Origin of the sequence: Nonomuraea sp. NPDC049758 (assembly GCF_040674635.1) — a bacterium.
GTDB lineage: Bacteria > Actinomycetota > Actinomycetes > Streptosporangiales > Streptosporangiaceae > Nonomuraea.
In genome coordinates, this window is the sequence record NZ_JBFAMZ010000003.1 from 279,904 (window position 1) to 394,300 (window position 114,397).

Below are 114,397 nucleotides of genomic sequence, written 5' to 3' on the forward strand. Positions count from 1 at the left end.
GCGCCGCCGGGCTGGACGGCGTCCGACACGTGGCGGCTGCGGACGCTGGTCAGCGCGCCTTGATCTGCCCCTCGTCCTTGACGGTCTGGTGCCAGGGACGGCGCACCGCGCCCGGCGCGTACGGCTCGGGCCGGCCCTTGAGCCGGTCGGAGGAGTGGAGCTGCCAGGGCACGCTGGTCACCATGACGCCCGGCTTGAACAGCAGCCTGGCCTTCAGCCGCAGCGCGCTCTGGTTGTGCAGCAGGTGCTCCCACCAGTGGCCGACGACGTACTCGGGGATGAAGACGGTGACCACGTCGCGCGGCGAGCGGCGGCGCAGGGTCTTGACGTAGTCGAGGATGGGCTGGGTGATCTCGCGGTAGGGCGAGTCGAGCATCTTGAGCGGCACCGGGATGCCGCGCCGCTCCCACTCCTCCTGCAGCTGGCGCGCCTCCTCGCCCTCGACGCCGACCGTGATCGCCTCCAGCGAGGACGGCCGGGTGGCGCGGGCGTAGGCGAGCGCCCGCATGGTCGGCTTGTGGATCTTGGAGACCAGCACGATCGCGTGGTTGCGGGCCGGCAGCATGGCGGGCTCGTAGTCGTCGGTGATCTCCAGCTCGGTCGCGACCTTGTCGTAGTGGCGGCGGATGCCCTTCATCATGAGGAACAGCACCGGCATCGCGATGACCACGATCCACGCCCCGACCAGGAACTTGGTCAGCAGCACGACGATCAGCACCAGGCCGGTCATGATGGCGCCGAAGAAGTTGATCACACGCGAGCGGTGCATCTGGTGGCGGACCTGGCGGTCGGTCTCCGTCTTCAGGTGACGGGTCCAGTGGATGACCATGCCGGTCTGGCTGAGCGTGAAGGAGACGAACACGCCGACGATGTAGAGGTTGAGCAGGCGGCTGACGTCGGCCTGGAAGCCCCACAGCAGCAGACAGGCGCCGAGGGCCAGGATGATGATGCCGTTGGAGAAGGCCAGCCGGTCACCGCGGGTGTGGAGCTGGCGCGGCAGGTAGCGGTCCTGGGCGAGGATCGAGCCGAGCACGGGGAAGCCGTTGAAGGCGGTGTTCGCGGCCAGGAACAGGATGAGCGCGGTCACCGCGGAGATCACCACGAACGGCAGCGAGCCGCCGCCGAACACCGCGTCGGCCACCTGCGAGATGATCGGCTGCTGGTAGTAGCCCTCGCCGACCGGGGTGCCGTCGGGCCTGAGCAGGTCGTGGGCGACGACGCTCGGCTCGGCCACCCGCACGCCGGAGGCCAGCCCCAGCGCGATGATGCCGCCGAACATGGTGATGGCGATCAGGCCCATCATGAGCAGGGTGGTGGCGGCGTTCTTGCTCTTGGGCTTGCGGAAGGCGGGCACGCCGTTGCTGATGGCCTCGACGCCGGTCAGCGCGGCGCAGCCGGAGGAGAAGGCGCGCAGGATCAGGAAGGCCGCGGCGAAGGAGGCCAGGTTCGTCTGCTCGGGCCGGATGGTGAACCCGGCGCTGGGCGCCTGCAGCTCGTCGCCGAACACCAGCAGCCGGATGCCGCCCCAGGCGACCAGGCCCATCACCGCGAACATGAACGCGTACGTGGGGACGGCGAAGGCGGCGCCGGACTCGCGGATGCCGCGCAGGTTGACCACCGTGAGCAGGATCACGATGATGATGGCGATCGCGGGCCGGTGCTCGGCCACGAACGGGATGGTCGCGCCGACGTAGTCGACGCCGTTGGCCACCGACACCGCGACGGTCAGCACGTAGTCGACCATGAGGGCGCTGGCGACGGTCAGCCCCGCGTTCTTGCCCAGGTTGGTGGTGGCCACCTCGTAGTCGCCGCCACCGCTCGGGTAGGCGTGCACGTTCTGGCGGTACGACGCCACGACCGTGAGCATCACCACCACGACGGCGAGGGCGATCCACGGACTGTAGGAATAGAACGAGACGCCGGCCAGCGACAGGATGACCAAAATCTCCTGCGGAGCGTAGGCCACCGAGGACAGCGCGTCACTGGCGAAGACCGGCAGGGCGATGCGTTTGGGCAGGAGTTGCTCGTGGAGCTGCCCGCTTCGCAGGGCACGTCCCACGAGCACGCGTTTGACAAGATCCGTTACCTTCGCCACGTAACGAGATGCTAGCCGCATGCCGATGCCCTAAACGCGGCGCTCCCCCATCGGGCCATACTGGTGTCGAGCAACCGGCCGACCGCGAAGTGCGGGGGAGTATGCATATTGTGATCATGGGATGCGGCAGGGTCGGTTCGACCCTCGCCCACATCCTCGAGGACAGCGGCCATTCCGTCGCCATCATCGACCGTGACCCGCAGGCGTTCCGCCGCCTGCGCGCGGGGTTCCGGGGGCGGCGGGTGACCGGCGTCGGCTTCGATCGCGACGTGCTCACCGAGGCCGGCATCGAGTCGGCGGCCGCCTACGTCGCCGTCTCCAGCGGCGACAACTCCAACATCATCTCCGCGCGCGTGGCCCGCGAGACGTTCGGCGTGGACAACGTGGTGGCCCGCATCTACGACCCCCGGCGGGCCGAGGTCTACCAGCGGCTGGGCATCCCCACGGTGGCCACCGTCCGCTGGACGGCCGACCAGATCCTGCGCCGCATCCTCCCCGAGGGCGCCGAGCCGCTGTGGCGCGACCCCACGGGCACGGTCGTGCTGGCCGAGGTGGCCGCCAACCAGGCCTGGATCGCCACCCGCGTCGTCGACCTGGAGAGCCGGGCCGGCGCCCGCGTGGCCTTCATCAACCGCATGGGCGAGGCCCTGACCATCACGGACGAGACCGTGGTGCAGGAGGGCGACCTGCTCCACGTCATCGCGGCCGAGAACGACATGGACCGGATCAACAAGGTGCTCGCCGCGGCGCCGGGACAGGACGACTGATGCGCATCGCCATCGCCGGCGCGGGCGCCGTGGGCCGTTCCATCGCCGCCGAGCTGCTGGAGAACGGCCACGAGGTCCTGCTCATCGACGTCGACCCGCGCGCGATCAAGATCGACAGCGTGCCGCGCGCCGAGTGGCTGCTCGCCGACGCGTGCGAGATCGCCTCGCTCGACGAGGCCGGGCTCGGCAACTGCCACGTCGTGGTGGCCTCCTCAGGCGACGACAAGGTCAACCTCGTGGTGTCGCTGCTGGCCAAGACCGAGTACGGCGTGCCTCGCGTGGTGGCCCGCATCAACCACCCCAACAACGAGTGGCTGTTCAACGAGTCGTGGGGCGTCGACGTCGCCGTCTCGACGCCGCGGCTGCTGAGCGCGCTGGTGGAGGAGGCGGTCAGCGTCGGCGACCTGGTGCGGCTGATGACGTTCCGCCAGGGCCAGGCCAACCTGGTCGAGCTGACGCTGGCCGACGACGCCCCGGTGGTGGGCCAGCGCGCCGGGTCGGTGCCGTGGCCGGTCGACTCCGCGCTGGTGGCGATCCTGCGCGAAGGCCGGGTGCTGGTGCCCACCGCCGACGACCCCCTGGAGGCCGGCGACGAGCTGCTGTTCGTGGCCAGCCAGGAGGTCGAGGAGGAGCTCGCCCACCTGCTCTCGCAGCGCTGAGCATGGACGCCGGCCGCGCCCGGTCGTTGTTCGAGGGCGCCCGCGTCGCCCGCCTGGCGACGGCCGACGCGGGCGGGGTGCCGCGCGTGGTGCCCGTCACCTTCGCCGTTCTCGGGAACGACGTGGTCACCGCCGTCGACCACAAGCCGAAGAGCACCCACGACCTGGCGCGGCTGCGCGACATCCGGGCGAACCCGCGGGTCAGCCTGCTCGCCGACCACTACGAGGACGACTGGACCAGGCTGTGGTGGGCGCGCGCCGACGGCACGGCGACCGTGCGCGAGGACGGCCACGACGCCGCCCTGCGGGCGCTGGCCGGCAAGTACGACCAGTACCGGCGGCGGCCGCCCGAAGGGCCGGTGATCGTGGTCGCGGTCAGTCGGTGGTCGGGGTGGGCGTACTCGGGATGAGCAGGTCGCGGTGGGCGCCCTGCAGGCCCTCGGGCAGGTCGTCGGCAGTGACCCAGCGGGCTTCGAGGATCTCCAGCGGGTCGATCCTGAGCGTGCCGCCGACGAGCCGGGCCTCGTAGGCCACCTCGGCCCGCAGCCCGAACCCGCTGCGCACGCGCAGCAGCCGGCCGGTGCGCACGCGCAGGCCGGTCTCCTCGAACACCTCGCGCTCGACCGTGCCCTCGAACGTCTCGTCCCGCCTGGCGAACCCGGTGGGGAAGCCCCACTGCCGCCCCTCCTGCCACAGACGGTGACGCAGGACGAGCACCCGGCCGTCGGAATCGCGTACGAGGCCGGTGACGCCGACCATGAAGGTGGCGTGGGTCAGCCACAACACCCGCCAGCGAACCCGCCCGCCCAGCGCCTTCCACACCCGCGCCACCACCCAGCCCACCACATTCCCCCTCATCTCCCCCAGACTCCCACGCCCACCGACCTTCCGCTCCCCCGCTCCGACGCCGGCAGCTCGCGCGCCACGGCGAACCCGATGCCGCCCGGCGGCTCACCCCGGTCGCCACCGCCAGGGGGCCCTCGTCCATGGCTCGTCCGAGCATCATGGCGGGTCGAGAGGTCAGAGGTGATGGATCCGGCTCAGGTCGACGTCGAGGTGGAAGGGGACGGTCAGCTTGAGCCTGTGGTGGTGGATGCCGGTGAGCGCGTAGGCGCGGGTGGTGGGGTCCCGCTCGTAGACGCGGACGACGGGCTCGCCGCCGTCGTCGCGCACCGCGCCCGCCCTGACCACGCTGACGTCCGGCTGCGGGCGCTGGCGGGCGCCCAGAATGACGCTCATCCCCCGCCGCACCCGGAACTCCAGGGGGACGGCCCGGCGAAGGCCGGCGACGAGCAGATCGACCACGGTCGAGCGGAAGGACGACTGGGGGCCCGCGAAGACCAGCCTCCCGTCGACCAACTCCGTACGTGCGGGCAGGTCAGGCAGACGGTCGAGGTCTTCCGCGACGAGACCCCCAGGCGCGACCCGCCCGTCCTCCGGCACGGGTCAGGCCGGGGCGACCGGGGGCTTGATGGGGGTGCGGCCGCGGCCGAGCAGCCAGAGCATCGCGGCCAGGGCCGCCACCTGCAGGGGCCAGCCCATCACGATCTTGGCGAAGCCGAGCGCGGCCACCGCCTCGTCACCGCCGCCGAACAGGTAGACCGGGCCCTGCACGGCCACCCGCACCACGCACGGCACCATGAGCAGCCAGGTCAGCCGCGTGCAGAGCCGGACGACGCCCGCGTCTTTGTGCCAGCCCACCGGGTCGTTGGTGACCGAGCCGATGAGGAACCCGACGACCGGCCAGCGGGTGACGATGGACACCAACATGCCCAGCGAGTACGCGCCGTTCCACAGGATGCCGGGCAGGAAGTAGTCTTTCGCGTTGCCGGTGCGGCTGGCGAAGAACGCGCCGATGGCGATGCCGATCAGGCTGTTGATCACGAACTGCGGCGTGGACCGCTGGACCACCCTGACCAGCAGGAGCACCACCGAGAGCGAGATGCTGACGATGAGCGACGTCTTCAGGTCTTCGGTGACGATCCACGAGACCGTGAAGGCGATCGTCGGCACCGCGGCCTCGATGATGCCGCGGACGCCGCCGAAGGCCTTGGCGAGCTGGGCTCGCACCGCCGACTCGACGGTCTCGTGCGCGGCCTCTTCCGCCTCAGCACTCACCTGATCAACTCCCTGGGCGCAGTTCGTATCGCGGATTGAACATCACCTTGCGCCCGTCCTGCATGCTGACCAGGCCCTCGGCCTTGACCGTACGGCCCGGCTCGATGCCGACGATCTTGCGGCGGCCGAGCCACACCAGGTCGATCACGTCGGACCCGTCGTACAGCTCGGCCTCCAGGGCGGGGGCGCCGCCCCTCGGACGCAATGTCACCGTACGTAGCGTACCCGCTACACAGAACCTGCGGCGCCCGCCACACGACACGATGGGCGTCGCGCCGACCTCGTCGGCGTCTTCCCGCAGTTCCTGGGCCTCGATCTCCGACTGGGTCGTGGCCAGCCGGCTGAAGAAGCCGCGCAATCCCCCGCGTTTCGGAGGCTCTGCCGTACTCATGATGGTTCAGCCTATGTGATGGTAAGCCGTCAGCGAATAGCCGATGGGGGGTCTTGGGAATGTCGCCGGGCTGGGCCGGGCGGGGGCCCGGAGATGTAACGCTCAGCGGGTCTCGCTGATTTCCGGGCCGCGCTTGAAGGGGCTGAACGCCGGGCGTTCGTCCTGCTCGCCGGCCTGCCGCTCGTGCGGACGGCTCAGCGTGATGGGCTCCTCGCGGGCCATCGGCTCGTCGCCGCGCACGACCACGACGTCCTTGACGAAGTCGATGAACGCCCCGGAGACGCGCTCGTCGAGGGCGCCGGGGCCGGTGATGGCGGCCAGCAGGAACCAGCGCGGGCCGTCGATGCCGATGTAGCGGGCCGCCCGGCTGCCGCCCTCCATGGCGACCTCGCCGGCCAGCTCGACGCCGAACGGGCCCTCCCGCTCCTCCAGCGTCTTGGCCTGGGCGACGATCTTGGTCCTGACGTCGTCCCACAGACCGGCCGAGCGCGGCGCGGCCAGGGCCTGGAGCTGCAGCGAGCTGTCCTCGTACAGGACGACGACACCGACGTGCTGGTCGCCGAGCGAGGCCAGGCGCACGTCGAAGTCGGGGTTGTGCGGCAGCCGCAGGCCGCCGAGGTCGATCCTGTCCGTGTCGGGGTGGGGCTCGTCGGCGTCCCACGGGCCGGACTCGCGGGTAGGGGCCGGGGACTCCTGCTCGGCCACCGTCTCCGGCTGCTCACGACGACGACGTCGGAACACGTTCCTCACTCTCCCTGTTCGCGGGGCCGGAGCCCCAGGCTTTGCTTCGGGCCGGCCGCTTCAGCGGCCCGTCGATCCGAATCCGTTGGCGCCGCGCACCGAGCCGGGCAGGCGTTCGACCTCGTAGAAGGCCGCGCGCTCGACCCGCTGGACGACGAGCTGGGCCACCCGGTCGCCGCGCTGGAGGCGGAACGGCTCCTTGGCGTCGGTGTTGATCAGCGTCACCTTGATCTCGCCCCGGTAGCCCGCGTCGACGGTGCCGGGGGCGTTGACGAGCGTGACGCCGTGGCGGGCCGCCAGGCCGGAGCGCGGGTGCACGAACGCGGCGTAGCCGTCGGGCAGCGCGATCGCCACGCCGGTGCCGACCACGGCCCGCTCGCCGGGCAGCAGCTCGACGTCCTCGGCCGCGTAGAGGTCGGCGCCGGCGTCGCCCGGGTGGGCGTAGGACGGCACCGGCAGCCCGGTGTCGAGCCGCTGGATGAGGACCTCCACGTCGCTCACGGGTTCACCTCGAAGTCCTGGTGTTCGGCGGCGATGGCCGCAAGGTCGCCGTGCTCAGCGAAGTGTTCCATGCTCACCTCGATGAACAGCGCCGCCGCGCGGACGGCGACCGGTCCGTCGGGGGCGCCGACGCGCCCCTCAGCCTCAAGGTACGCCTTCCTGCCCGTGATCCCGTTGCACCAGGCGCGCAGGTGGAGTGTCGTGCCCACGGGAACGGGGAGAAGGTAGTCGGTCTCCAGCCGGGCGGTCACATAGGGCTTGTGGAACAGGTAGACCGACATTCCGATGACCTCGTCCATCGCGGCGGCCAGCACGCCGCCGTGGGCGAGCATCGGCGCGCCCTGGTGGGCCTCCCCCACGGTGAACTCGGCCTCGACCGTGACGCCGTCGGGCGTGGCGGCCTTCAGGTGCAGGCCGGTCGGGTGGTCGCCGCCGCAGCCGAAGCAGCGGCTGTAGTGGGAGCCGAGGGAGCTGCCCGGCGCCGGGGCGCCGGGATGGGCCGCGGGCGCCGAGGCGTCCGGCGGCGGGGTGGTGAGGGAGGAACGCGTCACGGGTGACGAGGTTACTCGCTGCGGCCCCTGGACTCGCCCTCGACACCGGATCGGAACCACCCGGCGCGCTCCGCGTCAGCCCACCGCGGGAACCGCACCCCCGGACGGCGGCTCGCCGGCGGGAGGGGCGCCTCCGGACGGCGGTTCCTCCGCCGGCGGCTCGTGGTGGGGCGGTGGCGGCAGGGCGGGCGGTTTGTGGCGCAGCTCGGGCAACGCCCGGTAGATCACCGCCGCGACCGGCACGGCCACGGCCGCTCCGGCGATGCCCGCCAGGATGCCGCCGACCGACAGCACCAGGATGATCGCCAGCGGGTGGAAGTTGAGCGCCCTGCCCACGATCAGCGGCTGGAGCACGTGGTTCTCCAGCTGCTGCTCGACGATGAGGATGCCGAGGAAGATCAGCGCGTAGACCAGGCCCTTGGCGCCGAGGGTGACGAGGGTGGCGACGGTGCCGGCGAAGAAGATGCCGACGATGGGGATGAAGCTGGCGAAGAAGATCAGCACCGCCAGCGGCGCCCACAGCGGCACCCCCATGCCGGCCAGCACGATGCCCATGATGAGGCCGTGCACGGCGGCCACGGCCACGGTGCCCTGGACGTAGTGGGAGAGCGTGGTCCAGGCCGCCCGGCCCGCCCGGTCGACCCGCGGCGACATCGAGCCGAAGGCGCGCAGGAACCACGACCAGATGCGGTCGCCGTCCTTGAGCAGGAAGAACGTCACGAACAGCAGCAGCACGATGGACGCGAGCACCTCGATCGCGACGGCGCTGGCCGACAGCACCGTGCCGGTGATGGCGGTGCGCTGGGCGTTGACCATCGTGGCGATCTCGTCGACGTAGCCGGTGATCTGGGCCTGCTTCAGGTGCAGCGGGCCGGTGATCAGCCACTCCTGGACCGAGCGCGCGGTGGCCTGCACCTGTGTGACCAGGTTGGGGAACTCCTCGCTGGCCCGCGCGCCGACCAGCCAGCCGGTGCCGGCCAGGACGGCGAGCGCGACCAGCATGGTCAGCCAGGTGGCGTAAATGGGCCGCAGGCCCGCCCGCCGCAGGCTCTTGGTCAGCGGGAACAGCAGCGCGGTCAGCAGCAGCGCGATCGCCACGGGCAGCGCCACGAAGGTGAGCCGGGCGATCGCCTGGACGAAGAAGTAGACGACCACGCCGACGAGGATCAGGCACCCGCACCATGCGGCCATCTTGGCCAGCACGGGCGGTACGAGTGTGGTGGGGCGGTCGATCTGCACGTGTTCAAGACTGGCACGTCCGGGCCGGGGATGCGCGCCGATAAAACGCCGAGATGCCGGACGGGCGGTGCGGGAGGCGCCCCTCACCGCCCGTGCCGGACGGCCGCGCCTCAGCCCAGGTGCACCTCGACGGTCAGCACGTCGCCGCCGTCGAGGACGAACTCCTCGACGACTCCGGCCGCGCACAGGTCGTCCTGGGCCTGCCGGACGAGATCGGCCTCGGGCCCCGAGACGGTCAGCCTGGACACCTCGGCCCGCATCGACAACTTGGCCTCCGACTTGGCCTTGCGCATCCGCCGCAGCACCTCCGAGGCCACGGTCAGCACCGCCGGGTCGCCCGTGCCGCGCTCGGGAGCCGGCCAGGCGGCGCGGTGGACCGAGCCCTCGCGCCACCAGGACCACACCTCCTCGGTCACGAACGGCAGCACCGGCGCGAACAGCCGCAGCAGCACGTCGAGCGCCTGACGCAGCGCCGCGTGCGCCGAGGCGGCGGCCGGCCCGGACTCGTACGCCCGCGCCTTGACCAGCTCCAGGTAGTCGTCGCAGAAGGACCAGAAGAACCGCTCGACGGCCTCCAGCGCGCGGGTGTGGTCGTGGGACTCGAACGCCTGCGTGGCCTCGCGGGCCATGTCGGACAGGGCGGCGAGCATCGACAGGTCGACCGGCTCGGTGACCTCGCCGTCGCTGCCGGCCAGCCCGAGCACGAACTTCGAGGCGTTGAGGATCTTGATCGCCAGCCGCCGCCCGATCTTGAGCTGGCCCACGTCGAACGTGGTGTCCACGCCGTAGCGGCCGTTGGCGGCCCAGTAGCGGACGGCGTCGGAGCCGTGCTGCTCCAGCAGGTCGAGCGGGGTGACCACGTTGCCCTTGGACTTGGACATCTTCTTGCGGTCGGGGTCGAGGATCCAGCCGGAGATCGCCACGTCGGTCCACGGCAGCGCGTCGAACTCCAGGTGGGAGCGGACCACCGTGGAGAACAGCCAGGTGCGGATGATCTCGTGCGCCTGCGGCCGCAGGTCGTAGGGGGACACGCGCCGGTAGAGGTCGTCGTCGCTCGCCCAGCGGCCGGCGATCTGCGGCGTCAGGGACGAGGTCGCCCAGGTGTCCATGACGTCGGGATCGGCCATGAACCCGCCGGGCACACCCCGCTGCTCCTCGCCGTAGCCGGGCGGCACGTCGGAGGACGGGTCGACCGGCAGCGACTCCTCGGCCGGCAGGATCGGCGCGTCGTGGACCGGGTTGCCGGCCTCGTCCAGCGGATACCACACCGGGAACGGCACGCCGAAGAAGCGCTGGCGGGAGATCAGCCAGTCGCTGGTCAGGCCCTCGACCCAGTTGTCGTAGCGCACCCGCATGTGCGGCGGGTGCCAGGCCAGCTCGCTGCCGCGCTCCAGCAGCCGGGCGCGCAGCGCCTGCTCGCGCCCGCCGTTGCGGATGTACCACTGGCGGGTGGTGACGATCTCCAGCGGCTTGTCGCCGCGCTCGTAGAACTTGACCGGGCGCTGCACCGGACGCGGGTCGCCGTCGAGGTCGCCGGACTCGCGCAGCAGCTCGACGATGCGCTCGCGCGCGCTGTGGACGGTCTTGCCGGCCAGCTCCTTGTACGGCTCCGGCTCCACGCCGTCGGGCGGCTCGGGCAGCAGCCGGCCGTCCCAGCCGATGACCGGCCGGGTGGGCAGGTGCAGCTCACGCCACCAGGTGACGTCGGTGATGTCGCCGAACGTGCAGATCATCGCGATGCCGGACCCCTTGTCGGGCTCGGCCAGGTGGTGGGCCAGGATCGGCACCTCGACGCCGAACAGCGGCGTAAGCGCGGACGTGCCGAACAGCGGCTTGTAACGCTCGTCGTCGGGGTGGGCGACCAGCGCGACGCAGGCCGGGATCAGCTCGGGCCGGGTCGTCTCGATCCAGATCGGCCCGCGCTCGCCGTAGAAGGAGATGCGGTGGAAGGCGCCGGGCCACTCGCGGTCCTCCAGCTCGGCCTGGGCCACCGCGGTGCGGTAGGTGACGTCCCACAGCGTGGGCGCCTCGGCGAGGTAGGCCTCGCCGCGGCCGAGGTTGCGCAGGAACGCCCGCTGGGAGACCGCCTGCGACTCGTCGCTGATCGTGGTGTAGAGCAGGTCCCAGTCGACCGACAGGCCGACCCGGCGCCAGACCTCCTCGAACGCCTTCTCGTCGATGGCGGTGAGCTGGTGACACAGCTCGACGAAGTTGCGCCGCGAAATCGAGATCTCACGTTTGCCCGGCTTGTCCGGTGGAACGAAGTCAGGATCGTACGGCAGCGACGGATCGCAGCGCACCCCGTAGACGTTCTGCACCCGCCGTTCGGTAGGCAGGCCGTTGTCGTCCCAGCCGATGGGGTAGAACACCGACTTGCCGATCATCCGCTGGTAGCGGGCCATGATGTCGCTGTGGGTGTAGGAGAAGACATGACCGACGTGGAGGGAGCCGGACACGGTCGGCGGCGGCGTGTCGATGGAGTAGACCTGCTCGCGCGGCTTGGACCGGTCGAAGCGGTAGGTGCCCTCCTCCTGCCAGCGAGCTACCCATACCTGCTCCAAGCCGTCGAGGGTCGGCTTTTCCGGCATGGATGCATGGCGTAGTCGCTGTTGAGTCATGCCTCCTTATGGTACGGCTTCGGGGGCCCGGCAAGCGTTAGAGACTAGTGTTCGTTACATAGGGGAAGGGAGTTGGCATGGCGGAGGACAAACCCGACATCGCCTGGCGCGTCATCGGTGGTCTGGTGGGCATGGCGACCGCCTGGGGGATGAGGAAGCTCCTCGGGTTCGTCTGGGTCAAGGCGACCGGCAAGGAGCCTCCCCTCGACGACGACTCGCCCGAGGTGAGCATGGGCGAGGCGATCGGTTACGCGATCCTCACCGGCGTCGGGATGTCCGTGGCGCAGATCGTGGTCAACCGGACCGCCAAGAAGCGCTACGACGCGTGGAAGTCTGTGAAGCAGGTGACTCAAGGGCACTGAGGAACTCGCTCGCCCAGCGGTCCACGTCGTAGGTGGCCACCCGGCGGCGCATCGTGCGCATCCGCCGGGCCAGCTCGTGCGGCGTGGCCCGCATGGCGGCGATCATCTGCCGCTTGACGTCCTCGATGTCGTACGGGTTCACCAGGTACGCCTGCCGCAGCTCGTCGGCCGCCCCGGTGAACTCGCTGAGCACCAGCGCGCCGTGCAGGTCGTGGTGGCAGGAGATGTACTCCTTGGCCACCAGGTTCATCCCGTCGCGCAGGGGCGTGACGACCATGACGTCGGCCGCCAGGTAGAGCGCGGCCAGCTCGTCGTGGCCGTAGGACTGGTGGAAGTACTGGATCGGCTGCACCCCGATCTGGGCGTGCTCGCCGTTGATCCGGCCCACCTGCAGCTCGATGTCGTCGCGCAGCTTGCGGTACTCGTCCACGCGCTCGCGGCTCGGGGTGGCGATCTGCACGAAGACCGCCTCGTTGGGGCGCAGGCTGCCGTCCTTGAGCAGCTCGCCGAACGCCTCCAGACGCTGGCCGATGCCCTTGGTGTAGTCGAGCCGGTCCACGCCGAGCAGCACGTGCTCGGGATCGCCCAGCTCGCCCCTGATCTCCTTGGCCCGCGCCACGACGTGCGGCTCGCGCACCAGCGAGTCGAGCTGCCCGAAGTCCACCGAGATCGGGAACGCCTGCGTGGTCACCACCCGGTCGTCCAGGAAGATCTCGTTCCCCTTGTACGGCAGCCCGAGCAGCCGCCGGCACAGCCTGCGGAAGTTCGAGGCGCCGCCGGGCAGCTGGAAGCCGACCAGGTCGGCGCCGAGCAGCCCCTCGACCAGCTCCTTGCGCCAGGGCAGCCGCCAGAACAGCTCGACGGGCGGGAAGGGGATGTGCAGGAAGAAGCCGATCCGCAGGTCGGGCCGGAGCCGCCGGAGCATCGCGGGCACGAGCTGGAGCTGGTAGTCCTGCACCCAGACGACGGCCCCCTCCTCGGCGGCCTCGGCGGCGGCCGCGGCGAACCGCTCGTTGACCGAACGGTAGGTCTCCCACATCTCCCGCTCGAACACCGGCGGCGCCACCACGTCGTGGTAGAGCGGCCACAGCGTGGCGTTGGAGAAACCCTCGTAGTAGAGCTCGACCTCGCGGGCCGACAGCGGGATGGGGATGAGGCTCATGCCGTCCTGCTCGAACGGTTCGAGCTTCTCGTCCGGCGCGCCGTGCCAACCGGCCCAGGCGCCGTGGCGGCGCTTCATCACGGGCGCTATGGCCGTCACGAGCCCCCCCGGGCTCCTGCGCCACGAGGCCGTTCCGTCTGGCTCGATCGTGCGATCGACCGGCAAGCGGTTCGCGACGATCAGAAACGAGCTACGGCCGGTCACGCAGTCCTCCTAGGGCTCAGGTCGAGGAGAGCCGCAGGCGCGGCTCACGGCGGCCGCGACCTCGTCCGGCCCCCCGCGGGGAATGATCGCGGCGATGTGGGCATCTGGCCTGATCACCCATGCTTCATCCGGCCGCGCACCGAGTCTTTCGGCGAGCGAGCCGGTCGCATCCATCTCCGTGAGCTCGCGGACGGCGAGCGGTGCCGTAATGACCTTGCCCAGGACCTGCACAAACAAACTCGAATCGCACATATCACCCAACAGAACGAGGAAACCGTCCCGGCAGAACTCGCGCAGTCTGCCCTTCGCCAGCGGCACGTCCGGCAGGATCACTCCGGGGGCCGGATCGCACGGCGCGCCCTTCGGCGGACGCCCCCCGAACGGCCGGCCCGGCTCGGGCGTGGTGAGCGGCGAGTCCACGTACCAGTAGGGCTCGGCGAAGCGCCCGGAGTCCACCTCGGCGACCAGGCCGGCCTCCAGCACCTCCCGCCGCCTGGCCCGGTCCCGGTCCGTCCGCGGCGCGAGGAAGCGCATGGTGGCGGCGGTCACCTCCAGGTTCTCCCGCGCCGCCGCGTGCCGCTCGGCGTGGTACGACTCCAGCAGCTCGGGCCCGGCCCAGCCGTTGAGCGCGAAGGCGAGCTTCCAGGCCGCGTTCTCGGCGTCGGGCACGCCGGAGTTGAGGCCCCGGGCCCCGAAGGGCGCCACCAGATGGGCGCAGTCGCCCGCCAGCAGCACCCGTCCGACGCGCATCCGCGAGGCGATCCGCGAGTGGAACCGGTACGTGCTGTGCCAGATCAGCTCGTACGGCCGATCCCCGATGATTTGCTGGATTTTCTGCGAAATATCGGTATTCGTTGGGATGAAGTCCGGCGCGATCTGCCAGTCGATCCGGTACGTCCCGTTGGGGCAGGGATGGATGAGGACCTGCCGGCCCGGGTTCCACACGGGGTCGAAGTAGAAGCGGCGCTCGTTCTCCCAGCCGGGCAGATCCGCCCGGATGTCGCAGATCAGGAACTGGTCGTCGAACGCCTCGCCGTCGAAGGAGACGCCGAGCGACCGGCGTACCTGCTGGGCCCGCGCGCCCGCGCAGACCAGCACGTAGGGGGCGCGCAGCAGCCGCTGCCCGCACCGGACCTCCACCCCCGCCGGGTCCTGGACCAGCCCGGTGACCTCGTGGCCCCAGCGCACCTCGATGAGCGGCTGGTCGGCGATGACCTCGTCGAGCAGCTGCTCGGTGCGGGCCTGGGAGATGTTCACGCACGGCGGCAGCGGGCCCTGGCCGTCGAAGGACCAGGAGAACAGCTCGCGGTCGCGGTAGTACGTGCGGGCGGTGGTCCAGGCCAGCCCCTCCTCCGCCACCCGGCCCGCGCCCGCCGCGGCCCAGATGTCGAGCACGTCGCGCTGCTGGCAGATCGACTTCGAGCCGCCGCCGTCGCGGGCCTGCCGCCGGTCCAGCACCAGCACCCGGATGCCCCATCGGGCCAGCAGCAACGCGGCGGTCTGGCCGACCGGGCCCGCGCCGACGACGATGACCTGCGGCACGGACTCCGCGGGCCTCATGACTGGAGCTCGTCCCACACTTCGCGGTCGCGCTCGGCGGTCCAGACGCGCGGCCGTTCGACGCCGTGGAGCTCGTCCCAGAGGCGGGAGACGTTGAAGGGCAGGCAGTGCTCGAAGATGGGCCAGCCGCCGTAGCGCGGCCGCAGGGCCCGGTGGGTGCGCTCGAACGCCTCCTTCAGCCCGCCCGCCGCGCCGACCTCGCGCAGCATCACGGTGAGGAAGTCGCGGCTCTGGGCGATGGCCGCCTCGACCTCGGCCTTGCCGTGGGCCACCGCTCCCCTGCCGCCGACCAGCGTCTCGGCCCCGAACGAGGCGACGCGGTCGAGCGTGCCGGAGGCCCATTCGCGGTGGAAGGCGTCGCCGGTGTAGAGCGCGGCCTGCGACTCGACCAGGTCGCCGGCGAACAGGATGCGCCGTTCGGGCAGCCAGGCCACCAGGTCGCCCTCGGTGTGGCCGCGTCCGCAGTGGGCCAGCACCAGGTCGCCCCTGCCGCCGCCGAGATCGATGGTGAAGGTGTCGCTGAAGGTGGCGGTGGGCCAGGTCAGGCCGGGGATCGAGCCGGGGTCCTTGAACAGGCGGGGCATCCGGGCGTACTCGCTGGCCCAGTCCTGCTCGCCGCGCTCGGCGATCAGCTCGCGGGTCTTGTCGTGCGCCACGACGACGTCCGCGCCGAACGCCGAGGCGCCCAGCACGCGGACCGCGTGGTAGTGCGAGAGCACGAGGTACCTGACCGGTTTGCCGGTGTGCTCGCGCAGCCTGGCCAGCCAGTCGCCGGCGGCCGTGGGCGTGGCCAGGGCCTCGAAGCAGACCAGGAAGTCCTCGCCCTCGATCGCGCCCACGTTGGGGTCGCCCTCGGCGGTGAGCGCGTAGACGCCTTCCGCCAGCACCTCAAGGGACTGCCGCTTCTCACCGAGATCCGCCGACGAGGCGAACGGCTTGATCATCGTCTCTCCTCACGCGCTGAGGCCGACCCGCTGACGAACCAGGACATACCCCACAGACGGCCCTTACAGCTGCGCTGCGCCGGCCCTCCCTTGACAGTGCTCGGCAGGACGGGGAAGTGTTTACCGAACATTCGGTCAGTAAGCAAGGGAGACCAGTTGGAGAGCGCGCGTCGCATGCTGGACGCCGACACCGCCTCCGCCGCCCTGGGCATCGAGCTGGTGGAGCTGGCCGAGGGGCGCGCGGTGTGCCGGATGGCCGTGACCGGCCAGATGATCAACGGACACGCCATCTGCCACGGCGGCTACGTCTTCCTCCTGGCCGACACCGCCTTCGCCTGCGCGTGCAACACCCGGGGCCCGGTGACCGTGGCGGCCGGGGCCGAGATCACCTTCGTCGCCCCCGCCCACGAGGGCGACGTGCTGGTGGCCGAGGCGGCCGAGCGCACCACCTACGGCCGCAGCGGCATCTACGACATCACCGTGCGCGGGGCCGGCGGCCGGGTGGTCGCGGAGTTCCGCGGGCGCAGCAGGGAGCTGAGATGAGGCCCTTCCCGCCGCCGTCCCCCGAGGAGCTCGACCCGGTCGAGCGCGTCTCCAGGGACGAGCTCATGGCCCTGCAGCTGCAGCGCCTGCGCTGGACGCTGTCCCACGCCTACGACAACGTGCCGCTCTACCGGCGCAAGTTCGACGAGCACGGCGTCCGTCCCGGCGACTGCCGGAGCCTGGACGACCTCGCGCTCTTCCCGTTCACCACCAAGGAGGACCTGCGCGAGTCGTACCCGTTCGGCATGTTCGCCGTGCCGCGCGAGCGGGTGGCGCGCGTCCACGCCTCCTCGGGCACGACGGGCAAGCCCACGGTCGTCGGGTACACCAAGGCCGACCTCGACGTCTGGGCGCAGGTGATGGCCCGGTCGATCCGGGCGTCCGGCGGGCGTCCCGGCGACGTGGTGCACGTGGCGTACGGCTACGGGCTGTTCACCGGCGGCCTCGGCGCCCATTACGGGGCCGAGCGGCTGGGCTGCACGGTGGTGCCGGTCTCCGGCGGCATGACGGCCCGGCAGGTCCAGCTCATCACCGACCTGCGGCCCAGGGTCATCATGGTCACGCCGTCGTACCTGCTGGCGCTGCTCGACGAGTTCGCCGCCCAGGGCCTCGACCCGCGCGAGAGCTCGCTGGAGATCGGCATCTTCGGCGCCGAGCCCTGGACCGAGCGCATGCGCGCCGAGATCGAGGAGCGCTTCGACCTGCACGCCGTCGACATCTACGGGCTGTCGGAGGTCATGGGCCCCGGCGTGGCCAACGAGTGCGTCGAGACCAAGGACGGCCTGCACGTCTGGGAGGACCACTTCTACCCCGAGACCGTCGACCCGTTCACCGGCGAGCCCGCCCCCGACGGCGGCGAGCTGGTGTTCACCAGCCTCACCAAGGAGGCCATGCCGGTCATCCGCTACCGCACCCGCGACCTGACCCGGTTGCTGCCCGGCACGGCCAGGCCCGCCTTCCGCCGCATGGAGAAGGTCACCGGCCGCACCGACGACATGATCATCCTGCGCGGCGTGAACGTGTTCCCGACCCAGATCGAGGAGCTCGTGCTGCGCGTACCCGGCCTGTCGCCGCACTTCCAGCTGCACCTGACCCGGCCGGACCGGCTCGACGTGCTCACCGTCAGGGTCGAGGCGCGGCCGGGCGCGACCGGCCGCGAGGAGGCCGGGCGCGCGCTGCGGCACGCGGTCAAGGCGGGCGTCGGCGTGAGCGTCGAGGTCGAGGTGGTGGACCCCGAGACGCTGGAGCGGTCGGTGGGCAAGCTCAAGCGCGTGGTGGACAGCCGGGACGTCTGACCTCGCGGGCGCCGGGCTACGGCGTCAGCTCGTCACGGGGGTCGGACGCCGGCAACGACGGGCCCTTGAGGCGCAGGTCGGCGCGGATGGTCTTGCCGAGCTTGCCGGTCGCGCCGCGGTTGAGCGCGCCGCCGGCGACGGCTCCGGTGAGGAAGGGGCCGAACGTGGTCAGATGGCGCCCGAGCGTGCGCATGAGACGGTTGCGAAGAGCGGCCTTGGACGCGGCGCCGAGCGCGAGCGAGACGGACGCGGGGGCGAGGGGGTCGATCCCGCGCTGCTTGGCCCAGGCGGAGGCGAAGGCGAAGGCGCGCTGCGTGCCGTTGCCCTGGACACGGACGCCGTAGACCTCGTGCAGCTCGGCCAGGAGCTTGACCTCGATCGCGGCGACGACGATGGTCTCCGCGACGAGCTGCGCGGGCGCGGAGAGCAGGAGGGGTGGTGCGGCGAACTGGGCCGCCGCCAGTGCTCCGCCGATGGCGCCGACCGTCATCGTGGCCTTCTGGGCGGTGCGCACCAGGTCGTCGGCGAGCTCCTCGCCGGTGAGGCCGTGATGATGCTCGGACAGCGTCGAAAGGTCGCGGATGGGGATGCGGGGCGCGATGTTGAGGAAGACGTCGGCCAGCCAGCGGCCGCGGCCTGCGCCGCTCTCGCGGGCCTTCTTCGCCCCTGCGGCCAGGGACCTGGCTAGTCGGCCGAGCAGCCTGCGCCGCTCGGCCGGCTCCAGCTCACCGGGCTCGGTGAGCCGCACAACGAGCTCGCCGACCTCCTTGTCGGGGTCGGCGATCCCGTCGTCCGCCTGTTGCTTGTTGTCCTTCTCGGGCTCGGCCACGCGATGCCTCCGTCCTCTTGGTCGCGACCGCTCAGGGTAGGCGGGCTCGGTCGTGCCTTGGGTCCCTCACCCTGAGCTCCTTCGCTCCAGCGGGTCAGGCGGCGCACTCCCGGCAGATCTGCTGGCCGTTCTTCTCGGAGGCCAGCTGGCTGCGGTGGTGCACCAGGAAGCAGCGCGAGCAGGTGAACTCGTCGGCCTGACGGGGAATGACCCGCAGGGAGAGCTCTTCGTTCGACAGATCCGCGCCGGGCAGCTCCAGCGACTCGGCGAGGTCGGTCTCGTCGATGTCGATGCTGCCGGACGACTTGTCGGTACGCCGTGCCTGGAGTTCTTGGAGGCTGTCCTCCCCCAGGTCGTCGTCTGTCTTTCGCGGGCTGTCGTAGTCGGTAGCCATTGTGCTTACTCCATCCCCCTCATCTATATGTCTTCGCGCTCATCGCGCGTCTTCTAACGTCCGGGAGGCCCATCTTGTGCCCGTTCCGTCGGGGAGATTTTCCATCGGTACCCCGCGCGAACGGACAACGAACCTCCCAACACGACAGGGCCTGCTGCCGACGGCAATGGTTAGCCAAATATGGCGAAACCCACAGCCTTGGCGTCATGCGCCACCGTGTTCGACGGCACATCCAACCACATGTACGGCGAGAACGAGACGCCCCCACTACATCAACACGCGGACGAACACGCCTGAACGTCACCCGTCGGCGCCCCATGGCCCACTCAAGGACGCTCGGTCAACGCGTCGGAAGCCGAATCGTCACCACAAGTCCTCCGCCGTCACGCGGCACCGCGGTCACGTTTCCACCGTGTGCCTGCACCACCGCACGGACGATGGACAGCCCCAGACCCGATCCCTTGGCCGATTCCACGCGGTCGGCGTGGAGCCTCCTGAACGGCTCGAACAGGCTGTTCACCTCGTACGCCGGGACGTGCTGCCCCGTGTTGGCCACCTGAACAACCAGCCCCCCGTCTGCCATTCCCGTCCGGATCCAGACTTTTCCGTTTTCGGGAAGGTTGTACTTCACGGCGTTCTCCAGCAGGTTGCTGACCGACCGCTCCAGAAGCACCGGGTCGCCCACGGTAGGCGCGCTGACCAGTTCGGCCACAACGGTCACGCCGTGTTCGGCGGCGAAGGGCGCGAGCTGTTCCACGGCCGTCTGCGCGACTTCCTGAACGTCGAGCGGTTTGCGCACCGCGAGTTCTCGTTCGCTCCTGGCGAGCAACAGCAGTCCCTCGATGAGCTTCTCGTTACGCGCGTTGACTTCCAGGAGCGTGCGGCCGAGCGCTTTGAGGTCCTCGGACGCCTCCGGATCCGACAACGCGATCTCCAGGACGGTCCGGTTAATCGTCAACGGCGTGCGCAATTCGTGGGAGGCGTTGGCCACGAATCTGCGCTGGGTGTCGAAGGCGACGTTGAGCCGGGTGAGCATGGCGTCGAAGGTGTCGGCCAGCTCCTTCAGCTCGTCGTTGGGGCCGCGCAGGGCGATGCGCTGGTGGGCGAGCGTGCTCTCCGACAGCTTGCGGGCCGCGCTGGTCATCTGGGTGACCGGCCGCAGCGCCCGGTCGGCCACGAAGTAGCCGATGATGAGCGCGAGGATGCCGACCCCGGCCAGCGCCATGAAGGAGCTGGTGAACAGCGCGTCGCGCGCGCTGCTGACGGCCCGCCCCTTGGCCAGGGTCCACCGGTTCTGCATGATGGCGGCGTCGAGCGGGTCGAGGTCGTCGGTGATCAGGTCGGGCCAGGCGTTCTCGATCGACCTGCCGACGATCGAGTAGACGACGAACAGCAGCACCGCCGCGGCGGCGAACACCAGAGCGCTGTAGGTGAGCGTGAGCCGCCACCGGATGCTCACCTTGGCCGGCAGCCCCCTGACCCGTTCCAGGGTGCTGCGGGCGGGCGTCTCCGAGCCGGGCGGGGGCGGGCCGTCCCAGGCCGGCGGGCCGGTCGGGGGTGGCGCCTCCTGCACGCGCGTCGCCTTCCTTGCCGAATGGGGGCTGATCATCGGATGCGTCGGCCCCGCCCCGCGCTCTGGCCGTTCGCTCACAACTTGTACCCAACCCCGGGCACGGTCTCGATCACCTGAGGCTCGCCCAGCTTCTTCCGCAGCGTCATCATGGTCACCCGGACGACGTTCGTGAACGGGTCGATGTTCTCGTCCCACGCCTTGTCCAGCAGGTCCTCCTGGCTGACCACCGCGCCCTCGGCGCGCATCAGCTCCTCCAGGACCGCGAACTCCTTCTTGGTGAGCACGATCTCCCTGCCGTCGCGCTCGACCAGCCGCTTGCCCGGGTCGAGGCGGATCCCGGCCCGCTCCAGCACGGGCGGCAGCGCGGGCGCCGAACGCCGGCCGAGCGCACGCACCCGGGCCACCAGCTCGATGAACACGAACGGCTTGGCCAGGTAGTCGTCGGCCCCGAGGCCGAGCCCCTCCACCTTGTCGTCCACGTCGCCGGAGGCGGTCAGCATGAGGATCCGCGAGGCCGAGCGCTGCTCGACCAGCCGGCGGCACACCTCGTCGCCGTGCACGACCGGCAGGTCGCGGTCGAGCACGATCACGTCGTAGTCGATGTAGGAGGTGCGCTCAAGGGCGCCGCCGCCGTCGTAGGCGACGTCGACGGCCATGGCCTCACGCCGCAGCCCGGTCGCGATCGCGTCGGCGAGCACCCGCTCATCCTCGACAACCAGCACTCGCACGCCTGGTACACCCTCTTTCCGGTTCCGGTGTCTCATTCTGCCTACAGGCTCGATAAGCGCACGGTAAGGCATGTCCAGGGGTGTGCCGGGCAGGGGCCGCACAAATTCATGTTTCAGAGGGCGATAACCCGGGGTATGCCGTCGGGACACCCATTGCCCGGACATCCACTGGCAATGGGGTCCCTTCGCCCCGCACGGATCGAACCCCTGAGAGAGTAGGTGAGATGGGCGAGTTCACCACCACGATCGAACGCCGCCTCGACCAGGCTTACAAGGGCCTCTCCGAGGCCCGCAGCACCGGCGACGACTACCTCGCCGACACCCTCACCGCCGAGATCGAGGACCTGCGCCGCCTGGCCGACGATCACGGCGTCCCGCTGCCGCGCTAGACATACGCGTGCGACGGCCGGGGCCCGCCGGGCCCCGGCCGTCCTGTCATGCCCGCGGCCCGGTCAGGAGTCGCGTTCGGGGTCCAGCGGCACGAGCAGGTCGTGCAGCTCCTCGAACAGGCCGGGAGCCGCGCACAGCGCGAACTCCGGGCCGACCGGCCGGCCGTGCAGGCCGCCGAGCCGGGCGCCCGCCTCGGTCGCCACCAGCCCGGCCGCGGCGTGGTCCCACGCGTTGGTGCCGCGCTCGTAGTACGCGTCCACCCGGCCCGCCGCCACCGAGCACAGGTCGATGGCGCACGAGCCGCCGCGCCGGATGTCGCGCACCCGCGGCAGCACCGCCGCCACGACTCGTCCCTGCACCTCGCGGCGCGGCGCCGAGTAGCCGAACCCGGTCGCGACCAGCGCCCGGGCCAGCGGCACCCCGCTGTTGCAGCGCAGCCGCGCGCCGCCCAGCCAGGCTCCCTCGCCGAGCGCGGCGGTGAACACCTCGCCCCGCGCCGGCACGTTGACGACCCCCGCCACGACCCGCCCGGCGACCTCGACGGCGATGGACACCGCCCAGTCGGGCAGGCCGTACAGGAAGTTGACGGTGCCGTCGACGGGATCGACGATCCACCGCACGTCGGACGCGCCCGGCGCCTCGCCGCCCTCCTCGCCCAGGAACCGGTCGTCCGGACGGACCGCCAGGACGCGCTCGCGGATCAGCTCCTCCGACGCCTTGTCCAGGATGGTGACGACGTCCGTAGGGCTGGACTTGGTCTCGACGTCCTCCGACATCGTGGGCCGCTTGGCCAGGAGCATGTCCCCGGCCTCGCGGGCGACGTCCTCGGCCAGCCGCAGGAAGTCGGTCATCAGGCCACCGAGTCCGGGCGCTTCCACTCCTCGCCGAGCACGTGCTGGGCGAGGAAGGCGAGCACGGTCTCGTACCAGGCGACGATGTTGCCCGGCTTGAGGATCCAGTGGTTCTCGTCGGGGAAGTACAGGAACTTCGACTCGACGTCGGTGCGCTGCAGGTCCCACCACAGGCGCAGGGACTCGCCGATCGGCACCCGGTAGTCCTTGTCGCCGTGGATGACGAGCATCGGGGTGGTGATCTTGCCGAGCCCCAGGTGCGGGGAGAGCTGGTCGTAGCGCTCCGAGCCGGGCTCGCCGAACTCGCGCTGCCAGTACAGCGAGGAGTCGGTGGTGCCGGCGAACTGGTCGAGGTTCCACAACGCGGCGTGGGTGACGATGGCCTGGTAGCGGTCGGTGTGCCCGGCCAGCCAGTTGGCCATGTAGCCGCCGAACGAGCCGCCCATCGCCGCCACGCGCTCGTCGTCGATGTCGTCCCTGGCCAGGGCGACGTCCACGATGGCGTCGAGGTCGGCCTGGGTGCGCGGGCCCCAGGCGCCCCAGCCGCGGTCGATCATCTCCTGGCCGTAGCCGGTGGACAGGCAGGGATCGGGCATGAGGACGGCATACCCGCGCTGCGCCATGATCCACGACTGCCAGCGCCACTGCCAGTCGTTCCAGGACGCGACCGGGCCGCCGTGGATCCACAGCAGGAACGGCGCCGGGTTGTCGGCCGAGGCGCCCTCGGGCAGCACGAGCCAGCCGCGCACGGTCGCGCCGTCGTCGGCGGTGGCCGAGATCTCGGTCAGCGTGCCCGGCACCTCGGGGCGCGGGGCCGGCGAGGGCAGGTCGGCGATCTCGCCGGTGGCCGCGTCGATCCTGGCGGGCGCGGGGGCCAGGGCGATGTTGCTGCGCAGGGCGTAGACGTACGCGCCGTCGGCGCTGGCGTTGACCCCGAGGTAGGCGGCGTCGTCGCCGGTGAGCCTGGTGTGCTCGCCGTCCAGCGGGACGCGGAAGACCGGGCGGCGGCCCTGGTGGTCGGCGACGAGGTAGAGGGCCGCGGAGTCGGGGGCCCAGGCGAGGTCCATCGGGAACAGGTCGGGGGCGTGGGCTCGGCCCTCGCCGGTGGCCAGGTCGGCGATCCACAGCTCCACGCGGACGGAGACGTCCGTGCTCGTGATGCGCTCGCGCGCGCAGGCCACCCGCGTGCCGTCGGGCGAGACGGCGATCGGGCCGCCGAAGTCGTGCGCCTCGTCGGTGAGCAGGGTGCGCCGCTCGCCGGTGGCCACGTCGATGGCGACCAGGTCCGTACGGCTGTCGCCGCCGGACAGGTACCTGCGCCAGGTGACGATCACGGTGGAGCCGTCGGGGGTGAGCTCGAAGGCGGCCTCGCGCAGCGCCTCGCCCGCGTCGGGGGTCAGCTCGCGCACGTCCTCCAGGCGGTCGGCGCCGAGCCGGCCGGTGAACAGCCGGGTGCGGGCCGGGCCGAGGTCGTGGTCCCAGTAGCGGACCGGGTAGCCCTCGTGCAGGATCGCGCTGGTCCCGGCGTCCTTGCGGGCCTTGCGCCGCTCCTCCTCGGTCGACTCGTCGCCGTCGAGCACGTCGGAGGCGAACACCACCACGTCGCCCGCCGTGCGCGCGGCGCCGATGCCGCCGGGGCGGGTGGCGATCTGGCGGGCCTCGCCGCCGGCGCGCGGCAGCAGCCACAGTGCGGGCACCTCGTCGGTCGCGTCCTTGACGGTGGTGTCGGGGCGCGCGGAGGTGAACAGCACGTCCCCGGCGTCGGTGAAGACGGCGGCCGTCTCCCCCTTGGCGGAACGGGTCAGACGGTACGGCTCGCCGTCCAGGGGGATCGCCCAGAGCGCGGTGCCGTACGACTTGCCGTCGGGATTGAGGGCCTGCACGGCCGAGATCAGACGGGAGCCGTCAGGCGAGAGCTTCAGGGAGAGGACCCGGGGAATGGCCACATAGTCACGAATGTCATCGAATGCGCTCACTCGATCGAACCTACCTGGTCACCGGCGCTCCGCGGGCGACGCCGCGCTCCGCGCCTCCTCCCCCTCCCTCGGGCCGGACCGCCCGCTCTCCTGACTAGGCTTGACACGTGGCTGATTACGACGCTCTGCTCGTCCTGTCGTTCGGCGGCCCCGAGGGTCCCGACGACGTGCTGCCGTTCCTGGAGAACGTCGTGCGGGGGCGCGGCGTGCCGCGCGAGCGGCTGCTCGCGGTGGCCGAGCACTACCAGGGCTTCGGCGGCGTCAGCCCGATCAACCAGCAGAACCGCGAGCTGGTCGAGGCGCTGGGCCCGGTCGCCGGCGTGCCGGTCTACTGGGGCAACCGCAACTGGCACCCCTTCGGCGAGGACACCGTGCGGCAGATGGCGGCCGACGGCGTGCGCCGGGCCGCCGTCTTCGCCACCTCGGCGTTCGCCGGATACTCGAGCTGCCGCCAGTACTACGAGGACATCGCCAGGATCTCCGTCGAGGGCGGCCCCGAGCTGATCAAGATGCGGCACTTCGGCGACCATCCGGGGTTCGTCGCGGCGATGGCCGACCACACGCGCCAGGCGCTGGAGCGGCTGGGCCGCCAGGACGCCCGGCTGGTGTTCACCGCCCACAGCATCCCGGTGTCGATGGCCGAGACCGCCGGCCCCTCGGGCGGCCTGTACGAGTCCCAGCTCCGCCGCAGCGCAGAGCTGGTCAACCAGGCGCTGGGCCGCGACGAGCCGTGGGACCTGGTGTGGCAGTCGCGCAGCGGCCCTCCGCAGGTGCCGTGGCTGGAGCCCGACGTGTGCGACTTCCTGCGCAAGACGGACGCCGGCTCGGTCGTGCTGGTGCCGATCGGGTTCGTCTCCGACCACATGGAGGTCGTCTACGACCTCGACACCGAGGCCCGGCAGGTGGCCGCCGAGCTGGGCCTGCCGATGGAGCGCGCGGCGACGGCCGGCACCCATCCGGCGTTCGTGCGCATGGTCAGGGAGCTGATGGACGAGCCGGAGCCCGTCGCGTGCCCGCTCACCTGCTGCCCGCGTCCGGTCCGGCCCGGCGGGCGGCCTCAGGCGTAGGTGCGGGCGTACGCCTCGGCGATGCCCATGACCTTGTCCACGTAGTCCCACGAGTGGTTGTAGAACCAGATCGACTTGCGCAGCTTCGCGCCGCCCTTGCCCGCGCCGTTGGCGCACAGGTAGTTGGCGGCGCCGGGCACCGCGTCGTAGGGGCTCCAGATGTCGGCCTTGCCGTCGCCGTCGCCGTCCACGCCGTAGTGCTTCCAGGTGGCGGGCATGAACTGCATCGGCCCGAGGGCGCCCGCGCTGGAGGGGCCGTTGTTGCGGCCGTGGCTGCTCTCGACCTGGCCGATGGCCGCCAGCACCGTCCAGGACAGGCCGGGGCAGCGGGTGGCGGCGGCCTTGTAGAGGTCGAGGTAGCTGTTCGGGCGGCCGACGGTGACCGGCTGCTGTTGTTGTTGCTGCGGTTGCTGCTGCTGTTGCCGCTGGGTGCGGCTGGCCGCGTCGAGCACGACCACCTGCGCGCCCTTGCCGAGCAGCCGCCGCACGCCGGCCTCGGCGATCGTGCCCGGCTTGCCGTGCAGCAGCACCGCGACGCCCTTCGCGAAGCCGAGCGACCTGCCCACCTCCAGGCTGACCAGGCCGTCCACGCCGGAGAGCCCGAGCGTGGCCGAGGCCGCGACCCGGAGCCTCGGGCCGCCGTCCACCTGGTACATCGCGCCGAGGATCATGCCGTACCTGCGCGTCGTGCCGGCCTCGGCGACCAGCTCGCCCCTGGCCAGCGCGCTCCAGACGGCGGGCTGGTCGGCGACGGGCTGGGGCGTCCAGGAGCGGAAGTCGGCCGGGTCGACGGCCAGCAGGTTGAGCGACGTGCCGGCGACCTTGACCGCGCCGGCGTCCACGACGGCGGCCTTCTGCACGTGCTTGAGCGCGCCCAGAGCGAGCCTGGTCCGCCGGGAGACCGTGGCGGGCGCGATCGCCAGCACGCGCGGCGGCGTCACGGTGACGCCCGGACCGCCCTGGCCGAAATCCTTGACCGGCGCCGTCGTGGGTACGAGCTGGTCGAGGCGGGGAGCGGCCTCCGGAACCGCGCGGGTGATCGGCCTGCGCACCGGCTCCTGGGCCGTTCTGACCAGGTCATCGCCCATGAGCACGACGACTCCCCCGGCCACGGCGGTGACCACGAGCACGCCGAGGACCGTGAGGAGAACCGCACGGAGAGAGGGAAGACCGGACATCAGGCACACGTTAACCCACTCACCGGAAATATCACTTGCCATCCGGACAGACGGTGCGCCATCGTGGGGTCGCCAAGTAAGGGGGAAACAGCGTGGTCGGGCCTTACCGGGGGTTGTTCAACGGGCCCGGCGTCAAAGGATTCGTGCTGGCCGGGTTCGTCGGCCGGATGCCGATGTCCATGCTCGGCATCGGCGTCGTGCTGCTGATCTCCACCGTCACCGGGTCCTTCGCCACCGCCGGCGCGGTCGGCGCCACCACCAACGTGGCCTTCGCGATCGCGGCCCCGCTGTCGGGGCGGCTGGTGGACAGATTCGGCCAGAACCGGGTGATCGCCCCCTTCTCGGTGGTCAACGCGCTGGCGATGGTCGCGCTGATGCTCAGCGCCGCGCTCGGCCTGCCCGAGTGGACCCTGTACGTCTCCGGCCTGCTGATCGGCGCGTCCTCCCTGTCCATCGGATCGATGGTGCGGGCCCGCTGGTCCACGATCCACGGCGGCACCGGGACGCTGCACACCGCCTTCGCCTTCGAGTCCGTGGCCGACGAGGTCGTCTTCGTCACCGGGCCCGCGCTCGTCACCGTGCTGGCCACCGCGATCAACCCGTACGCGGGGCTGCTGGTCGCGCTGGTGTGCATGCTCGGCGGCTGCCTGGCGCTGGCGGCGCAGCGGCGTACGCAGCCGCCCGTGCAGCCGGTCAGGACGGCCGGCGGCACGCCCATCCTGATCCCCGGCATCGCCCTGCTGGCGTGCGTCTACCTCGGGCTCGGCGCGGTGTTCGGCTCGGTGGACCTGATCATGGTCGCCTTCGCCGAGGAGCACGGCGTCAAGGGCGCCTCGGGATTCCTGCTGGCGGCGTTCGCGGGCGGGTCGATGGTCTCGGGGCTGTGGTTCGGCTCACGGGAGTGGCGGATCTCGCTGCGCGCCCGGTTCATCCGCGCGCTGGGCGTGTTCGTGGTGGGCCTGCTGCCGATCCTGCTCGTGGACGACCCGTGGATCATGGCCGCCGTGGCGTTCGTGGCCGGTCTGGCCATCTCGCCGACGCTCATCACCGGGTTCTCGCTCACCGAGCGGCTGGTCCCGCCGTCCCTGCTCACCGAGGGCATGGCCTGGATCTCCACCTCGATCGGGTTCGGCGTGGCGATCGGCGCGTGGGCGGGCGGGCAGCTCACCGACGCCTTCGGCGCGTCCAGCGCGTTCGGCTTCGCCGTGTGTGCGGCGCTCCTGGCGGCGGTCGTGGGCGTCGGAGGTTCGGGTTTGCTGAGACTTCCGGAAGCGCCTTCACCTCTGAAGAGCTGATCCGCTACGGTCGGGAGTTATCCCTCGCAACACCCATCACACCGGAAGCTTTGCTATGTCCCGACAAATCACTTCACTTCTAGCTATCGCGGCAGTCTGCGTCACCCTGGCTCCCGCGCCCGCGTTCGCCCAGACGCCGAAGAAGGCCGAGGTCGATTGCGAGCAGGTCAAGTGCATCGCGCTGACCTTCGACGACGGGCCCGGCCAGTACGCGGGCACCCTGCTGGACACCCTCAAGAAGTACGGCGCCAAGGCGACGTTCTTCCTGGAGGGCCAGTACGTGAACAGCCGCCCGGCCTTCGTCAAGCGCATGGTCGCCGAAGGCCACGAGGTGGGCAACCACAGCTACAAGCACCCCGATTTCACCAAGATCGACGCCGGGGTCATCAGGAGCGAGATCAAGAAGACCCAGGACGCGGTCAAGAAGGCGGCGGGCGTCGAGCCCAAGCTGCTGCGCCCGCCGTACGGGCTGGCCGACATCCAGGTGTCGGACGTCGCGACCGAGTTCGGCATGCCCATGATCCTGTGGACGGCCGGCTCGCACGACTGGGACACCAGGAACGTCGAGGCCATCAAGAAGAAGACCCTTGAGGTGGCCGAGCGCGACGGCATCATCCTCATGCACGACTGGGTCAAGCAGACCGTGGACGCCATGCCCTCGATCGTCAAGTCGCTGCAGGCCAAGGGCTACCAGCTGGTCACGGTCTCCGACGTGATCAAGCAGCAGAACCTGCAGCCCGGTCAGATTTTCCCGGTTCCCGAAGGCTGGGAGAAGTGAGTATCGTTCACGTTTAATCGGAACGACGCTCGGAGGGGCGCCTCATGGTCTTCACTAACTGGGCCGGGAATCAGACGGGCGCCCCTGCCGAGGTGCGCACCCCCGCGAGCGTGGCGGACGTCGTCCAGGCCGTGGGGGACGCCTCGGCCGCCGGGCGCCGCCTGCGCATGGTCGGCACGGGCCACTCCTTCACCGGGGTGGCCCTCACCGACGGGATCATGCTCCGCCCCGAGGGGCTGAGCGGCATCAGGTCCGCCGGCGAGGACCGCGTCACGGTGCTGGCCGGCACGCCGCTCAAGGTGCTGAACGAGCTGCTCGACCAGCGCGGGCTGGCCCTGGCCAACATGGGCGACATCACCGAGCAGACCGTCGCCGGCGCGATCCAGACCGGCACCCACGGCACCGGCCGCGACAGCGGCGGCCTGGCCGACCAGGTCACCGAGCTGGAGCTGGTGCTCGCCGACGGCTCGGTCGCCACGGCCGTGCCCGGCGAGGACCTGTTCGACGCGGCCCGGGTCGGCCTCGGGGCGCTGGGCGTGCTGACGGCCGTGACGTTCCGGGTGGAGCCGGCGTTCCTGCTGCGCAACCGCCGACGCAGGATGACGCTCACCGACATCCTCGCCTCGCTCGACTCGCTGACCTCGGCCAACGAGCACCTCGACTTCTTCTGGCTGCCGCACACCGATGCCTGCCTGGTCAAGACCAACAACAGGGACGCGGGCCCGGCCAGGCCGCCGAGCCCGTTCAAGCACTGGCTGGACAACGTGTTCCTGGAGAACACCGTCTTCGGCGCCGCCTGCGCAGTCGGCGGGCGGCGTCCGGCGCTGATCCCGCGGATCAACGCGGTCAGCGCGGCGGCCCTCGGCGACTCGGAGGCGGTGGACACCTCGTACAAGGTGTTCACGGCCCGCCGGGACGTGCGGTTCCTGGAGATGGAGTACGCCGTGCCGCGCGAGCACCTGGCCCAGGCGCTGCGCGAGACCCGCGACCTGATCGACAGGATGGACTGGAAGATCACCTTCCCGGTCGAGGTCCGCGTCACGCCGCCCAGCGACGCCTGGCTGTCCACCGCGTACGGCCGCGACTCGGCCTACGTCGCCTGCCACATCTACCGGCCCACGCCCAACCCCGCCTACTTCGAGGGCGTGGAGGAGATCATGAACCGGCTGGACGGCCGGCCGCACTGGGGCAAGATGCACACCCGGGACGCCGCGTACCTGCGCAAGGTCTACCCCCGCTTCGACGACTTCGTCGCGCTGCGCGACCGGCTGGACCCGCGCCGGGTGTTCACCAACGACTACCTCGACGTGGTGCTCGGCTAGCGCTCCTCCTGCTGCACCGGCGGCTCGTCCGGCTGCGTCGTGGCCGGGGGCGCGCTGGACTGCTGCTCACCCGGGTCGGGACGCTCCTGCTCCTCCTCGCCGGGCCCGGGCGTCTCGGGGACGGGCTCGACCGTGTCCGTGGGCGTGGGCGTCGGCGTGCCGCTCGGACTCGGCTCGCCGGTCCCGGACGGCGGCGGAGTGCGCGGCGTGTCCGTGGGCGTCGGGGTGGGGGTCGGGGTCGGGGACTGCGTCGGACCGATCGGCCGGTCGTCGCGGTCCTGGCGGTCGTGCCCCTGATCCTTGACGGGGGCGCGCTGCTGCTCCTTCACCGGCGTCTGCCCGCCGGTGACCCGCTCGTGCAGCGTCCGGTGGTCGAGGGCCTGGAAGGCGAGGATGCCGCCCATGCTGACCGCGAACACCAGCGCGGCCGCGACCGCCATCTTCAGCCACGGCAGCCCGCCGCGCCCGGCGGGCTCGACGACCGGCATGACCAGCGTGTCATGCCCCTGGCCGCCGCCTCCCCGGACGGCGTGCGCGGCGGTCTGTTCCCCTGCGGCCCTGGTGGCGTGCGCGGCGGTCTCCTCGCCCGCAGCCGGGGTGGCGTTCGCGGCGGCGGCGAGCAGGCCCTGCCCCTCCTCCTGCTCCTCGCGCCACGCGGACAGCGTGTGCTGCTTGACCCGGTCGCCGGTGCGCTTGAGATAGTGCGTATAGACGGCACTGGCCACCGTGCTCGCGATGCTGACCACGGCGGCGCCGATCACGGTGCCCGCCACCCCGAGGTAGGAGGCGGCCACCGCGGCAGTGACGGCGGCGAGGGCGCTCCCGAGGATCTGTGGCACGCTCAGCTCGAACTTCCGCTGCTCGCCGGTCATCCCCCGGATCAGTCCCCTCTGGTCATGCGTACGGTAAAGAGCTTCCTCGTGAATAGACGCGAGCGCGTGTCCCGTTGTTCCTGTGACCTGCGTGACAGGCATCCTCGTAACTCGTGCCCCGACGATTCGGCCTACCCTCCGTCTACCTCGCCGCGGCCGTGGCGACGGCCGCGACGACCGCTGTCCCTCTCGCCATGACGCCCGCCTCCGGACTCGCCCTGCGCCCCTCGGCCTCCGAGCCCACCCGGCCCTACATCGTCACGGCCCGCAGCCGCGCGGACGCCCGGGACCTCGTCGCGGAGGTGAGATGGCGGGTACGGCGTTACTACACCGAGGCCCTGCCGGGTTTCGCCACTTTCCTCACCGTCGGGGAGCTGGCCGAGCTCAGATCCGATCCCCGGGTGCTGGCCGTCGAGCCCGACCGCGAGATCCACGCCATGCCCGGCGACGCGCCCGCCCCCGCCCCTGCCTCCGACACGGACGCCGACTCGGGCGCGGGCGCGGGCACGACCGTGTTCGTCGTGGACACCGGCGTCGACGTCACCCGGGCCGAGTTCGGCGACCGGGCCTGGCGCGCCTTCGACGCCACCGGCGGCACCGGGCGCGACTGCGGCGGGCACGGCACGCGCGTGGCCAGGGCCGTCGCCTCGCGGGCGCCGGAGGCCAGGATCGCCTCGGTGCGGGTGCTCGGCTGCGCGGGGTCGGGCTCGCTGGCCGACGTGCTGGCCGGGCTCGACTGGATCCGGCGGCACGCGCGCGGTCCGTCCGTCGTCACGCTCGCCGCCGACGGGGCCGACTCGCCCGCGCTCGGCGCCGCCGTACGGTCGCTGGTGCGCTCGGGGGTGTTCGTCGTGGGCGCGGCCGACTCGGGCTGGTGCCAGGTTTCCTCCGGCGGGCAGGCGTTCTCGGCGGGCGCCCCGTATCTCGCCGCCGACGCGGCGCGTCTTCTCGAACGCCGTCCCGACGCCGCCCCCTCCCTTGTCGCGAGTTCGCTGAAGTGCACAACAGCACGCGCCGCGATTCGCCAGAATCCGTCGAGGAGCTCTAACCTCCTCATGCACAGCGGCGGGCACTAGAGGAAATGGAATCCACAAATGTGACCGGCGTCACATCGCCCCCGGGGCTTCCCAGGAAGGCGATGTTCGGACATGCCGGGTACGGTGCTGGCAGGCAACCGGCACACGCGAGAGACTCAAGGGTCCGGGGGAAGAATGGCGACGCTGACGAAGGGACTCGCATGCAGGAGCTCCGACTCGTCGCGGTGAGTGAGGACGGCACCTATCTCGTGCTGGCTACTGCCGGGCGAGGCACGCGCTTCACCCTTCCCGTGGACGACCGGCTCCGTGCTGCCGTCCGCGGCAACTTCTCCCGTCTCGGCCAGTACGAGATCGAAGTGGAGAGCCCGTTGCGCCCCAAGGAGATCCAGGCACGCATCCGCGCCGGAGAGACAGCGGAAGAGATCGCCGCGACCGCCGGGATCCCGGTCGAACGAGTCCGCTGGTTCGAGGGCCCGGTGCTGCAGGAGCGGGAGTACGTCGCCCAGCAGGCGCAGCGCGTCGCCGTCCGCATGCCCGGGGAGACCGCGCCCGGTCCCACCCTCGGCGAGCTGGTGGCCGAGCGGCTGACCAGGCGCGGCGTGCCCACCGACGAGATCGACTGGGATTCGGCCAAGCGCGACGACGGCCTGTGGCGGGTCAAGCTCGGCTACGTCTGGAACGGTCACACGCGCCACGCCGAATGGCTCTTCGACCCGCGCAAGCGCCACGTCTCCCCGCACGACGACGAGGCCATGCGCCTGTCGTCGGCCGACTTCGATCCCGAGCCCGCCGTGGTGGAGGACACCACGGTCACGCCGTTCGCGCCGCGGGTGGCCAAGCTGCAGCCGGTGCCACCGCTCGCCTCCGATCCGCTGCCGTTCCCCTCGGTCGTGCGCCGCGAGCCGGAGGAGCCGGCCGTCGGCTACACCCCGCCGCCCAGGCCCGCCGACACCGGCGGCTACGGCCGCGGCCCCGACCTGCCAGGGCGTGACCTCGCGGGACGCGACGTCTCTGGGCGTGACATGTCTGGGCGTGATGTTCCTGGGCGTGACGTGCCGTTCGACCGGCCGTCCCCGGGGCGGGAGAGCGCGTCGGACGGCTCGTCGTCCCTGCCCGAGACCACCCGCGCCCCCTTCCGGGGTGAGGGCTTCCACCCGGACCCGTCCCGTGCCGAGGGGCAGCGCGGGGAGCGTGGGGAGCGCGCTGAGGGCCAGCGCGGGGAGACCGCGGGCCGCGAGACCGGCTTCGGCCGCTCTCCGGACGCGTCCTCCCGCCGCGGCGGCACGTCACCGTGGCTGCCCGACTTCGGCTCCGGCCGCTCGGGCGAACGCGACGAATCCATCTACGCGCCCGCCACCCCGCCGCCCTCCCGCCCGCTCACCCCGCACCCGTCACCCACCGAACCCACGACCTCCACCCAGCCACCCGCCGCCCCGGACTTCCGCCCGCAGCCACCTGCCACCCCGGACCTCCGTCCGCAGCCGCCTGCTGCCTCGGACTTCGGTACGCAGCCGCCTGCGACCCCGGCATCTGGCGCACAGCCACCGGCCGGCCCGTCGCTGGATGGGGAACCGTCGGTCAGTCCGTCGCCGGGTGCGCAGTCGCCTGCCGTTCCGGAGGCCGGCGTCCAGTCGCCTGCCGCTCCGGAGGCCGGCGTCCAGTCGCCTGCCGCTCCGGAGGCCGGCGCTCAGTCGCCTGCCGCTTCGGAGGCTCTTGGTCGGCAGGCGGCGGTGTCCGCTCCCGAGGTCGCCGCCACGTCGGCGGCTCCTGAGGTCCTGCCGACGTCGGCCGGTCCTGAAGGGCCTGTGACGCCGCCGTCCTCGCCGACGGCCGCCGGGGAGGGCACGGCCCAGCCCGACGCTTCCGTCCCGGTCCCGGCCCAGCCCGCCACCTCGATGCCCGCCGCCGCGGCGCCCGTCCAGCCGGAGCCCTCCGCCACGGCCGACGTGCAGCAGGAGACCGCGGCCACCACGGAGGCCCAGCCGACTGGCTCGGCCGTGGATGCTCAGCTCTCCACGACGCCGGAGGCCGACACCGCGTCCGTCTCCGCCACGCCCGAGACCGACACCACCGGTTCTCCCGCGCCCGAAGACGCCGCCACCACCTCCGACACCGGCAGTGCCCAGGCCACCACGCCCTCGTCGGACGCCTCGACGGCCGGTGCGACGGACGCCCCGGACGCCGCTGCGGAGGCTTCCTCCGCCGCCGCACCCACCGAAGCGCCCACGGTGGCCACCGCCGACTCCACGCCCGCCACCACCGAGGCGACCGCCTCGGACGTGACGTCAAGCGCGCCGACCGCCGCGGAGCCCACGCCCAAGACGCCCGAATCCACCGAGCCGGAGGACGCGACGACCGCAACCTCCGAGCCGGAGGACGCGGCAACCGCACCGCAGGCGCAGGCCACCACACCACAGCCGACCACCGACAGCGCACCGGCAACCCCCGCAACCGCCGAGGACGCCCCGGAGCCCACCACGAGCGCCGAGGCAGACGCCACAACCGAGGCCGAGCCGGCCCCGACCGAGACGGCGACGCCCGACGCACCCGCCGCCGAGACGTCTGCCACCCAGGACGCACCGGCCGACGAGCCCTCAGCCGCCACCTCGCAGGACGTGCGGGCCGACGAGACCGACCAAGAGTCCTCGGCCGCTCCGGAGCCGGCTGCCGCGAAGTCCCCGGACGCCGAGCAGCAGCGCCCGGCGACGGCACCGGAGCCCGCCGCCAAGGACGTGGCCACCGACGACATGGCCGCCGAGGACGTGGCCGTGCCGGAGACGTCCGTGCCGGAAGCGTCCGAGGAGGCGGCGTCCGAGGAGGCGGCGGAGAAGGTCGAGGTGGCCGAGAAGAAGGCGCCCGCGCCCAGGCCCAAGCCGGGCCCCGGCGCGCCCAAGGGCACCCCGCCGGTCCCGGCCGCGCGTCCCGGCAAGGACGACGCCAAGGGCCCAGGCAAGGACGACGTCCCGGTGCCCTCTCCGCCGCCCGCTCCGGCCGCGCGTCAGGCGCGCAAGAATTCGCGGGGCCGCCGAGCCTCCGTGCCGACGTGGGACGAGATCATGTTCGGCGCCCGCCGCCAGGACTGACCCGCAACCGATCAAGCGACCGCAGGCCGCGCCCACCTCGACAGGAGGGCGCGGCCTCGGTCGTTCAAGAAGGAAGTACCGCGGTGTTCGGCGGAGGCGTTCAGTCCCGTGGCGGGACGGTGTGGGGCCGCATGAACGGGGCCAGCCACTCCGGCGTCACCTCGGCGGGGAACGCCGCCCCCTGAGCCTCCGAGACGTCCAGCGCGTCGTAGCCGCCCTTGCCCGCTCCGACCCCCGCGATCAGCGTCAGCACCCCGGCCCGTCGCTGGAACCAGGTCTGGCGAAGCCGCCAGCCCACCACGGCCCGGCGTTCGATCACCGCCTCGGCGCGGCGCAACGAGCCCGACCGGACCACCAGCCGGGCGCCGTCGTAGCCGTGCCCCAGGGAGGCGTACCGGTCGAGGCCCAGGAACACCCCAGCGCCCGCCAGGAGCAACGCCAGGACCGTCAGGATCCACCAGAGCATCATTCCTGTGGCCCACGCCCCGGCGGCGCTCAGCGTGGCCAGGAGGAGCCACGGGAAGACCGCCCGGAACAGACGGCGGTTGCGGGCGACGGGCGGATGGGCGCGCAGGGTGGAGCGGAAGGGGCCCACGGCGTCGGCGGTGACGCCGACGGCGACCTGGCGCGGCACGTCGGGCAGCAGCTGCCCGCGCGTCTCGGAGTCGCCGAGCCCGGTCACGATCGCCCAGACGCGTACGACCCCGGCCAGGCGTTCGGCCAGACCGTCGACGATCTCGTAACCGCGTACCCGCCGGGACTCCAGCGACACGCTGCGCCGGTTGATCAGTCCGCGTTCGGCCACGAGGTAGCCGTCGCGGCGGGTGAGCCTGAAGTCCCAGTTGAAGACCGCGTACATCACGCCGCCGACGAACGGCATGGCGACGACCAGCAGCAGCGCCACGACGAGCAGCAGGTAGGGGTGCTCCCACAGCCACTCCCCCGCGCTCCAGGCGGCGTCCTGGCCGAAGCCCAGGTCGTCGCCCCATTGGAAGGCCAGCCCCACCGCGCCGCCGGCGAGCGCGAACGGCGTGAGCAGGTACGCCCCGGACAGCGGCCCGTACAGGAGCCACCGGCGCGGGACGGCGATGATCGGCCGGTTCACGGGCGCGGGGCCGGGCCCCGGGATGTGCTCGGCCTCCCTGACCTGGACGGCACGGCGCAGCAGCACCGCCTTGAGGCGTTCGGCCTCGCCCAGCGTGACGCCGTCGAGCGCGGCCTCCTCGTCGTCGCCGCTCGCGCCCGTGTCGACCTTGAGCACGGCCAGCCCGAGAATGCGGTGCATGGGCGGCGTGGACACGTCGACGCCGCGCACCCGTTCCAGCGGGATGGTCCGGATCGAGCGGCTGATGAGCGACCGCTTGGTCTCCAGGCGGTCGCCGACGATCTCGTACGTGAAGGTGACCCAGCGGATGACCGCGAACACGACGGTGCCGACGACGCCGAACGCCGCCCACGCATAGGACCTGGCCGAGAAGCCGCCCACGAACAGCACGCCGACCAGGGGCAGCAGCAGCGAGGGCAGCATGCGTACCGGGTCGATGAGCAGCACTTTGGGGCTCAGCCGCCTGGGCGCGGGGGGCGGAGGCGGGGGCGGCATGGTCGGAGGAGTCGGTGGCGGCGGCTGGGTCACGTGGCGTCGTCCCTGAGCTCTTCGGCGCGGTGGGCGAGCCGTTCGGCGAGCCCGGCCGCCACCTCGAAATCGAGGCCCTTGATCGTGGACGACCCCGCGTGCGAGGCGGTGCGGATCTCCAGCGTGGCCAGGCCGAGCAGCCGTTCCATCCACCCCTGGCCCTTGTCGACCGTCTGGATGCGGCTCACCGGCACGAACACCCACTCCCTGGTCAGGAACCCCGACCTGGCGTAGACGACGTCGCCCGACAACTCCCAGCGGTGGACGGCGTACCTGATGAACGGCTCCGCCGCCAGGAACGGCGTCAGCACGACCCCGACCACCAGCGGCAACAACCAGGAACGCGCGGCGAACCAGGACGGCACCCACGACCAGCCGCTGCCGCCCACCCACCCGGCCACCACGGCCGAACCGCCCACGAAGAGCACGAATGCGATCGCCGCCTGCAGCAACCACAGGCGGCGGGCCTTGGGCGAGACGCGGTGCGCGGGGTCACGCAGTGGGCCTTTTGACGTCACAAGAACCAGCTTAGGGCGCACACCCCGCAAGACGATCTGCCCCCGACCCCAAGATCTCTTCCAGTCCCCCAGCACGGCCACCCACGAAAGGCATCCCCGCAGCCAGCGCCGACCGGCCCTCGGGGCGCCGGAGCCCAAGGCCGGTGAACCGGCGAAAAACGGTACCGGTGGGCAGGCCCGAGCCAGGAAGCAGAAACCAAGGGGCCGAGGGGCCGCCCCCCGGGGGCCGGGGCCCGGGGGGCGCAGGTCCGGGGGGCTGGGGGCCATGGGGCAGCGCCGGGGGGCATACGGGGGCGCGAGGGGCTCCCTCTGCTTGGGGCTTGGGAGCGCAGGGCCCGCACCCGCTGAGAGCACGAGGGCACGAGGGCACAGACGACGCTCAGGCTGCTCGGAAGGTCATAGGCCAAGAGCCGAAGGGAGTCCGGCCCGGCCGAGGAGCGCCACTGCCTGCCACGACGGCATTGCGCAGCCCCCGCGTGCACCACCCGGCGGCAGGTAAAGATCGGACGGGCGGCGCGGCGTGTCGGACGGCCGGCCGGGGGCGGCGGGTGCATGCTCGGTGGCGGCCGGCCGCAGGCTGTCGAGCTGGGCCACGTCGGCGGCGCCACGTTCGTGCCATCCAGGCCCGGCGGCGCGTTACCGCACCACGCGCGAAACGCCCTCACGAAGCGTGGCAGCCGCCGTCCGCCCCGCAAGCCACAGCGACGCGGCAGCCACCCCGCCCGCAAACCAAAGGCAGCCGCCGCCCTTCCAAAAGGCGCAGAGATCTGGGCAGCCGCACCCCCGTGCGAAGCACATCTGCCTCGTCCGGCGCAGCTGAATTTTGCGTGCCGGGCGCCGTCCGAAACCATGCCCGTTTTGTCCTGTGAGCCCGCGCGCCGCGACCGCGCCGCCCGTCCCGGGGAACGGGCAGGCCAGGAAGGTCATCGGATCGCCACCCGTGGGCCACCGCCGACGGCGTCCCTGTGGCCAACTTCACCCCCAGGATCCCCGCATTCTGGCCTGTTTCGGCTCCTTTACCGACGACCGACCATCGGGAAACGGTCTGCGCACCGCCGAGAGCCGCGTAGCATCATCCGGCATGGGGCTGTGTAACACGGCATCACGTGTGAGGCGGGCCGCTGTCAGTGTGACAGTGGTGGCTTTCGCGCTCACCCTGTCAGGTTGCGCCGCCCTGGGCATCGGAAGATCCCAGGCCAAGGAGATCGCGGAGATCAACGTCTCGAGCCCCGAGTTGCGCGACGGCATGCCGCTGCCGAGCGAGTTCTCCTGCCGAGGCCGCCAGGGCAGCCCGCCGCTGCGCTGGTCCAGCGAACCCTTGCCGAAGGCGAAGTCGATCGCGATCGTGGTCGATTCCCATACTCCCTCCGAATCGGCCGTTCACTGGGTGCTCTACAACATCCCGGCGACCACGACCGAGCTGGGGCCGGGTGCCGCCGAGAGTCCCCCCGAGGGCTCCGGCCAGGCCACGGTGACCAGTGGGAAGGCGGGCTACGAACCGCCCTGCAACTCTCCGGGCAGCTACCGGTTCACCGTCTACACGCTGAACGACAAGGTCGAGGCGAAGGAGGGCGGCCTCCCCGAGATCTTGAAGGAGATCGCCGACCACACGATCGCCCGGGGCCGGCTGACGGCGGTGAACATCCAGTGACAGGTCGATCACCGCAGGTAGACCGGATGGACCAATTCTTTGCGTAGGGTGTGACAACTCTCATAGTGGTCCGACAGAATCAGATCCAATTGTTAGGCATTGGTGATCAAAGGGGGCAGATCGCGTCGATGGCCGCGCGATCTCACCGATGCCACAGGGAGGCCATGGCTTTGAGGGTGGTGCAATGATCGCGGTCGTCGTGAGCTTGGTCGCTGTCGTGCTCCTCGTGCTCGTCGTCGTGGCACTGGGCATGCGTTCCATGAACCGCCGGGAGAGCTCTCTCCCTCCGGAACGGCTGAAGGAGATGGCCGAGAAGGAGGAGATGACGCACGCCCGGTCCACCGACGAGTTCGCCGCGCACGAACCGCGCATGGCCAATTTCAGCCCTGACTTCTCCCCGATCGACGAGGTGAAGCCGAAGCCGGTGCGCACCGGCCAGCGTGGCAGGCGTGGCGTCGACGAGTGGGGCAACCCGACCACCGACCACGAGGACGAGGAGTTCTGGGCGAACATCCGCAGCGACGCCGAGGAGGGCGGTTTCGGCGCCGGCGGCACCGTGGCGGCCAGGAAGGGCGCCTCCCGTCCCGTCGAGCGTGAGCAGCCCGCCGAGCGCCGTGAGCGTCCCGCGAAGCCCAAGCCCGTGGCCGCCGCGGCCGACCCCAACGCCGCCACCGTCCAGGCCCCGCTGCCCCAGCGCCAGCCCGCCGCAGCCGCGGCCAACCTCGCCGACCTGGTGGAGCCCGCCAAGCGACCCACCCCCTCCGCCTCCGACATGGCCGACCAGCGCACGGTGACGTTCGCGGCGCCCACGCCCGACGTGCTCAGCCTCCTCGGCGGCGCCCAGCCGGTCGTGCCGGCCTCCCGCCCCGAGCCCCTGCCCGCGAGCGGCGCCCATCCGGCCGTCCCGGCAGCGGGCGGCTCGTTCCCCGCCAACCCGGCCGCCGGCGGCGGGTCCTACGCAGGCGTGACCTCCAGCGGGTCCTTCCCGGTCGCGCCTGTCGCGCCGATCCACGGCGCGCCGACCAGCGACCCGTTCCCCGCGTACAACAACGCCGCCAACAACGCGGCCGACGCTCTTGAGACCACCTGGACGGGCGCGCCCGCCGCGGCCACCTCCGGCTCCTGGCCCGCCGCCTCGCCCGACATCCTCGACGACCCCTCCCCCGCCTCCTACGGCGGCCCGGCGAGCTCCTGGCCCGCCTTCGTGGAGCAGCCCGCCGCCACCGCCTCGCCGGCCGCCGCGTTCCCGGCCTCGTACGAGGTGCGCGCCGGCTGGGCCGTGGCCGACGACTCCGGCTCGCCCATCACCGGCCCCTCTCCGGCCACCGGTACGCCGACCGTGCCCGCCCGCGCGGTCTCGGCCTACGACGACGTCCTGTCGGCTCCGCCGGTGCCGCCCGCGCCGTCCTCCATCGCGTACGAGACCGGCGACTTCACCGCCGCCGGCCCCGGCCCTGCCTGGCCCGAGCCGCCGTCCGGCACGGCCGACTGGCCGACGTACGGCGGGCAGTCGCAGGGCGCGGCCGCTCCGGGCCAGTCCGACAAAGGCGGCGGCCGTCGCCGGGCTCCCGAGCAGGACTACAACGACTACTACCGGTGATCTCCGGCCCCTTACCGAATGAGTAAAACCCCCGCGACGACCCCCTAAAGCGGGGGTGGCGCACCACTAGGGTTTCCGACATGATCGGCGATACCCTCAGTAGCTGGTTGCGTACGCTACGGCATGATCTACCCGCTTCGCTCGTGGTCTTCCTCGTCGCAGTCCCGTTCTCCCTGGGCATCGCGGCGGCCTCGGGCGCCCCCCCGGCGGCCGGGCTCATCGCCGCCGTCGTGGGCGGGGTCGTGGCCGGGTCGCTGGGCGGGTCGGCCGTCCAGGTGAGCGGGCCCGCGGCAGGGGTGTCCGTGGTGGTCGTGGAGCTGGTGCGGATGCACGGCTGGCGGGCCACGTGCATGATCACGCTGCTGGCGGGGGTCGTCCAGCTCGTGCTCGGCGTGGTCAAGGCCGCGCGGGTCGTCCCGGCCGTCTCCCCCGCGGTCCTGCGCGGCCTGCTGGCCGCGGTCGGCGTGATCCTCGCGCTCTCCCAGCTCCACGTGGTCCTCGGCGGGCAGCCCCAGCTGTCGGCCCTGGCCAACCTCGCCGAACTGCCCGGCCAGATCGCCGGCCTGCACGGGCACAAGGTCGCGCTGGGCCTGTTCACGATCGTGGTGCTGGCGTCGTGGACGCGGCTGCCGGCCCGCGTCAGGGTGGTGCCCGCGCCGCTGGTCGCGCTGCCCGCCACGGCGGCCGTCGCCTGGCTGGCCGGCTGGGACGTCACCCACATCGACCTGGCGGGCAGCTTCTCCGGGTGGGGATTCCCCGTGCTGCCGTCCGCCGACTGGCACACGATCGTGGGCGCGGTGCTGCTCGTCGCGCTGCTGGGCAGCGTCGAGTCGCTGCTGTGCGCGTCCGCCGCCGACGGGACGCACCCCGGCCGCCGCGCCGACCTCGACCAGGAGCTGACCGGCCAGGGCGTGGCCAACATGGTGTCGGGGGCGCTGGGCGGGCTGCCGATCGCCGGCGGCGTCGTCCGTACGGAGGCGAACGTGCGGGCGGGCGGGCGCACCCGGTCGGCGGCGATCCTGCACGGGGTGTGGGTGCTGGGCTTCGCGGTGGGTTTCGGCTGGTCGGTGCGGCTGATCCCGCTGGAGGCGCTGGCGGCGCTGCTGGTGTTCACCGGCGTGCGGATGGTGGGGCTGGCGCGCGTCAGGAAGGGCCGCGGGCACGGCGAGGTGCCGGTCTACGCGGTGACGGCGGCGACCGTGATCGTGCTGGGCCTGGCCGAGGGGGTGCTGGCGGGGGCGGCGCTGGCCGCGCTGCTGGCGCTGCGCCGGCTGACCTGGGTGAGCGTGCGCAGGCGCGAGGAGCCGGACGGCCGGCTGCACGTGACGATCAGCGGCTCGCTGACGTTCCTCGGCGTGCCCAGGCTGACGCACGAGCTGCGGTCGATCCCCTCGGGCACGCCGGTCGACCTCGACCTCACCATCGACTTCATGGACAACGCGGCCTTCGAGGCCATCCACTCCTGGCGGCTGGACCACGAGCAGGCGGGCGGCACGGTCGACCTCGACGAGCCGCACGACGAGTGGTACACGCTGGCGGCCGGCGGGGCCCGCGCGTACCCCGGCAGGTCGCCGGACCGGCGATGGGTGCCATGGGCGCAGCGGCGGACCCGCCCGCAGCGCCGCGCCATCCCCGACGACGGCGGCTCGACCCCGGTGACCTGCACCGAGGGGGCGCGCGACTTCCACCGCACCACTGCGCCGCTGGTCCGGCCGATCTTCACCGAGCTCGCGCACAAGCGGCAGCCGACCCACCTGTTCATCACGTGCGCCGACTCCCGGATCGTGCCCAGCCTGATCACGGCGAGCGGTCCCGGCGACCTGTTCACCGTGCGCAACATCGGCAACCTGGTGCCGCGCCGCGGCTCCGAGCCGCACGACGACTCGGTGGTGGCCGCGATCGAGTACGCCACGCAGGTGCTCGGCGTGCGCACGATCACCGTGTGCGGGCATTCGGGATGCGGGGCCATGGCCGGGGTGCTCAGCGCCGGGGTGCAGGCCGGCAGCCTGCCGGGGCTGCGGCGGTGGCTGCGGCACGGGAACCACAGCCTGGCCAGGTTCATCGAGACCGAGGGCGACCGGCTGCACAAGGGGGCCCTCGACGTGTTGTGCCGGGTGAACGTCCAGCAGCAGCTGGAGAACCTGCGCACCTACCGGAAGGTCGACGAGCAGGTCAGGGCGGGCAAGCTGGAGCTGGTGGGCCTGTACTTCGACATCGGGTCGGCGCGCGTGCACCTGGTGCCGCCGCTGCGGTCTTCGCTCTCCGTGAAGTTGTGAGCCCGCGCCCCGCCGGGCGCCGAAGATGGGTTCATGAAGATTTTGCTCATCGGCGGCACGGGGTTCCTGGGGCGCGCCATCGCGGAAGAGGCGTTGGCGCGTGGCCATGAGGTCACGACGTTCAACAGAGGGCAGAGCGGCGGCGACGTGCCGGGCGTGGAGACCGTGCGCGGCGACCGGGAGTCCGTCGCCGACCTGGAGCGGCTGGCCGACGGCCGGTCGTGGGACTTCGTGGTGGACACGTCCGGGTATGTGCCGCGGGTGGTGGGCGAGTCGGTGCGGGCGCTGTCGGGCCGGGCGGCGACGTACGCGTTCATCTCCAGCGTCTCGGCCCTCGACGGGTTCCCCGCCAAGGCCGCGACCGAGGAGACCGGCGGATGGCCGTGCGAGCCCGACGCCGGTCCCGACGACGGCGACTACGGCGTGCTGAAGGCCGGGTGCGAGCGGGCGGTCGAGCAGGGTTTCGACGGCAACGCGCTGATCATCCAGCCTGGGCTGATCCTCGGCCCCTACGAGAACGTGGCCCGGCTGCCCTGGTGGCTGACCCGCATCTCGCGCGGCGGCCGGGTGCTGGCGCCCGGCGATCCCGCCGAGCCGATGCAGCTCGTCGACGCCCGCGACGTCGCCATCTTCACCCTCGACCAGGCCGAGCGGGGCGTCGCCGGCCGTTTCGCAGTGACCGGCCCGGCGGGCAACACCACCTACGGCGAGTGGCTGGAGCTGTGCAAGCAGGTCACCGGGTCCGACGCGGAGTTCGTCTGGATGGACGCGGAGTTCCTGGTCGCGCAGGGGGCCGGGGCGTTCGTGGAGCTGCCGCTGTGGGGCGGGCCGCGATCGGAGGAGAACGACAACTTCTGGAGCGTGCCGACGGGCAAGGCCGAGGCGGCGGGGCTGCGGGCGCGTCCGGTCGCGGAGACCGTGCGTGACACGTGGGCGTGGCTGCGGGAGATCCCGGAGGAGCAGCGTTCCTACGGGCGAAGGATGGTCCACGGGATGGCCCCGGAGAAGGAGGCCGCCATCCTCGCCGCCTGGGACGCCCGCTCCGCCTGACCCCGAAAGCGCCGCCAGGGCCTCGGTGGAGACGCCGTCGGGGCCCGGCTGAGGCGTCGTCAGGGTGCCGAGGCTGTCAGGCGTCCCCGGAGGCGGTTGGGCTTCAACCCTCGCCGCCGGGCGCCTGACGCGTCGTCGAAACCTTGTGAGCTGGGAAGACGCATACAGCTCAACTCGATGGGCAGGTGACTGCTGGTGTACGTGAACTCACGGGGGAGGGTTCGACATGACGTACCAGAGCAGGCCCGTCACGGGCTGGGTGGGCTGGGTATGGTTCGCCGGCATGCTCATGATCATGGCCGGCGTGTTCAACATCATCACCGGTCTCTACGCGGTGATCAACAGCGGGCTGTTCGTCCGCACACCATCCCGCCTGCTGTTCTTCAACGTCGGCACCTGGGGCTGGATCCACCTGTTGTTCGGGATCGTCCTGCTCCTGACCGGTATCGCGGTGACCGTGGGTCAGACCTGGGCCCGCGTCGTGGCGGTGGTCCTCGTCATGATCAACGCGATGACGCAGCTGACCTGGATCGCGGTCAACCCGTGGTGGTCGCTCGCGGTCATCGCGGTGGACGTACTCGTGCTGTACGCCCTGATCGTGCACGGCCGCGAGGCCCAGGAACTGGGAGGTGAGAGACGAGCCGGCCTGTAGGCCGGGTTCTGTCCTTCGCGAACGAAGGGGCGACCATCCATCTAGGGCCGCCGTTGCCGGCGGCCTCAAGCGGTCTACCCGCGCGGCTCGGGCGGGCAGCCCTCGAACGTCGCGCGCGGAACGCTCCGGAGAGCGTCCCTTCTTGACCTTGCTCCGGGTGGGGTTTACCTAGCCGCCCACGTCACCGTGGGCGCTGGTGGTCTCTTACACCACCCTTTCACCCTCACCTCCCACCGAGGTGGGAGGCGGTCTGCTTTCTGTGGCACTGTCCCGCGGGTCACCCCGGGTCGGCGTTACCGACCACCCTGCCCTGTGGAGCCCGGACCTTCCTCGGCGGGCCCGAAGGCCCGACGCGGCCGCCCGGCCGACTCGTCTTCAGGGAGGTTATCAAACCTCAAGCCGTTCCCAACCGAGTCGCAAGATCGATTGGGTGGGATGGGCATGTCACCGCCTGAGGGGGGCGGAGGCAGCAGCGGCCGCGCCGGGATGTTCTGGCGGCTCCCGGCGCGGCCGCGCTCAACGCCCGCAGGCTGCTCGAAGCACGAAATCGCCGCCGGGCTCAACGCCGGCGGGGCGGTCGCGGCACGGCTTCGCCACCGCCGCGCTCAACGCGAACGGGTCGCGTCACCGGCCGTCTTCAACGGAGGTGGGCGGTGTCGTTGAAGGACTTCACCACGGCAGGGCCGTCGGCGTAGTACTCGATCAGTGACAGGCAGGCCAGGTCGAGGTGCATCCGGTAGAGCGCGCCCAGAGGCGCCGTGAGGGCGTCGCGCAGCAACATCTTGATCGGGGTCACGTGGGAGACGACGAGGACGGTCTTGCCCTCGTAGCGCTCCACCAGCCGCTCCCCCGCCGCCTGGACGCGGCGGGCCGCCGTGGCGAAGCTCTCGCCGCCGGGCGGCGCGGCGTCGGGGCCGGCCAGCCAAGCGGCCAGCTCGGCGGGCCACTCGCGCTGCACCTCGGTGAACGTGTGCCCCTCCCAGGCGCCGAAGTCGGCTTCCCTGAGGTCTTCGTCGATCTCGACGTCGAGCCCGGTGCGCTGGGCCACGGCCTCGGCCGTCTGCCTGGCCCGCTTGAGCGGCGAGGAGACGATGACGTCCGGCCGGTACGGCTCCCGCGACAACCGGTCGGCGGCCGCCGCCGCCTGGGCCAGCCCGTTGGCGGTGAGCTCGGCGTCGCCGAGACCGGAGAACCTGCGTTCGACCGACAGTGGCGTCTCGCCGTGCCTGAGCAGCAGCAGCGAGGTGGCCACGCGGGTGGGCGGGGCCCAGCCGGTGCCCTTGGAACGCTGCTGGGCGGCGGCCACGGACGCCGTGGGGGCCGACAGCTCGGCGATGGCGCCCGCGTCGAGGAGGTCGGTCTGCTCGACGACCGGCGCCGGTGTGCGGGCCGCGGGCACGGCGGCAGCCGGGACGGCCCCCGGCGCGCCGGTGTCGTGGGTGCCGCCCGCCTTCCAGGTCAGGCCCTTGGCGGCGGCGTCCATGGCCTCGTTGGCCAGCCGGTCGGCGTGTTTGTTGTGCTCGCGCGGGATCCAGGTCCACTCGACCACCCGCAGCCGCCTGGCCAGCGCGCCGGCCTCAAGGGCGAGCGGACGCAGCCCCTCGTTCTTGATCTTCCAGCGGCCGGCCATCTGCTCGATGACCAGCTTGGAGTCCATCCGCACGGCCACCTCGGCGCCCTCGCCGCCCACCCCCAGCACGGCGGTCAGCCCGGCGATCAGCCCCCGGTACTCGGCCACGTTGTTGGTCGCGACGCCGATCGCCTCGGCGGCCTCGGCCAGCACCTGGCCGTCGGCGGCGTCCCGGACGACCGCGCCGTAGCCGGCGGGACCCGGGTTGCCGCGCGAGCCGCCGTCGGCCTCGATGACGTAGGACGTCACAGGCCGGACTCCGGGGTGCGGACCAGGATCCGCCGGCACTCCTCGCAGCGCAGCACCTCGTCGTGGGGGGCGGCCTTGATGCTGTTCATCTCGGCGATGGACAGGGCCACCTTGCAGCCCTGGCAACGCCCGCCGTGCAGCATTGCGGCGCCCACGACGTACTGCTCCTTGAGCTTGTCGTAGAGCTTGAGCAGGTCGGCGGGGATCTCGCCGGCGACGGCGGCGCGGCGGCCCCGGACCTCGCCCGCCTCCTTGTCGATCTCGGTCAGCGCGGCGTCACGGCGGTCTTCGGCGGCGGCGCGGGTGGCGGCCACCTCGTCGCGCTGGGCGACCAGGTCGGTGACCTTGCTGTCGGCCGCCTCCCTGCGCTCCATGATCTCCAGCACGACCTCCTCCAGGTCGCCCTGGCGCTTCTGCAGCGAGGCGATCTCGGACTGCAGGCTCGCCAGGTCGCGGGGCGAGGTCACGGCGCCGGAGTCGAGGCGCTTCTGGTCGCGGTCGGCGCGGGTGCGCACGGCGTCGACGTCGTTCTCCGCCTTGGTCTGCTCGCGCGCGAGGTCGCCGGCCTCGGTCTCGGCCTCGATGACCTGGGTGACGAGCCGGGCCAGGCGCTTGGACTGCTCGTCGATCTCGGCCAGCTCGGGCAGGGTGCGCCGGCGGTGCGCCAGCCGGTCGATCACGGAGTCGAGCTCTGCCAGGTCGAGCAGTCGCTTCTGGGCCTCAGGGGCTGCTTTCATGATCAATATCCTCTTGTCCAAGCATCGGTGACCGTGGCGGAGACGCGCGTTTCAACGGTAACGCCACTGGAGCGCAGGATGGACGCCGCGCTGTCGAGCCAGGGCCACTCGGTGGCCCAGTGGGCGGCGTCGATCAGGGCGGGGCCACCGGACTCGACGAACTCACCGGCCGGGTGGTGCCGTAGGTCGGCCGTGAGGAACACGTCGACGTCCGCGGACCTGGCCGCGCCGAGCAGCGAGTCGCCCGCGCCGCCGCTGACCGCGACGCGCGAGACCGGCCGGGCCAGGTCGCCCGCCACGCGCAGGCCGCCGGCGGTGCGCGGCAGCCCCTTGGCGGCCTGCGCGGCGAACTCCCCCAGCGTCGTGGGCTCGGGCAGCTCGCCGATGCGGCCCAGGCCGCGCCAGGGGTCGTCGGGGAAGGGCTGGAGCGGTACGAGGTCGCCGGTCAGGCCGACGGCCCTGGCCAGGGCGTCGGAGACGCCTGGGTTGGCGGTGTCGGCGTTGGTGTGGGCGGTGTAGAGGGCGACCTCGTGCTTGATCAGGCGGTGGATCAGGCGGCCCTTGGGCGTGGTGGCGGCCACGCTGGTGGTGCCGCGCAGGTAGAGCGGATGGTGGGTGACGATCAGGTCGGCGCCCCAGTCGAGGGCCTCCTCGCCCACGACCGCAACCGGATCGACGGCGAACAGCACTTTGTGCACCCGCTGGGCGGGGTCGCCGCAGACCAGCCCCACCGCGTCCCACGACTCGGCCCGGGCGGGCGGGTAGGCCGCCTCGAGCACCTCGATCACCTCAGTCAGCGTCACAGCAGCCACCTGCGCAGACTACCGGCCCGCGGAAGGGTCGCGCGGGGCGTGGCGGAGGGTGTCGCCAGAACGCGGTTCGGCGTACTGTAAGTGGATCCTGACTTCGCGGAGGACGGCATGGCACCCAGCGTCGCGATCATCGGAGCGGGCTTCGGCGGCCTGTGCATGGCGATCCGGCTGCGGCGCGCCGGGATCGGCTCCTTCACGGTCTTCGAGAAGGCCGCCGACCTCGGCGGCACGTGGCGGGACAACAGCTATCCGGGCGCGGGCTGCGACATCCCCTCGCACCTGTACTCGTACTCGTTCGAGAAGTACGCGAGCTGGACCCGCCGCTACCCAGCCCAACCCGAAATCCTCGCCTATCTAGAGCATTGCGCCGATAAATACGACGTCAGGCGAAAAATCCGCTTCGGTGCGGAAGTACGGCGAGCGGTCTTCGACGGCCGCCGCTGGCAGGTCACCAGCACCCACGACGGCGGCGAGCGCACCGAGGCGTTCGACGTGGTCGTCATGAGCGTGGGCCAGCTCAACCGCCCGCACCTGCCCGAGATCCCCGGCATGTCCGACTTCGAGGGCGTCTCCTTCCACTCGGCCCGCTGGAACCACGACCACGACCTCACCGGCCGCCGCGTCGCCGTGATCGGCAGCGGCTCGTCGGCGGCCCAGCTCATTCCGGCCGTCGCCGAGCGGGCCGCGCACCTCGACGTCTTCCAGCGCACGCCCAACTGGGTGATCCCCAAGCCCGACGCCACCTTCGGCCCGCTCGCCCGGCTGGCCTTCCACTACGTCCCGGGCCTCCAGCGGGCCTACCGCGAGTGGATCTATCGGTACGCCGAGGCCACGCTCTACCCGGCCCTGGCCGAGGGCTGGAGCTCCGGCCTGCTGAAGAAGCGTGCCCTGGCCCACCTGCGCGCCCAGGTCCCCGACCCCGTCCTGCGGGCGAAGCTGACGCCCGGCTATCCGCCCGGCTGCAAGCGCGTCGTCATCGACAGCGCCTTCTACCCGGCGCTGACCAGGCCGGACGTCGACGTCGTCACCGATCCGATCGTCCGGATCGGGCCGAAGGGCGTGGAGACCGCCGAGGGGCTGCGCGAGGCCGACACGATCGTGTACGCCACCGGCTTCCTGAGCACCGAGTTCCTGGCCCCGATGGAGGTCACCGGGCTCGGCGGGCGGTCGCTGGCCGAGCAGTGGCGCGACGGCGCGCACGCCTATCTCGGCATCTCGGTGCCCGGCTTCCCCAGCATGTTCCTGCTCTACGGCCCGAACACGAACCTCGGGCACAACTCGATCATCTACATGATCGAGTGCCAGGTGCGGCACGTCATGGCGTGCCTGGCGCGGGTGGCCGAGCAGGGGCCGATCGAGGTGCGTCCCGAGGCGATGGCCGCCTGGACCAGGCAGCTCGACGCGGCGATGGACCGCATGGTGTGGGGCGAGGGGTGCCGGAGCTGGTACAAGACGGCCGAGGGACGGGTCACCAACAACTGGCCCGGCCCGACGACGCTCTACCGGCGGCTCACCGCCCGGCCGCCGCGCGGGGCGTACCGGAGGGTCGAGGAGGTCCCGTCTTCGGTGCGGTGAACAAGATATGGGCAAAAAATCGGACTTGAGGCGCATTGGAGCAGGTCGGGGGCGCGCGGTAACGTCCTTCGCATGACGCTTCCCCTGCACCGGCGTGCCGTCGTGGCCGACACCCACAATGATCTCCTCATGGCGGTCGCCGCCCGGCCGCCCCAGCAGTGGGCCTCCTTCTTCCGCCGGCGGTGGCTGCCGCAGCTCGTCGAGGGCGGGGTCGACCTGCAGATCCTGCCGGTCTTCATCGACGACCAGTACCGGCCCGAGGGCGCGCTGCGGCAGACGCTGCGCATGATCGAGTGCGCCCACGTGATCGCGGAGGGCAACCCCGACACCGTACGGCTCTGCCTCGACGGCTCGGCGATCGACACGGCGCTGGCGGAGGGCAAGATCGCTCTGGTGCTCGCGCTGGAGAGCATGCCGGGGCTCGACGAGAGCGTCGAGCTGATCTCGACCGTCCACCGGCTGGGCGTGCGAGTGGCCTCGATCGCGCACTTCGGGCGTACCCCGCTGGCCGACGGCAGCGCCGAGGACGCCACCGGCAGCGGCCTGACCAGCCGCGGCGTGGCCGCCCTGAGCGAGATGGAGCGGCTGGGCATGGTGTTCGACGTCTCGCACCTCGGCGCGTCCGGCGTGGCCCACGTGCTGGAGCTGGCGACCAAGCCGGTCATGGCCACCCACTCCGCGGCCCGCGCGCTGCGCGACCACCACCGCAACCTCACCGACGACCAGCTCCGCGCGGTCGCCGCCACGGGCGGCGTGGTCTGCGTGAACTTCTTCGCCCCCTTCCTGGCCGAGCGTAAGGAGGACATGACGCTCGACCGCCTGCTCGACCACATCGAGCACGTCGCGCAGGTGGCCGGGATCGACCACGTCGGCCTCGGCCCCGACTTCATCCGCGAGGTCATGGACGACCTGACGCCCCCGTGCTGCGAGGACCTGGAGCCCGACGACCTCGACTCCAAGGCGTCGATCCCCGGCCTGGAGGGGCCCGTCGGGCTGCCCATGGTGACCGAGGGGCTGCTCGCCCGCGGCCTGCCGGAGAAGGACGTCGCCAAGATCATCGGAGGGAACGTCCACCGGTTCCTCGGAGAGCGGCTGGCATGATCGACGATCTGGAGGAGCTGGTCCTGTGCGAGTCGTTCTCGCGTGACCTCGCGGCCGTGGCCCGCAGCGCCGAGGTCGTGGCCGCGATGGGGGCCCGCTACCTAGGGGCCCGGCCGGAGTTCCTGGTGATCGACGGCGTCACCCATCTGCGCTGGTCGTTCGGCACGCCCAGGGTGCTGCTGCTCGGCCACCACGACACCGTCTGGCCGATCGGCACGCTGGCGACCCACCCCTGGTCGGTCGTCGACGGCGTGGCGCGCGGGCCGGGCGTGTTCGACATGAAGGCCGGGCTGGTGCAGACGTTCCACGCGCTCGCCGGGCTCGGCTCCCTCGACGGCGTCACGCTGTTGATCACGGGTGACGAGGAGCTGGGCTCGATCACGTCCGCGCCGCTGATCGCGGACACCGCGCGGGGGCTGGCCGCCGCGTTCGTCATGGAGGCCAGCGCGGACGGCGGCGCGCTGAAGACGTCCCGCAAGGGCACGTCGATGTACACGCTGCGGGTGCGCGGCAAGGCGGCCCACGCCGGGCTGGAGCCGGAGAAGGGCGCGAACGCGGGCGTCGAGCTGGCGCACCAGATCCTGGCCATCGCCGCCCTCGGAGCCGGTGACACGACGGTCACCCCGACCGTGCTGCGCGGCGGGACGACGCTCAACACCGTCCCGGCCGAGGCGACGGTGGGGGTCGACGTGCGGGCGAGCACGGTGGCCGAGCAGCTGCGGGTGGACGCCGCGATGCGGGCGCTGGCCCCCGTGGTGCCCGGCACGCGGCTGGAGGTCGAAGGGGGCCCCAACCGGCCGCCGCTCGAAGCCGCGATGTCGGCCTCGCTCTACGCTCTGGCCCAGGACCTGGCCGCAGGGCTGGACGTGGGCCCGCTGACCGCCGCGGCGGTGGGCGGCGCCTCCGACGGGAACTTCACCGCGGGGGCCGGCTGCCCGACGCTCGACGGGCTGGGCGCGGTGGGCGGCGGCGCGCACGCCGACCACGAGCACGTGGTGGTGGCCGAGATGCCACGCCGCACAGCCCTCCTCCGCGCCCTGATCGAGGCCGTGCGCTGACCGAGGCCGCACTTTGATCGAGGCCGCGCGCTGACCGAGGCCGCGCGCCGGAGCGAGGCCGCACGCCGGAGCGACCCGGGCCCGGCGTCGCGGCCTCGAGCAGGGCGGCCGGGCCGGGTCGGCGGGAGCGGCGTGATCGGCGGGGACAGCATTCTGTCACTCCTTCACCAGTGGTATCGATATGGTGACTGCCTGTAGTCATTTGACGTGCGCCGCCGCTCTCGGGGCGCACGTTGACCAGGGAGGTTCCATGAAATCCGTGCTGACCGCCGCTCGCAGGACGGCCGCCCTAGCCCTGTGCGCGTCCGCCGCGCTCGTCGTCCCGTTCGGGGCGAGCCCGGCCGGTGCCGCCACCGACGACGAGCCGGGCGTGCTGCTGTACATCACCGTCACGCCCAGCAACGGCGGCGGCGCGTACGCGATGCGGCTCACCTGCGACCCCGACGGCGGCACCCACCCGCGCCCGCGCACGGCCTGCGCCGAGCTGCACGAGGTCGACGGCGTGGTCAAGGACCTCAACGTCGATCCGGGCGCGTGCCCGCGCAACTACTCCCCCGTCTCCGTGCGCGTCAGGGGCCACTGGTACGGCCGCACGACGTCCTACGACAGGAAGTTCGAGAACGACTGCGTCATGGAACGCACGCTCGGGCCGCTGGTGAAGTGATTCCCGGCAGTCCCTGACATGCCCGTCCGCGGACCGCGGGCGGGCATGTCGCCGTCCGGCGGGCATAGTGGGGGGCATGACGAGCCGGGAGGAGGCCGCCGAGGCGGCGGCCAAGAGTGGTGTGACCATCCGCGAGTTGCACGAGATGGGCGAGTTCGCGCAGGTCTTCCGGCTCTTCGACGAGATCTGGCGGCCCGATCCGGGCAACGCGCCGATCAGCGTCGAGTTGATGGCCGGGTTCGCGCACACCGGCAACTACGTGGCCGGCGCGTACGAGGACGACGTGCTGGTGGGCGCGTCGGTGGGCTTCCGGGCGGCGGAGGGCGCGCTGCACTCCCACGTGACGGGCGCCTCGATCGGCCGGGGCATCGGCTACGCGCTCAAGCTGCACCAGCGGGCGTGGTGCCTGGATCGGGGCCTGAACCGCGTCACCTGGACCTTCGATCCGCTCGTCCGCCGCAACGCCCGGTTCAACCTGGTCAAGCTGGGCGCCCGCCCGCAGGAGTACCTGCGCGACTTCTACGGCGTCATGGCCGACGCGATCAACGAGGGCGACTCCTCCGACCGCCTGCTGGCGGTGTGGCCGCTGGACGAGCGCCCGCTCGGGCCACGGGTGGAACCGGCCGAGGGCCGCGTCCGGGTGCTGGCCGAGGACGGCTCCGGCCCGGTCGTGCGCCCGGCCGACGCGGACGTCGTGCTGGTGGGCACGCCGCACGACGTCGAACGGCTGCGCGTGAGCGACCCGGCGGCGGCCAGGGCCTGGCGCGCGGCGATGCGCGAGGTGCTGGGCGGCCTGATGGAGTCCGGCGGGCGGGTGGACGGGTTCACCGGCCAAGGGGACTACGTGGTGACCCTGACCGGATAGTTCACCGACGTAAGCGATCTGCGTAAGGTGACGGTACGGGAAGCCGACCGAGGAGATCCGCATGACGGACTTCACCCCCACCGTCCCGGCGCGAGTCCTGCCGTCCGTCGCCGTCCGCGACCTGCCCGACCCTCCCCGCTCGACCTGGCGCGTCATCGGCCCGGGGCTGGTCGGGGCGGGGGTGGGGCTGGCGTCGGGCGAGTTCATCCTCTGGCCCTACATCGCCTCCCAGGTGGGGCTGGTGTTCGTCTGGGGCGCGGCGGTCGGCATCGTCACCCAGTGGTTCCTGAACATGGAGATCGAGCGGTACACGCTGGCCACCGGCGAGACCGCGCTGACCGGGTTCAGCCGGATGTGGCGGCATTGGGGGCTGGTCTTCGTCGTGATGACGCTGGCCTCGAACCTGTGGCCGGGGTGGGTGACGACGTCCGCGACCATGGTGACGTACCTGACCGGGGCCGGGGCGGGCGGGGTGCGCTGGATCGCGATCGGCATGCTCGTCCTGATCGCGCTGGGTCTGACGCTGGCGCCGGTGATCTACACCGCCCTCGAAAGGGTGATCTTCGTGAAGATCGCCCTGGTGGCGACGCTGGCGGTGGTCGCGATCCTGTTCGCGGTCAACGCCGACAGCTGGGTCGAGCTGGGCAAGGGGCTCACCGTGGGCGCCCGCTTCCCGGCCGGGGAGCTCGGGATCGCCGTGCTCATGGGCGCCGTCGCCTACGCCGGCGCGGGCGGCGGCCAGAACCTGTGCCAGAGCAACTGGATCCGCGACAAGGGCTTCGGCATGGGTGCGTACGTCCCGCGCCTGGTCAGCCCGGTCACCGGCGAGGAGGAGGCGGCCGCCTCGACCGGCTTCCAGTTCCCGCCGACCGACGACAACCTGGCGCGCTGGCGCCGGTGGTGGCGCTTCGCCAACGCCGAGCAGGGCGCCACGTTCGCGCTGGTGTCGTTCCTGACGATCGGGCTGATGTCGATGCTGGCCTACTCGACCGTCTTCGGCCGGCCGGAGGTGGCGGGCAAGGACAACATCGGCTTCCTGAAGGTCGAGGGCGAGGTGCTGCAGGGCACGGTCGGCACGTGGTTCGGGATCCTGTTCTGGCTGATCGGCGCGCTGGCCCTGTTCGCCTCGGCGATGGGCATCGTCGACTACACCTCGCGGCTGGCCTCGGACACGATCAAGACGGTCTATCTGCGCGACCGTCCCGTGTCGGTGAACCGGGTGTACTTCGTCACCGTCTGGGCGATGACGCTGGTCGGGATCGCGATCCTGCTGCTCGGGCTCGACCAGCCGCTGATCCTGCTGGTGTTCTCGGCGTGCTTCGCGGCGGTGATGATGTTCGTGTACTCGATCCTGCTGATCGTGCTGAACCGGCGGGCGCTGCCGGAGGCGATCAAGGTCAGGTCGTACCGGCTGGGGGCGCTGGTCTGGTCGGTGGCGTTCTTCGGGACGCTGACCGTCCTGGTGGTCGTCCAGCAGGTGCGGAAGCTGACCGGCTGATCGCCTGGCGGCGGGCGGTCAGCGGACGGTAGGAGCCCGGTCAGCGGGCCGCGGCAACATCGGCGGCATGACCAACATGACCTGCGTGGCCGGCGGCAAGGACGACTTCCAGCTCGTCACGCACCTCACCGTCACCGGCAGCCAGTTCGAGATCGGCCGGGTGCTCACCGAGGAGGCCCGCCGGCTCGGCTGGTCGCCCACGACCGCCGACCCGGCGGTGATCAGAGCAAGGATGTCCTGGTTCGAACGGAACTGGCCGCAGCACCACGCCCGCATGGACGGCGCCGCCGCGGCGCTCGGCCTCGACCCCGACCAGGACGAGCTGGCCCTCGACGGCTGGAACTTCGTGCCCGCGGGCGCCGCCTGCTCGGCCCTGTGGTGCCCGCCGTCCGCCTCCGCCGACGGGCACGGCAGGGTGGGCCGCAACTACGACTTCTTCCTGCACACCACCAGCCGGCTCATGGGCGAGCCGGCCCGCCCCGGCGAGCTGCCCATGGCCGCCCGCCCGTACGTGATCAGCACCGTGCCCGACGACGGCCTCGCCTCGACCGTCATCACCATGAACGGCCTCGACGGCTGCATCGACGGGATCAACGAGGCCGGCCTGGCCGTCATGCTGCTGATCGCCGACGCCGAGACCGCCACCCCGCCGCGGCAGGACGCCCCCCAGGTCGGGCTCGGCAGCCTGCAACTGCCCCGGTTCCTCATGGACACCTGCGAGACCGCGGCGCAGGCCAGGCAGGCGCTGCTGGGGGCCAAGCAGTACGACCTCGGCCTGCCCCTGCACTACCTGGTCGCCGACGCCCACGGCCAGGCGTTCGTGTGGGAGCGCGGCACGGACGGCACCGAACACGCCGTCGAGTTCGGCGACGGCCCGCTGTGCGTCACCAACCACCTGCTGCACCGCCATCCCGACCCGATGGCCCTGCCCGCCGACACCCCGGCGAGCCTGGGCACCTACGGCCGGCTGCGCACCCTGTACGAGCGCAGCAAGGGCGCCACCATGTCCGCCGGCGACCTGCGGGACAGCCTGCGCGCGGTGCGGCCGGAGGAAGATGCCGCCGGTCCGTTCCGCACGCTGTGGACCACGGTCTTCGACACCGCCGACCGCACCCTCGCCACCCGCTTCTACCTCGGCGACGGCCGCGACTACAGCGAGGAGCTGGTGTTCCCCGCCTCGGCCAGGTAACCCTCGCGCACCTTCGAGCGCGACAGCTTGCCCGTGGGGGTGCGCGGGAGCCGGTCGCGGTACTCGACGACCTTCGGGTGCTTGAACCGGGCGAGCCGGGGCCCGCAGTGTTCGAGCAGCTCGGCGGTGAGCTCGGGGCCCGGCTCGACGCCCTCGGCGGGCTGGACGAGCGCGACCACGTTGTGGCCCCACTCCTCGTCGGGCACGCCGATGACCGCGACGTCGGCCACCGCGGGGTGCTCCAGCAGCGCGGCCTCGATCTCGGCGGGGTAGATGTTCACCCCGCCGGAGACGATCAGGTCGGTGCGCCGGTCGCACAGGAACAGGAACCCGTCGTCGTCGAGGTAGCCGATGTCGCCGGGGGCGTACCACTCGCCCAGCATGCTGGCGGCGGTCTTGGCCGGGTCCTTGCGGTACTCGAAGGAGCCCATCGAGGACTTGACGTAGATCATGCCGGGCTCGCCCGGCGGCAGCTCCTCGCCCTTCTCGTCGCAGATCTTGGCCTCGAACGTCGGCGCCGGGCGGCCCACCGTGCCGGGCCTGGCCAGCCAGTCGTGCGGCTTGACGGAGAAGGCGATCGTGGACTCGGTGGAGCCGTAGTACTCGTACAGCACCGGGCCCCACCAGTCCATGATCGCCTGCTTGACGGCGACCGGGCAGGCCGCGGCCGTGTGGATGACCTGGCGCAGGCTCGACACGTCGTACTTGGCCCGGACGTCCTCGGGGAGCTGGAGCATGCGGTGGAACATGGTCGGCACCATCATGGCGTTGGTGACGTGGTGGCGCTGGATCAGCTCCAGGATGTCGACCGGGTCGAACCTGGGCGTGATCACCACAGTGTGCCCGAGGTGCAGCGCGAACTGGGTGTGCGCGCAGGGCGCCGAGTGGTACATGGGCGAGGTCACCAGGTGCACGGCGTCGCCCGGCGCGAGGTCGACGACCTCGCCGAGGAACCACGTGTACAGCGGCACGACGGCCTCCGGCTCGGCGTCGGGCAGCGCGCGCTGCACGCCCTTGGGGAAGCCGGTGGTGCCGGAGGTGTACCACATGACCGCCCCGGCCGTACGTCCGTCGGGGGCGTCCGCGGGCTGCCCCTCGGCCAGCCCGGACGTGCCGATCTCGGCGCCCGGCACGGCGTGCGCGGCGTCGGTGACCACGACCTTGGCGTCGCAGTCGGCCAGGATGTAGGACACCTCGGACTCGGTGAGGTGCCAGTTGACCGGCACGTAGTAGAGCCCGATCTGGCCGGTCGCCATGAGCATGACGACGGCGTCGACGCCGTTGGGCAGCACGCCCGCGACCACGTCGCCCTTGCCCAGCCCGCGGGCCCGCAGGCCGTGGGAGACCTGGTTGACCCGGGCGAGCAGCTCGCCGTACGTGGTCCGCGTGCCGTCGGTGTCGATCACGGCCAGGCGGCCGGGGTCGGCGGCGGCGATGGCGTAGAAGCCGGGAAGGCCGCTGATGTCCATCTACAGCTCCAGGAGTTCCGCGAGACGGGCCCGGTGGATGCGGGGCGGCCCGAGCAGCACCTCGTCGGACTTGGCCCGCTTGTAGAACAGATGCGCGTCGTGCTCCCAGGTGAAACCTATGCCGCCGTGCAGGAGCAGGTGGTCGCGGGCGACCTCGAAGCAGGCGCGGCCCACGTACGCCTGGGCCAGGGCGGCGGCGCCGGGCAGCTCGGCGGGCGACTCGTCGGCGGCCCAGGCGGCGTACCTGACGATCGACTCGGCCTGTTCGAGCTTGCCGTGCATGTCGGCGAGCTTGTGCTTGACGCCCTGATAGGAGCCGATGTAGCGGCCGAAGGCGACGCGGATCTTGGCGTAGGCGACGATGGCGTCCAGCGAGGCGCGCAGCACGCCGAGCTGCTCGGCGGCGAGCGCGACGCACAGCCGGTCGCCGATGCCGCTGCCGGCGGGCGGGCGGCCGAGCACGCGGGCGGGGGCGTGCTCCAGGGTCACCCGCGCCTGGCCGCGCGTGAGGTCGAGCGTCTCCAGCGGGGTCCGCGTGACGCCGGGGCCGGCCAGGTCGACGGCCACCAGCAGCACGCCGCCGTCGCCGGGCGCGGGCGTGAGCAGCACGTCCGCCTCCATGCCGGACAGCACCCGGGGCAGGGCGCCGGTGACGGCCGTGCCGTCGAAGGCGAGGTCGCTCTCGGGCTGGACGAGCGTGGCGGCGACGCGGCGCTCGGCGATGCCGCCCAGCAGCTCCTTGTCGGGCACCTGGGTGAGCGCCAGCGCGGCGAACTGGGTGGCGAGGAAGGGGCCGGGCAGCAGCGCGGCGCCGGTCTCCTCCAGGGCCACCGCGAGGTCGGCGAGCCCGGCCCCGGCGCCGCCGTGCTCCTCGGGGACGACCAGGCCGGACAGGCCGAGCTCGCCGTTGAGCCGGGCGTACACCTGGGGGTCGTAGCCCTCGCGGGCCTTGCGCAGCGGCGAGGCGGCGCGCAGGAAGTCGCGCACGGCCTCGCGGAGCTGCTGCTGTTCCTGGCTGAGTACGAGCTTCACCCCTGCGTCCCCACCTTCAGGTCCTTGAACGGCACGGTCTTGTCCACCCGCGGCTCCGGCGGCAGGCCGAGCACCCGGTCGCCGACGATGTTGCGCATGATCTCGTTGGTGCCGCCGCCCAGCGCCATGCCGGGGGCCAGCGAGATCGACCGGGACAGCGGGTGGTCGCCGACCACGGACTCGGGGCCGACGAGCTGGGTGGCGAGGTCGGCCTGGAACAGGGTCAGCTCGGCCAGCAGCAGCTTGGCGGCGCTGCCGCGGGCGCCGGGGAAGATGCCCGCCCTGGTCTCCTGGGCCAGCCGCTGGTTGAACAGGGCCAGGGCGCGGCTGCGGATGTGCAGCTCGACGAGCTGGTCGCGGACCAGCGGGTCGCCGGTGTCGAGCGTCTCGCGCAGCGCCTCGAAGGTGGCCGGGTTGTCCTTCTGGCCGCCCATGCCGACGCCCGCCGAGATCGACAGCCGCTCGTGCAGCAGGGTGGTGACGGCCACGCTCCAGCCGTCGTTCACCTCGCCGATCCGGTGCTCGTCGGGGATCGTCACGTTGTCGAAGAAGATCTCGTTGAAGTTGGCCCGGCCGGACATGTCCTTGAGCGGCCGGACCGTCACGCCGGGGTGGTGCATGTCCACCACGAACATGGTCAGGCCGCGGTGCTTGGGCACCTCGACGTCGGTGCGGGCCAGCAGCAGGCCCCAGTCGGCGTGGTGGGCGACCGAGGTCCAGACCTTCTGGCCGTTGACGACCCAGGTGTCGCCGTCGCGTACGGCGCGGGTCTGGAGGCTGGCCACGTCGCTGCCGGCGCCCGGCTCGGAGAACAGCTGGCACCAGACCTCCTCGCCGCGCAGCAGCGGCCGGACGAACCGCTCGCGCTGCGCGTCGGTGCCCCGGTCCACCAGCGTCGGCCCGGTCATGCCGAGCCCGATGGAGAAGACGTACGTGGGGAGGGTGTAGTCACGCGCCTCGGCGGCGAAGGCGCGCTCCTCGGCCTGCGTCAGCCCCTGGCCGCCCCACTCCCGCGGCCAGGTGATGCCGGAGTAGCCGGCGTCGTACAGCCTGGCCATGAACTCCTTGGCGCGGGCCAGGGCGTCGGCCCCTGACTGATCGTCGGCCGGGACGTTGTCGCGCAGCCACTCCGCGGCGGCACGCCGATACTCTGCAAGGTCCACATCGACTCCTTGGCATCAGTGTTCACTTACTCTAGTCAGGTCGCGGCGGCACGCATAGAGCAATGCTCTGGAGGGCCTTTCGGCCGCATTTGTCGCCGAAACTCCGCTAATTAGGACCCCTAACGCCTCCTGTGATCATCTGGTCGCCGGAGGGTGCGTGCGCATGTTCAGACGCTGGTCCGTGCAGCGGCGGCTGACACTGGCCGCCCTGCTGTGCGCGCTGGCGGGTTACGGCGTCACCGCGCTCCTCGTCACGCCGCTCGTGCACACGCTGGCCACCGGCTTCCTCACCGAGCAGACCGCCGGCGCCGCCCGCCGCATCGCCTTCGTCGTCGAGCGGGACGCGCCCGGCCGCCTGCGGCCCGTGGCCGTCACCGAGGGCACCGACCTCATCCAGGTCGTCGACGCCGACGGCCGGATCCGGCAGGCCAGCCCGCGTCTGACGGGGCAGCCGCCGCTCAGCACCGCCACCGCCACCGGCACCGACGCCCGCCTCGACACCACGTCCTGCACGGACCGGTTGCGCGGCGTCCACTGCCTGATCACCGTCGGCTTCCGGGCGCACGTCGGCGGCAGGCCCTGGATGATCTACGCCTACACCCCCGAACTCCCCTGGTACATCAGCCCCTGGTACCCGCCGGTCACCGGGCTCGGCGTGCTGCTGCTGGCGGCCGTCACGGCCTGCGTGGCCTGGCTGACCGCGCGCAAGGCGCTGACCCCAGTCTCGGCGATCAAGGACGAACTGGCCGAGATCACCGCCACCGACCTCGGCCGCCGGGTGCCCAGGGGACGGCACCGGGACGAGCTCGACGACCTCGCCCGTACCGTGAACGAGACCCTCGACCGGCTCGAACACGCGGTGGAGCAGCAGCGCAGGTTCGCCTCCGACGCCTCCCACGACCTGCGCAGCCCGATCGCGGCGATGCGCACGCAGGTCGAGGAGGCGATGCTCGCCCCAGAGGAGACCGACTGGCCCCGGACCGGCCGGCGCGTGATCGAGGGCCTCGACCGCCTGCAGAACATCGTCGGCGACCTGCTGACCCTGGCCCGGCTGGAGGCGGGCGCGCCCGGCCGGCGCGAGCCGGTGGACCTGGCCAGGCTGGTGCGCGAGGAGCTGCTGCGCCGTCCGGAGCGCAGGCTGGTGGAGACGCGGCTGCGCTCGGGCGTGGTCGTGGCGGGCGACGCGCTGCGGCTGTCCCGCCTGCTGGCGAACCTGCTCGACAACGCCGAGAGGCACGCCGATACCATGATCACTGTGACTGTGGGTGAACAGGAGGGACGCGCGGTGCTGGAGGTGCTCGACGACGGCGCCGGCATCGCCCCCGACCAGCGCGAAGCCGTCTTCCGGCGGTTCACCCGGCTGGCCGACTCCCGCCGCCGCGATGCCGGCGGCACCGGGCTCGGCCTGCCCATCGCCCGCGAGATCGCCGAGAACCACGAGGGCACGCTCACCATCGAGCCCTCCGAACGCGGCGCCCGTTTTGTCCTACAAATACCGTTGATCAGTAGTTAGAGTTACTCGCTGTGACACCCACTTTCAGCCGATTAAGGCGCGAAGACCTCCTCAAGACGGCCTGCGAAGTGATCGCCGAGCAGGGGTTCGGTCACACCCGGACCCTCGACATCGCCCGCGCGGCGGGCGTCAGCCAGGCGTTGCTCTTCTACCATTTCGACACCAAGGACCGGCTGTTCGCGCAGGCGTTCGGCTACGCGGCCAGGCTGCATCTGGACGCGCTGTCCGACATCGAGGAGTCCCCCGCCGGCGCGCTCGAACGGCTGCGCGCCCTGCTGCGGCGCTGCTCGCCGGTGATCCCCTCGGACGAGTGGCGGCTGTGGATCGACGCCTGGGCCGAGGCGATGCGCAGCCCGGAGCTGGCGGAGATCTCCCGCCGGATCGACGCGCGCAGCCGTTCGCTGCTGCGCTCGATCATCGAGGACGGCGTGCGCTCCGGCACGTTCGCCTGCGGCGATCCGGAGGAGGCGGCCTGGCGGATCTTCGCGCTCATCGACGGCCTGGCGGTCCAGACGCACGTGCATCCCCACGTGCTCTCGCGCCGCCGGGCCGCCGTCCTGCTGCGTACGGCGGTCGCCGGAGAACTGGGACTGCCCGTCGAGAACCTGTGACCCGGGTCCCTCTTCCACGCCTATTGGATCCTTCGTACAATTACAAGGGCGAGGAGAGGAGCAGCCGCGATGACATCCGCACCGAGCTCTGCCGCCGCCAGGGAGAACGACGAGAGGATCGCCGATCGCACCGCCTACGAGGCGGTCGTCGAACGCCTGTCGAAGGCGTCGGTCGACAAGCACTGGGAGCCCTACCGCGACATCCCGTGGGACGACCCGGAGTTCCGCGTGGACCAGGCCGACCCGCGCTGGGAGCTGCCCGAGGTCGACAAGCTGGGCGGCCACCCCTGGTACCGCAGCCGCTCCCCCGAGGTCCGCGCCAGGATCGGCCTGTGGCGGGTCGCCACCGCCATGAAGATCGGCCTGCAGTTCGAGAACCTGCTCAAGCGCGGCCTGCTCAACTACGCCTACCGCCTGCCGAACGGCTCCCCCGAGTTCCGGTACGTCTACCACGAGACCATCGAAGAGGGACATCACGGGATGATGTTCCAGGAGTTCGTGAACCGCACCAAGCTCCCGATACGCGGCATGCCGCGGCCGCTGTCCCTGGTCGCCCAGATCGCGCCCTGGATCCCGCTGATCTCCACCGAGCTGTTCTTCGTCTTCGTCCTGGGTGGCGAGGACCCGATCGACCACGTGCAGCGTAAGGTGCTGAAGGACGGCCGGGCCCACCATCCGCTGGAAGAGACGATCATGCGCATCCACATCGCGGAGGAGGCCAGGCACATCTCCTTCGCCCGCCACTACCTCCGCGACCGGGTGCCGCGCATGCCCCGCCACCGGCGGATGTTGCTGAGCGTGATCTCGCCGGTCGTGCTCGGCGTGATGGCCCGCATCATGCTCGCGCCGCCCGGCCCGCTGATCAGGCACTTCCGCGTCCCGCCGCAGGTCGTGGCCGAGATCTACCGCGACAACCCGGCCGCCCGGCGGGAGATCCGCGACTCGGTCGGCCGGACGCGCGAGCTGTGCGCCGAGATCGGGCTCGTCAACGCCGTCAGCAGGAAGGTCTGGCAGGCCATGGGGATATGGGCGGAGCCGGGCCGGTGAAGGTCGCGGTGGTGACCGGGGGCGCCTCCGGGATCGGCCTCGCGGTGGCGCGGGAGCTGCGGCGCAGGGGCGTGACGGTGGTGATCGCCGACGTCGACGAGCAGGCGGGCAAGCAGGCCGCCGCCGACTCCGGGCTGGAGTTCGCCCGGCTCGACGTCACCGACGCCGAGGCCGTGGCCGCGCTGGTCACCCGGGTGAAGGCCGCACGCGGGCGGCTCGACTTCCTGTTCAACAACGCCGGCATCGCGGTCGGCGGCCGCACCCGCGAGCTGACGCTCGACCACTGGAACCGGACGATCGACGTGAACCTGCGCGGCGTCGTCCACGGCGTGCACGCGGCCTATCCGATCATGGTGGACCAGGGCTTCGGGCACATCGTCAACACCGCCTCGCTGGCCGGGCTGGTGCCCGCGCCGCTGATGCTGCCGTACACGACGAGCAAGCACGCCGTGGTCGGGCTCTCGCTGGCGCTGCGGGCCGAGGCGGCCGCGTACGGGGTGCGGGTGAGCGTGGTCTGCCCGGGGTTCGTCGACACGCCGCTGCTCGACCACGCCAACCCGGGGCTGCCGCAGAACGAGATCGCCGCCCATGCCAGGAGCGCGGCGGTGCGGGCGCAGGGGCGGCTCTATCCCGTCGACGCGCTGGCCGGGGACATCCTGCGCGGGGTGGCCAGGAACAAGGCGCTGATCGTGGCGCCGGCCTCGGGGCGGATCGCCTGGCGCGCCGCCCGGCTGTGGCCGTCGGCGGCGGTGTGGGTGGCCGGCCTCGCGGTCCGGCGGCTCACCCGGCGCTGAGGCCCGTCCGCCGGGCCGGTCAGGCCGGACGCCGGGCGATGAGGACCTCGGTGGTCGTCGTCAGCTCCCAGCGGCCCGACGGCTCGGCGGCCAGCAGGGCGGCCCTGGCCGCCTCGACGAACGCGGGCAGGCGGTCGCCGAGCCTGGCCGGGGCCGTGTAGGAGTAGGAGAGCTGCAGGCCGAGCACGGCGTCGAGGTCGTAGGCGAGGCGGTGCTCGTACCGGCTCGACTCCAGGTCGGCGAAGGGCGAGGCGGCGAGCACGTCGTGGTGGTGCTCGCCGGTCTGCTGGAAGGAGCCGGCGGCCGTCCAGGTGTTCGCCCCGAACTCCTCGCGCACCCGGCGCATGACCGGCTCCCACGGCTCCTCGGCGGGGTCGCGGGTGGGGCCGACGAGGGCGACGACGCCGCCGGGCGGCAGCAGCGCGTCGAGGTCGGCCAGCACCGCGCGGCGGTCCATCCAGTGGAACGACCTGCCCATCACGACGTGACCGAACGGCGGCAGCTCCCGCAGCGTCGTCGAGTCGCCGCGCAACCAGCGGACGCCGGGCACGCCCGCCGCCAGCCGCCGCCCCTCGGCCAGCATCTCCTCGTCGGGGTCCACGGCCAGCACCTCGCGCACCCGCCCGGCCAGCGGGATCGCGATCGTCCCCGGGCCGCAGCCGAGGTCGAGCACGACGCCGTCCGCGCCGAACGCGCGAGCCAGCCGGTCGATGGCCGGATCGCCGTGTCCGGGCCGGTACTTGGCGTAGTAGGGCGCCGCGCCGCCGAAGAGGTCCGTCATGGGTGGGACCATATACGGGTTCGAGACTCGTTCGATGGAAGGTTTTGATCGGTGAGGCGGCTACTCACGGTCCTGTTGCTCGCGTGCGCCGCGGTCGGGTTCGCCCTGCCCGCGCAGGCGCACAACGTGCTGGTCGGCAGCGATCCGAAGGACGGCGCCACGCTGTCCGCCTCGCCCGCGCGGGTGACGCTGGTGTTCGACCAGGCGGTGCGCCAGGGCTACGCGCAGGTGGGCGTGACGGGGGCGGACGGCTCCTCGTGGGCCGACGGTGCGGCGGAGGTGGCCGCCGAGCGGGTCTCCGTCAAGGTCAGGCCGCTGCCCGCGGGCGGCTCGTACGTGGTGGGCTACCGGATCCTGTCCTCCGACGGCCATCCGGTGACCGGGAAGATCAGCTTCACCATGGCCGCCTCCGCCACCGGCGTCTCGGCCGGGCAGGCCGAGCAGGGCGACAGCGCCGAGGCGGCCGAGGCGGCGGCCAACGGCGGGGCCGGCATGGCGGTCGTGTGGATCGTGGCCGCGCTGCTGCTGCTGGCCGCGGGCACCGCCGTCGCCCTCCGCCGGGCCACCCCCGCCGGCGCGGACACGGCGGCGACCTCCGCCGCCTCCGAGCCGGCTGAGGGCGCCGCCTCGTCCGAGGGCGGGACGCGGGCGTGACCGCGACCGTCTCCTCCCGTTCCGGGCAGCAGGTCCTGGGCGGGCGGCTCGTCGCCGGCGCCTTCGTCGTGTGCGGGATCGTCGCCGCCGTGGCCGCGTCCACGTTCACCGCGCAGGAGTCCGTGCCGGGCATCCCCATGCCGGGGCCGGTCGTGGCCTACGGCCTGCCGGTCGTCCGGGTGCTGCTCGACCTGGCCGCCGTCGCCGTGGTCGGCCTGAGCCTGGTGCCCAAGCTGCTCGGCTTCGACGCCCCCGACGCCACCGAGCCGGTGCTGCGCCGGGTGCGCCCGCTCGCCGTGCTGGCGGCCTGGGCGTGGGCGATCTGCGCACTGCTCACCATCGTGTTCCAGACGGCCGAGCTCAATCCGGGCCGGGTGCCCACGTTCGGCCTGATCGCCTCCTACGTCGAGGAGGTCGGCACCGGGCAGGGGCTGCTGTTCAGCGCGGCGTGCGCGCTGGCGGCGGCGGGCATCGGGCTGATGGCGGTCAGGTTCGGCGAGAAGGTGCCCGCGGAGCTGCGGATCATCGTGGCGCTGTTCGGGCTGCTGCCCATCCCGGTCACCGGGCACGCGGTCAATTCCGTCTGGCACGACCCCATCATGATCTCGATGGAGATCCACGTGATGGGCGCGGCGGCCTGGGCGGGCGGCCTGGCCGCCACGGCCGTGTTCGTCGCCCCCCACCGGGGGCTGCTGGCCGTGGCGCTGCCGAAGTTCTCCAGGATGGCCACCGTCTGCCTGCTCCTGGTCTCACTGTCCGGGCTGGTCACGGGGCTCGGCACGATGGCCCTCACGCCCGGCGTCGAGCTGCCCGGCGCGATCCTGACCAGCCACTACGGCGTGCTCGTCGTGATCAAGACGGCGCTGGTGGCGCTGCTGGTGCCGCTGGCCGCCCACATCCGCTTCCGCCTGCTGCCGGTGATCCGCCGCGGCGGGGCCACCGCCCTGGTGAGCTGGACGGCGGCCGAGGTGGGCGTGATGGGACTGGCCTACGGGGTGGCGGTCGCGATCACCCGGGCCTCGATCGGCTGAGCCCGCCGGTCGCGCCGCCCGGCGAGCCATTCGGCCGCCAGCCAGGCGACCATCAGGCCGAGCCCGGCCCACAGGGCCGACGACGTGACCAGGGGCGGGGCTCCGTACAGGCCGGTCTGGCCCTTGATCGCGCCGTAGACCGGACCCAGGGCGGCGTTCTGCGCGACCAGCGCGCCGTAGGCGCCGGCGGTCACCACGACCGCCCCCACCACGGCGCGCACGGCCGGGACGCGCACCAGGAACGCCAGGTCCACCAGCAGCCCGGCCGCCACGAAGAAGAACGGCACCGCCGACGGCGGGAAGCCGCCGAAGGTGAGCAGCGGCCAGATCAGCGTGCGGAACCCGACGTACGCGCCGGCCACCAGCGTCGCCGCGCCGAACCTGCCGATCAGCAGCCTGGCCGCGACCAGCACCGACAGCCCGCCGACGACGGCGTAGACCGGGTAGAGGTAGTCGGGCACCGGCAGGGTGAACCCGGCCATCATGATCCGGTCGACCGGACGGCCCATCTGGTCGGCGGCGAAGCGCAGCAGGATCGGCTCGGCGTAGGTGGCCTGGTTGTCCCAGGCGCCGAGCGACAGGATGCCGTACTCCTGGTGCTGCTCGGGGAAGTGCACGTTCTCCAGGAAGAACGCGAGGAAGGCGCCCAGCACGACCGTGCGCTCCCGGCCGGGGGGCGCGCCCATGAACCAGCCCCTGATCACGCCCATGATCATGAAGAACGTTCCAACGTAGAGCATGATGTGCGACGGGCTCCACGAGGTGATGTCGAGCCCGTTGACGCGGTGGTTGATCAGGTCGAGCGGCACCGCGACGAGGAAGATCCCGGTTCCCCACTGGATGAGCCGCAGCGCCGCCTTGTCGACGCCGTAGCCGGTGTAGCCGTGGACGACGGTCAGCACAACGACGAGGGCGGTGCCGGCGGAGTTGAGCAGGTGCGGCGGGGCGAGGTCGTCGCGCAGCCATTTGAAGTGCCACGAGACGTCCCAGGCCGAGCCGAGGAGCTTGAGCGTGAGCGCCACCAGCCATCCGAAGTAGAGCACCCGGAACAGGTCTTGCGGCGTCTCGCGCCCCGCCTGGCCTCTGGTCCAGTACGGCAAGGCCCATGCTGCGGCCTTCTTGAACGATGCTGGTGACTTCACGGCGCAAATCTTACGGTCATCCGGCCCATCGGTCTCAGATGTCCCATTTGTCTGGATGGGCAGCGACCTTCAGTCCGGGCGGCGGGTCAGGCGTACCGGGAGGTGTTTGAGGCCGTTCTGGAAGTTGGAGGTGAGTCGTACCGGGGGGCCGGCGGGTTCGACGTCCCAGGCGAGCAGCTCGGCGAAGACCGCCCGGAGCTGGACGCGGGCGAGGTGGGCGCCGAGGCAGAAGTGCGGGCCGAACCCGAAGCTGACGTGGTCGTTGGGGGTGCGGGCGACGTCGAAGCGGTCGGGGTCGGCGAAGACGGCCGGGTCGCGGTTGGCCGAGGCGTGGTAGACGACCACCTTCTCCCCCGCCTGGATGCGCCGGCCGCCGAGCGTCAGGTCGCGGGTGGCCGTGCGGCGGAAGTCCATCACCGGGGGCCAGTGGCGCAGCATCTCCTCGACCGCGGACTCCAGCAACGACGGGTCGGCACGCAGGCGGGCCAGCTCGGCGGGGTGGCGCAGCAGGCTGAGCAGGCCGCCGGGGATGCCGTTGCGCAGGGTCTCGTTCCCGGCGACGGCGAACAGGAAGAACATGTTCTCGAACTCGGCCCCGGTCAGGCCGCCCTTCCTCATGGCGGACATGACGGACTCGTGCGGGGTGTCGGCCAGGGCGTGGGCATAGGCGAACATGTCCGTCAGCGCGGCCCTGGACCTGGGGTTCATGCCCGGTTCGAGCTCGGGACGGGCGGCGACCGCCAGCCGGCCCACGGGGGTCAGGGACTCGACCTCGGCCGTGGACAGGCCGGCGTAGTCGTCGTCCTGGTAGCCGATGACGCGGGAGGCCCAGTCGTACAGCAGCCGCCTGTCCTGCTCGGGCACGCCCATCACGTGGGCCAGCGTCCAGACCGGTAGATCGGCGGCCACCTCGACGAAGTCGCATTCACCGGGCGCGAGCAGCGCGGCCACCCGGTCCTTGATCGTGCGTTCCAGGGCGCGGACCGCGCGCGGCGTGAAGGCGGCCGCCACGATCCGGCGCAGCCTGGAGTGCTCGGGCGGGTCCATGTTGAGCATCATCGACCGGACGAACTCCAGGTCGGCAGGGGTGTCGGGGTCGCGGATCTGGGTGGCGCCGAGGTGGGAGGAGAAGTCGTCGGAGCTGCGCAGCACCCGCTTGACGTCGGCGTGCCGGAACACGCCCCAGTAGCCGGGCCCCTCGCGCCAGGGGCCGACGGCCGGCTCGGGGATCCAGCAGACCGGGCTCTCCCGGCGGAGCCGGGCGTACAGGTCGTAGGGGACGTCCGCCGCGTAGGTGGACGGCAGGAACACCTCGGCCAGGTCGCGCTCCTCCCCCTGCTTCGCGTTATCCACAGGACGCTCGCTCCGCTCCTCCGCCATGCCCTCCAGCGTGCATGATGAGCGCGTGACTCCAGAAGACGCACAGGCGATTCTCCGGCAATACTTCGCTCCCTGGATCCAGGAGCTCGGGCTGCGGGTGGAGGAGGTGGGCGAGCGCCACGCCGTCGTCCGGCTCCCCTGGTCCGACTCTCTGGCCAGGGAAGGCGGCGGGTTGTGCGGCCAGGCGATGATGGCCGCCGCCGACACCGCCACCGTCGTCGCGATCTCCTCCGCCAGGGGCGGGTTCGTGCCGATGACCACCGTGCAGCAGTCGACCACGTTCCAGCGGCCGGTGGTGGGCCGCGACGTGCTGCTCGACGTGCGCGTCACCAAGCTGGGGCGCTCGCTGGCCTTCTCGGAGGTCACGCTGACGCCCGACGGCGACGGCGACCCGGCCGCGCACGCCTCGACCGTCTACGCGATCCTCGGCTGAGCGCCGTCTCAGGGATCTCTCAGGTGCGGAAAGTAGGCTCACCGCCATGAAACGTGTGGCCGCGCTGGTCGCGGTGCTCGCCGTCATCGGGGTGACGACGTGGCTGGTGTGGCCGTCCGCCGCGGAGGCGCGCGGTCAGGACCAGCGGATCACGGTCGTCGACGGGCCCGCCGACGATCAGCGGGTGGAGCTCGACGCCACGTTCTTCCCGCCCGCCGGCGGCGGGAAGGCGCCTGCCGTGCTGGTCGCCCACGGGTTCGGCGGCAGCAAGCAGAGCGTCCGCCAGCAGGCCGCCCGTCTGGCCCAGGACGGCTACGCCGTGCTGACCTGGTCCGCGCGCGGTTTCGGCCGCTCCACGGGTGAGATCGCGCTCAACTCGCCCGACTACGAGGTCAAAGACGTCAAGCAGCTCGTCGACTGGCTGGCCAGGCGGCCCGAGGTGCAGCTCGACGCCGCCGGCGACCCGCGCGTGGGCATCACGGGCGGCTCGTACGGCGGGGCCATCGCCCTGATGGCCGCCGCCTACGACCAGCGCGTCGACGCCATCGTCCCGCAGATCACCTGGGCCGACCTGGCCGACGCCCTCTTCCCCAACGCCGCCGGCGGATCCGCCACGGGCCCGGCCGCCCAGGCCGCGATCGGGCAGGGCGTGGCCGACGGCGTCTTCAAGCGCATGTGGGCGGGCATCTTCTTCGGCCAGGGCGTCTCCCTCGACACCTTCGCCGCCCAGTCCCGCCGCGAGGCCGCCGCCCCGCTGACCGTCGAGCAGGCCAGGTGCGGCCGCTTCCTGCCAGCGATCTGCGCCATCTACCAGCAGGTCGCCGAAGACGGCCGGGCGACGCCCGAGGCCATCGCGCTGCTGCGCAGATCCAGCCCGGTCACCGTGGCCGGCCGGATCAAGGCGCCCACCCTGCTGCTCCAGGGCCAGCGCGACTCCCTGTTCCCGCTCGCCCACGCCGACGCCAACGCCCGGGCCATCGCCGCCGCCGGCACGCCGGTGAGCATGGCCTGGTTCGACGGCGGGCACGACGGCGGCAACGGCGAGGCCGACTGGCTCTACGACCAGTCCTCGGCCTGGTTCGCCCGCCATCTCAAGCGCGAGGCCGCGCCCGCGGTGAGCGCGTTCACCGTCACCCGCGACGGCGGCCGCGACCCCGGCACCCGCCAGCGCATCAGGCTCCACCCCGAGGCCGCCGCCTACCCCGGCCTGGCCGGCACCGACACCGCCACGGTGCAGCTCGCCGGCCCCGAGCAGAACGTCGTCAACCCGCCCGGTGGCGCCCCCGCCTCGATCTCGACCGTTCCCGGCGTCGGGGGGCTGCTGAGCGGCCAGGGCGGCGGCGCGGGCGTGTCCATCGACATGCCCGGCCAGAGCGCGGCGTTCGAGTCGCCGCCGCTCACCGCCCCGCTCCAGCTCACCGGCAGCCCCACGGTCAAGGTCAAGGTGTCGGGCAAGGGCCAGGCGACGCTGTTCGCCAAGCTCTACGACGTCGCCGACGCCGTCCAGCCGCCCGCGCTACCGGCGGGGCTGGTGGCGCCGTTCCGGGTCACGATCCCCGAGGGGGCCGGCTCGGCCGAGGCCACGGTCACCCTGCCGGCCGTCGACCACCGGTTCGCCGTGGGCCACCGGCTGCGGCTGGTCGTGACCACCACGGACATGGGGTTCGCGACCCCGGCCGAGCCCGCCGCGTTCGGCGTCTCCCTGGCCTCGCCGGCGCTGGCCGTCCCCACGGTCTCCACGCTCGCCGCGCCGCCGACCGGGGTGGCCTGGTGGGTGTGGGCGATGCCGCTGGCCGCCGTACTCGCCGCCGCCGTCGTCCTGGCCACCGGCCGTCCCTCGGGCCGCGGCTCGGCCGCGAAGGCCGGCGTGAGCGCGAACGGCGACCGGGCGGCGGAGGCGCCGGGCGGTGACGGCGGGCGTGAGGCGCCGGGCGGTGACGGCGGGCGTGAGGCGCCGTTGGAGATCGTCGGGCTGACCAAGGCGTACCGCAACGGCGAGCGGGCCGTCGACGGGCTGTCGTTCCGGGTCGAGCAGGGCCAGGTCCTCGGCCTGCTCGGCCCCAACGGCGCCGGCAAGACGACCACGATGCGGATGATGATGGGCCTGATCCGCCCCGACTCCGGCGAGATCCGGATCTTCGGCGACCCCGTCACCCCCGGCGCGCCCGTGTTGTCCAGGCTGGGCTCGTTCGTGGAGGGCCCCGGCTTCCTGCCCCACCTGTCCGGCCGCGACAACATCGAGCTCTACTGGGCCGCCACCGGCCGTCCCGCCGCCGACGCCCACTTCGACGAGGCGCTGGAGATCGCGGGCCTGGGCAAGGCGCTCGACCGCGCCGTGCGCACCTACTCTCAGGGCATGCGCCAGCGGCTGGCCATCGCCCAGGCCATGCTCGGCCTGCCCGACCTGCTGGTGCTCGACGAGCCCACCAACGGTCTCGACCCGCCCCAGATCAGGGAGATGCGTGAGGTGCTCAAGCGCTACGCGCGCGACGGCCGTACCGTCATCGTCTCCAGCCACATGCTGGCGGAGGTGGAGCAGACCTGCAGCCACGTGGTCGTCATGCACCGCGGCCGGCTGGTCTCCACCGGGCCCGTGTCGCGGCTGCTGAGCTCGGCGGCGGGCAACGGCAACGGGCACGGCGGTCCGCGCCTGGAAGACGTGTTCCTCGACCTCATCGGAGACAGATCATGACCGCCGCGCCCGGCTACGCGCCGCGCCGCACGCTGCCGCTGCGCGTGGAGATCGTCAGGCAGTTCAAGCGGCGGCGGACGCTGGTCATGTTCGGGCTGCTGGTGGCGTTGCCGTGGGTGCTGGTGATCGCGTTCCAGTTCGGGCCGCAGTCCGGCAACCAGGGGCAGTCGTCGGTGCGGATCAGCGACCTGGCCACCGCGAGCGGCCTGAACTTCGCGGCGTTCGCCCTGTCGGTGTCGGCGAGCTTCCTGCTGGTGGTGGCGGTCGCCCTGTTCTGCGGCGACACGGTGGCCGCCGAGGCCAACTGGTCGTCGTTGCGTTACCTGCTGGCCGCGCCGGTCCCCCGCGACCGCCTGCTGCGCCAGAAGCTGATCGTGGCGCTCGGCTTCTCGGCGGCGGCGGTGATCTGCCTGCCGCTGATGGCGTTGTTGGCCGGCACGGTCGCGTTCGGCTGGCACGACATCCAGGTGCCCGGCACCGGCGAGACGATCCCGGCGCTCGACGTGCTGCCCCGGTTCGGCATCGTGATCGGTTACGCCCTGGTCAGCCAGCTCGTGGTGGCGGCCCTGGCGTTCCTCGTCTCCACGGTGACCGACTCGCCGCTCGGCGCGGTGGGCGGGGCGGTGGGCCTGTGGATCGTGTGCACCATCCTGCAGGCGGTCGAGGCGCTGGGGACGCTGCGCGAGTTCCTGCCGACGTTCTGGAACAACGCGTGGCTGGACGCCCTGGCCCCCGAGCTCGACTGGAGCGGGATGGCCAAGGGCGCCTCGGTGTCGATCACCTATGCCGCGATCCTGATCGCCGTGGCCTTCCGCAGGTTCCGGCGCAAGGACGTGGTCAGCTGACGCCCTTGGCGGCGTCCTCCAGGCCCTTGACCACGATCTTCCGCATGCCCAGCATGGCCTGCACGACCCGCTGGGCGGCGGCCGGGTCCGGCACGCTCATCAGCTCCTGCAGCGCCCTCGGGACGATCTGCCACGACAGGCCGTACCGGTCCTTCAGCCAGCCGCACTGCGACTCCTCGCCGCCGTCGGTGAGCCTGGCCCACAGGTCGTCGACCTCCTCCTGGGAGGCGCAGTCGACGTAGAGGGAGATCGCCTCGGTGAAGGTGAACTGCGGGCCGCCGTTCAGGGCGAGGAAACGCTGCCCGGCCAGCTCGAAGGAGACCACCATGGCCTGCCCGGCGGGCCCGGGGGCGCCCTCGGGGTAGCGCTGGACCTCCAGGATGCGGGAGTCGGCGAAGATCGAGGTGTAGAACTCGGCCGCCTCTTCGGCCTGGTTGTCGAACCACAGGTAGGTCGTGATCTTCTGCATGTCGCCGGTCGTCCTTTCGAGACGTGTCGCGGGGGCCGGGTCCGTGCCCGTCCCCTTCCTTTCATCGACGCGTCGAACGGGACGGGGGCGGATCGACACGCGTCCCGAAGAATCTTGAAAAAGTTCTGAGACGTCCCGGAAGGTCTTGGCGCCGGCACGGGCGGCGTCAGGCGGAGGGTTCTGCGGCCGCCGTCCTGAAGAAGCGGGCGGTGTCGTCGTCGGCGGGGAAGTACGCCTCGACGGCGAGCTCCTCAAGCGTGACGTCGAAGGCCGCGCCGAACGTCGTGATGGTGTTGATGAAACACAACTCCGCGCCGCGGTGGCGGATGCGGATGGGCAGCGCGATCTCGGCCGGATCCGGTGGCCGCGGGTCGCCTGCTGGGCCGTAGGACAGCACCTCCTCGTACAGCGCGCTCAGTTCGGCGTCACCGCTCTGCGCGACCTGGCGGGCGAGCCGGGGCAGCAGGAATCCGCGGACCTGCCCGAGATTGAGCAGCCGCGACGCGAACCCGCCCGGGTGCAGGCCGAGCCGCATCATGTTGACCGGCGGCCGGAGCAGCGTCGCGTCGACGCCTTCCAGGAAGACGTCGATCGCCGAGTTGGCGAACAGCAGGTTCCAGCGCCGGTCCACGGCCAGCGCCGGATACGGCTCGTGCCCGCGCAGGATCTGCCCCAGGACGTTCCGCGCCGAGGCCAGGTGCGGGTCCTTCAGCGGCCGTTCGCGGACGACGGGCGCGTGACCGGCCGCGACCAGCAGGCGGTTGCGTTCCCGCAGCGGGACGCCCAGATGCTCGGCCAGGCGCAGCACCATCGCACTGCTGGGAATGGTCCGTCCCGTCTCCACGAAGCTGACGTGCCTGGCGGACACGTCCGCCTGCAGCGCCAGATCGAGCTGGCTGAGCCCCCTGCGGCGCCGCCACTCGCGCAGCAACTCGCCGATCGGCCGGTCCTGGTTCATCCGGCGATTATCGTCACACCCCGCTGGCCTGCGCGATTACATGCCATGTAATCGACACCGCCGGGCCGGCGCTGCGACGGTGTCCCCATGAACGACAGCAGCACGACCACCCGCAACAAGCACCTGGTCCTCGACGGCTTCACCCGGTTCGCGGCCGGGGACATCGACGTGCTCCGCACGCTCCTGCACGAGGACTTCGTCGAGCACAGCCCGGGCAACCCGTCCGGGCGGGACGCGTTCGTCGCCTACATCGCCGAGGCTCCCGTGGCGCGTGCCCGGCTCGACCTCAAGCGGGTCATCGCCGACGACGATCACGTGGTGATGCACTACCTCATGACCACGGACGACGACCCGCGCGGCGTCGCCGTCGTCGACATCTGGCGGCTGGCCGGCGGGCAGATCGTCGAGCACTGGGACGTGGTGCAGCCGGTGCCGGAAGCGGCGCAGGCTCCGCACGGAATGTTCTGAGGCGCGTGCGGCAGACATCCACCCGTTCCACGATCGGCGCACCTGCGCCGGAGGTTCCATGAAACTCGCTCCCCATCTGCACCGCCTCGGCAATGACGTCGTGGCCTGCCATCTCGTCGACACCGACGAGAGCATCACCCTGATCGACGCCGGGCTGCCCGGCCACTGGCGGGATCTGCAGCGAGCACGGGGTGCCGGTGTTCGTGCACGCCGCCGACGCCGTCCGCGCTCGTACCGGACAGAAGCCCAAGGTCGCGGTCGGGCCTGTGCGGCTCGGCCCCGCGCTGGGATTCCTGGGTTACTCCCTGGGCAAGAACGGCCTGCGCACCTGCCACGTCCGCGAGCTCACCGAGATCGGTGACGGCGACGTCCTGGACCTGCCCGGCAACCCGGTGATCGTGGGCATGCCGGGGCACTCGCCCGGGAGCGTGGCGGTGCACGTCCCGCTCGCCGACGCCGTCTTCGTCGGGGACGCCCTGACCACCCGGCATGTCCTCACCGGGCGCGAAGGCCCCCAGCCGGCCCCCTTCACCGACGATCCCGCCGAAGCGCTCGTCTCGCTCGACCGGATCGCCCGGCTGCCGGCGTCCTGGGTGCTCCCCGGCCACGGCGCCCCCTGGCGCACCTCACCGGCCCAGGTGAGCGAGACGGTCCGCGCGGGTGGCGTCGGCGGGTAGCCGAGCGTTACTCGGGTCCGGTTCTAGGAGATGGCCTGTGACGGCTCACCTGCACAAGCAGAGGCGACCGGTGACACAGATTGACGGCCCCGCGCGTCCTCCTGGTCACCGGCGGGGAGCATCACCGACTGGACCCGCCCGCCTCAGGTGCTGCACGCCATCCGCGCGCCCCGCCCCGGGCCCGGCCCGGAGCCGTGGTGGCCTGCAAGGGCGACCGCATCGCCGTCTGCCAGCGGGTGGCGGCCGCGGAGGCTACGGAGGCCGCGGAGGCCGCTCGCCGTCCTTCGACGCGGCCTGCCGCCGCGCCCGCTCAGCCGACGAGTGTGACGTGCCGACGAGCGCACGTGGCTGCGATCGGCTCGAACGTCATCGCGGCATCGACGCCCGGTACGGCAAACCCGGTGTCCGCCTCACGAAAGCCACCGTCCACATCGCCGCCGTCAATGACCGCGTGACGATCCTTTGAGACACGCCCTAATGGCGCAAGCGGAATTCGGCGGGGCAAAAAGTGACGTATCGAGATAGGACGGGCCCGGGTGCGATGGGCCGGAAAGGGGGATCAGGCGGGCCGATTTGAAGGCGGCCGGGAGCCAGGAAGGTGGGCGCCCGGCCACAGGGCGGCGCGGGCGGCCAGGTCAGCCCCAGTGCGGAGGCTTGTTGTCGAGGTAGAAGGCGTCGGCGTCGGCTTCACGCCAGTCGCCCCAGCCGAGGTCGGTGTCGTCCGAAGTCTGCTCCGGGAGAAATTCGTCCACGGAAAACATGCTACCGAGACGTACAAACCAACACCGGTCGTCTTCCTGGCTGCACGGACAGCCCTCACGCCCGGCGGTACGATGCCAGGGCAGGTGTCGCCGATCCCCCGTGAGGCTGCGCATGGCCACCCCTACAGGCTGGCGGAGAGAAGGCAATCTACCGGCGGAGCTCACCAGCTTCGTGGGGCGGACCCGGTTACTCGCCAACCTCAAGCGGCATCTCGCCGAGTCCCGGCTGGTGACCGTCACGGGCATCGGCGGGGTGGGCAAGTCGCGCACGGTGCTGCGGCTGGCGCACCAGGTCCGCACGCAGTACCCCGACGGCGTGTGGTTCGCCGACCTGGCCCGGCTGCAGGACGCGGGCATGGTCAAGCACACGATCGCCTCGGCGCTCGGCATCGCCGACCAGTCCTCGCGGGCGGAGTCGGAGTCGTTGTCGGAGTGGGTCGGCGATCGCGACATGCTGCTCATCATCGACACCTGCGAACACCTCGTGCAGGGCTGCGCCGAGCTGGTCCACGAGCTGCTGGAGGCCGCGCCCAACCTGAAGGTGCTGGCCACGAGCAGGCAGTCGCTGCACCTGCCGTACGAGCAGGTGGTGCCGGTGCCGCCGCTGGTGGTGCCCGGCGACGACCCGACGGAGAACCTGTTCACCAACGAGTCGGTGCAGTTGTTCGCGCTGCGGGCCGGGGCGGTCGTGCCCGACTTCCAGCTCGACGAGGACAACATCGGCGCGGTGGCCGAGCTGTGCCGCAGGCTCGACGGCATCCCGCTGGCCATCGAGCTGGCGGCGGTGCGGCTGCGCGCCCTGTCGGTGGAGCAGATCCTCGGGCTGCTGGCCGACCGGTTCAGCCTGCTGGCCGGCGCGAGCCGTACGGCGCTGCCGCGCCATGCGACGCTGCGGGCGGCGATCGGCTGGAGTCACGAGCTGTGCGAGCCCGCCGAGCGGCTGCTGTGGGCGCGGCTGTCGGTGTTCGCCGGCGACTTCGAGCTCGACGCGGCCAGGTTCGTCTGCTCCGACGGGCGCCTGCCCTCGGAGGACATCACCGATCTGGTCACCGGGCTGGTGGAGAAGTCGATCCTGATGATCAGGAGCCACCACTCCGGCGTCCGCTACAAGCTGATCGACACGCTGGCCGAGTACGGCGAGGAGTGGCTGGACAAGCTCGGCCAGGCCCAGCAGATGCGGCAGCGCCACCTGGAGTACTACCTGAGCCTGGCCCAGCGCAGCGAAGACGCGTGGTCAGGGCCGCGGCAGATCTACTGGTTCGTGCGCATGCGTCAGGAGCACGACAACGTGCGGGTCGCGCTGGAGCACGCGTTGTCCTCCTCCATGCGCAGCGGCTCGGCGCTCACGCTGCTGGCGTCGTTGTGGTTCATGTGGGTGTGCTGCGGTTTCGTCCGGGAGGGGCGGCTCTACCTCGAACGCGCGCTGGAGGCCAACCCCTCGCCGAGCAAGGAGCGCTGCAAGGCCCTGTGGGTGCTGTCCTACGTGCGCAGCGCGCAGGGTGACAGCGAGGGCGCGCTGGCGGCGGCCGAGCAGTGCAGCACGGAGGCCGTCCGGGTGGGCGACTCGCGGGCGGTGATCCTGGCCTCGAAGATGCAGGGCACGGCCGCGCTGCTCCAGGGCGACCTGCAGAAGGCCAGCGCGCTGCTGGGCGTGGCGATCGAGTTCAACACCGACAACAAGGAGCTCAACCCGGGCCTGCTGCCCGCGATCGTCGAGCTGTCGCTGGTGTTGTCGGCGCAGGGCGAGCTGTTCGAGGCCGAGTCGCTACTCCAGGACTGCCTTCAGGTGTGCCGGGAGCGCGGCGAGCTGTGGGTCAGCTCGTACGCCCAGTGGGCGATGTCGCGCACGAGGCTCGACACCGGCAGGCCGGCAGAAGCGCTGCACAACGCCCGCGAGGGCCTGCGGATCAAGCGGCACTTCCACGACACGCTGGGCACGCTGCTGGTGCTGGAGACGACCGCGCGCATCCTCATCGCGCTCAAGCAGGCGCCGACGGCGGCCAAACTGCTGGGCGCGTTGCAGCAGAACTGGCGGACGGCCGGCCTGCCGCAGATGGGCGCCCCGTTCCTGACCGACGACCACGACGCGTGCGTCGAGGACTGCAAGTCGATGATGGGCGAGCTGGCCTACAAGAACGCCTTCGAGAACGGCGCCCGCCTCGACCTCGACGAGGCGTCCACGCTCGCGCTCGGCGACCTGGACGCCCCGGCCGAGGACTGATCCCGGGGCCTCACACGGCCTGGGGCCAGCAAGTCCCCTCCGGCCACGCGTGCACGTAACGCGCGCTGCCGAGCGAGAACTCGATGTGCCCGCGTACCCAGTGCTCAAGGCCACGGACGTACGTGCGGACGGGCGGCGGGGCCCACTTCTCCAGCGCCGCGCGCCGGTCGAGGAAGGCGGCGAGCGCCTGGTTGTGCATGTCGGAGACCTCCAGGAGGGCGTCCTGGAGGGTGAGGTTCCGGTGGGTGGCCAGCACGGTGACGAGGTTGTGCCGGGCCTTGTCGTTGTCGCACTCCTTGGCGTAGGAGAGCAGGTCGTTGTCCCAGCCGATGAGGTCGCAGGCCAGGTCCGACAACATCCGCACGTCGGGATGGTGCCACTCCTCGGCCTCGAGGCGGTAGCCGCCGCCGGCGTCGATGAGGGCGAAGCAGGTGTAGGTGGCTCCGGTGATGCGGCGCATCAGGATGTAGTCCTGCGGGGTGGGGATCAGGTCGGCCTCCCGGTTGGCCGCCTCCCAGATCTGGGCGAACAGGTACTCCTTGACCGTGATGCGCCACCGGTCCACCTGTGCCGGGGTGGAGGTGGAGACGATGCGGTGGAGGAGCTCGTTGAGGGCGAGCCCGAAGGGGTCGTCGTCGTCGGGCTTCCTGCGGTCGTCCAGGATCTCCAGAAGCGGCGGCAGGGCGCGGGCGAGCGCGGAGGCCCGGTGCCCCATCAGCTCTCCCTCGCAGAAGGCGTCGTCGAACGCGAAGAGCCAGTTGTACCAGTCGTTGATCAGCCGGAGGCTGTCGCGCGGGACCTCGGGGTTGGTACGGGCGGCGAGCAGGCCGATCTTGGAACGCCGGAAGTGCTCGATGGTGTCGGCGTCCTTGAGCATGTTGGAGGCGGCCAGCCACGCATGGCTCTCCACGTCGACCTCCGCGGCATGCACGTTGATCTCGTTGGGGAACGGGCATGGGAGCGGAGGGATGTGGAGCGGTCGCCTACTGAAGGAATGCGCAGAAGTTGCCACGCCCTTCAGCATGACGATCGGCTGTTCAAAAGGCCACACTCGACAACTTGGAGCCCTTTAATGCCTTTTTCACACTATGGATCCCTCCAAGGGAGCCGGTAGATAAACTGGGCATTTGCCAACATTCAGGCCGGGTCCAATGCCGACAGGACGCCGTCCCGCTGATCGGCTCCCGTCTCCGGCAGCGCTCTGACCACGGCCGACTCCTGCGTGAACCCGCCCCAGGGAAGCGGCCCGCGCGCGCGGTCGCAGGCGCGGCCGGAGCCGGATCCAGACGTGACGATCATTCACCGGGCTCCGCGCGACCATGATCGGCCGCCACCATCAGCAAAATGTCACCTTTGATGATGGCGAGATTGACCGGAACGCCAGCCTCCGGCGTCGGCGGGCGACATCCTGGAGCCGCCGCGCCGGCCAGGGCGGACCCCCGCCTCCGACCGGATGCCGGATTGTGCCTCGATAGGGTGCCTTGCGCGGAATCGATCCGACTCGCCATAGGTTCTGGGGAAGAGTACCTAGGGAAAGGCTGTCCAACCGTGTTCGACCCGAAGGATCTCTACAGGCTCGCAGACGACGCGCCCGAGCTGACTGATCCGGTGTTGCTGTACCACTTCGACGGTTTCGTCGACGCGGGCGGCGCCGGACGCCTCGCGCTGGGCCACCTGCTGGCCGAGCTGGAGCACCGGGTCGTGGCGACGTTCGACGTGGACCGGTTGCTCGACTACCGGTCCCGGCGGCCCATCATGACCTTCGACACCGACCGCTGGGTCGAGTGTGAGAGCCCCGAGCTCGCCGTCCATGTCGCCCATGACGCCACGGGCACGCCGTTCCTGTTGATGAGCGGCCCGGAGCCGGACCGGGAATGGGAGCTGTTCACCCGCGCGGTGGGAGAGCTGCTGGACCGGCTGAAAGTGAGCAAGATCGTCACGCTGCACGGCATCCCGATGGCGGTGCCGCACACGCGTCCGCTGGGCATCACCATGCACGCCAGCCGGCCCGAGCTGATCAACTCCCAGACCAGCGCCTTCGGCCGCGTCCAGGTGCCGGGGAGCGCGGCCGCGCTGCTGGAGCTGCGGCTGGGCGCGCAGGGGCACGACGCGGTCGGGTACGCGGTGCACGTGCCGCACTACCTGTCGCAGGCGGAGTACCCGACGGCGGCGGTGACCGGGCTGGAGGCGGTGACGCGGGGCACCGGCCTGGTGTTCCCGATGGAGGCGCTGCGCGACGCGGCCCACCGTACGACGGCGGAGATCGAGGAGCAGATCCAGGCGTCCTCGGAGCTGTCCACCGCCATCAGCGGGCTGGAGCAGCAGTACGACGCGTTCGCGGGCGGCACGGAGCGGCAGAACCTGATGGCCGAGACGACCCCGATGCCCACGGGCGACGAGCTGGCCGCCCAGTTCGAACGTTTCCTGGCCGAACGCGACGACGAGTGACGGGCGGCCCGGGCCGTACCGGCTAACCTGGGCGGATGAGCGAGATCCGGGTCGGCCTGATCGGATACGGCACCGCGGGCGCGTACTTCCACGCCCCGCTCGTCCATGCCACTCCGGGCCTGCGGCTGTCGGCGGTCGTCACGCGCAATCCGGAGCGGCAGGCCGAGGTGGCCCACCGGTACGGCGCGGCCGGCGTGCCGGACGTGCGTGAGCTGTGGGAGCACAGCGACCTCGTGGTGGTCGCCTCCCCCAACCGCACGCACGTGAGCATGGCCGCCGCCGCGCTCGCCGAGGGCCTGCCCGTCGTCGTGGACAAACCGGTCGCCCGCACCGCTGAGGAGGCCCGCGAGCTGGTCCGGCTGGCCGAGCAGGCCGGCGTCATGCTGACGGTGTTCCAGAACCGGCGCTGGGACGGCGACTTCATCACCGTGCGGCGGCTGATCGCCGAGGGGCGGCTCGGCGACGTGCTGCGCTACGAGTCGCGGTTCGAGCGCTGGCGGCCGGTGCCCAAGGGCGGCTGGCGGGAGACCGGCGGCGCGGAGGAGATCGGCGGCCTGCTCTACGACCTGGGCAGCCACCTGGTCGACCAGGCGCTGCAGCTGTTCGGCCCGGCGCATGAGGTCTACTGCGAGAGCGACGTGCGGCGGCCCGGCGTGGCCTCCGACGACGACACGTTCATCGCGCTGCGGCACGCGGGCGGGGTGCGTTCCCACCTGTGGGCCAGCTCGGTGGCGGCCCGGCTCGGGCCGCGGCTGCGGGTGCTGGGCTCGGCGGGCGCGTACGTCAAGCACGGCATGGACGTGCAGGAGGAGCGCCTGCGGGCGGGCCTGACCCCCGACTCCCCCGGCTTCGGCGCCGACGAGGAGAGCCGCTGGGGCCTGCTCGGCACCGACGACGACGCCCGGCCCGTTCCCACCGAGCCGGGCGCGTACCTGGACTTCTACCGCGGGGTGGAACGCGCCCTGCGCGAGGGCGCGCCGCCGCCGGTCGACCCCCGCGGCTCGATCGACACGCTGGCCGTCATCGAGGCCGCCCACCTGTCGGCCGCCCAGCGCATGGTCGTCCACCTGGGCTGACAGCTGATCGTGCCGATCAGTCGCGCAGGCGGGCGCGCAGGGCCGCGTTGTCGGCGTCGGTCCAGCCGTGGCCGCGCAGCCAGCCCATCGGGCCGTCGAAGCGGTCGTCCAGCACCTTGAGGAACTGCTCGATGTAGCGGGCCCGGGGCCGGTGGTCGTCCGCCGGGCGGGAGTCGAGGTCGTCCCGGTAGGTGTCGCTGGCGCGCAGGCGCTTGAGTATCAGCTCCAGGCGCTCGCCCGTGGCCACGTAGTCCCGCACGATGGCCTCGCGGGTGGCCCCGGCGACCTCCAGCGCCAGCGCCGACAGCACGCCGGTGCGGTCCTTGCCCGCCGCGCAGTGCACCAGCGCGGCGCCGTCGTCGAGGGCCATGGCGCGCAGGGCCGCCACGACGGCGTCCGGCCGGTCGCGCAGGTAGCCGAAGTAGAAGCCGGTCACGCGCAGTTCCTCGTCGACCTCCCGTTCCTGCCAGGGCAGCACGCGGTCGCCGTCGATGGAGTCGGCCTCGACGTCGGTGTGCCTGCCGCCCTCGGCGAACAGCGTCAGGTGGTGGTGGGTCACCTCCGAGGCCCGGGTGAGCGGGCCGGGGCCCTCCAGGTTGACCTCGGCGGTCGAGCGCAGATCCACGACATGGCGCAGGTTCAGCTCGCCCACCAGGAGCGACACGTCCGCCGGGGTGAGGCCCTGCAGGTTGTCGGCTCGGAAGATCCGGCCGCGGCGGGTGAGCCCGCCGTCACGGGTGGGAAGTTCGCCCAGGTCACGTACGTTGACGGCGCCTTCCAGATCGATCCATCTTGTCATCTCATCCATTACTTCGACCTTATATGTCGGCCAATCATGAGCGGATTCCTAGTTCATAACGCAGCATGAACGTATGGATCCACGCGCGCTGCCTCCCCGGCTGGTGATCGATCCATCGCTGCCCCCGGACGTCTCGGTCGAGTTGCGGTCGAGCCCGCACATCCTTCATATGGCCCGTTCCGGCAGGCGGATGGATCCCAGTTTCAGCCCCGCCCTGCTCTTCGCGCTTCCGGCCCTGCTGATGATGGTCCTGATCGTGACCGGCAAACCCGAGGTCGTCTTCGTGGCCGGGCTCGGCATGGGACTGATCGCCCTGATCCGGTGGATGGCGTTGGACAGCTCCCACCGGATCGTCAAACGACGACTACGACTCGCCACCACCCACGCCGACCACTACGTCCTGCCCGAGGACCTCGACCGTCCCTGCCAGGTGCTGCTGCGCCGCGCCCAGGACGCGGCCACGGCCGTGCTCAACTCCCAGGTGCACAAGGCCGGGCTGATCGACTCGGCGGAGAATCAGGTGTCGCTGCCCGAGGAGGTCTGGCAGATCGCCCACCGGCTGCGCCGGCTGTCGTCGATGCACGCCGAGCAGGGCAGGCTCATCCCCCGCGAGCTGCCGCCGGGCATGGAGGACGCCTTCAAGCCGTACACCAGCGCCCTCGACGCCGCCTGGACCTCGCTCTCGCACCGCGTACGCCACCTGGAGAAGTACGCCAAGCAGGTGCTCAAGGCCGACAAGGTCTACCACGCGCACAGACGCCTGGAGGCGCTGGCCGCCAAGACCCCCGAGTACCAGCAGCTCCTCGCCGACACCGTACGGGACGAGCTGGCGCACGAGCGCATCAGGGAGCTGTCCGACCAGGCGGCCCACGTGCGCAAGCTGTTCGAGGAGAGCGTGCTGCAGGCCAGGCAGGCGGCGGGCGAGCTGCTGAGAAGCCCCTTCAGCGATGCCTACGGCACCGGCGCGCTCGGCCCCCGCACCGGCGGGCACGACCACGCCGCGCACCGCACGACCGGCCCGCGTGACCGGCACGATCGCGGCGCGACCGGCCCGCAGCGGCACCCCTCGCGCGACTCCTGACCCTCGCGGGCGGTCAGGGCCGGGCCTGCCGCAGGAGCTCCAGGGTGCGGCGCATGCCCGCCTCGTTACCCAGGCTGCGGTAGATCTCCCTGGCCTGCTCCAGCGGCCCGACCGCCGCGTCCGGCCCGCCCGCGTCCAGGTGCGCCTCGCCGAGGTAGCGCAGGCTCCTGGCCATCCACCAGCGGTCCTCCAGCTCCTGGAACCCGCGTACGGCGCGGCGCAGCTCGTGCTCGGACTCCTCGATCCGGCCCAGCCGGGCCAGCGCGCGCCCGGCCGACACCGCGGTGCGCGCCACCCCCCACGAGTCGCCGAGCGCCACCAGGATCTCCTCGGCCCGCCGGACGTACTCCAGCTCCCGCAGCCCGCCCGCCGGATCGCCCACCTCGCCCGCGGCGCGCAGGCAGCGGGCCTCCTCCCACAGCTCGCCGCGCTGCCGGAACATCTCGGCCGCCCGGTCGAGACTGAACCCGGCCCTGACGAACAGGGCGTCGGAGGCCCGGTGGTCGCCCGCCCGGCGCTCACCGCGCGCCTGGGCGGCCAGCGCCTCGCCGTAGACGCGCAGGGTCTGGGCCTCGGAGTAGCGGTTGCCCGCCCGCTGGAAGATCTCCAGGGCGTCTTCGAGCAGGTCCCGGGCCTCCTCGGGACGGCGTTCCGCCATGCGCATCTCGGCCAGGTTGCGCTGGGTGCGGGCCATCCACCACAAATCGTCCTCATGCCTGAACGCGGTGATCGCCCCGATCAGGTAGTCCTGGGCGCGGTCGAGGTGCCCGCCGCTGATCAGGGTCATGCCGACCGTGCGCATGGCCCTGGCCGCCCACCAGGTCTCGCCGAGGTCGCCGAAGATCTCCAGCGCCTGCTCGGCCTCGTGCAGAGCGCGCTCGCGCAGGCCCATGCCGCCGCGCACGACCGCGCTGTTCAGCAGCGCGATGGCCAGCGCGCGCCGGTCACCGGTACGCCGGCCCGCCTCGCAGCCGATGTCGGCGACGTCCGCCCAGTCGGCCCAGTAGGCCCGCAGCGAGTGACACAACGAGCAGAACGCCCTGGTCAGGCCCCAGGTCAGCTCCCAGAGCCGGAGCTGCGCGGCCAGGTTGATCATGGCGAGCAGGGACAGCCGCTCGGCGTTGAGCCAGTCGCCCGCCCCGAGCTGGCCCTCGGCGTCGGCGCGCCGGCCGCCCTTGCTCCAGTCCTGCGGCCAGCGGTTCTGGGCGGCCTCCTCGGCCCGGCGGCGGTAACCGTGCAGGACGCGCTCGACGGCGGCCCTGCGGCGTTCCTCCTCGTCCTGGCCGGCCAGCTCGGCGGCGAACACCCGGACCAGGTCGTGCAGGCGGTAGCGCATCGCGCCGGTCTGGTCGGTGCCGGAGCACTCGGCGAGCTGGGCGTCGATCAGCGCTTCGAGCTGGTCGGCGCCGTCGAGACCGGAGATGTCGAGCAGCTCGCCGGCCACCCAGCCGGGCACGTCGGGCGCGGGCAGCGCGCTGAGCAGGCGCAGCAGGCGGCGCTGGATGCCGGTGCAGTCGTCGTAGCTGAGCTGCACGGAGGCCCGCACGCTCTTGTCCACGCCCTGGGCCACCTCCAGCTGGTCGAGACGGCGGCGCTCGTCGGTCAGCCGCCCGGCCATCTCGCGCAGGGTCCACTGCTCGCGGGTGGCCAGCCGGCCGCCGCAGATGTTGATCGCCAGCGGCAGGTGGTCGCAGAGCCGGACGATCTCCTTGGCCGACTCCAGGTCGTCCACGACCCGCGCGCCGCCGGCCAGCCGGGCCAGCAGCTCCACGCCGTGCGCCTCGGTGAACACGCCGAGCCGGGTGTCGTGGGTGCCGTCCAGGAACAGCGGGGAGCGGGAGGTGACCAGCACCGCGCAGCCCGGCTCGGCCGGGATCAGGGGTTTGACCTGGGCGGCGTCGTGGGCGTTGTCCAGACCGATGAGGATCTTGCGGCCCTTGGTCCAGGTCAGCCAGAGGGTGCGCAGCTCGTCGAGGCCGCCGGGGTCGGTGGCCAGGCGCACGCCCAGGCCGCGCAGGAAGCCGATCAGCACCTCCTCGGGGCGCACCGGGGCGTCGACGCCGCCGCGCAGGTCGGCGTGCAACCGGCCGTCGGGGAACCAGTCGGCGACCTCCTGCCCGAACCTGGTCATCAGCGCCGACTTGCCGACGCCGCCGCGGCCGTACACGGAGACGACCAGGGGCGGGGACAGGTCGGAGGACTTCCGGCGGGCGGCGAAGACCTCGCGCAGGGTGGCGAGGGAGTCGGCGCGACCGGTGAAGTGCTCGGGCACGGGCGGCCACTGGTCGGGCGGCCGCACGCCGGGCTCGGGCGCGGGCGCGGCGCGCCGCCGGGGCGTGGCCTCGGTGGTGGCCCACGTGGTCACGCCGACGAGCAGCGCCGCCGCGAGCGTCACGCCGATCTTGGCCATCGGCGGGATGTCCCACTCCAGCGAGGCGGCCAGCACACTGGCGGCGCCGGCCGCGAGCCCCGCCGAGACGGGCGCTGCCCATGTGACCCGCTTACGTCGCGGTTTGTCCGGTAAGTTTCCCGGCACCGAACACCCCCTTCCGGGGGTGATTCAAGCCGATGGGGCACGGCGAGCGCCAGCCGTACCCCATCGTTCCGCTACAGGCCGATCACGTGGCAGGTGGCCGTGGCGGTCTTGGTCGGGTCGCTCTCCGAGACGGCGGTGAGCTTGACGCGGGCCAGACGGTCGCCGCCGGGCGCGCGCACCGCGTTGACCGTCACCGGCGCCTGCTTGCCGAAGGCGACGGAGGCCAGGGCGTTGGGCACCTGGGCGGTCCAGCCCTTGCCCTGCACCTCGGCCTTGACCCGGTAGACGTCGGAGTTGAGGTAGGCGCTGACGTCCTCGGGGTGCTGCCCCTGGGCGGGGGCCGCCTTGCCGGTGTTGAACACCGGGAACGTGCAGGTGGAGACGTTCTTGCCGGTGGGGACGCCGGCCGCGGGCAGCACCCGCACGCCGCGCTTCTGCGGGCCCGCGCCGTCCAGCGACCGGATGGCGACGGTGTAGGACAGCTCGCCGTTCCGGTTGCGCTTGAGGTCGGTGACGTAGAAGTGCAGGCGGTTGGCCTGGTCCACGTACTCGTACTCGCTGCCGGAGTCGGTCCCGGCGTGGAACAGGGCGTCGGAGAGCTGGCGGTAGTCGCCGACGGTGATCGGCACCTTGGTCCCGTCGGGCATCACGTAGTCGGTCATGCCGATGTCCTGCGGGTTGGCGTCGATCACCCACTCGAACGGCGCCCGGTCCTCGTTCTTGGTCTTGGCCAGGAGCACGCCGGAGTCGGGGGTGAAGGAGTCGGAGCCCATCCGGTCCACGACCTCGACCGTGTAGTTCTGGTAACCGCCGCGGTCGCACAGCGGGTCGGTCGCCGGGCAGGTGCTCTTGTCGCCGGGGGCGTCGAAGGAGATGTTGACGCCCGACAGGTCGTTCTGCCCCGGCTGCACGGCGCGGGCCAGGATCTTGGCCGTGACCAGGCCGGACTCGTCGAGCGCCTCACGCGACAGGCGCAGGACGTTCTGCTCGTCCACCATGCCGAGCTTGAGCTTGTTGCGCAGCATGTGCTGGGCGCCCATGGACGCGCCCGCCGTGGGCGGGATCAGCCAGCGGGAGTGCGGCCCGCCGGGGCCGTTGAAGCTGCCGCGGCTGAGCATCTCCCAGACGCCGGTGTACGCCCGGACCGGCGGCACCCCGTACGGGTTGTTGTAGTTGTCCAGCACGCCGAGGATGTGGCTGAACTCGTGGGCGTAGACGGCCATGCCGGAGCTCTCGGCCTGGACGGAGTCCACGCCGATGTTGGCGTTGGGCCAGAAGTTGGAGGCCGCCTGCCAGGAGGACCAGTCGACGTAGCGCGTCTTCAGCCAGTTGGGCAGGGCCGGGTCGGGCGGGCCCCACTCGTCGGGCACGTCCTCCTTGGTCGGGAACTTCATCATCCCGAACTCCTGCCAGGTGGACGACTCGTCCTGGCCGGCGCTGAGGTAGAAGATGAAGTCGTACTGCTTGGCGACGTCCTCGCCGACGGCGTTGATCCAGGCGTTGTGGCCGTCGGTGCGCAGGTTCTTGTTGCAGGTGTCGCCCGCCGGGCAGCCCGAGGTGCCGTTGAAGCCGGGCTCCAGCGCGTACTCGTGGTCCTTGCCCGGCATCGTGTACGGGCCGAACCCGGTCAGCTCGACGCCGTACCGGCCGCCGGAGTCCTCCATCCAGTACTCGTGGATGGTGTGCCCCTTGTTGAGGTCGTTCGGGGTGTTGAGGAAGTCCTGGTAGAACTTGGCCACCTGGTCGCGCGGGACGTCATGGGCCTCGGCGCTCGGGTTGGCGTAGATCGTCGAGCCCTTGGGCTGGGTGACGACGAACGCCTGGTTGGGGTAGTCGAGCAGCACCAGCGCGCCCTTGAAGGTGCGCTTGGAGCCCTTGACGGCCGGGTCGCTCCAGTTGGTGCCCGGAGGCTTCTTGTAGTCCGCCCACGTCATGTGGTCGGGGTTCTCCCAGTTCTGCGGGTCGAGAGGCGTGAGGCCGCCGGGAGGACGGGCGCGCAACGTCTGGGCGTCGGCCGATTCGTCCTGCTGCCAGGGCTGGGTCTGCGGCCAGTGGTTCTGCCGCCAGGGGTACTCGGGATCGACGGTGGGGGGTGCTGCGGAAGCAGGGGTCGCCATCAGGCTCACCGGGAACAGCACGATGGCCGCCAGCAAACCCTTCAGCAGCTTCTTCGGGGCATTCACGGATTGACGGTATAGACGTTATTGACGGAGATCACCGATCAGCTGTAGGGAAGACGTGTAGCAACCCTTCCGACATTTGTCGAAATGTCCAGCGTGACCTAGGTGGAGCTGTGGCGGATCTCCAGCGGATCGTGGACGACCTCGCCATGCGCCTCGGGCGTCCCCTCCTGCTGGAGGACCGCGTGCAGCGCGTGATCGCCTACAGCGAGCAGAACGGCGCCATGGACGACATCCGCCGCGACTCCATCCTGCGCCGGCACACCACCCCCGAGGTGCGCGAGTGGCTGCGGGCGGCCGGCGTGCACGAGGCGCAGGCCCCGCTGCGCACGGCCGGCGCGCCGCACCTGGGCCTGCTGCCGCGCGTGTGCGTCCCGTTGCGGCACGCCGACGGCCTGCTCGGCTTCCTGTGGTTCATCGACGCCGAACCGGCCATGTCCGAGGAGAAGGTGGCCGAGGCCGCGGCGGCCGTCCCCGGGCTGGCGCTGGCGCTGTTCCACGAGAGCCTGGCGACCGGGCTGGCCTCCCACCGGGAGCTGGAGGCGGTCACCGGGCTGCTGCGCGGCGAGCGGGACGCGGCCAGGCAGCTCATCGAGGCGGGCGCGTTCCCGCAGGGCCAGCCGGTGACCGTGCTGGTGGCCCGGCCCAGCTCGGCCGAGCCCGACGAGGGGCTGCGCCTGGCGCTCGAACAGGGGCTGCTGGCGCTGCGCCGGCGGCTGAGCGGCCACCATCCGCTGCACCTGGTGCGCTACGACCACGCCGTGCTGCTCACCGCCGGGCCGCCGGTCCCGCCCGACGAGCTGCACGCGGCCATGCCCGTGCCCGTGGTGGTGGGGGTCGGGCGCACCCGGCTCGAACTGGCGCAGGCGGCCGGGTCGTACGCGGAGGCCCGGCACGCGGCGGAGGTGACCGCGCGGGTGCCGGGGCTCGGACGGTCGGCCGAGTGGGCCCGGCTCGGCGTCTACCGGATGCTCACCCAGGTCGCGGACCAGGAGGTGCATCCCGGGCTCGACGGGCTGCTCGCCGACGAGCAGTACCTGCCGCTGCTGGAGACGCTGGAGACGTACCTGGACCTGGCGGGCAGCGCGGTGGCGACGTCCCGGGCGCTGCGGCTGCACCGCACCTCGCTGTACTACCGGCTGCAACGGGTGGAGGAGCTGGCGCGTACGGACCTCAAGGACGGCGGCGAGCGGCTGGCCCTGCACCTCGGCCTGAAACTGGCCCGGTTGTCCGGCCGCTACCAGCCCCGGGGCGCCCGCGGCGACTGATTGCCTTCGCCGCCGTCGCTCGCGTTTAATGCCAAAAGGGCAAATCCGACGGGAGCGCCGATGGCGGGTGCGAAGCGTACTGCGCGGGTTCCAGGACGGGCTCAGGGCCCTGATTCGGGGCGGGCTCCGGGGCCGGTGCGGGGGGCGGCGTTGGGGCCGTTTCCGGGGAGGCGTGCGCCCTCGCGTGTCGTGGCGCATTCCGCTCCGCTGGTGCTGCCGGTCTGCGCCGAGCCCGTGCGCGACGGGACGGTGGTGATCAGGGGTGGGCGGGTGCTCCAGGTGGGCTCGCGGGCCGAGCTGCTGTCCCGCTTCCGTGTCGCGGAGGAGGTCCGCTGGCCGGGCATGATCGTGGCCGGGCTGGTGGACGCCTGCTGCGCGCCGACGCCCCCGGGCCCCGGCGTCACCACGCGGGCCGCCGTGGTGGCCGACCCCGCCGATCTCGCGGGCGTTCCCGGCGTCTCGTACGTCGAGGCGTCCAGCGCCGACGAGCAGGAGTGGGAGGACCACGACCGGGACGCGCTGATCACGGCGCTGCGCGAGGTGGACCGGCCGTGCCCGGTCGGCATCGCGGCCCGGACCCGCGACCCGCACGTGCTGGAGGACGTCGCCGTGCTGGCCAGGACGTTCGGCCTGCGACTGCTGGCCGGGCTGGACCGGCACTCGCCCATGGCCCTGGACGAGGCCGGCGCACTCGGTCCCCACTGCCACGTGGCCTGCGCCCGGCCGCTCGACCCCGGTGAGCGCAAGCTGCTGCGCCTGCGCCGGAGCGTGGTCGCGATCTGCCCGCCGGGGCAGGAGCAGGCCGCCGACGTGCTGGCCCTGCTGGAGGAGGGCAACCGCCTCGCCCTGGGCAGCCACGCCCTGGGCCATCACGCTCCGGGCCACCACGCTCCGGGCCACCCCGCTTCCGGCCACCTCGCCCTGGGCGGCCTCGACCCGTCCGGCGCCGGGCCGGGCGACCTGCTCGGGCTCGCGGCCGGCGTCCGGAGGCGGGCCCGGGAGCTCGGACTGCGGGTGCGAGGGCTGGACCGCCGCCTGGTCGAGGCCGCGACGCTGGGCGGGGCGCGGGCACTGGGCCTGGACGCCGGCCCGGGCCGGATCGGCTCCCTCGGGCCGGGCAGCCGGGCCGACTTCGCCGTCTTCGACGCCCGGGGACGCTACCCGTACTCGGCCCTGATGGCCCGCCCACCCTGCCTGGGCACGGTCGTCGGCGGCGCGATCACCTGAACCGGCCGGCCTCCCACCGTACGGTCGGCGGCGGCGCGGTCACCGGAACTGGCCGTCCACCGCGCCGAGCAGATCCCTGAGCTGGTCGCGCTGCTCCTGGGACAGCACCGCGAACAGGCCCTCGCCGGCCTCCCTGCGCGCGTCCCTGGCCCGTTCGGCCATGGCCCGGCCCGCGTCGGTGATCACGACGAGCGTCGAGCGGCGGTTGGCCGGATCGACCTCCCTGCGCACCAGCCCGGACTCCTCCAGCGCGTCCACGACGGGCGTCAGCGAGCGCGGCACGATCCGCAGCTCGTCGGCCAGTTGCACCATCCGCAGCGGCCGACCGGCCTCGCCGAGCGCGCGCAACGCCCGCGCCTGCCCCGGATTGAGCCCGAGCGGCACCAGCCGATGCACGTATCCGTGCCGCAGACGCCTGCTGACCAGGTGCAAGAGCTCCGCGAGCTCCTTCTCTCCCATACCGACGATTTTAGCCGGAACAATTATGAGTTAACCTCTGTTTGAGTGGACATCCGAAAGGAGGCCCCATATTGGCCGACGAACCACGCGCGCCGCTGCGGCGCATCATCGGACTCTTCACCCCTTATCGCGGCCGGCTGAGCCTGGTGGGCGCGTTCATCCTGCTGTCGTCCCTGGTCGGGCTGGCCTCGCCGTTCCTGCTGCGCGAGGTGCTGGACGTGGCGATCCCGTCCCGCGACGCGCTGCTGCTCACGCTGCTGGCCCTCGGCATGATCGCGGTCGCCGTCACCACGAGCGTGTTCGACGTGCTCCAGACGCTCATCTCCACCACCGTGGGCCAGCGGGTGATGCACGACCTGCGCATCTCGGTCTACTCCCACCTCCAGCGCATGTCGCTGGCCTTCTTCACCCGCACCAAGACAGGCGAGGTGCAGTCGCGCATCGCCAACGACATCGGCGGCATGCAGTCGGTGGTCACCTCGACCGCGACCTCGATCATCTCCAACCTCACCACCGTGATCGCCACGATCGTGGCCATGCTCGCCCTCGACTGGCGGCTGACGGTGATCTCGCTGCTGCTGCTCCCGGTGTTCGTGTGGATCAGCAGGAAGGTCGGCGCCGAGCGCAAGCGCATCACCAACGAACGGCAGCGCAAGCTCGCCGTGATCTCCTCGATGGTCCAGGAGTCGCTGTCGATCAGCGGCGTCCTGCTGGGCCGGACGATGGGCCGCTCCGCCGAGCTGACCGACCGGTTCGGCCGCGCCTCCGACGAGCTGGCCGAGCTCGGCGTACGGACGAGCATGGCCGGACGCTGGCGGCAGTCGTCGATCCAGATCATCATGGCCGTGATGCCCGCCCTGATCTACTGGGCCGTCGGCTACACCGGCATGATCTCGGTCGGCACCCTCGTGGCCTTCACCACGCTGCAGTCGAGCCTGTTCCGGCCGACGGTGTCGCTGCTGCGGCTGGGTGTCGAGGTGCAGAGCTCGCTGGCGCTGTTCGGCCGCATCTTCGAGTACCTGGACCTGTCGGTGGACCTCCACCCCGGCACCCGCACCCTCGACCGGGTACGCGGCGAGGTGCGCTTCGAGCGGGTCGACTTCGCCTACGAGGACGAGCGCACCCTGCACGCCGTCGACGTCACCGTCCCCGCGGGCACGACGTTGGCCGTCGTGGGTGAGACCGGCTCGGGCAAGACCACCCTCAGCTACCTGCTCCCCCGCCTGTACGACGTGACCGGCGGCCGGGTCACCATCGACGGCGTGGACGTGCGCGACCTGACGTTCGAGACGCTGAGCGAGGTCGTCGGGGTGGTCTCGCAGGAGACGTACCTGTTCCACGCCTCGATCGCGGACAACCTGCGCTTCGCCCGTCCGGCGGCCAACGACGAGGAACTGGAGGCGGCGGCGCGGGCTGCGCGCATCCACGACCACATCGCCTCGCTGCCCGACGGCTACGACACGATGGTGGGCGAGCGCGGCTACCGGTTCTCCGGCGGCGAGAAGCAGCGTCTGGCCATCGCCCGCACGCTGCTGCGCAACCCGCCGGTGCTGATCCTCGACGAGGCCACCAGCGCCCTCGACACCCAGACCGAGCGAGCCGTCCAGGAGGCCCTGGACACCCTGGCGCGGGGGCGTACGACGATCACGATCGCCCACCGCCTGTCGACCGTCCGCGACGCGGACCAGATCGTCGTGCTCGACCACGGCAAGGTCGTCGAGCGCGGCACCCACGACGAGCTGATGGCGCTCGGCGGCCACTACGCGGCCCTGGTGGACCGGGACCGCCCCCTCGAACTGGTCTAATTTTTCACGCTAAACCCGTTTTAACCGTGTCTTACCTCACATTTCGGGCAAATCGGAATCGTCGCGATCGTGGCGCGCGTTGACTCCCGCGTTTCCCCGTACCGAGGCTAGGACCAGTCTTGCCACCGCGCTCCTCCACCTTCCGCGCCCTGCGCCACCACAACTACCGGCTCTGGGCGGGAGCCGACATCGTCTCCGTCACCGGCACCTGGATGCAGGTCCTGGGGGTGAACTGGCTCATCCTCACCATGACGGGGTCGGCCACCAGCGTGGGGCTGAGCCTGGTGATGCAGGCGCTGCCGACGCTGCTGCTGGGCATGTGGGGCGGCGCGCTGGCCGACCGGCTGCCGACCCGGCCCGTCGTCGTCGCCGCGCAGCTCGCGCAGGCCGCGCTGGCCGCCGTCCTGGCGCTGATCGCCTTCTCCGGCGCCGACTCCGTCGTGCCGATCTACGCGGTCGCGCTGGCGGGCGGCGTGGTCTCCGCGCTCGGCGGGCCCGCGCTCGGACGCTTCGGGGCCGAGGTGGTGCCACCGGCCGACCTGCCCAACGCCATGGCGCTCGGCTCGATCCTGAACTCCTCAGGACGCATCCTCGGCATGAGCCTGGCCGGCGTGCTGCTGCCGCTGACCGGCAACGGCGGGCTCTTCCTGCTCAACGCGGCCACCTTCTTCGTCGTGATCGCGGCCGTCGCGCTCATGCGGCGCGCGGAGTTCCACCGGCTCGCCGGCTCCGAGCGGCAACCCGGCGCGGTCGCCGCCGGCCTGCGGTACGTGCTGCGCACCCCCTGGCTGCTCGTGGTGCTGGCGCTCTCGCTCGTGCTGGGCAGCCTCGGCCGCAACTACCAGGTCACCATGGCCGCCATGAGCGCGGGCCCGCTGGCGGCCGGCGCCGCCGGGTACGGCCTGCTGTCCAGCGTGTTCGCCGCCGGCACGGTCGTGGGCGGCTTCCTGGCCGCCGCCCGCCCGCACCTGACGATCCGGCTGCTGCTGATCACCGCGTTCCTGACCGGGGTCGCGCAGACGCTGAGCGGCCTGATGCCCGCTCTGGGGACGTTCGCCGCGATGATGCTGCCGATCGCGGCGGGCGCGGTGATCATCGACACCACGGTCTCGGCGCGGGCGCAGCTCGACAGCCCCGACGAGATGCGCGGGCGGGTCATCGCCGCGCTGGGCATGGTGAGCGCGGGCGCGGGCGCGATCGGCGGGCCGCTGCTCGGCTGGCTGAGCGACGCGTTCGGGCCGCGCCTGTCGCTGGGCATCGGTGGCGTGTCGTGCGTGGCCGCGACGCTGCTCGCGGCTCTCGCGCTGGCCCGCCTGTCCGGCCGGACGGTCCGCCAGGCGGCCTTCCGTCCGCGCCTGGAGAACCGGCTGGCCCCGGAACGGGCTTAGTCTCTTCACGTGCACAACACCAGATACGCCCCGAACGGCATGGTCTGCAGCGTCGACCACCTGGCCTCGGCCGCCGGGGTGGGCGCGCTGGACCGCGGCGGTTCGGCGGCCGACGCGGCGATCGCGGCCAACGCCGTGCTGGCCGTGGTCGCGCCGCACATGTGCGGGCTCGGCGGAGACCTGTTCGCGCTCGTCCACGACGGCACGGCCACCGGCACGGTCACCGCGCTCAACGCCTCCGGCCGCGCCGGGTCCGGCGCCGACCCCGCCCGGCTGCGCGCCGAGGGGCACACCCGCATGCCGCACCTGCACGACGTCAGATCCGTGCCGGTGCCCGGCTGCGTCGACGGGTGGCTCGCCCTGCACGCCAGGCACGGCCGGCTGCCCATGGCCGAGCTGCTGCGGCCCGCGATCGCGCTGGCCCGCGACGGCTTCCCCGCCTCCCCGCTGCTGGTCCCCGGCGCCCGTACGGCGGCGTTGCGGCCGGGCGGCGGCGACTTCGCCCCCGTACGCCAGGCCGGCGACCGCGTCACCCGTCCCGGCGTGGCCCGCGCGCTCCAGGCGGTGGCCGACGGCGGCCGCGACGGCTTCTACCTCGGCGAGTTCGGGCAGGGCCTGATCGAGCTCGGCGCGGGCGAGTACACCGCCGCCGACCTGGCCGCCCCCGGCGCCGACTGGGTCGAGCCGCTGCGGGTGCGCGCCTTCGGCCACGACGTCTGGTCGATGCCGCCCAACTCCCAGGGTTACCTGCTGCTGATGTCCCTGGCCGTCCTCGACGGGCTCGACCTGCCCGGCTCGCCCCGCCATCCGGCCTGGGCCCACCTGCTGGCCGAGGCCGCCAGGGCCGCCGGGCACGACCGGCTCGACCTGCTGCACGAAGACGCCAAAGACCTGCTCGACCCCGGCGAGATCGCCCGCCGCCGGGCCCTGGTCGACCCGGTCAGGCGCAGCCGCCTGCGGGCCCCGTCCGCCGACGGTGACACGACGTACCTGTGCGCGGTCGACGGCGACGGCATGGGCGTGTCGCTGATCCAGTCGAACGCGTCCGGGTTCGGCGGCATGCTCTTCGAGCCGCGTACCGGGATCAACCTCCACAACCGTGGCATCGGTTTCTCGCTGCGTCCCGGCCACCCGGCCGAGTACGGCCCCGGCCGCCGTCCGCCGCACACCCTGGCCCCCGCGCTGATCACCCGTCCCGGCGGCGGGCTGCGCACGGTCGTGGGCACGATGGGCGGCGACGCCCAGCCGCAGATCCTGGCCCAGGTCATCACCCGCCTGCTGCATCACGGCGAGGAGCCCGGCCAGGCGCTCGCCGCGCCGCGCTGGCGGCTGGGCAGCGGCAACGGCAACGGCTTCGACACCTGGGACGCCCCCGACGACGCCGTGCTCGACCTGGAGGAGGGCACGACCTGGGCCGACGGCCTGACCGCGCTCGGCCACCCGGTGCGCACGCTGCCGTACGGCAACTCCTTCGGCCACGCCCACCTCATCGACGTGCGCCCCGACGGCATGCTGGCCGGCGCCGCCGACCCTCGCTCCCTGGTCGGCGCCGCGATCGGCCGCTAGATGGACAAGGATGAGCTACCGGAGGCCCTAAGCCGGGCCAAGTCGTAGGATTCCGGTCCGTACGGTGGGTAGAGGGCGCAGTATGAGCGAACTACCTCCGGACCGATTCGGCATGGCCGACGAGCAGGACATCGAGGTCAGGGAGTGGACTGACGACCTCGGCCTGCACCACGAGGTCAAAGAGGACGACCCCCAGCACGAGGCCACGCTCGACGAACGGCTGCGCCAGGAGTTGCCCGACCGCCCGCGCCGCGCCCCGCGCGAGGAGCACCGCCTGACCGAGCCCGACGAGGGCGCCCACCCCGACACCGAGGACGAGGCCATCGGCGTGGACTGGGACGCGGACCGGGAGGACCTGTCGGCCGAGGAGCGCGCCCTGCGCATCGACCCCGACGAGGACCTCACCTGACCCGCACAGCCCTCGCGAGCCTCAGGTGAGGCGGCGCAGGGCGGGCAGCAGGGCGGGCAGGTCGTCGACGATCATGTCGGCGGCCTTCGCCTGCGGGCGCTCGGCGTGCAGGAAGCCCCACGGGCCGCGGCGCAGCAACGCCGTGCGCATGCCCGCACGCGCGGCGGGCAGCACGTCGTTGTCGAGCCGGTCGCCGACGTAGAGGATCTCGCCGGGCTCACGACCGGCCACCGAGGCCACCTTTGCGAAGAACTCGGGGGCGGGCTTGGACAACCCCCAGCCCTCGGAGGTGTGCACCGAATCGACCGGCAGGTCCATCGCCACCAGGGCGTCGAAGGCCCGGCGGGGCTGGTTGCCGGCGATGATCACCTGGAACCCGGCCGCGCGCAGCGCCGCCAGGGCCTCCCGGACGTCGGGGTAGAGGTCGTCGGCGTCGAAGTGGTTGCGCAGCCCGGCCGGGTCGTCGCGCTCCCAGGCGGCGATCTCCGCCTGCACGTCGAGACCGGGCCGGACGAGCTCGAACGCCTCGCGGTGGGAACGGTCGAGCGCCGCCATGCCGCCGAGCGCGCCCATGAGCACGAACCTGCTGACCCCCAGCCGGTCGGCCCAGCGCGACCAGATGCGCGTCTCGTCGATCAGCGTCTCGCCGACGTCGAGCACGACGGCCTTGACGGCCTTGACCATCACTCCCCCTGTACGTCCGTGTGCCGCCCCGAGCTCAGGGCCGCAGCTTCTCCATCGCCTTGGCGATGCGTTTCTCCGACACCGGCGTGGGGGTGCCGAGGGTCTGGGCGAAGAAGCTGACCCGCAGCTCCTCGATCATCCAGCGGATCTCCGTCACGTCCGGGTCGCCCCGGCGGGCCGGGTGGAGGCTCGCCAGCAGGTCATGGTAGTCGTCCTCGATCTTGTGCACGCGGTCCATCCACTCCTCGTCCCGCCAGGGCTCCTCCGGGAGCTTGGTCAGACGCCGTTCGATGGCCCGCAGGTAACGCAGGACGTCGGGCAGGCGGCGGGTGCCGGTGGCGGTGACGAAGCCCTTGAAGACGAGCCTGCCGAGCTGCTCGCGCACGTCGTCGGTCGAGGCGCTGGCGCGCAGGCCGTCGAGGCGGGTGCCCACGGCGTGCCAGACGCTCAGGATCTGCTCGACCTTGGCCAGCACGTCGGCCGCGGTGTCGTGCAGCTCGGCCCGGACGTGCTGGTGGAGGCGGTCGAAACCGGCCGGGTCCCAGGCCGGGCCGCCGAGGTCGAGCATGAGCTTGTCGACGGCCGCGTTGACGACGTCGTCGAACAGCGCCACGGCGCCGCCGTGGGGGCTGCGCGACAGCGCCAGCTTGGCCTGGTTGGACAGGCCGCCGAGCAGCGACCTGGCCGGGTTGGTGACGTTGAGCAGGAGCAGCCGGCGGGTGCCGGGCCAGTGGGCGCGGCGCTGCTCGGCGGCCGTCTCGAAGATCTTGACGGAGACCGACTCGCCCGCGTCGACGAGCGCCGGATAGCCCTTCATCCGGCCCTGTTCGAACACCTTGGGCAGGGTGCCGAAGCTCCAGGTGCGCAGGCCCGTGCGCTCCAGGTCGTCGCCGGCCTCCGACAGGGTCTTGCGCAGGCGCGGCGCGAGCCGGCGCTTGAGCGCGTCGAGGTCTTTGTCCTCGGCCACCGTGCGCTTGCGCTCGTCGATCACCCGGTAGGTGATGCGCAGGTGGTCGGGCACCTGGTCGAGCTGCCAGGCCTCGCGCGGCACCCGGACGCCGGTGAGCCGCAGCAGCTCGCGCTCCACGGCCTCCAGCAGCGGCTCGCCGCCCTGCCTGACGCCGGTCAGCACCTGCCTGGCGTAGTTGGGGGCGGGCACGAAGTTGCGGCGCAGGTGTTTGGGCAGCGACCGGATCAGCGCGGTGATCAGGTCTTCGCGCAGGCCCGGGATCTGCCAGTCGAAGCCGTCGGAGTTGACCTGGTTGAGCACCTGCAACGGCACGTGGACGGTGACGCCGTCGGCGTTGGCGCCCGGCTCGAACTGGTAGGTCAGCTTCATCCGCTGACCGAGCTGCTTCCAGGTGTCGGGATAGTCGCGGGCGCTGATGTCGGCGCCCTCGTTGACCAGCATCTCCGGCGAGAACGTGAGCAGCTCGGGCTGCTCGCGCCCGGCCTTCTTCCACCAGGAGTCGAAGTGCCTGGCCGAGACGACGTCGGCCGGGACGCGCTGGTCGTAGAAGTCGTACAGGACCTCCTCGTCGACCATGATGTCGCGGCGGCGGGCCCGGTTCTCCAGCTCCTCGACCTCTTCGAGCAGCCGGCGGTTGTCCTTGAGGAAGCGGTGGTGGGTGTCCCAGTCGCCCTCGACCAGGGCGTGCCGGATGAACAGCTCGCGCGACAGGTCGGGGTCGACGCGGCCGTAGTTGACCTTGCGGCCGACCACGAGCGGCACGCCGTACAGGGTGACCTTCTCCAGGGCGATCACCGCGCCCTGGTTCTTCTCCCAGTGGGGCTCGGAGTAGGTGCGCTTGACCAGGTGCTGGGCGAGCGGCTCGACCCAGTCGGGCTCGATCTTGGCGTTGACCCGGGCCCACAGCCGCGAGGTCTCGACCAGCTCGGCCGACATCACCCACTGCGGCTGCTTCTTGGCCAGGGCCGAGCCGGGGAAGATCGCGAAGCGGGCGTTGCGCGCGCCGATGTACTCCTGCATCGGCCGCCGCCCGTCGGCGGCGCGCTGCTTGTCCATGACGTCTTTGACGCCGATGTGCGACAGCAGCCCGACCAGCAGCGACACGTGCACCTGGTAGGGATCGGCGGGCACGCTGCCGGGCTGGGCGCCGAGCGCCTGGCGGACCTGGCTGTAGATGTCCTGCCACTCGCGGACCCGCAGGTAGTTGAGGAACTCGGCCTTGCACAGCCGCCGGAACGCGCTGGAGGACAGCTCCTTCTGCTTGTCGCGCAGGTAGTTCCACAGGTTGAGGTAGGTCAGGAAGTCGGACTCGGGGTCGGCGAAGCGCCGGTGCTTCTCGTCGGCCTGCTGCTGCTTGTCGGACGGCCGCTCGCGCGGGTCCTGGATGGACAGGGCGGAGGCGATCACCATGACCTCCCGCAGGCAGCCGTTCTTCTCGGCCTCCAGCACCATGCGGCCGAGGCGCGGGTCGACCGGCAGGCTCGCCAGCTTGCGGCCGACGCCGGTGAGCTTGCCCTGGGCGTCGAACGCGCCGAGCTCGTGGAGCAGGTTGACGCCGTCCTTGACCTGCCGGCGGTCGGGCGGCTCGACGAACGGGAACGCCTCGATGTCGCCCAGCCCGATCGAGGTCATCTGCAGGATGACCGAGGCCAGGTTGGTGCGCAGGATCTCGGGGTCGGTGAACTCCGGCCGGGAGAGGAAGTCCTCCTCCTCGTAGAGCCGGATGCAGATGCCGTCGGAGGTGCGGCCCGAGCGGCCCTTGCGCTGGTTGGCGCTGGCCTGCGAGATGGGCTCGATGGGCAGGCGCTGGACCTTGGTGCGGTGGCTGTAGCGGGAGATGCGGGCGAAACCCGGATCGACCACGTATTTGATGCCGGGCACGGTCAGCGAGGTCTCGGCCACGTTGGTGGCCAGCACGATCCGGCGGCCGGTGTGGCGCTGGAAGACGCGGTGCTGCTCGGCGGCGCTCAGCCGGGCGTAGAGCGGCAGGATCTCGGTGCCCGTGAAGTCGGCCTTGGACAGGGCGTCGGCGGCGTCGCGGATCTCCCGCTCGCCGGACAGGAAGACCAGGATGTCGCCGGGCCCCTCGGTGACCAGCTCGCGGCAGGCGTCGACGATGCCGCCGGTCTGGTCGTCGTCCTCGGCCAGCGGGCGGTAGCGGACCTCGACCGGGTAGGTGCGGCCGGAGACCTCGATGATCGGCGCGTCGCCGAAGTGGCGGGAGAAGCGCTCGGGGTCGATGGTGGCGCTGGTGATGACGACCTTGAGGTCGGGGCGCTGTGGGAGGAGCTGTTTGAGGTAGCCGAGGATGAAGTCGATGTTGAGGCTGCGCTCGTGGGCCTCGTCGATGATCAGGGTGTCGTACTGGTCGAGCATGCGGTCGTTCTGCAGCTCGGCCAGCAGGATGCCGTCGGTCATCAGCTTGACCAGCGTGCGGTCGCTCGCCTGGTCGGTGAAGCGCACCTTGTAGCCGACGACCTCGCCGAGCTCGGTGCCGAGCTCCTCGGCGACGCGCTCGGCGACGGTGCGGGCGGCGATGCGGCGCGGCTGGGTGTGGCCGATCAGCCCGCGCACGCCGCGCCCGAGCTCAAGGCAGATCTTGGGGATCTGGGTGGTCTTGCCGGAGCCCGTCTCGCCCGCGATGATCACGACCTGATGGTCGCGGATGGCGGCCAGGATGTCGTCCTTGCGCTGGGAGACCGGCAGGTTCTCCGGGTAGCGGACCTGCGGCACGGCCTCGCGGCGGCGCGCCAGCCGCTGCTCGGCGCGCTCGACGTCGGCGAGGATCTCGGTGACGATCTTGTCCCGGGCGTCGCGGGAGCGGACCCGGCGCATGCCGTCGAGCCTGCGCCGCAGCCGCCGCTGGTCGCGCGGCATGAGCTCGGGCAGGCGGGACTGGAGGTCGGCGAGCGGAGAGGACAACGAAGGCGTTCCCATACTGCTTTCAGGATATTTGAGCCCCGTGGCCCCGGAGCCAACGGCCCATGGTGCCCGACGCGACCCGCCTCCCGCATCCCAATATCGCGCCGGCACCGCGGCCGCGCTCCCCGGCCGTGCCGGGACGGCGGCCGCGGCCCCCTACCGCGCCGGCCGGGTGGTGGCGGCGTGGCGGGCGGCGCCGATGATGCCGGCCTCGTTCTGCAGGGCGGCGGGCACCACGGGGGTGTCGATGGTGACGTGCGGCAGGAACTTGTCGGCCTTCTTGCTCACGCCCCCGCCGATCACGATCAGGCCCGGCGAGAACAGCATCTCCACGTGCCTGAGGTACTCCTCGACCCGCTCGGCCCACTTCTCCCAGCTCAGGTCGTGCTCCTCGCGGGCCCGCGCCGACGCGCGCTCCTCGGCGTCCTTGCCGCGCAGCTCCAGGTGGCCGAGCTCGGTGTTGCAGACGAGTGTGCCGTCGGCGAACAGGGCGCTGCCGATGCCGGTGCCGAAGGTCAGGATCAGCACCGTCCCCTTCTGGTCGCGGCCCCTGCCGAAGGTCATCTCGGCGATGCCGGCGGCGTCGGCGTCGTTCAGCACCGTCGCGCCGCCGAAGAGCGCGGCGGCGTCAACGCCGATCCACGAGTGGTGGACGTTGGCCGCCGTCTGCACCACCCCGTCGACGACGACGCCGGGGAAGGTGACGCCGACCGGGCCGTCCCAGTCGAAATGCTTGACGATCTCGGCCACCACCTCGGCCACCCCCTCGGGCTTGGCCGGCTGGGGCGTGGCGATGCGCAACCGCTCCTGGACGAGCTCTCCGGCCTCGGTGTCGACCGGGGCGCCCTTGATTCCCGAACCGCCGATGTCGATGCCCAACACGTTCATGACTCTCCTTCTCCCCCGCCCTGGACGGGAAAACTCGCCCGCCCATATTTCCGGCCCGGCTGAACCCGCTCCGCGCCCACCGCGTATCTCGCGTCACAAGCGCTCACTAGGAGGCACGGATGCGGCTCCGCATCATCACGCTCTGCGCTGTCGCCGTCGTGGCGGGGACGACACTCACCGCCCCCGCGCAGGCGACCACCAGGACCCGTTTCGACGTCATCAACCTCGTGTCGGACGTCAAGGGCAAGGCCCCGGTCACCGACCCCAAGGTCGTCAACCCGTGGGGCCTGGCCATGGGCAAGACCTTGTGGGTCTCCAACGCCGGCACCGGCACCGCCACCGTCTACTCCGGCACGGGCCGTAAGGAGAAGACGGAGGTGTGGATCCCGGGCGGCTCCCCGACCGGCCAGGTGTTCAACCCGGGTGACGGCTTCACCGTGAAGGGGCGACCGGCCACGTTCATCTTCTGCAGCCCGAGCGGCGCGATCACCGGCTGGAACGCCGAGGCCGACCCGGCCAACGCCGTGATCGCCGCGTTCACCCGCGGCGCCGACTACAAGGGCCTGGAGCTCGTACGGACCAACGAGGGCGAGTTCCTGCTGGCCGCCGACTTCGCCCACGGCCGGGTGCACGCCTTCGACGAGAACTTCCGGCGCATCCGCCTGGCCGGCTGGCAGTTCCAGGACTCGCGGGTGCCGCGCGGCTACAACGCCTACAACGTGGCCGTGGTCAACGGCAGCGTCTGGGTGGCGTACGCGCTGCGCGACCGTACCACCGGCAAGCCCGTCTTCGGCGCCGGCAAGGGCTTCGTGAGCCGCTTCAACGCCGACGGCCGCCTGACCGGGCGCATCTCCAGGGTCGGGCTCGACGCCCCCTGGGCCATGACCGCTGCGCCGCGCGGCTGGGGCCAGTACGCGGGCGCGCTGCTGGTCGGCAACTTCGGCGACGGCACCGTGCACGCCTACAAGGGCGACCGCCACCTGGGCGCGATCACCACGTCCGGCGGCCGGCCCGTCAAGCTCCCCGGCCTGTGGGACCTCGAACCCGGCACCGCGGCCACCGGCGGCGTGAACACGCTGTGGTTCTCGGCCGGCATCGAGGGCGCCAAGCACGGCCTGATCGGGGTGATCGCCCCCGCCGGCACGAAGCCGACCTCCACGGCCGCCGCCCCCGCGAGCACGCCGGCGCCCACCCGCTCCGCCGCCCCCAAGTCGAAGTCGCCCTACGGCGGCGGTGGCGGCTACTGACCGCAGCCACGACCGGGCCCGTGATCGGGGCCACTGAACGTTTCCGGCGCGGCCGGCGCGGGCCGCGCCGGAAACCCGGATTCCCGGAAAACCTGCGAACCACGTATGGACACGGAATGCGACGGAGCAGATACTCAACGTGTCAACACCCTCATCCCTGCTCTCACGTCGCCCCCTTAAGCACCGCATGAGCCGGCGTGTCGCGTGCTGCCCGGAAACCGTGCCTGTCAGGGAACAGGACAAGGAGAGACCATGCCAGTCAAGAAGTCTCTGTTCCTTTCCGTCATCGCCCTCGCCACCGCGGCCTGCGTGACGGCCACCGTCGTGGCCCTCCAGGCGTCCAGTCCCGTGTCGGCGGCCACGCGCGCCGCGCTGCCGCCCGGCTACCAGCTCGTCACCCTGCCCAACTCCAACGTCCCCAACTTCCAGCGCCGCACGGTCTACTGCCCGGGCTCCAAGCACGTGCTCGGCGGCGGCGGCGAGGCCCGCGGCAACGGCGCGATCCTGGTGGGGTCGTTCCCCACCGACGACGCCCGCGGCTGGATCGCCCTCGGCCGCCAGATCGGTTACAACGACGTCGGCATCAGCGTGTTCGCCATCTGCGCCGACTGACCCGCGCGCCGGCCCCGCCCGCTCTCCCGCGGGCGGGGCCGGCGCACGTCCGGCCTCAGAGCCCGCCGAGGACGGCCGCCAGGTCGGCGACGGTGCGGTAGTGGACGCCCGTCATGCCGAGCGCCCTGGCGGCCTCCACGTTCGGCAGCCGGTCGTCGACGAACAGGCAGCGCGCGGGGTCGGCCCCGGCGCGTTCGGCGGCGATCCGGTAGATGCGCGGGTCGGGTTTGATCACGCCGACCCTGGCGCTGCTGACCAGGTCGTCGGCGAAGTACGTGAGCCCCAGCCGGTCGAGGTGCTCCTCCACGGTGTCCGTGGCGTTGGTCACGATGACCACCGGCACGTGCTGCTGCGCCTTGGCCAGCAGTTCCCTGACCTCCTCGTCCACCCGGAACGGCACCGCCGCGAACTCGGCCACCGCCCGGCGGGCCCGCTCGTCGCCGCCGAGGGCGACCGCCACCGCCTCCAGCCATTCACGCTCGCTGATCCGGCCCAGGATGGCCGGCTCGATCAGCTCGGGGGCGAAGGCCGTGGCCATGAGCGGCAGGGCGTATCGAGCCTCGATCTCGGCCTGGACGGTGTGGTCGAAGAGGCGGAGCACGCCATCAAGATCGGTCAGAACCGCATCAAAGGGGATCACAGCCATCATTGTGCCGTGAAGTACCGCATCCGCTGGTCCGAGAAGGTTTCGCGTGCCGCCAAAGCCCCGGGGCGACCGGCGGCACTACCATCTCCGAGACGGTATTCGGTATCGGAACGGTAGGGCATGGACGATCACCAGCTGCCACCTGAGCTGTGCCAGCTGTTCGCCGACGGCGGCAGGGGGCGCAGACTGCCCCCGGGCCTGCCCGCGGGCGACGTGGTCTGGCCCGACCCCGCCTACACCCGGCAGGTCGCGGCGGCCCGGCCGGCGTTCTGGATGAGCGACGAGCACGCCGCCGGCGAGGACTGGTCGTTCATGCGGGTCTGGCACGCGCACAGCGGCCTGTGGCCGGTGCTGCTCGACGAGTCGGCCCAGCCGTGGGCGATCGGGCAGATCGTGCCCGACGACCCGATGCTGATCGGCCACTTCACCGCCGAGGGGTTCATGACCGAGGTGTGGCAGGAGTGGGTGTCGCAGATGCCGCGCGACGCGCTGGCGGAGTTAGAGCCGTACGGGGCGCTCTGCCCGGGGCTGGCGCCGCCGGGGGTGCCCCGCGCCGACCCCGGCGACGTGGCCGACTGGCTGGCCGGCGAGCTCGCCCCCAGGGGCATGCCGCTCGGGCTGGTCGCGGCCGGCCGGGGGGCCGACGCGCTGGCGGTCATGGGCTGGCAGGGCGCGCTGCACCACAACGAGTGGATGGTGCCGATGGCGGCCGTGGTGCGCAGCTGGGAGGACCGGTTCGGGGCCCGCGTGGTGAGCGTCGGGTTCAACACGCTCGACCTCAGCGTGGCCGCGCCGCCGGCCGACCCCGAGCACGCCCTCCACGTCGCCGCCGAGCACTGGGCGTTCTGCCCCGACAACGTCGTGCAGGGACCGGGCGACCTCCAGGGGTACGCCGACCAGATCCTCGGGCAACACGCCTGGTCGTTCTGGTGGGACTGAATCCCCGGCTTTTACGCTACTTTTAACCGCGACAGGGAGGGCTCGGTCACAGCATGTCACGGGGAGATCTCACTCCGGAGCTACTGCATTCCTCGTCCTGGACGGACCGGCTGGTGCAGTCGGCCGGCATCCCCGTCCACGACGTGCCGCTGGTGTCGGTGGGCGGCGGGCTCGGCTCGTTCACGCTGGTCGACGTGCTGCGCATCAGAGGCGTGCCGATCCCGGCCATGCGGGTGCTCTCGACCAGCGACACCCCCTGGCAGACGTGGGAGTACCTGACCCGCGTCTCGCAGCTGCCCGCGCACGAGCGCATCCGGTCCGACGCGGGGGCGCGTCCCGACAACGTCTGGGGCTTCCCCTCCTACGCGGTGCAGGAGGCCTGGCAGGACGGCTCGCTCAAGCCGATCCTCCAGGTGCTCGCCGAGCCGCTGTTCACCGACTTCTACAGCCCGCGCGCCGGGCTGGTCACGCAGACCGTGCAACGCGAGGCCGACCGCATCGGCTACTGGCACATGCTGGCCAAGGGCCAGGTGCGCATGGTCAGGAAGCGGCTGGGCGGCGGGTACTTCACCGTGCTGACGCCGCCGCCGGGCACCTCGCCGACCAAGCGGGTGGTGCTGCGCTCCCAGTACGTGCACCTGGCCGTCGGCTACCCAGGGCTGAAGTTCCTCGACGACCTCCAGGAGTTCCGGCAGGCGCAGGGCGAGCGTTACCGGGTGGTCAACGCCTACGAGCCGCACGAGCACGTCTACGACCAGCTGCGCAAGCGGCCCGGGGTGGTGGTCGTGCGCGGCGCCGGGATCGTGGCCTCCCGGGTGCTCCAGCGCCTGATGGACGACCGCGAGCGGTACGGCCTGCACACCCAGATCGTCCACCTGTTCCGCACGTACGTGGCCGGTCCGCACGGCCCGAGCGTGTTCATGCGGCGCAAGGGCGGCGACGGCTGGGCCTACCAGGCGTTCACGATGCCCAAGTCGGCCTTCGGCGGCCAGCTCAAGGCCCGGTTCAGGAAGGCCACGCCCGAGCAGCGCGCCCTGATCTCCAAGGCGCTGGCCGGCACCACCACCCCGAAGCTGGCCCGCTGGCAGGAGCAGATGCGCAGGGGCCGGCAGGGCAACTGGTACCACCCCACGCAGGCCGTCGTCGACCGCATCGAACGAGCCCCCGACGGCCGCCTGGTCACCCACACCCGCAGCGTCAACGCCGCCGCCATGCAGTACGTGTCCGACTTCATCATCGACTGCACCGGCCTGGAGGCCGACATGCCGGAGCACCGCGTCCTCGACGACCTGCTGCGGCACGGCGGCGCCCGGCCCAACAAGGCCGGCCGGCTGAGCGTCGGCCAGAACTTCGAGGTGCTCGGCGCCGAGAGCGAGGGCGGCGTCCTGTACGCCTCCGGCGCCGCCACGGCCGGCAACCACTTCCTGGCCGTGGACAGCTTCCTCGGCATGCAGACCGCCGCGCTCGACATCGCCGCCGACCTGACCAGGCGCGGGTTCTGCAAGGGGCTCGGGCCGGTGCGGTCCACGGCCCAGTGGCTGCGGTGGGCGGGAAACAGGAGGCTCGCTTGATCCCGACGCTGGCCGGGCGGCTGCAGACCCGGCTGTTCACGCTGGCCACGGTGGGGGCGGCGCTGACCGCGCTGATCACCCTGGTGCTGCCGATGTCCTTCCGGGACGCCTTCCTCGTGCTGCTGGCCGTCGCCGTCGTGGGCGCCGGGTGGGAGCTGTTGTACCACCTGCTCATGCAGTTCCGCTGGGACAAGGACTGGCCGACGCTGTTCGGGCTGGTCACGGCCGTGCCCGAGGGGCTGCTGATGTGGGTGCTGCTGGACGGCGGGCTCGTCCCCGGCGTCGCCGGCCCGGTCAGGGCGTGGGCGTTCGCGGTGATGTTCGCCTTCGTCTGGCTCGGCCAGTGGTTGTTCGTGAACGGGCCGATGCGGGTGTTGTTCGTCGAGTGGCGGCTGCGCGGCGGCCGTCTGCTCTGATCTCGGATCTGCTCACGGTTCTGCTTACGGAGGGGCAATGGGGGGCGTCGAGCTGGCTCGACCGCTGTACTTCTGGCTCGGTTTCCTGGCCACGGTGGCCGGGGTCGTGCTGCATCTGCCGATGTACCTGCACGGCGCGGACATGCACTACCGCCTGGCGGGCATGCCGATGGACCTGCCGATGACCATCGGCATGGCGCTGATCGTGGCGGGGCTGGCGGTCACCGCGTACGGGCTGATCCCGCCCGGCGCGCTGACGGCCAGACCGGCCGCCGAGGTACGCGTCCGCGCGCTGGACGACGCGCGCATGCGGCCGGCGCACATCGGGCTGATCGTGGTCATGTCGGTCGCGGTGATCATCGACGCCATGAAGCCGATCACGCTCGGTTTCGTCGCGCCCGGCATGGCCAAGGAGTACGGCCTGAAGTCCGCGCTCAACCCGGCCGGCGAGCTGCCCGTGGCACTGCTGCCGCTGGCCGGGCTCACCGGGACGGTGCTCGGCTCGCTGCTGTGGGGCTGGATGGGCGACAAGATCGGGCGCAAGCCGTCGATCCTGTTCGCCGGGGTGCTGTTCATCGGCACCGCGATCTGCGGCGTCATGCCGGACTTCGAGTGGAACCTGGCCATGTGCGTGGCCATGGGGCTGGGCGCGGGCGGCATGTTGCCGATCACGTTCTCGCTGCTGGCCGAGACGATCCCGCCGCGGCACAAGGGCTGGGTGATGGTGCTCATCGGCGGCAACCTGGCGGTCGCCTACCTGGCGGCCAGCTGGTTGTCGGCGTCGCTGGCGCCGACGTTCTCCTGGCGGGTGCTGTGGCTGGTCGGGCTGCCGACCGGCGTGTTCCTCATCCTGCTCAACCGCTTCATCCCCGAGTCACCGCGTTTCCTGCTCGCGCACGGCCGCGACGCCGAGGCCCGCGCCGTCCTGGCCAGGTACGGCGCGGCCGCCACCACCGAGGAGGCCACCGCCGGCGTCGAGCGGGTGGAGGACGAGCACGCGGGCGGCTACTCGCGGCTGTTCCGCCGTCCGTTCACCGGGCTGACGGTGGCCGTCGTGGTGCTCGGGCTGAGCATCGGCCTGGTCACCTACGGCTTCCAGCTGTGGATCCCGTCCAACCTGCAGAAGCTGGGCCTGGACCAGCAGACGGCCGACCGGGCGCTGCGCGACTCGACGCTGCTGGGCCTGCCGCTGATCTTCGTCTCGGCCGCCATGTACGGCCTGTGGAGCGCGAAGAAGACGATCGTCACGCTGTCGGCGCTGGTCGGCGTGGCGCTGGCGGTGCTGGCCTTCTCCGGCGAGACGCTGGCGCACGACCGTACCTGGCTGTACCTGCTGCTGGCCGGGCCGATCGTGGGGACGGCGACGATCGCCGCGGTGCTGGCCGCCTACAGCTCGGAGATCTACCCGACCCGGGTGCGCTCGCGCGGCTCCGGGCTGTCGGCGGGGATGGGCAAGGCCGGCGGCGTGGCCGTGACCGCCGTGCTCGTGGCCGGGGCGGCGGCGCCGTCGATCGGCACGACCGCGCTGCTCGGGGCGGTCCCGCTCATCCTGGCGGTGGTGGCGGTGCTGGCGTTCGGGGTCGAGCCGGCGAAGGGCGCGACCGGCGACCCGGCCACACCCGCCGCCGCCTCGACAGGGGCCTGACGGGGGCCCGGGCGTTCACGGGACGCGCGCCACGGCGCCGTACGTGCCCGACGAGCTCGGCCGGCCGGAGCAGGCGGCGCCGTGGTCGTCGGGCCGCCACTCCGGGACCCACACCAGCCCCGGATCGACCAGCACCAGCCCGTCGAGCAGCGCCGCCACCTCCTGCCTGCCGCGGATCGCGTGGCCGGGCAGCGTCATCGCCAGCAGGTCCCGGACCGCCGGCAGCAGCTCGCCCGGCACGCCGTCGAAGGTGGTCTGCAGCAGCGACAGGTAGCTGCCGTCGGACGCCGCCCGGCGGACCCGGCTGATCACGTAGTGGACGTGCTCGTCGTCGGCCAGGCTGTGGGTGGACAGCAGCAGCACGGCCACGGGACGGTCCCAGTCGAGGAAGGCGCGCACCACCCGGTCGCCGAGGATCGCGTCGATCTCGCGCACGTCGCCCTCGACCACGCGGACCAGATCGGTGCCCGGCTCGATGGTGGCCCGCGCGCCGGCCAGCACCATCGGGTCGTTCTCCACGTAGACCACCCGGACGGGCACCCCTCCGGAGCCGCCGTGGCAGCCCGCGGCCACGTCGTGCAACCGGCCACCCGGAGGCAGGCCGCTGGGCACGCCGCTGCCCACGACGACGAACTGGTCCACGCCTTCGGCCGCCAGATGCCGGACCACGCGCACCAGGAACTGCAGCACGGCCCGCGCGGCGGTGGTCGTCACGGACGCGGCCTGGTCATATCGGCGTACCAGATCGCGGTCGGCCGAGAAGTTGTTCTTCCCGCCCGCGGCCGCGTCGAGCACCCGGGTAGTCATGGCTCGGGTCATCTCCAGCTTCGCCAAGTTACGGATGGCACGCTGACGCATTGAGTGTTGCCCCTTTCCCCTCGCCCACTATCTCGGGAAAAGCCGGTCCTTTCGGACCCCACTCGATGACCCAGACCATATGATCCTCGTTGCGCGCCGGAAGACAACAGGAAAAGCATGAATTCTGCGGAAATATGCCTTACCTGAATGACGCCGGCCGGAGATCATTTCCCTGTCGAGCGCGACAGGCGTTCGCGGTGGGACTCCAGCACCTCGTACGTCTCCTCGCGGGTGGTGGTCGTCACCGACAGCTTCGTGAACGCCTGGTGGTAGGTCTCGACCGCGGCGACGTCGGTGATCAGCTCGTCGGCCTCGACGCCGTGGGCGCAGGCGACGTCGGGCTCGAACGCCTCGGCGAAGCGCCACAGCGTGAACGGGCCGGTGCGCGGCACGTACGCCGGGTCGTCGATCGGCACGACGTGCAGCGAGACGTTGGGCCGCTTGGCGTGGTCGAGCAGCAGGTCGAGCTGGCGGAGCTGGGCGTGCGGGCCGACGATCGAGCGCAGCAGCACGGCCTCGTCGATCACCGCCCACAACACCGTGTCACCGGCTCCGGCCAGCGCCTCCTGGCGGGCCATGACCAGCGCCAGGGCCTCCTCCACCGACGACTGCCCGAGCGTGGCCGGCCCGGCCACGGTGATCGCGGCCCGCGCGTAGTCCTCGGTCTGCAACATCGGCGGGACGAACTGGGGATGGTACGTGCGGATCACCGTGGCCCGCTGCTCCAGCGCGTAGGCCGTGGCCAGCCAGACGGGCACCGACTGGGCGTCGTACCAGGCGGCCTCGCGCTCGCCCCTGGCCAGCGAGAGCACGTACTCGCGGACGGGCGGGGCGGTGACGCCGTAGAGGCCGAGCAGGCGCTCGACCGTGATCGGCGTGGGCGCGAGCCGGCCCTCCTCGATCGCGGGGATCGCGGCGGCGCCCTTGCCGAGCGAGCCCTCGACCTGCTCGACCGAGAGCCGCACGCCCATGCGCAGGCCGTGCAGCCGCTTGCCGAGCGCGCGGCGCTGTGAGTCGTTGAGCGGCGTGGCGGCCTCGGGGATCTCGGCGGCCGGCTCCGGCTCGCCCGGCAGCCCCTCGGCCCGGCGCGCCAGCTCGACCACGCCGCGCAGGACGGCCAGCGACCCCTCCGACAACCCGGAGGCGGACAGGCCGATCGCGGCCGCCCGCAGCTGCAGGTCCTCGACCGCGCCGGACTCGTAGTGCTCGTCGCCCACCAGCCAGCCCACGCTCACCTGGAGGCAGGCGGCCAGCGCCCGCAGCACCTGGAGGGTGGGGTTGGTCTGCTTGCCGGTGCGCAGCTGGCTGACGTAGGCGCGCGTGATGGGTATGCCCGCCTCGGTGAGGGCGGAGGCGACCTGGGCGCCCGTGAAGCCGCGCTTGGTCAGCGCGAGATCGAGCCGTTCGGCGAAGTTCGCCACGGCGCACCTCCTACCGCCCGTGAACTTTTCCCAGCCTAAGGTACGAGACCCCCACTGTCCCCTGCCACGCGGGCCAGCTCTGCCCGGCGGGTAGGTATCAACTTATTCGCAAAGTGTGAGTTGACATAGCCCCTCTTTCCAGCACAGTATCGGAGCGCGTGGTAACTGTGGCTTAACAGCCCGGACGATTCGCGAGAGTCTCCGGCAAGGAGGTGGCCGGACGTGACCATGGACTCCCTCGACGGCTCACGCTTCCCGGAGGATCCGGTCTCCCGGGGGCAGCAGCAGGTCGTCCGGCGCATCTGCGCGCGGGTCGCCGGCCCGCTGACGAGCCGCGACGTCCAGGTCGCCGAGCTGCCGCTGGGCGGGGTCGAGATCTGGCTGGACAGCCCCCGTCACCGCTGGCGTCTGCACCACCGCATGGCCCGCGAGCTGCGGCTGGCCGGCTGGCACACCGAGCCAGGACCCGACCGGCTGCTGCTGCTCGGCTGGAGCGCGGTCTGCCTGGGCCACCGCGCCAGGATGCTGGCCGCGGCCCTGTCCGGGCGGCTGGCCCACTTCGACCGCACGTCGTTCGCGGCCGTCATGATCGCCACCCGGCTGCGGCACGAAGGGATGCCCGCCGCCGAGCTGCCCGCCGCGGTGGTCGAGCGCTGCCGCGACGCGCTGCGCTGGCCCGTCCGGCTGGCCGACCTCGACGGGCTCGAACGCCGGTCGTCGCTGGAACCCATCAGGCTCAGGCTGGCCCAGGTGGCCGGGCTGGAGTCGACGGTGAGCCGGCGCTGCGCCGAGCACCTCGCGCTGGCCGCCAGGGTCGCGCGCACGGTGGCCGGCACCGCGCCGCCCGCCCGCTCGCGCGCCTCAGGCCCGCGCGCGGGGCTGACCGAGCGCATGGTCTGCGTCAGCGTGCCCAACAGAACCGCCGCGCTCGACCAGGGGGCGGCGCGATGACGCCGCTCCCCCTCCCCCGCCGGGCCTCGCCGCCCACCGGCCCGCCCGCACCGCCCGCGCCGCGCGCGGCCGTGCCGGCGGCCCTCATGCGGCCGGCTCCGGCGCTACCCCATCCCTCCGGCACCGTGCGTCACGTGCCCGACAAAGTCGGCACGGTGCTGTCGGCCGGCGCGGTAGCGGCTGGCGTGCCGGCCAAACCAAGGGGTAGTGCCTGGGGCCGGCTTTCCTCGCGGCCGTCCGCCCGTGATCGGGCGGCGGCCTCCCCGACCGGGGAGGCGGGCCAGCCCGGCTGCCCGGTCGGGGCCACCGGCACGGCGGCGACGCCGGGCGGGACGATCGGCGTGACGGGCGCCACGGCTCTGATCGACCGCCCCCTCAGGGGGCCGGCGCCCGCGCGGGCCCCCGTGCCGGTGGCCATGACGTCAGCGGGCCGCGCCCGGCCCGCGTCACCCGGATCCGCGACCGACAGGAGTGATCATGCTCACCGACGAGATGTCCAGGCGGCAGCCGCACGAGGTGCACGCCCGGGGCGCACGGCCCCAGCCCGCCGAGCCGAGGGGCGAGGGCCGGGACGAGCCGTCGCGGGCCGAGGCCCCGGCGCGCACCGTCCACCGGCTGCGCCGGATCCGGCAGGTGTCCGTGCAGGCGATCGGCGAGATCGACCAGGCGCTGGCCTGACCGTCATGCGGACGGTCCCCGACCCGGAAGGTGCGAGATGAGCCGCGGCAGGGTGGGCGTGATCGTCGCCCCCGCCAATCCCTCGGCGGAGCCCGAGCTGACCCGCCTGCTCGGCTCGCGCGCCGACATGCACGTCACCCGATTCCCCGTGCATCGGGGGGTGTCGCTCGCCGAACGGCTGGAGAGCTACAACGAGGCCCTGCCCGGCATGGTCTGCGCGTTCGACGGCCTGCCGCTGGACGCTTTGGTCATGGCCTGCAGCGAGTCCCGCTACCTGCTGGGCCCCGACGAGGACGCCGACCAGTGCGCGCGGCTGTCGGCCTCGACCGGCGTGCCGTTCGCCTCCTCCACGCAGGCCACCAGGGAGGCGGTGGAACACGTCGGCGTGAGCGACATCGTGCTGGTCTCGCCGTACCAGCCGTGGCTGACCGAGCTGGCCGAGCGCTTCTGGAAGACGGCGGGGCTCAACGTCACGCAGGTCGTGCAGGTGCGGGCCGCCAAGGGCGGCTACTCCTCCTACGCGGTCACCCCGGCCGAGCTGATCACCCAGGTCGAGCGTGCCGAGGTGCCCGGCGACGCGGTGCTGCTGTTCACCGGCACCGGCATGGCCACGCTGCCCGTGCTCGGGCCGCTCAGCGCCGGCAACGACCGCACGCTGCTCACGTCCAACCTCTGCACCGCCTGGTGGGCCCTGTCGCGGGCCATCGGCGAGCACGTCACGCTCAGCCGGGTGCCCTACCGCCGCCACATGGCGGAGCAGGGGAGGCGCCCCGCATGAACGGCGTGATCGTCGTCGGGGCCGGCCCGGCGGGGCTGACCGCGGCGCTCTCGCTGGCCAGGGCCGGGATCCCGGTCACCGTGCTGGAGCGGGAGAACGAGCTCGCCGGGCAGGCGCGGGCCTGCACCTTCCATCCGGCCACGCTCGACCTGCTCGACGAGCTGGGCGTGGCCTCGCAACTCGTCGCCAAGGGCCGCGTGGTCGAGCGGGTGCAGTGGCGCGACCGGTCGGGGATCGTGCTGGCCGAGATGGGCATGAACCGGCTCAACGGCCTGACCAAGCACCCGTTCAGGGTCCACGCAGACCAGGCCGCGCTCACCCCGCTGCTGCTCGCGGCCCTGAACGCCTACCCCGGCGTCGACGTGCGCTTCGGCACCCGCGTCGACGGGGTCTCCGAGGGCGGCACCGGCATCCGGGTCCGCGTCGGCCAGACCTGGACGCGGGCCCGGTACATGATCGCCGCCGACGGCGGCCACAGCACGGTGCGCGGCTCGCTGGGGCTGCCCTTCCCCAGGTCGGCCTACCCGACGCAGGCGCTGCGGGTGTTCACCGACTCGCCGCTGGACCGGCTGCTGCCGAGCCTGGCGCCGCTCACCTACGTCCGCGACGTGCAGCAGTCGTGCACGCTGCTCGCGCTGCCCGACCACTGGCGGATCATCTTCAGGATCCCCTGCGACGCCACCGAGCCGCTGTCCTCGCCCAACGTCTCGATGCTGATCCGCCGCGCCCTGCCGGGGGCGAGCGGGCCCATCCACGTGACCGGGGCCGACCGGTTCGGGCTGTCCAGGGGCGTGCTGACCTCCTACCGCTGCGGGCGGGTGCTGTTCGTCGGCGACGCCGCGCACCTGACCTCCACGGTCGGCGGCCTGAACATGAACGCCGGCATCCACGACGCCGTCGAGGTCGG

The 114,397-nt window shown here is 72.1% G+C and carries 102 protein-coding genes, 1 other RNA gene and 1 pseudogene (2 of these 104 running past the window's edge); 57 read left to right on the plus strand and 47 right to left on the minus strand.

The window, feature by feature from the left end; all coding sequences use genetic code 11:
- Window positions 1-63: the 3' end of an alpha/beta-hydrolase family protein gene (locus AB0J46_RS09365; RefSeq protein WP_364328635.1), read on the plus strand. It extends 1,578 nt beyond the left edge of the window; only the last 63 of its 1,641 coding nucleotides appear in the window; its start codon lies off the left edge, out of view; its stop codon occupies window positions 61-63.
- Here the strand turns inward: AB0J46_RS09365 and AB0J46_RS09370 are convergent.
- Window positions 50-2,095 (minus strand): APC family permease, encoded by a 2,046-nt coding sequence (locus AB0J46_RS09370; RefSeq protein WP_364328638.1) that lies wholly within the window; start codon window positions 2,093-2,095, stop codon window positions 50-52. The two genes, AB0J46_RS09365 and AB0J46_RS09370, sit on opposite strands and share 14 nt — an antisense overlap.
- Before the next feature lie 101 nt (window positions 2,096-2,196).
- Between AB0J46_RS09370 and AB0J46_RS09375 the strand changes: the two genes are divergently transcribed.
- From AB0J46_RS09375 to AB0J46_RS09385, 3 genes are read left to right on the plus strand one after another with little or no spacing between them, the layout of a single operon-like run.
- Entirely contained in the window at window positions 2,197-2,862 is a 666-nt protein-coding gene (locus AB0J46_RS09375) for a TrkA family potassium uptake protein (protein ID WP_364328641.1), read from the plus strand.
- Entirely contained in the window at window positions 2,862-3,521 is a 660-nt protein-coding gene (locus AB0J46_RS09380) for a TrkA family potassium uptake protein (protein WP_352359175.1), read from the plus strand. The genes AB0J46_RS09375 and AB0J46_RS09380 overlap by 1 nt, the downstream gene beginning before the upstream one ends.
- A 2-nt stretch (window positions 3,522-3,523) precedes the next feature.
- Window positions 3,524-3,931, plus strand: a complete 408-nt coding sequence (locus AB0J46_RS09385) for a TIGR03668 family PPOX class F420-dependent oxidoreductase (RefSeq protein ID WP_364328644.1) — start codon at window positions 3,524-3,526, stop codon at window positions 3,929-3,931.
- On the opposite strand, the gene AB0J46_RS09390 is transcribed toward AB0J46_RS09385, so the two are convergent.
- From AB0J46_RS09390 to valS, 9 genes are all read right to left on the minus strand, one after another.
- On the minus strand, window positions 3,897-4,379 hold the full coding sequence (locus tag AB0J46_RS09390; protein WP_364328647.1) for an NUDIX domain-containing protein: 483 nt from the start codon (window positions 4,377-4,379) through the stop codon (window positions 3,897-3,899). The genes AB0J46_RS09385 and AB0J46_RS09390 overlap by 35 nt on opposite strands.
- Window positions 4,380-4,541: 162 nt before the next feature.
- Window positions 4,542-4,964, minus strand: a complete 423-nt coding sequence (locus AB0J46_RS09395; RefSeq protein ID WP_364328650.1) for a Uma2 family endonuclease — start codon at window positions 4,962-4,964, stop codon at window positions 4,542-4,544.
- A gap of 3 nt (window positions 4,965-4,967) precedes the next feature.
- Complete coding sequence (locus AB0J46_RS09400) at window positions 4,968-5,639, minus strand: DUF3159 domain-containing protein (RefSeq protein ID WP_358284632.1); 672 nt, start codon at window positions 5,637-5,639, stop codon at window positions 4,968-4,970.
- 4 nt (window positions 5,640-5,643) lie between these two features.
- The gene (locus AB0J46_RS09405; RefSeq protein ID WP_352324045.1) at window positions 5,644-6,030 is read right to left on the minus strand and encodes an OB-fold nucleic acid binding domain-containing protein; all 387 of its coding nucleotides are present in this window, start codon (window positions 6,028-6,030) and stop codon (window positions 5,644-5,646) included.
- 102 nt (window positions 6,031-6,132) lie between these two features.
- Entirely contained in the window at window positions 6,133-6,771 is a 639-nt protein-coding gene (locus tag AB0J46_RS09410) for a DUF3710 domain-containing protein (RefSeq protein ID WP_358284631.1), read from the minus strand.
- Window positions 6,772-6,831: 60 nt separating this feature from the next.
- Window positions 6,832-7,272, minus strand: coding sequence for a dUTP diphosphatase (gene dut / locus AB0J46_RS09415; RefSeq protein WP_352324043.1), 441 nt, complete (start codon window positions 7,270-7,272; stop codon window positions 6,832-6,834).
- A complete protein-coding gene (locus AB0J46_RS09420; RefSeq protein WP_352324042.1) occupies window positions 7,269-7,823 on the minus strand; it encodes a PaaI family thioesterase in 555 nt (184 codons plus the stop codon). Before AB0J46_RS09420 ends, dut begins: the two co-directional genes overlap by 4 nt.
- A 75-nt stretch (window positions 7,824-7,898) precedes the next feature.
- Window positions 7,899-9,062 (minus strand): AI-2E family transporter, encoded by a 1,164-nt coding sequence (locus AB0J46_RS09425; RefSeq protein ID WP_364328657.1) that lies wholly within the window; start codon window positions 9,060-9,062, stop codon window positions 7,899-7,901.
- Between the two features lie 110 nt (window positions 9,063-9,172).
- The gene (valS, locus tag AB0J46_RS09430; RefSeq protein WP_364328660.1) at window positions 9,173-11,650 is read right to left on the minus strand and encodes a valine--tRNA ligase; all 2,478 of its coding nucleotides are present in this window, start codon (window positions 11,648-11,650) and stop codon (window positions 9,173-9,175) included.
- 107 nt (window positions 11,651-11,757) lie between these two features.
- Between valS and AB0J46_RS09435 the strand changes: the two genes are divergently transcribed.
- Complete coding sequence (locus tag AB0J46_RS09435) at window positions 11,758-12,042, plus strand: DUF4235 domain-containing protein (RefSeq protein ID WP_352324039.1); 285 nt, start codon at window positions 11,758-11,760, stop codon at window positions 12,040-12,042.
- Here AB0J46_RS09435 and AB0J46_RS09440 read toward each other — a convergent pair.
- Genes AB0J46_RS09440 through AB0J46_RS09450 form a run of 3 tightly spaced genes read right to left on the minus strand, consistent with a single transcriptional unit; the run spans window position 11,975 to window position 15,912 of the window.
- On the minus strand, window positions 11,975-13,408 hold the full coding sequence (locus tag AB0J46_RS09440; protein WP_364328663.1) for a trehalose-6-phosphate synthase: 1,434 nt from the start codon (window positions 13,406-13,408) through the stop codon (window positions 11,975-11,977). The genes AB0J46_RS09435 and AB0J46_RS09440 overlap by 68 nt on opposite strands.
- 9 nt (window positions 13,409-13,417) lie before the next feature.
- On the minus strand, window positions 13,418-14,968 hold the full coding sequence (locus AB0J46_RS09445) for an FAD-dependent monooxygenase (RefSeq protein WP_364328666.1): 1,551 nt from the start codon (window positions 14,966-14,968) through the stop codon (window positions 13,418-13,420).
- Entirely contained in the window at window positions 14,965-15,912 is a 948-nt protein-coding gene (locus tag AB0J46_RS09450) for an MBL fold metallo-hydrolase (RefSeq protein WP_364328669.1), read from the minus strand. Before AB0J46_RS09450 ends, AB0J46_RS09445 begins: the two co-directional genes overlap by 4 nt.
- A gap of 174 nt (window positions 15,913-16,086) precedes the next feature.
- Here AB0J46_RS09450 and paaI point away from each other — a divergent pair, with 174 nt between their 5' ends.
- Window positions 16,087-16,455 (plus strand): hydroxyphenylacetyl-CoA thioesterase PaaI, encoded by a 369-nt coding sequence (gene paaI, locus AB0J46_RS09455; RefSeq protein WP_357965867.1) that lies wholly within the window; start codon window positions 16,087-16,089, stop codon window positions 16,453-16,455.
- Window positions 16,452-17,750, plus strand: a complete 1,299-nt coding sequence (gene paaK / locus AB0J46_RS09460; protein ID WP_364328672.1) for a phenylacetate--CoA ligase PaaK — start codon at window positions 16,452-16,454, stop codon at window positions 17,748-17,750. The genes paaI and paaK overlap by 4 nt, the downstream gene beginning before the upstream one ends.
- 16 nt (window positions 17,751-17,766) lie before the next feature.
- On the opposite strand, the gene AB0J46_RS09465 is transcribed toward paaK, so the two are convergent.
- The 4 genes from AB0J46_RS09465 to AB0J46_RS09480 form a co-directional block, all read right to left on the minus strand.
- Entirely contained in the window at window positions 17,767-18,579 is an 813-nt protein-coding gene (locus AB0J46_RS09465; protein WP_364328675.1) for a hypothetical protein, read from the minus strand.
- Between the two features lie 94 nt (window positions 18,580-18,673).
- Window positions 18,674-18,973 (minus strand): DUF4193 domain-containing protein, encoded by a 300-nt coding sequence (locus AB0J46_RS09470; protein ID WP_352324238.1) that lies wholly within the window; start codon window positions 18,971-18,973, stop codon window positions 18,674-18,676.
- A gap of 340 nt (window positions 18,974-19,313) precedes the next feature.
- Window positions 19,314-20,546 carry a HAMP domain-containing sensor histidine kinase gene (locus AB0J46_RS09475; protein ID WP_364328679.1) on the minus strand — a complete coding sequence of 411 codons (1,233 nt, stop codon included), beginning with the start codon at window positions 20,544-20,546 and terminating at the stop codon, window positions 19,314-19,316.
- Between the two features lie 74 nt (window positions 20,547-20,620).
- Complete coding sequence (locus AB0J46_RS09480; RefSeq protein WP_364328682.1) at window positions 20,621-21,274, minus strand: response regulator transcription factor; 654 nt, start codon at window positions 21,272-21,274, stop codon at window positions 20,621-20,623.
- Window positions 21,275-21,498: 224 nt separating this feature from the next.
- Between AB0J46_RS09480 and AB0J46_RS09485 the strand changes: the two genes are divergently transcribed.
- On the plus strand, window positions 21,499-21,663 hold the full coding sequence (locus AB0J46_RS09485) for a hypothetical protein (protein WP_352359142.1): 165 nt from the start codon (window positions 21,499-21,501) through the stop codon (window positions 21,661-21,663).
- Between the two features lie 63 nt (window positions 21,664-21,726).
- Here the strand turns inward: AB0J46_RS09485 and AB0J46_RS09490 are convergent, their stop codons facing one another.
- Both AB0J46_RS09490 and AB0J46_RS09495 read right to left on the minus strand, forming a co-directional pair.
- The gene (locus tag AB0J46_RS09490) at window positions 21,727-22,515 is read right to left on the minus strand and encodes an inositol monophosphatase family protein (protein ID WP_358284610.1); all 789 of its coding nucleotides are present in this window, start codon (window positions 22,513-22,515) and stop codon (window positions 21,727-21,729) included.
- The gene (locus tag AB0J46_RS09495) at window positions 22,515-24,491 is read right to left on the minus strand and encodes a prolyl oligopeptidase family serine peptidase (protein ID WP_364328686.1); all 1,977 of its coding nucleotides are present in this window, start codon (window positions 24,489-24,491) and stop codon (window positions 22,515-22,517) included. The genes AB0J46_RS09490 and AB0J46_RS09495 overlap by 1 nt, the downstream gene beginning before the upstream one ends.
- A 107-nt stretch (window positions 24,492-24,598) precedes the next feature.
- On the opposite strand from AB0J46_RS09495, the gene AB0J46_RS09500 reads away from it, so the two are divergent.
- Complete coding sequence (locus AB0J46_RS09500; protein WP_364328689.1) at window positions 24,599-25,558, plus strand: ferrochelatase; 960 nt, start codon at window positions 24,599-24,601, stop codon at window positions 25,556-25,558.
- Here AB0J46_RS09500 and AB0J46_RS09505 read toward each other — a convergent pair.
- A complete protein-coding gene (locus AB0J46_RS09505; protein ID WP_364328692.1) occupies window positions 25,549-26,736 on the minus strand; it encodes a lytic transglycosylase domain-containing protein in 1,188 nt (395 codons plus the stop codon). The genes AB0J46_RS09500 and AB0J46_RS09505 overlap by 10 nt on opposite strands.
- A gap of 92 nt (window positions 26,737-26,828) precedes the next feature.
- Between AB0J46_RS09505 and AB0J46_RS09510 the strand changes: the two genes are divergently transcribed.
- The 3 genes from AB0J46_RS09510 to AB0J46_RS09520 are packed head-to-tail and all read left to right on the plus strand — an operon-like array spanning window position 26,829 to window position 30,131.
- Window positions 26,829-28,031, plus strand: coding sequence for an MFS transporter (locus AB0J46_RS09510; protein ID WP_364328695.1), 1,203 nt, complete (start codon window positions 26,829-26,831; stop codon window positions 28,029-28,031).
- A 55-nt stretch (window positions 28,032-28,086) separates the two neighbouring features.
- On the plus strand, window positions 28,087-28,809 hold the full coding sequence (locus AB0J46_RS09515; protein WP_364328698.1) for a polysaccharide deacetylase family protein: 723 nt from the start codon (window positions 28,087-28,089) through the stop codon (window positions 28,807-28,809).
- 44 nt (window positions 28,810-28,853) lie between these two features.
- The gene (locus tag AB0J46_RS09520) at window positions 28,854-30,131 is read left to right on the plus strand and encodes a D-arabinono-1,4-lactone oxidase (protein WP_364328701.1); all 1,278 of its coding nucleotides are present in this window, start codon (window positions 28,854-28,856) and stop codon (window positions 30,129-30,131) included.
- Here AB0J46_RS09520 and AB0J46_RS09525 read toward each other — a convergent pair.
- Window positions 30,128-31,003, minus strand: a complete 876-nt coding sequence (locus AB0J46_RS09525; protein ID WP_364328704.1) for a hypothetical protein — start codon at window positions 31,001-31,003, stop codon at window positions 30,128-30,130. The genes AB0J46_RS09520 and AB0J46_RS09525 overlap by 4 nt on opposite strands.
- Before the next feature lie 113 nt (window positions 31,004-31,116).
- Here AB0J46_RS09525 and AB0J46_RS09530 point away from each other — a divergent pair, with 113 nt between their 5' ends.
- A complete protein-coding gene (locus tag AB0J46_RS09530; RefSeq protein ID WP_364328707.1) occupies window positions 31,117-32,079 on the plus strand; it encodes a S8 family serine peptidase in 963 nt (320 codons plus the stop codon).
- Between the two features lie 161 nt (window positions 32,080-32,240).
- Window positions 32,241-32,870, plus strand: a pseudogene (gene sepH, locus AB0J46_RS09535) (septation protein SepH); the annotation flags it as partial.
- Between the two features lie 2,353 nt (window positions 32,871-35,223).
- Here sepH and AB0J46_RS09540 read toward each other — a convergent pair.
- Window positions 35,224-36,723, minus strand: a complete 1,500-nt coding sequence (locus AB0J46_RS09540) for a PH domain-containing protein (RefSeq protein WP_364328710.1) — start codon at window positions 36,721-36,723, stop codon at window positions 35,224-35,226.
- 29 nt (window positions 36,724-36,752) lie between these two features.
- Window positions 36,753-37,274, minus strand: a complete 522-nt coding sequence (locus tag AB0J46_RS09545; protein WP_364328713.1) for a PH domain-containing protein — start codon at window positions 37,272-37,274, stop codon at window positions 36,753-36,755.
- A 1,081-nt stretch (window positions 37,275-38,355) separates the two neighbouring features.
- Between AB0J46_RS09545 and AB0J46_RS09550 the strand changes: the two genes are divergently transcribed.
- From AB0J46_RS09550 to AB0J46_RS09565, 4 genes are all read left to right on the plus strand, one after another.
- Window positions 38,356-38,925 carry a YbhB/YbcL family Raf kinase inhibitor-like protein gene (locus AB0J46_RS09550; protein WP_364328716.1) on the plus strand — a complete coding sequence of 190 codons (570 nt, stop codon included), beginning with the start codon at window positions 38,356-38,358 and terminating at the stop codon, window positions 38,923-38,925.
- Between the two features lie 199 nt (window positions 38,926-39,124).
- Window positions 39,125-40,525, plus strand: coding sequence for a hypothetical protein (locus tag AB0J46_RS09555; RefSeq protein WP_364328719.1), 1,401 nt, complete (start codon window positions 39,125-39,127; stop codon window positions 40,523-40,525).
- An 80-nt stretch (window positions 40,526-40,605) separates the two neighbouring features.
- On the plus strand, window positions 40,606-42,801 hold the full coding sequence (locus tag AB0J46_RS09560; protein ID WP_364328722.1) for a SulP family inorganic anion transporter: 2,196 nt from the start codon (window positions 40,606-40,608) through the stop codon (window positions 42,799-42,801).
- 33 nt (window positions 42,802-42,834) lie between these two features.
- Window positions 42,835-43,851 carry an NAD-dependent epimerase/dehydratase family protein gene (locus tag AB0J46_RS09565; protein ID WP_364328725.1) on the plus strand — a complete coding sequence of 339 codons (1,017 nt, stop codon included), beginning with the start codon at window positions 42,835-42,837 and terminating at the stop codon, window positions 43,849-43,851.
- Window positions 43,852-44,484: 633 nt separating this feature from the next.
- Here the strand turns inward: AB0J46_RS09565 and rnpB are convergent.
- The 4 genes from rnpB to AB0J46_RS09585 form a co-directional block, all read right to left on the minus strand.
- Window positions 44,485-44,875: RNase P RNA component class A (gene rnpB, locus AB0J46_RS09570), an RNA gene on the minus strand.
- Between the two features lie 265 nt (window positions 44,876-45,140).
- Window positions 45,141-46,382, minus strand: coding sequence for a bifunctional RNase H/acid phosphatase (locus AB0J46_RS09575; RefSeq protein ID WP_364328728.1), 1,242 nt, complete (start codon window positions 46,380-46,382; stop codon window positions 45,141-45,143).
- A complete protein-coding gene (locus tag AB0J46_RS09580) occupies window positions 46,379-47,119 on the minus strand; it encodes a C4-type zinc ribbon domain-containing protein (protein WP_364328731.1) in 741 nt (246 codons plus the stop codon). Before AB0J46_RS09580 ends, AB0J46_RS09575 begins: the two co-directional genes overlap by 4 nt.
- A 2-nt stretch (window positions 47,120-47,121) precedes the next feature.
- Window positions 47,122-47,922 carry a Nif3-like dinuclear metal center hexameric protein gene (locus tag AB0J46_RS09585; RefSeq protein ID WP_358284571.1) on the minus strand — a complete coding sequence of 267 codons (801 nt, stop codon included), beginning with the start codon at window positions 47,920-47,922 and terminating at the stop codon, window positions 47,122-47,124.
- 117 nt (window positions 47,923-48,039) lie between these two features.
- Between AB0J46_RS09585 and AB0J46_RS09590 the strand changes: the two genes are divergently transcribed.
- The 7 genes from AB0J46_RS09590 to AB0J46_RS09620 all read left to right on the plus strand — a co-directional run bounded on the left by AB0J46_RS09590 (window position 48,040) and on the right by AB0J46_RS09620 (window position 55,881).
- Complete coding sequence (locus AB0J46_RS09590) at window positions 48,040-49,506, plus strand: NAD(P)/FAD-dependent oxidoreductase (RefSeq protein WP_364328735.1); 1,467 nt, start codon at window positions 48,040-48,042, stop codon at window positions 49,504-49,506.
- Window positions 49,507-49,578: 72 nt separating this feature from the next.
- The gene (locus AB0J46_RS09595; protein ID WP_364328738.1) at window positions 49,579-50,607 is read left to right on the plus strand and encodes a membrane dipeptidase; all 1,029 of its coding nucleotides are present in this window, start codon (window positions 49,579-49,581) and stop codon (window positions 50,605-50,607) included.
- Complete coding sequence (locus AB0J46_RS09600) at window positions 50,604-51,665, plus strand: M20 family metallopeptidase (protein WP_364328741.1); 1,062 nt, start codon at window positions 50,604-50,606, stop codon at window positions 51,663-51,665. The genes AB0J46_RS09595 and AB0J46_RS09600 overlap by 4 nt, the downstream gene beginning before the upstream one ends.
- A gap of 250 nt (window positions 51,666-51,915) precedes the next feature.
- Window positions 51,916-52,329, plus strand: a complete 414-nt coding sequence (locus AB0J46_RS09605) for an SSI family serine proteinase inhibitor (protein WP_364328744.1) — start codon at window positions 51,916-51,918, stop codon at window positions 52,327-52,329.
- 76 nt (window positions 52,330-52,405) lie between these two features.
- On the plus strand, window positions 52,406-53,194 hold the full coding sequence (locus AB0J46_RS09610) for a GNAT family N-acetyltransferase (RefSeq protein ID WP_364328747.1): 789 nt from the start codon (window positions 52,406-52,408) through the stop codon (window positions 53,192-53,194).
- Between the two features lie 61 nt (window positions 53,195-53,255).
- Window positions 53,256-54,692: an Nramp family divalent metal transporter gene (locus AB0J46_RS09615; RefSeq protein WP_364328750.1), complete on the plus strand. Its 1,437-nt coding sequence runs from the start codon at window positions 53,256-53,258 to the stop codon at window positions 54,690-54,692.
- A gap of 67 nt (window positions 54,693-54,759) precedes the next feature.
- Complete coding sequence (locus AB0J46_RS09620; protein ID WP_364328753.1) at window positions 54,760-55,881, plus strand: C45 family peptidase; 1,122 nt, start codon at window positions 54,760-54,762, stop codon at window positions 55,879-55,881.
- Here the strand turns inward: AB0J46_RS09620 and AB0J46_RS09625 are convergent.
- The 3 genes from AB0J46_RS09625 to AB0J46_RS09635 are packed head-to-tail and all read right to left on the minus strand — an operon-like array spanning window position 55,842 to window position 59,545.
- Window positions 55,842-57,350: an AMP-binding protein gene (locus tag AB0J46_RS09625; protein ID WP_364328756.1), complete on the minus strand. Its 1,509-nt coding sequence runs from the start codon at window positions 57,348-57,350 to the stop codon at window positions 55,842-55,844. The two genes, AB0J46_RS09620 and AB0J46_RS09625, sit on opposite strands and share 40 nt — an antisense overlap.
- Window positions 57,351-58,382, minus strand: a complete 1,032-nt coding sequence (locus tag AB0J46_RS09630; protein ID WP_364328759.1) for an acyl-CoA dehydrogenase family protein — start codon at window positions 58,380-58,382, stop codon at window positions 57,351-57,353.
- A complete protein-coding gene (locus AB0J46_RS09635; protein ID WP_364328762.1) occupies window positions 58,379-59,545 on the minus strand; it encodes an acyl-CoA dehydrogenase family protein in 1,167 nt (388 codons plus the stop codon). Before AB0J46_RS09635 ends, AB0J46_RS09630 begins: the two co-directional genes overlap by 4 nt.
- A 163-nt stretch (window positions 59,546-59,708) precedes the next feature.
- Between AB0J46_RS09635 and AB0J46_RS09640 the strand changes: the two genes are divergently transcribed.
- The 4 genes from AB0J46_RS09640 to AB0J46_RS09655 all read left to right on the plus strand — a co-directional run bounded on the left by AB0J46_RS09640 (window position 59,709) and on the right by AB0J46_RS09655 (window position 63,510).
- The gene (locus AB0J46_RS09640) at window positions 59,709-61,058 is read left to right on the plus strand and encodes a HAMP domain-containing sensor histidine kinase (protein ID WP_364328765.1); all 1,350 of its coding nucleotides are present in this window, start codon (window positions 59,709-59,711) and stop codon (window positions 61,056-61,058) included.
- Window positions 61,059-61,069: 11 nt separating this feature from the next.
- Window positions 61,070-61,669: a TetR family transcriptional regulator C-terminal domain-containing protein gene (locus tag AB0J46_RS09645; RefSeq protein ID WP_364328768.1), complete on the plus strand. Its 600-nt coding sequence runs from the start codon at window positions 61,070-61,072 to the stop codon at window positions 61,667-61,669.
- A gap of 69 nt (window positions 61,670-61,738) precedes the next feature.
- Window positions 61,739-62,716, plus strand: a complete 978-nt coding sequence (locus tag AB0J46_RS09650; RefSeq protein WP_364328771.1) for a diiron oxygenase — start codon at window positions 61,739-61,741, stop codon at window positions 62,714-62,716.
- A complete protein-coding gene (locus AB0J46_RS09655; RefSeq protein ID WP_364328774.1) occupies window positions 62,713-63,510 on the plus strand; it encodes an SDR family oxidoreductase in 798 nt (265 codons plus the stop codon). Before AB0J46_RS09650 ends, AB0J46_RS09655 begins: the two co-directional genes overlap by 4 nt.
- Before the next feature lie 19 nt (window positions 63,511-63,529).
- On the opposite strand, the gene AB0J46_RS09660 is transcribed toward AB0J46_RS09655, so the two are convergent.
- Window positions 63,530-64,291, minus strand: coding sequence for a class I SAM-dependent methyltransferase (locus AB0J46_RS09660; RefSeq protein ID WP_364328777.1), 762 nt, complete (start codon window positions 64,289-64,291; stop codon window positions 63,530-63,532).
- Between the two features lie 51 nt (window positions 64,292-64,342).
- Here AB0J46_RS09660 and AB0J46_RS09665 point away from each other — a divergent pair, with 51 nt between their 5' ends.
- Entirely contained in the window at window positions 64,343-64,945 is a 603-nt protein-coding gene (locus AB0J46_RS09665) for a copper resistance CopC family protein (protein ID WP_364328780.1), read from the plus strand.
- The gene (locus AB0J46_RS09670) at window positions 64,942-65,976 is read left to right on the plus strand and encodes a CopD family protein (protein ID WP_364328783.1); all 1,035 of its coding nucleotides are present in this window, start codon (window positions 64,942-64,944) and stop codon (window positions 65,974-65,976) included. Before AB0J46_RS09665 ends, AB0J46_RS09670 begins: the two co-directional genes overlap by 4 nt.
- On the opposite strand, the gene AB0J46_RS09675 is transcribed toward AB0J46_RS09670, so the two are convergent.
- Window positions 65,934-67,118 carry a hypothetical protein gene (locus tag AB0J46_RS09675; protein WP_364328786.1) on the minus strand — a complete coding sequence of 395 codons (1,185 nt, stop codon included), beginning with the start codon at window positions 67,116-67,118 and terminating at the stop codon, window positions 65,934-65,936. The two genes, AB0J46_RS09670 and AB0J46_RS09675, sit on opposite strands and share 43 nt — an antisense overlap.
- A gap of 69 nt (window positions 67,119-67,187) precedes the next feature.
- A complete protein-coding gene (locus AB0J46_RS09680) occupies window positions 67,188-68,471 on the minus strand; it encodes a cytochrome P450 (protein WP_364328789.1) in 1,284 nt (427 codons plus the stop codon).
- Between the two features lie 52 nt (window positions 68,472-68,523).
- On the opposite strand from AB0J46_RS09680, the gene AB0J46_RS09685 reads away from it, so the two are divergent.
- Genes AB0J46_RS09685 through AB0J46_RS09695 form a run of 3 tightly spaced genes read left to right on the plus strand, consistent with a single transcriptional unit; the run spans window position 68,524 to window position 72,468 of the window.
- Entirely contained in the window at window positions 68,524-68,931 is a 408-nt protein-coding gene (locus AB0J46_RS09685; RefSeq protein WP_352321529.1) for a PaaI family thioesterase, read from the plus strand.
- 46 nt (window positions 68,932-68,977) lie between these two features.
- A complete protein-coding gene (locus tag AB0J46_RS09690) occupies window positions 68,978-71,623 on the plus strand; it encodes a CocE/NonD family hydrolase (RefSeq protein ID WP_364328794.1) in 2,646 nt (881 codons plus the stop codon).
- Window positions 71,620-72,468: an ABC transporter permease subunit gene (locus AB0J46_RS09695; RefSeq protein WP_364328797.1), complete on the plus strand. Its 849-nt coding sequence runs from the start codon at window positions 71,620-71,622 to the stop codon at window positions 72,466-72,468. Before AB0J46_RS09690 ends, AB0J46_RS09695 begins: the two co-directional genes overlap by 4 nt.
- Here AB0J46_RS09695 and AB0J46_RS09700 read toward each other — a convergent pair.
- Together AB0J46_RS09700 and AB0J46_RS09705 are read right to left on the minus strand one after the other, a co-directional pair.
- The gene (locus AB0J46_RS09700) at window positions 72,461-72,937 is read right to left on the minus strand and encodes a VOC family protein (protein WP_364328800.1); all 477 of its coding nucleotides are present in this window, start codon (window positions 72,935-72,937) and stop codon (window positions 72,461-72,463) included. The two genes, AB0J46_RS09695 and AB0J46_RS09700, sit on opposite strands and share 8 nt — an antisense overlap.
- A gap of 166 nt (window positions 72,938-73,103) precedes the next feature.
- The gene (locus tag AB0J46_RS09705; RefSeq protein ID WP_364328803.1) at window positions 73,104-73,895 is read right to left on the minus strand and encodes a helix-turn-helix domain-containing protein; all 792 of its coding nucleotides are present in this window, start codon (window positions 73,893-73,895) and stop codon (window positions 73,104-73,106) included.
- An 87-nt stretch (window positions 73,896-73,982) separates the two neighbouring features.
- On the opposite strand from AB0J46_RS09705, the gene AB0J46_RS09710 reads away from it, so the two are divergent.
- The 4 genes from AB0J46_RS09710 (at window position 73,983) to AB0J46_RS09725 (ending at window position 78,022) form a co-directional block, all read left to right on the plus strand.
- Entirely contained in the window at window positions 73,983-74,363 is a 381-nt protein-coding gene (locus AB0J46_RS09710) for a nuclear transport factor 2 family protein (protein WP_364328806.1), read from the plus strand.
- A 173-nt stretch (window positions 74,364-74,536) separates the two neighbouring features.
- Entirely contained in the window at window positions 74,537-75,040 is a 504-nt protein-coding gene (locus tag AB0J46_RS09715; RefSeq protein ID WP_364329606.1) for an MBL fold metallo-hydrolase, read from the plus strand.
- Between the two features lie 328 nt (window positions 75,041-75,368).
- Complete coding sequence (locus AB0J46_RS09720) at window positions 75,369-75,506, plus strand: hypothetical protein (RefSeq protein WP_364328809.1); 138 nt, start codon at window positions 75,369-75,371, stop codon at window positions 75,504-75,506.
- 395 nt (window positions 75,507-75,901) lie between these two features.
- Entirely contained in the window at window positions 75,902-78,022 is a 2,121-nt protein-coding gene (locus AB0J46_RS09725) for an ATPase (RefSeq protein ID WP_364328812.1), read from the plus strand.
- Between the two features lie 10 nt (window positions 78,023-78,032).
- On the opposite strand, the gene AB0J46_RS09730 is transcribed toward AB0J46_RS09725, so the two are convergent.
- Together AB0J46_RS09730 and AB0J46_RS09735 are read right to left on the minus strand one after the other, a co-directional pair.
- A complete protein-coding gene (locus AB0J46_RS09730) occupies window positions 78,033-78,953 on the minus strand; it encodes a hypothetical protein (protein ID WP_364328815.1) in 921 nt (306 codons plus the stop codon).
- Window positions 78,954-79,159: 206 nt separating this feature from the next.
- The gene (locus tag AB0J46_RS09735) at window positions 79,160-79,321 is read right to left on the minus strand and encodes a hypothetical protein (protein WP_364328818.1); all 162 of its coding nucleotides are present in this window, start codon (window positions 79,319-79,321) and stop codon (window positions 79,160-79,162) included.
- Between the two features lie 249 nt (window positions 79,322-79,570).
- Between AB0J46_RS09735 and AB0J46_RS09740 the strand changes: the two genes are divergently transcribed.
- The gene (locus AB0J46_RS09740) at window positions 79,571-80,470 is read left to right on the plus strand and encodes a PAC2 family protein (protein WP_352359047.1); all 900 of its coding nucleotides are present in this window, start codon (window positions 79,571-79,573) and stop codon (window positions 80,468-80,470) included.
- A 35-nt stretch (window positions 80,471-80,505) separates the two neighbouring features.
- Window positions 80,506-81,546 carry a Gfo/Idh/MocA family oxidoreductase gene (locus tag AB0J46_RS09745; protein ID WP_364328821.1) on the plus strand — a complete coding sequence of 347 codons (1,041 nt, stop codon included), beginning with the start codon at window positions 80,506-80,508 and terminating at the stop codon, window positions 81,544-81,546.
- Between the two features lie 16 nt (window positions 81,547-81,562).
- Here the strand turns inward: AB0J46_RS09745 and AB0J46_RS09750 are convergent, their stop codons facing one another.
- Window positions 81,563-82,345, minus strand: a complete 783-nt coding sequence (locus tag AB0J46_RS09750) for a tyrosine-protein phosphatase (protein ID WP_364328824.1) — start codon at window positions 82,343-82,345, stop codon at window positions 81,563-81,565.
- A gap of 73 nt (window positions 82,346-82,418) precedes the next feature.
- On the opposite strand from AB0J46_RS09750, the gene AB0J46_RS09755 reads away from it, so the two are divergent.
- A complete protein-coding gene (locus AB0J46_RS09755; protein WP_364328827.1) occupies window positions 82,419-83,426 on the plus strand; it encodes a hypothetical protein in 1,008 nt (335 codons plus the stop codon).
- A gap of 13 nt (window positions 83,427-83,439) precedes the next feature.
- Here AB0J46_RS09755 and AB0J46_RS09760 read toward each other — a convergent pair whose 3' ends face one another.
- Together AB0J46_RS09760 and AB0J46_RS09765 are read right to left on the minus strand one after the other, a co-directional pair.
- Window positions 83,440-85,962: a tetratricopeptide repeat protein gene (locus tag AB0J46_RS09760; protein WP_364328830.1), complete on the minus strand. Its 2,523-nt coding sequence runs from the start codon at window positions 85,960-85,962 to the stop codon at window positions 83,440-83,442.
- A gap of 71 nt (window positions 85,963-86,033) precedes the next feature.
- A complete protein-coding gene (locus tag AB0J46_RS09765) occupies window positions 86,034-88,145 on the minus strand; it encodes a M6 family metalloprotease domain-containing protein (protein ID WP_364328833.1) in 2,112 nt (703 codons plus the stop codon).
- 110 nt (window positions 88,146-88,255) lie between these two features.
- On the opposite strand from AB0J46_RS09765, the gene AB0J46_RS09770 reads away from it, so the two are divergent.
- Together AB0J46_RS09770 and AB0J46_RS09775 are read left to right on the plus strand one after the other, a co-directional pair.
- Entirely contained in the window at window positions 88,256-89,410 is a 1,155-nt protein-coding gene (locus AB0J46_RS09770) for a helix-turn-helix domain-containing protein (protein ID WP_364328836.1), read from the plus strand.
- A gap of 189 nt (window positions 89,411-89,599) precedes the next feature.
- Entirely contained in the window at window positions 89,600-90,637 is a 1,038-nt protein-coding gene (locus AB0J46_RS09775) for a hypothetical protein (RefSeq protein WP_364328839.1), read from the plus strand.
- A 39-nt stretch (window positions 90,638-90,676) separates the two neighbouring features.
- Here the strand turns inward: AB0J46_RS09775 and AB0J46_RS09780 are convergent, their stop codons facing one another.
- Window positions 90,677-91,096, minus strand: a complete 420-nt coding sequence (locus AB0J46_RS09780; protein ID WP_364328842.1) for a MarR family transcriptional regulator — start codon at window positions 91,094-91,096, stop codon at window positions 90,677-90,679.
- Window positions 91,097-91,167: 71 nt separating this feature from the next.
- Here AB0J46_RS09780 and AB0J46_RS09785 point away from each other — a divergent pair, with 71 nt between their 5' ends.
- The 4 genes from AB0J46_RS09785 to AB0J46_RS09800 all read left to right on the plus strand — a co-directional run bounded on the left by AB0J46_RS09785 (window position 91,168) and on the right by AB0J46_RS09800 (window position 96,264).
- Window positions 91,168-92,901, plus strand: a complete 1,734-nt coding sequence (locus AB0J46_RS09785; RefSeq protein ID WP_364328845.1) for an ABC transporter ATP-binding protein — start codon at window positions 91,168-91,170, stop codon at window positions 92,899-92,901.
- Window positions 92,902-93,020: 119 nt separating this feature from the next.
- Window positions 93,021-94,289 (plus strand): MFS transporter, encoded by a 1,269-nt coding sequence (locus tag AB0J46_RS09790; protein ID WP_364328848.1) that lies wholly within the window; start codon window positions 93,021-93,023, stop codon window positions 94,287-94,289.
- 9 nt (window positions 94,290-94,298) lie between these two features.
- Window positions 94,299-95,855: a gamma-glutamyltransferase gene (locus tag AB0J46_RS09795; RefSeq protein WP_364328851.1), complete on the plus strand. Its 1,557-nt coding sequence runs from the start codon at window positions 94,299-94,301 to the stop codon at window positions 95,853-95,855.
- Between the two features lie 82 nt (window positions 95,856-95,937).
- The gene (locus AB0J46_RS09800) at window positions 95,938-96,264 is read left to right on the plus strand and encodes a DUF5709 domain-containing protein (protein ID WP_352359025.1); all 327 of its coding nucleotides are present in this window, start codon (window positions 95,938-95,940) and stop codon (window positions 96,262-96,264) included.
- A gap of 21 nt (window positions 96,265-96,285) precedes the next feature.
- Here AB0J46_RS09800 and AB0J46_RS09805 read toward each other — a convergent pair whose 3' ends face one another.
- The 3 genes from AB0J46_RS09805 to ppgK all read right to left on the minus strand — a co-directional run bounded on the left by AB0J46_RS09805 (window position 96,286) and on the right by ppgK (window position 101,728).
- The gene (locus AB0J46_RS09805) at window positions 96,286-96,948 is read right to left on the minus strand and encodes an HAD family hydrolase (RefSeq protein ID WP_364328854.1); all 663 of its coding nucleotides are present in this window, start codon (window positions 96,946-96,948) and stop codon (window positions 96,286-96,288) included.
- Between the two features lie 34 nt (window positions 96,949-96,982).
- A complete protein-coding gene (hrpA, locus tag AB0J46_RS09810; RefSeq protein WP_364328857.1) occupies window positions 96,983-100,855 on the minus strand; it encodes an ATP-dependent RNA helicase HrpA in 3,873 nt (1,290 codons plus the stop codon).
- Window positions 100,856-100,996: 141 nt separating this feature from the next.
- Window positions 100,997-101,728: a polyphosphate--glucose phosphotransferase gene (gene ppgK, locus AB0J46_RS09815; RefSeq protein WP_364328860.1), complete on the minus strand. Its 732-nt coding sequence runs from the start codon at window positions 101,726-101,728 to the stop codon at window positions 100,997-100,999.
- A 119-nt stretch (window positions 101,729-101,847) separates the two neighbouring features.
- Here ppgK and AB0J46_RS09820 point away from each other — a divergent pair, with 119 nt between their 5' ends.
- Together AB0J46_RS09820 and AB0J46_RS09825 are read left to right on the plus strand one after the other, a co-directional pair.
- Window positions 101,848-102,975, plus strand: coding sequence for a TIGR03118 family protein (locus AB0J46_RS09820; protein ID WP_364328863.1), 1,128 nt, complete (start codon window positions 101,848-101,850; stop codon window positions 102,973-102,975).
- Between the two features lie 252 nt (window positions 102,976-103,227).
- Window positions 103,228-103,587 (plus strand): hypothetical protein, encoded by a 360-nt coding sequence (locus tag AB0J46_RS09825; protein WP_352359015.1) that lies wholly within the window; start codon window positions 103,228-103,230, stop codon window positions 103,585-103,587.
- Window positions 103,588-103,642: 55 nt separating this feature from the next.
- Here AB0J46_RS09825 and AB0J46_RS09830 read toward each other — a convergent pair whose 3' ends face one another.
- A complete protein-coding gene (locus AB0J46_RS09830) occupies window positions 103,643-104,227 on the minus strand; it encodes an HAD-IA family hydrolase (protein ID WP_364328866.1) in 585 nt (194 codons plus the stop codon).
- Between the two features lie 126 nt (window positions 104,228-104,353).
- Between AB0J46_RS09830 and AB0J46_RS09835 the strand changes: the two genes are divergently transcribed.
- From AB0J46_RS09835 to AB0J46_RS09850, 4 genes are read left to right on the plus strand one after another with little or no spacing between them, the layout of a single operon-like run.
- On the plus strand, window positions 104,354-105,172 hold the full coding sequence (locus tag AB0J46_RS09835) for a DUF4253 domain-containing protein (protein WP_364328869.1): 819 nt from the start codon (window positions 104,354-104,356) through the stop codon (window positions 105,170-105,172).
- Between the two features lie 53 nt (window positions 105,173-105,225).
- Entirely contained in the window at window positions 105,226-106,743 is a 1,518-nt protein-coding gene (locus AB0J46_RS09840; protein WP_364328872.1) for a hypothetical protein, read from the plus strand.
- Entirely contained in the window at window positions 106,740-107,159 is a 420-nt protein-coding gene (locus AB0J46_RS09845; RefSeq protein WP_364328875.1) for a hypothetical protein, read from the plus strand. The genes AB0J46_RS09840 and AB0J46_RS09845 overlap by 4 nt, the downstream gene beginning before the upstream one ends.
- Before the next feature lie 37 nt (window positions 107,160-107,196).
- On the plus strand, window positions 107,197-108,804 hold the full coding sequence (locus AB0J46_RS09850; RefSeq protein WP_364328878.1) for an MFS transporter: 1,608 nt from the start codon (window positions 107,197-107,199) through the stop codon (window positions 108,802-108,804).
- 15 nt (window positions 108,805-108,819) lie between these two features.
- Here AB0J46_RS09850 and AB0J46_RS09855 read toward each other — a convergent pair whose 3' ends face one another.
- Both AB0J46_RS09855 and AB0J46_RS09860 read right to left on the minus strand, forming a co-directional pair.
- Window positions 108,820-109,662: an SAM-dependent methyltransferase gene (locus AB0J46_RS09855; protein ID WP_364328881.1), complete on the minus strand. Its 843-nt coding sequence runs from the start codon at window positions 109,660-109,662 to the stop codon at window positions 108,820-108,822.
- 164 nt (window positions 109,663-109,826) lie between these two features.
- Complete coding sequence (locus AB0J46_RS09860) at window positions 109,827-111,083, minus strand: Scr1 family TA system antitoxin-like transcriptional regulator (protein ID WP_358284471.1); 1,257 nt, start codon at window positions 111,081-111,083, stop codon at window positions 109,827-109,829.
- 222 nt (window positions 111,084-111,305) lie between these two features.
- Here AB0J46_RS09860 and AB0J46_RS09865 point away from each other — a divergent pair, with 222 nt between their 5' ends.
- From AB0J46_RS09865 to AB0J46_RS09880, 4 genes are all read left to right on the plus strand, one after another.
- Window positions 111,306-112,034, plus strand: coding sequence for a hypothetical protein (locus AB0J46_RS09865; RefSeq protein WP_364328885.1), 729 nt, complete (start codon window positions 111,306-111,308; stop codon window positions 112,032-112,034).
- Window positions 112,035-112,511: 477 nt separating this feature from the next.
- Window positions 112,512-112,712 carry a hypothetical protein gene (locus tag AB0J46_RS09870; RefSeq protein ID WP_358284467.1) on the plus strand — a complete coding sequence of 67 codons (201 nt, stop codon included), beginning with the start codon at window positions 112,512-112,514 and terminating at the stop codon, window positions 112,710-112,712.
- Window positions 112,713-112,749: 37 nt separating this feature from the next.
- Window positions 112,750-113,490 (plus strand): hypothetical protein, encoded by a 741-nt coding sequence (locus AB0J46_RS09875; protein WP_364328888.1) that lies wholly within the window; start codon window positions 112,750-112,752, stop codon window positions 113,488-113,490.
- A protein-coding gene (locus AB0J46_RS09880) for an FAD-dependent oxidoreductase (protein WP_364328891.1) crosses the window boundary here: on the plus strand, window positions 113,487-114,397 show its 5' portion. The gene runs 274 nt beyond the window's last position; 911 of the gene's 1,185 nt are visible here — the first part of the coding sequence; the start codon lies at window positions 113,487-113,489; its stop codon lies beyond the right edge, outside the window. Before AB0J46_RS09875 ends, AB0J46_RS09880 begins: the two co-directional genes overlap by 4 nt.

Bases quoted from the DNA above. Each gene is read 5' to 3' on its own strand.
- AB0J46_RS09375 (WP_364328641.1), top strand. From the start codon at position 2,197: ATGCATATTGTGATCATGGGATGCGGCAGGGTCGGTTCGACCCTCGCC.
- AB0J46_RS09380 (WP_352359175.1), top strand. From the start codon at position 2,862: ATGCGCATCGCCATCGCCGGCGCGGGCGCCGTGGGCCGTTCCATCGCC.
- AB0J46_RS09385 (WP_364328644.1), top strand. From the start codon at position 3,524: ATGGACGCCGGCCGCGCCCGGTCGTTGTTCGAGGGCGCCCGCGTCGCC.
- AB0J46_RS09390 (WP_364328647.1), bottom strand. From the start codon at position 4,379: ATGAGGGGGAATGTGGTGGGCTGGGTGGTGGCGCGGGTGTGGAAGGCG.
- AB0J46_RS09405 (WP_352324045.1), bottom strand. From the start codon at position 6,030: ATGAGTACGGCAGAGCCTCCGAAACGCGGGGGATTGCGCGGCTTCTTC.
- valS (WP_364328660.1), bottom strand. From the start codon at position 11,650: ATGCCGGAAAAGCCGACCCTCGACGGCTTGGAGCAGGTATGGGTAGCT.
- AB0J46_RS09435 (WP_352324039.1), top strand. From the start codon at position 11,758: ATGGCGGAGGACAAACCCGACATCGCCTGGCGCGTCATCGGTGGTCTG.
- AB0J46_RS09445 (WP_364328666.1), bottom strand. From the start codon at position 14,968: ATGAGGCCCGCGGAGTCCGTGCCGCAGGTCATCGTCGTCGGCGCGGGC.
- AB0J46_RS09450 (WP_364328669.1), bottom strand. From the start codon at position 15,912: ATGATCAAGCCGTTCGCCTCGTCGGCGGATCTCGGTGAGAAGCGGCAG.
- paaI (WP_357965867.1), top strand. From the start codon at position 16,087: ATGCTGGACGCCGACACCGCCTCCGCCGCCCTGGGCATCGAGCTGGTG.
- paaK (WP_364328672.1), top strand. From the start codon at position 16,452: ATGAGGCCCTTCCCGCCGCCGTCCCCCGAGGAGCTCGACCCGGTCGAG.
- AB0J46_RS09470 (WP_352324238.1), bottom strand. From the start codon at position 18,973: ATGGCTACCGACTACGACAGCCCGCGAAAGACAGACGACGACCTGGGG.
- AB0J46_RS09485 (WP_352359142.1), top strand. From the start codon at position 21,499: ATGGGCGAGTTCACCACCACGATCGAACGCCGCCTCGACCAGGCTTAC.
- AB0J46_RS09490 (WP_358284610.1), bottom strand. From the start codon at position 22,515: ATGACCGACTTCCTGCGGCTGGCCGAGGACGTCGCCCGCGAGGCCGGG.
- AB0J46_RS09505 (WP_364328692.1), bottom strand. From the start codon at position 26,736: ATGTCCGGTCTTCCCTCTCTCCGTGCGGTTCTCCTCACGGTCCTCGGC.
- AB0J46_RS09515 (WP_364328698.1), top strand. From the start codon at position 28,087: ATGTCCCGACAAATCACTTCACTTCTAGCTATCGCGGCAGTCTGCGTC.
- AB0J46_RS09520 (WP_364328701.1), top strand. From the start codon at position 28,854: ATGGTCTTCACTAACTGGGCCGGGAATCAGACGGGCGCCCCTGCCGAG.
- AB0J46_RS09525 (WP_364328704.1), bottom strand. From the start codon at position 31,003: ATGACCGGCGAGCAGCGGAAGTTCGAGCTGAGCGTGCCACAGATCCTC.
- AB0J46_RS09540 (WP_364328710.1), bottom strand. From the start codon at position 36,723: ATGCCGCCCCCGCCTCCGCCCCCCGCGCCCAGGCGGCTGAGCCCCAAA.
- AB0J46_RS09550 (WP_364328716.1), top strand. From the start codon at position 38,356: ATGGGGCTGTGTAACACGGCATCACGTGTGAGGCGGGCCGCTGTCAGT.
- AB0J46_RS09560 (WP_364328722.1), top strand. From the start codon at position 40,606: ATGATCGGCGATACCCTCAGTAGCTGGTTGCGTACGCTACGGCATGAT.
- AB0J46_RS09565 (WP_364328725.1), top strand. From the start codon at position 42,835: ATGAAGATTTTGCTCATCGGCGGCACGGGGTTCCTGGGGCGCGCCATC.
- AB0J46_RS09580 (WP_364328731.1), bottom strand. From the start codon at position 47,119: ATGAAAGCAGCCCCTGAGGCCCAGAAGCGACTGCTCGACCTGGCAGAG.
- AB0J46_RS09590 (WP_364328735.1), top strand. From the start codon at position 48,040: ATGGCACCCAGCGTCGCGATCATCGGAGCGGGCTTCGGCGGCCTGTGC.
- AB0J46_RS09595 (WP_364328738.1), top strand. From the start codon at position 49,579: ATGACGCTTCCCCTGCACCGGCGTGCCGTCGTGGCCGACACCCACAAT.
- AB0J46_RS09600 (WP_364328741.1), top strand. From the start codon at position 50,604: ATGATCGACGATCTGGAGGAGCTGGTCCTGTGCGAGTCGTTCTCGCGT.
- AB0J46_RS09605 (WP_364328744.1), top strand. From the start codon at position 51,916: ATGAAATCCGTGCTGACCGCCGCTCGCAGGACGGCCGCCCTAGCCCTG.
- AB0J46_RS09610 (WP_364328747.1), top strand. From the start codon at position 52,406: ATGACGAGCCGGGAGGAGGCCGCCGAGGCGGCGGCCAAGAGTGGTGTG.
- AB0J46_RS09615 (WP_364328750.1), top strand. From the start codon at position 53,256: ATGACGGACTTCACCCCCACCGTCCCGGCGCGAGTCCTGCCGTCCGTC.
- AB0J46_RS09620 (WP_364328753.1), top strand. From the start codon at position 54,760: ATGACCAACATGACCTGCGTGGCCGGCGGCAAGGACGACTTCCAGCTC.
- AB0J46_RS09625 (WP_364328756.1), bottom strand. From the start codon at position 57,350: ATGGACATCAGCGGCCTTCCCGGCTTCTACGCCATCGCCGCCGCCGAC.
- AB0J46_RS09640 (WP_364328765.1), top strand. From the start codon at position 59,709: ATGTTCAGACGCTGGTCCGTGCAGCGGCGGCTGACACTGGCCGCCCTG.
- AB0J46_RS09650 (WP_364328771.1), top strand. From the start codon at position 61,739: ATGACATCCGCACCGAGCTCTGCCGCCGCCAGGGAGAACGACGAGAGG.
- AB0J46_RS09660 (WP_364328777.1), bottom strand. From the start codon at position 64,291: ATGACGGACCTCTTCGGCGGCGCGGCGCCCTACTACGCCAAGTACCGG.
- AB0J46_RS09690 (WP_364328794.1), top strand. From the start codon at position 68,978: ATGAAACGTGTGGCCGCGCTGGTCGCGGTGCTCGCCGTCATCGGGGTG.
- AB0J46_RS09695 (WP_364328797.1), top strand. From the start codon at position 71,620: ATGACCGCCGCGCCCGGCTACGCGCCGCGCCGCACGCTGCCGCTGCGC.
- AB0J46_RS09700 (WP_364328800.1), bottom strand. From the start codon at position 72,937: ATGCAGAAGATCACGACCTACCTGTGGTTCGACAACCAGGCCGAAGAG.
- AB0J46_RS09705 (WP_364328803.1), bottom strand. From the start codon at position 73,895: ATGAACCAGGACCGGCCGATCGGCGAGTTGCTGCGCGAGTGGCGGCGC.
- AB0J46_RS09710 (WP_364328806.1), top strand. From the start codon at position 73,983: ATGAACGACAGCAGCACGACCACCCGCAACAAGCACCTGGTCCTCGAC.
- AB0J46_RS09735 (WP_364328818.1), bottom strand. From the start codon at position 79,321: ATGATCGTCACGTCTGGATCCGGCTCCGGCCGCGCCTGCGACCGCGCG.
- AB0J46_RS09745 (WP_364328821.1), top strand. From the start codon at position 80,506: ATGAGCGAGATCCGGGTCGGCCTGATCGGATACGGCACCGCGGGCGCG.
- AB0J46_RS09750 (WP_364328824.1), bottom strand. From the start codon at position 82,345: ATGACAAGATGGATCGATCTGGAAGGCGCCGTCAACGTACGTGACCTG.
- AB0J46_RS09755 (WP_364328827.1), top strand. From the start codon at position 82,419: ATGGATCCACGCGCGCTGCCTCCCCGGCTGGTGATCGATCCATCGCTG.
- AB0J46_RS09780 (WP_364328842.1), bottom strand. From the start codon at position 91,096: ATGGGAGAGAAGGAGCTCGCGGAGCTCTTGCACCTGGTCAGCAGGCGT.
- AB0J46_RS09800 (WP_352359025.1), top strand. From the start codon at position 95,938: ATGAGCGAACTACCTCCGGACCGATTCGGCATGGCCGACGAGCAGGAC.
- AB0J46_RS09805 (WP_364328854.1), bottom strand. From the start codon at position 96,948: ATGGTCAAGGCCGTCAAGGCCGTCGTGCTCGACGTCGGCGAGACGCTG.
- hrpA (WP_364328857.1), bottom strand. From the start codon at position 100,855: ATGGGAACGCCTTCGTTGTCCTCTCCGCTCGCCGACCTCCAGTCCCGC.
- ppgK (WP_364328860.1), bottom strand. From the start codon at position 101,728: ATGAACGTGTTGGGCATCGACATCGGCGGTTCGGGAATCAAGGGCGCC.
- AB0J46_RS09820 (WP_364328863.1), top strand. From the start codon at position 101,848: ATGCGGCTCCGCATCATCACGCTCTGCGCTGTCGCCGTCGTGGCGGGG.
- AB0J46_RS09825 (WP_352359015.1), top strand. From the start codon at position 103,228: ATGCCAGTCAAGAAGTCTCTGTTCCTTTCCGTCATCGCCCTCGCCACC.
- AB0J46_RS09835 (WP_364328869.1), top strand. From the start codon at position 104,354: ATGGACGATCACCAGCTGCCACCTGAGCTGTGCCAGCTGTTCGCCGAC.
- AB0J46_RS09840 (WP_364328872.1), top strand. From the start codon at position 105,226: ATGTCACGGGGAGATCTCACTCCGGAGCTACTGCATTCCTCGTCCTGG.
- AB0J46_RS09850 (WP_364328878.1), top strand. From the start codon at position 107,197: ATGGGGGGCGTCGAGCTGGCTCGACCGCTGTACTTCTGGCTCGGTTTC.
- AB0J46_RS09855 (WP_364328881.1), bottom strand. From the start codon at position 109,662: ATGCGTCAGCGTGCCATCCGTAACTTGGCGAAGCTGGAGATGACCCGA.
- AB0J46_RS09870 (WP_358284467.1), top strand. From the start codon at position 112,512: ATGCTCACCGACGAGATGTCCAGGCGGCAGCCGCACGAGGTGCACGCC.
- AB0J46_RS09875 (WP_364328888.1), top strand. From the start codon at position 112,750: ATGAGCCGCGGCAGGGTGGGCGTGATCGTCGCCCCCGCCAATCCCTCG.